This is a genomic window from Dokdonella sp., assembly GCF_019634815.1.
Lineage (GTDB): Bacteria > Pseudomonadota > Gammaproteobacteria > Xanthomonadales > Rhodanobacteraceae > Dokdonella_A.
Genome location: NZ_JAHCAP010000013.1, coordinates 1 through 88,991 on the forward strand (window position 1 = coordinate 1; position 88,991 = coordinate 88,991).

The window sequence follows — 88,991 nt, forward strand, 5'->3', positions numbered from 1 at the left end:
TCCAGCGAGCTGGAAGAGAAAGGCATTCTTCCAGCAAATCCAACTCGAAAGAGTCATCTCGACTTGCAGCAAGGCGCTCAAGCAATTCCACGACAGGGCCTCTCTCGCTGATGATCCGCTCGAACACGGCGCGATCCCACCAAGATTGCCATCCTGATTGGCCTCCATACGCAGTGATCCAACCGGGAACGGCAACCTTTTTCATACCCCTTCCCTTACGCGACTCGCATCAGCTTAGCCACGGCACTGGCCTTGTGCTCTGGCGCGAGATGCGCGTAGCGAAGCGTCATCTTCAAGTCGGCATGGCCGAGCAGTTCCCGAACGGTGTTGAGGTCTACGCCCGACATGACGAGCCGCGACGCGAAGTGATGCCGAAGATCATGCCAGCGGAAATCCTTCAACTTCGCTGCGGCGGATACGGTCCGCCATGAGGAGTCGATATTGGTCATGGGCTTGCCGTCCTTGCCCGGAAAGATGAGTTCATCCGGCCCACCCGGATGCTGTCGCATCCAGCGCGTGACCGCCTCGAATGCTTCGGTATTCAGAGGGACATGCCGAGCCTTCCCGCTCTTCGCGGCGGCTGCACGGACCTTGACTTGCTGCTTCTCCGTGTCGATATCGGCCCTACGCAGCTTGAACATCTCTCCCCGACGAAGCCCCGTGTTGATAGTCAGAAGGACCATAGGCTGGATGTGGTCGGCGTAATCCTCGGCCCCAATGGGAGCCACTGGCTCCAGCCCGCGTTCGATCAGCCACCGACGATGGCTTTCACGGGCCGTCCTTGCTGCATCTTCACGGCCCATGAGAGCTTGCCGAAGGCGCTTCTCCTCATCGTCGCTCAGGTACCGAACGCGGTGATCGTCTTCCACCCTCGCTTGCTTGACCTTTCGCATCGGATGATCGGCCAAATGGTCCCATTCGACGGCTTTGGTCAGGGCTGAACGAAGCGCAGCCATCTCGCGGTTGACCGTGCTTGCCTTGGTGCCGGACTTGAGGCGATTGGACTTCCACTTGTCGAGTTGCCATGCCGTCAGGCTGTCCAGCCGCTTGTCGAGCAGGTCATGGAAGGAATGTCGAAGCCGGGCAAGGGTCATTTCCGCCGTACCAAGATGCGTCCCGGCCCATGGGCCATAGTGTTCTTCAAGGAATTGGCTGAGCGTCGGCTTTCGCTGTTCGCGCTGGCGCTCGCGTTTCGCTTCGTTGGGATCGATGCCGCGTGCCACGTCACCCAACACCTTCTTCGCCTCGTCTCGGGCTTGGGTCGGCGTCAGCGGCGGAGTGCGACCGATGGCGTAGCGATTCTTGCAACCGTTCCCGCGCAGCCGGTAGACGCACAGGAAGGTCTTGGTGCCGGAGGGATGGACCCGGAGTTGAAACCCGCGCAGGTCCGTGTCGTTGACATCGTAGGGACGCTCGGCCGGCTGCAATGCGGCGACAAGCTGAGCGGTGATCTTGGCTTTCATGGATGAAGTCCTCTCCTGAATGACGGAAGAGGCTTCATCCCGTTGCGTGGTCCACCTGTGGTCCAATTTGAGGGCACGGGGGCGAATCGTCAAGCACAATCCTGCACCTGCTGCCTTTCCTATCTGTCTGATATAGAAAGGAAGAGAGGTGCTTCCATGTGCCTGATCGCGCCTTGGTGTGTTAGCCTTGGAGGCATTCACACGGCAAGGGTCGCAGGTTCGATCCCTGCACCGCCCACCAATTCCGAGGCTCGCGACTGCAATTGGCCAGACAGCCGGTTGAGCGACCGGCGGCTGCGCGGCTATGCTTGCGCGCCTTCAGATCCGAGACTTTTCGAACATGCGCCGACCGTTGGTAGCCGGAAACTGGAAGATGCACGGCTCGCGCGCGATGGCGGCCGATTTGGTTGCGGCGATTGCAGCGGCGCCCGCGGTGCGCGCCGAAGTGGCGATCCTGCCGCCGTTTCCCTATCTGACGAGTCTGATCGCAAGCAACCAGGGCAATGGCCTGTCCTTCGGTGCGCAGGACGTTTCCGCGCATGCCTCGGGCGCATTCACCGGCGAGGTGTCCGCGACGATGCTCAAGGACATCGGCTGCAGCTACGTGCTGGTCGGTCATTCCGAACGACGCCAATATCACGCCGAAAGCGACGAATTGGTTGCCGCCAAGTTCGCTGCTGCGCAGGATGCCGGTCTGGTCCCGGTGTTGTGTGTGGGCGAAGTGCTCGCCGAGCGCGAGGCGGGCAGCATGTTCGAGGTGGTGGGGCGCCAACTTCAAACGGTGATCGATCGCGTTGGCGTGCCCGCGTTCGCGCGCGCGGTGGTGGCCTACGAGCCGGTATGGGCGATCGGCACCGGGCGCACCGCGACGCCCGATCAGGCGCAGGAAATCCACGCCTTCATGCGTGACACATTCGCGCGTCTGGATGCTACAATCGCCGACTCGCTGCGGCTCCTGTATGGGGGCAGCGTGAAGCCCGCCAACGCGGCCGAGCTGTTCGGACAGCGCGACGTGGATGGCGGATTGATCGGTGGTGCATCCTTGTCGGCTGCGGAGTTCCGCGCCATTTGCGCCGCTGCGGATTCGTGAAGAGCGTTCGATGCTTCTGATCATTGCCAACATTCTCTACGTGCTGACGGCAATCGCGATGACCGTCCTCATCCTCCTGCAACGTGGTGCGGGGGCGAATGCGGGCTCGGGATTCGGCGGTGGCGCGTCGGCAACCGTCTTCGGTGCGCGCGGTTCGGCAAATTTCTTGTCGCGCAGCACGGCGGTTCTGGCCGGTTTGTTCTTCCTGCTCAGCCTCGGCATGGGCATGTACGTGAGTCGCACGGCGGGCGATCGCCCGAGCAGTGGCGATCTCGGTGTGATGGCTGGCGTTTCCACGCCGGCAGCTCCGGCCAGCGCGCCGGCGGCAACGGGCGATGTGCCCGCGGCCGCCGCGGCGCCGGTAGCGGACAAGCCGGCAGCCGAGGCGGCCCCCGCAAGTGCGGGTGACAAGCCGGCGGCGGCGCCAGTACCAGCGGAGACGCCTGCACCGAAAAAGTAGGAAGGACGGAAAGTTGGCAGTGCCCAGGTGGCGGAATTGGTAGACGCACTACCTTGAGGTGGTAGCGGGGAGACCCGTGGAGGTTCGAGTCCTCTCTTGGGCACCACTCGATGCGTGCGGTTGGCGTGGGGCAAATCCCCGCGCCAGCCGCCACGGATCATTCTTTACCGTCGTCGTGCCGGCAACGCCGTCACGATCGCTGATGCGCTTGCGGCGCGGAGGTGTCTGTGTTGGCCGAGTACTATCCGGTACTGCTGTTCCTCGGCGTTTCCGCGATCATCGGCATTGCGCTGATCGTCATCGGTTTCGTGCTCGGACCGCGCCGACCTGATGCCGAAAAGTCGGCAGCCTACGAATGCGGGTTCACTGCATTCGAGGACTCGCGCATGCGCTTCGACGTGCGCTACTACCTGTTCGCGATCCTGTTCATCATCTTCGACCTGGAAATCGCCTTCGTCTATCCGTGGGCGACGGTGTTCAGTTCGCTTGGCCTGTTCGGCCTGGTCGAAATGGGCTTGTTCCTGTCGCTGCTGGTGATCGGCTTCGTCTATGCCTGGAAGAAGGGAGCGCTCGAATGGGAATGACCCGTCCCGCAGCCTTCATCGGGTTCGTCAGGAGCCACGCATGAGCATCGTCTCCCGCATCAGCGAATCGATGCACAACCCGGCGCCGGTCAATGTCGTCGACGACATCCTGCGCACCGATGATGACAATCCGCTGATCCAGCGTGGATTCGTCACCGCCAGCCTCGACGATCTCATCAACTGGGCGCGTACCGGCTCGATGTGGCCGGTCACGTTCGGCCTGGCCTGCTGCGCGGTCGAGATGATGCATGCAGGCGCTGCGCGACTGGATCTGGATCGCCACGGCGTGATTTTCCGCCCGAGTCCGCGCCAGAGCGACGTGATGATCGTCGCCGGCACCCTGGTCAACAAGATGGCACCGGCCTTGCGCAAGGTCTACGACCAGATGCCCGAACCCAAGTGGGTGATCTCGATGGGCAGCTGTGCCAATGGTGGCGGCTATTACCACTATTCCTACGCGGTGGTGCGCGGCTGTGATCGCATCGTGCCGGTCGACATCTACGTGCCGGGCTGTCCGCCGACGGCCGAGGCGCTGATCCACGGCATTCTGCAGTTGCAGAAGAAGATCCGCCGTACCAACACGATTGCGCGCTGACGGAGTTCGGGCATGAGCGAAGCAAGTGCAACGATGTCGGCCTTTGCGCAACTGCTGCAGGCGAAGCTGGGTGCCCGGCTGGTGCGTATCGCGGAAGCGCGCGGTGAGACCGCGATCGAAGTCCTGCCTGAAAACTGGGTCGAAGTGGCGCGCCTTTTGCGCGACGACGCCGATCTGCATTTCGAACTGGCGATGGATCTGTGCGGCGTCGACTATCTTTCCTGGGGCGATGTCGAGTGGGATACGCTCGACGTGACCTCGGGCGGTTTTTCGCGCGGTGTCGAAGGCGAAACCGTCGGCCGTTTCAGCTGGGCCAATCGCCCGCACCCGGCGCACATTCCCAATCGTTTCGGCGTGGTCGTGCAACTGCTTTCGCTCAAGTACAACCGTCGCCTGTGCCTGCGTACCCATTGCGCCGACGATGAGCTGCCGCTGCTGGCTTCGCTCACACCGGTATGGCCCGGTCTCGATTGGTTCGAGCGCGAGGCCTTCGATCTCTACGGCATCGTCTTCGAGGGTCATCCGGATCTGCGCCGCATCCTCACCGATTACGGGTTCGTCGGTCACCCGTTCCGCAAGGACTTCCCGTTGATCGGCAATGTCGAAGTTCGCTACGACCCCGCCAAGAAGCGCGTGGTCTACGAACCGGTGACCTCCGTCGAACCCCGAGTGCTGGTTCCGCGCACCCTGCGTGACGACTCGCGTTACCAGCAAGCGCAGGCCGAAGAGAAGGCGCGAGGCGGAAAATAAGCCATGCAGGAAATCAAAAGCTACACGATGAACTTCGGCCCGCAGCACCCGGCAGCGCATGGCGTACTGCGTCTGGTGCTTGAGCTCGATGGAGAAACGGTGGTGCGTGCCGACCCGCACGTCGGCCTGCTGCATCGCGCCACCGAAAAGCTGGCCGAATCCAAACCGTTCAACCAGTCGATCGGCTACATGGATCGGCTCGACTACGTGTCGATGATGTGCAACGAACACGCCTACGTGCGTGCCATCGAAAACCTGCTGGGTATCGAAGTTCCCGATCGAGCGCAGTGGATCCGCACCCTGTTCGACGAAATCACGCGCATCCTCAACCACCTCATGTGGTTGGGGTCCAATGGTCTCGATCTCGGCGCGATGGCGCTGTTCCTGTATGCGTTCCGCGACCGTGAAGAGCTGATGGATTGCTACGAGGCGGTCAGCGGTGCACGCATGCATGCGACCTATTACCGCCCGGGCGGCGTCTACCGCGACCTGCCCGAGCAGATGCCGCGCTACAACGAATCGAAGTGGCGCAAGGGCAAGGATCTGGCGCGCCTGAACGAGTGGCGTGGCGGTTCGATGCTCGACTTCCTCGATGCGTTCTGCGCCGACTTCCCGCGGCGTGTCGACGAATACGAAGTGCTGCTCACCGAGAACCGCATCTGGAAGCAGCGCACCGTCGACATCGGCATTGTTTCACCCGAGATGGCGCTGGCCTGGGGCATGTCGGGTCCGATGCTGCGTGGTTCGGGCATTGAATGGGATCTGCGCAAGAAGCAGCCCTACGCCAAGTATGCGGAAGTGGATTTCGACATTCCGGTCGGCGTGCGTGGCGACTGCTACGATCGCTATCTCGTTCGCATCGAGGAGATGCGCCAGTCAAACCGCATCATCAAGCAGTGCGTGGACTGGCTGCGCAAGAATCCAGGTCCGGTGATTGCGCGCAACTTCAAGGTGGCACCGCCCTCGCGCGTGGAAATGAAGCGCGACATGGAAGCGCTGATCCACCACTTCAAGCTGTTTTCCGAGGGCTACACGGTGCCGGCCGGTGATACCTACGCTGCGGTCGAGGCGCCCAAGGGTGAGTTCGGCGTGTACCTGGTGTCCGACGGCGCCAACAAGCCATTTCGACTCCACTGTCGGGCACCGAGTTTTGCCCATCTGTCGTCGATGGACACGATCGTGCGTGGTCACATGCTGCCCGACGTAGTGGCGATGATCGGTACCTATGACGTGGTGTTTGGCGAGGTCGATCGATGAAAGCCACCGGCAACTACGAATTGGTCAAGGACGTCGATCCGCTGGTCGCGCTCAACGCCGATACCCGCGCGCACATCGACCACTGGGCCGCCAAGTTTCCGACCGACCGCAAGCGCTCGGCGCTGATCCAGGGCCTGTGGGCTGCGCAAGAGCAGAACGGCGGCCATCTCGACGACGCGCTGATTACCGCGGTCACCAAGTATCTCGGCCTGCCGCCGGTATGGGGTTACGAAGTGGCGACGTTCTACTCGATGTTCGAGACCCGGCCGGTCGCGCGCCACAACGTCGCGATCTGCACCAACATCTCGTGCTGGCTCAATGGCGCCGAGGACATCGTGCGTCACTGCGAGCGCAAGTACGGCATCAAGCTCGGTGAGAGCAGCGCCGATGGCCGCATCTATCTCAAGCGTGAAGAGGAGTGTCTGGCCGCCTGCTGCGGCGCGCCGATGATGGTCGTCGATGGCCACTACCACGAGAAGCTGTCCATCACCAAGGTGGACCAGATCCTCGATGCGCTGAAATAGCGCAGCCAGGCGGCAATTCGCAACCAGCCCTTCAGATTCCGGTTCAGATCCCCATGGCATACGGTCCCGCACCCCAGGAACACCAGGTCGTCTACACCACCCTGCATCTCGAGCGGCCGTGGTCGATGGACAGCTACGCCAGCACCGGCGGCTGGGAAGCGTGGAAGAAGATCCTCGCCGAAAAGCCCGATCCGGCCTCGATCATCGAAGAGGTCAAGAAGAGCGGGCTGCGCGGACGCGGTGGCGCGGGCTTTCCGACCGGCTTGAAGTGGTCGTTCATGCCCAAGGGTGACATGCAGAAATACATCCTCTGCAATTCGGACGAATCCGAGCCGGGTACCTGCAAGGACCGCGACATCCTGCGATTCAATCCGCATGCGGTGCTCGAAGGCCTGGCGATCGCCTGCTATGCCACCGGCACGCGCACGGCCTACAACTATCTGCGCGGCGAGTTCCATCAGGAGCCGTTCGAGCATGTCGAGGAAGCGCTGCGCGAGGCTTATGCCGCCGGACTGCTCGGCAAGAACATCAAGGGCTCGGGCATCGACGTCGACATCCACAATGCGCTGGGCGCCGGCGCCTACATCTGCGGCGAGGAAACCGCGCTGATGGAATCGCTCGAAGGCAAGAAGGGCCTGCCGCGCTTCAAGCCGCCGTTCCCGGCCAACTTCGGCCTGTACGGCAAGCCGACCACGATCAACAACACCGAAACCTATGCCTCGGTGCCGACGATCCTGCGCAAGGGCGCGGAGTGGTTCGCGGCGCAGGGCAAGCCCAACAACGGCGGACCGAAGGTCTTTTCGGTATCCGGTCACGTCAACAAGCCGGGCAACTACGAAATCAAGCTCGGCACGCCCTTCACGCAGCTGCTGGAGATGGCCGGCGGCGTGCGCAACGGGCACAAGCTCAAGGCGGTGATCCCGGGTGGCTCGTCGATGCCGGTGCTGCCGGGCGAAACCATGCTCGGACTCACCATGGACTACGACGCGATCCAGAAGGCCGGCTCGGGCCTGGGCTCGGGCGCGGTGATCGTGATGGACGAAACCACCTGCATGGTGCGCGCGTGCCAGCGCATCAGCCGCTTCTACATGAAGGAAAGCTGCGGCCAGTGCACGCCGTGCCGCGAAGGCACCGGCTGGATGTATCGCATGCTCACGCGCATCGTCGAAGGCAAGGCTGAACTGGGTGACCTGGACACGCTCAAGGCGGTGGCCGGACAAATCGAAGGGCACACCATTTGCGCGTTTGGCGAGGCCGCGGCATGGCCGGTGCAGGGCATGCTGCGCCACTATTTCCACGAGTTCGAATACTTCATCAGGAACGGCCGTTCGATCGTCGGCGCGCCGGCGGAGGCAGTGGCATGAGCGCACAGCCCGCAGCACCCGGCGTGCCGCCGGATCACGTCAGCATCGAGATCAACGGACAGGCCCTGACCGCGCCGAAGAACTCGATGATCATCGAGGCCGCCGACAAGGCTGGCATCGCGATTCCGCGCTTCTGCTACCACAAGAAGCTGCCGATCGCCGCGAACTGCCGCGAGTGCATGGTCGAGGTGGAGATGGGCGGACGCATCATGCCCAAGCCCGCGCCCGCCTGCGCGACGCCGGTTGCCGACGGCATGAAGATCTGGACGCAATCCGCACGGGCGCTGGCTGGCCAGCGCAACGCGCTCGAGTTCCTTCTGATCAATCACCCGATGGATTGCCCGATCTGCGATCAGGGCGGCGAATGTGAACTGCAGGATGTGGCGATGGGCTATGGCCGTTCGGTGAGCCGCTTCGTCGAACGCAAGCGCACCGTACCCGACGAGGATCTCGGTCCGCTGGTCGCCACCGAGATGACCCGCTGCATCCATTGCACGCGCTGCATCCGCGTGATGGCCGAAGTCGCCGGCACCCACGAACTGGGCGGCATGGAGCGCGGCGAGCGCCTGCAGATCGGCACCTATGTCGGCAAGCCCTTGATGAGTGAGCTCTCGGGCAACGTCATCGACGTGTGCCCGGTCGGCGCGCTCACCAACAAGCCATTCCGCTTCAAGGCGCGCGCCTGGGAACTGATCGCGCGTGAAGGCATCGGCTATCACGACGCACTCGGTGCCAACCTCTGGCTGCACACGCGGCGCGGCGAAGTGCTGCGCACGGTGCCGCGCGAGAACGAGGCGATCAATGAGTGTTGGGCATCCGATCGCGATCGCTGGAGCCATGAAGGCCTGTATGCCTCCGATCGCGCGACCCGGCCGATGATTCGCAAGAACGGCGAACTGGTCGCGGTGGGCTGGGACGAGGCAATCGCCTTCGTTGCCGACGGCCTGCGCCGGGCCAACGGCGAGCTGGGCGCCCTGGTCGCGCCGTTGGCCTCCAACGAGGAAGGTCATCTGCTTTCGCGCATCGTGCATGGCCTGGGCAGCGATGCAATCGACCATCGCTTGCGCACCCAGGACTTCGCCGACGCCCCATTCGCGCAGCCGTTCGAAATGCCGGTGGCGCAGATCGAGAAGGCACGCCTGGTTCTCCTGATCGGCTGCAATCCGCGCCACGAAATGCCGCTGCTGCATCATCGCCTGCGCAAGGCGTGGAAAGCCGGCGCGAAAATCCACGCAATCAATCCGCTGGATTTCGAGTTCACCTTCGAACTTGCAGGCAAGCAGTTGCTGGCGCCGCAGGCAATGGCCGCGCGCCTGCTCGATCTGGCCAAGGCAGCCAACGATCTTGGCCATCTGCCGCAGTCCTCGGCCTTGGCGAAGTCGATCGAGGGGCGCAGCGTCGACGCCGCCAGTGTTGAACTGGCCAAGGCCTTTGCAGCGGCCGGCAGTGACGCCGTGGTGCTGCTTGGCGAGACCGCGCTCAACCACCCGCAGGCTTCGATCCTGCGCGCCGCGGCGCATTTTTTCGCCAAGGCGACCGGCGCAAGTTGCAACGAAATTCCCGCAGGCGCCAACGCCATCGGACTTGCCCGTGCCGGCGCGCAGACGCGAGCGGGCGGCCGTGACGCCGCGTCGATGCTCGCGCGTCCGCCCAAGACGCTCGTCGTCTATCAGGCCGGTTCGCAGGACGCCAGTTCGCCGGCAGCCTTCGACGCCGCCCGCAGCGGCGCGCAGTTCTGCGTCTACATCGGCGCCTATGCCTGCAATGGCGTGCAGCGCACCGCGCACGCGGTGCTGCCGATCGGCCTGCCGCCCGAGGTTGACGGCAGCTACACCAATATCGATGGCATCACGCAGACACTCGCTGCTGGTGCCAAATTGCCCGGTGAGGCCAAGGCCGGTTGGCGCGTGTTGCGCGCGCTCGGTGCAGCGCTTGGCCTGCCGCAGTTCGAGTTCGTCGATTTTGCCGAGCTGCGCGCGCAGATCGCCAAGTCCGATCAAGCGATCGGTGCTGCGACCGGCCGCATGGCCGATGCGCCGGCGGTCGCATCCAGACTCGCGCGTGTCGCCACCACCTCGATCTACCGCGCCGACCAGGTGTTGCGTCGCGCGCCCGCGCTGCAGGCCCATCCGCTCACGCGAGCGGCAGCGGTTGTGCTCAATCCACAAGACGCGCTTGCACTGGGTCTCGGCCACGGGACCAGTGCCAACGTCAATGGGGTGGTGCTGCCGGTCGAGATCAGTTCCAGCGTGCCGCCCGGCGCAGCCTGGATCGAAGCAGGACTGGCTGCCACCCGTGCGCTGCCGCCGCATGGCGCAGCCCTCGACATCGCAAAGGCGTGACGACGACATGAACTGGATACTCGACGTCTATCACACCTGCGCAGCGCATTTCCCGACGCTGACGATGGCGATTTCGCTGTTGCTGTTCCCGCTCTTGCCGCTGATCATCGGCGTGGCGATGTACGTGTGGTGGGAGCGCAAGGTGATCGGCTGGATGCACGTGCGCATGGGGCCCAACCAGATCGGTCCGTTCGGACTGGTGCAGACCTTCGCCGACGTGTTCAAGCTGCTGCTCAAGGAAGTGGTCTATCCGCAGAAGGCCAACAAGGCGCTGTTCCTGCTTGCGCCGCTGTGGGCGCTGGTCCCTGCATTCGCCGCCTGGTCGGTGATCCCGATTGCCTCGCACGCGGCCTGGTCGGACGCCAATGCCGGCCTGCTGCTGCTGCTGGCGATGACCTCGATGGGGGTGTACGGCATCATCATCGCCGGCTGGGCCTCGAACTCGCGTTACGCGATGCTGGGCGCGATGCGCTCGGCGGCGCAGGTCGTGTCCTATGAAGTGGCAATGGGCTTTTCGCTGGTCAGCGTACTGATCCTGGCCGGCAGCCTGAATCTCTCCGACATCGTCAACGCGCAGGCCGGCAGCAAGGGTTTCCTCGACTGGTTCGCGGTGCCGCTGCTGCCGATGTTCATCATCTATTTCGTCTCCGGCGTGGCCGAAACCAATCGCTCTCCGTTCGACGTCGCCGAAGGCGAGTCGGAAATCGTTGCAGGCTTCCACGTCGAGTATTCCGGCGCTCCATTCGCGGTGTTCTTCCTCACCGAATACGCGAACATGATCCTCATTTCCTTCCTCGCGCCGATCCTGTTTCTCGGCGGCTGGCTCAGCCCATTGCAGGGCTGGATCACCGCCGACGTGCATTGGACCGTCAATTGGATCTGGATGGGCGGCTGGCCGTGGCTGTTCATCAAGTTCTTCGCCTTCGCCACCGCGTACCTGTGGTTCCGCGCGACGTTCCCGCGCTATCGCTACGACCAGATCATGCGGCTGGGTTGGAAGGTGTTCATTCCGATCACGATCGTGTGGGTCTTCGTTGCCGGCTGCATGAAGTATTTCGGCTGGGTCACGGCGGGCGCCTGAGGCAATGGCAATGAATCGAGTCACTGGCTATTTCAAGAGTCTGATGTTGCTGGAGCTGTGGGCCGGTCTCTGGCTCACGTTCAAGTACCTGTGGCGTCCGAAGTACACGATGCGCTACCCGATGGAGCACATTCCCAAGTCGAATCGCTTCCGTGGCCTGCATGCGTTGCGCCGCTATCCCAACGGCGAAGAGCGCTGCATTGCCTGCAAGTTGTGCGAAGCGGTGTGTCCGGCGCTGGCGATCACCATCGACTCGACCCAGCGCGAGGACGGCACGCGCCGTACCACGCGCTACGAAATCGACCTCTTCAAGTGCATTTTCTGCGGCTTCTGCGAAGAGAGTTGCCCGGTCGACTCGATCGTGGAGACCGCAATCCATGAATACCACTTCGAGAAGCGCGGCGAGAACGTGATCGACAAGCAGCAGTTGCTGGCGATCGGTGACCGCTTCGAGAAGGACATTGCCGCTGCGCGTGCGCAGGACGCGGCTTTCCGCTGACGACGAGAGCGAACGCATGACATTCCCGCTCATCTGCTTTTACCTGTTCGCGGCAGCCACCACGCTGGCGGCGCTCGCGGTCATCCTGGTGCGCAATCCCGTGCATGCGGCGTTGTGCCTGGTGCTGACCTTCTTCTCGGCGGCCTGCACCTGGTTGCTGGCCGATGCCGAATTCCTTGCCATCGTGCTGGTACTGGTCTACGTCGGCGCGGTGATGGTGCTGTTCCTGTTCGTGGTGATGATGCTCGACGTCGACATCGATCCGCTGCGCGAGGGTTTCATCCGCGCATTGCCGGTCGGTCTGCTGGTGGCGGCGGTGATGCTCGCCGAAATGCTTGCCCTGATCGGCGTACGCGTCATGGACATGCCGGTTACGCCCGATCCGGCGGCGGCTGCCGGCGTGTCCAACACCACCTGGCTGGCAAGCGCGTTGTTTTCGCAATACCTGTTGCCGTTCGAAGTCGCAGCGCTGATCCTCACCGTTGCGATCATCGCCGCGATTCCGCTCACCTTGCGCCATCGCACCGGCGTGCGCATGCAGAATCCGGGCAAGCAGGTGCTGGTACGGCCGCAAGACCGCTTGCGCATCGTCAAGATGGTTGCGACCAAGCCGGCAGCGACCTCCGGGGAGGCCCCCACGCCATGATCACGCTTGCGCACTTCCTCACCCTCGGCGCCGTGCTCTTCTGCATCGCCGTCGCCGGTATCTTCATCAACCGCAAGAACGTCATCACCTTGCTGATGGCGATCGAGTTGATGTTGCTGGCGGTAAACACGAACTTCGTTGCCTTCTCGCGCTTCCTCGGTGATGCCTCCGGTCAGGTATTCGTGTTTTTCATCCTCACCGTGGCCGCCGCCGAGTCGGCGATCGGACTGGCAATCCTGGTCGTGCTGTTCCGCAACCGCGCGACCATCAATGTCGACAAGATCGACAGCATGAAGGGCTGACCGATGATGCTCTCCAAGACCATCCTGCTGCTGGTCGTGCTCGCGCCGCTCGTCGGCGCGCTCATTGCCGGGCTGTTGCGCAACGTGATCGGGCGCGCGGCATCCGCCGGCGTCACCATTGCCGGCGTCGCCCTGTCGTGCGCCTTGTCCTTCTACGTGCTCCACCAGCTGGTTTGGGGCGGCGCGGCCACCTTCAACGAGAATCTCTACACCTGGTATCAGGTAGGTCACTATTCGGCGCACATCGGCTTTCTTGTCGATCGCCTCGCCGCGATGATGATGGTGGTGGTGACGTTCGTGTCGCTGATGGTGCACATCTACACGATCGGCTACATGGCCGAGGATGACGGCTTCTCGCGTTTCTTCAGCTACATCGCGCTGTTCACCTTCTCGATGCTGATGCTGGTGATGAGCAACAACTTCCTGCAGCTGTTCTTCGGCTGGGAAGCGGTGGGTCTGGTGTCGTATCTGTTGATCGGTTTCTGGTTCAAGCGGCCGAGCGCGGTGTTCGCCAACCTCAAGGCCTTCCTCGTCAACCGCGTCGGCGACTTCGGCTTCATCCTCGGCATTGCCGGTGCCTTGCTGTGGTTCGGCTCGCTCGATTACGCGCAGGTGTTTGCCGCCGCGGCCGCGCCGGCCAGCGAAATGCTCAAGGTCGAGATCATTGCCGGTCATCCTTGGTCGGTCGCCACCGTGGTCTGCCTGTGCCTGTTCGTCGGCGCGATGGGCAAATCGGCGCAGGTGCCGCTGCATGTGTGGTTGCCCGATTCGATGGAAGGCCCGACGCCGATCTCCGCGTTGATCCACGCGGCGACGATGGTCACCGCGGGCATTTTCATGGTCGCGCGCATGTCGCCGCTGTACGAACTCAGCGAAACCGCGCTGAGTGTGGTGCTGGTGATCGGTGCGACCACCGCGCTGTTCACCGGCCTGATCGGCATCGTGCAGAACGACATCAAGCGCGTGGTCGCCTATTCGACGCTGTCGCAGCTGGGCTACATGACGGTTGCGCTGGGCGTGTCGGCCTATGCGGGTGGTGTCTATCACCTGATGACGCATGCCTTCTTCAAGGCCCTGTTGTTCCTCGGCGCGGGCTCGGTGATCGTGGCAATGCATCACGAGCAGGACATGCGTCACATGGGCGGCCTGCGCAAGCAGATGCCGATCACTTGGATCACGATGTGGCTGGGGTCGCTGGCGCTGGCCGGCGCACCCGGTTTCGCCGGTTTCTTTTCCAAGGATGCGATCATCGAAGCGGTCGGCGAATCGCACCGTTACGGTGCCGGCTACGCCTATTTTTGCGTGCTCGCGGGCGTGTTCGTGACTGCGCTGTACAGTTTTCGTCTGCTCTACAAGACCTTCCACGGCAAGCCGCGCTATGTCGTCGATGCCCACCATGGTCACGGCCACGATGACCACGGACATCACGCACCGGGCCACCTGGCCCATGCGCCGCACGAAACACCGTGGGTGATCACCCTGCCACTGGTGCTGCTGGCGATCCCTTCGGTGCTGGTTGGCTGGTCGACGATCGGGCCGATGGTGTTCGGCGACTGGTTCGGCAACGCGATCCATGTGCGCGCTGCCAATGACGTGCTTGGCGAACTCACCCACGAGTTCCACGGCGCCTGGGCGATGACCCTGCATGGCTTCAAGCAGCCGCCGTTCTGGATCGCGCTCGCCGGTTTCCTCGTGGCAACCTGGATCTGGTTGTTCAACCCCGGTGTCACGGCGCGCTTCAAGTCCGCGCTCAAGCCGATCTACTCGATGCTGGTCAACAAATACTGGATCGACGAGCTCTATCAGGCCGTATTCGCGCGTGGTGGCATCGCGCTCGGGCGCGGCCTGTGGAAGGGCAGCGATGCCGGTCTCATCGATGGCGTTGCCGTGAATGGTTCGGTGGCGGTGGTCGATCGGGTGTCGATGACCGTGCGCTGGCTGCAATCGGGCTATCTCTACCACTACGCGTTTGCAATGATTCTCGGCCTGATCGCGCTGCTTGGTGGCGTGTGGTGGGTCGCGCATACGGCGCTTTGACCGACAGGGAACTGCACAGACATGCACCTCCTCAGCCTGCTGATCTGGCTACCCATCCTCGGCGCGATCGTCGTGCTGGCGTTCGGCCGCAATGCCGCGACCGCGCGCTGGCTCACGCTCGGCTTTGCCGTGGCCACCTTCCTGCTGTCGCTGCCGCTGTGGACCGGCTATGACGTGACTGCTGCCAACAGCATGCAGTTCGTCGAGAGCCTGCCGTGGATCAGGATGATCCAGTCGAACTACGCGCTCGGCGCCGACGGCATTTCGGTCGCCCTGATCGTGCTGACCAGCTTCACCACGGTGCTGGTGATCATCGGCGCCTGGCGGCCGATCGAAAAGCGCGTATCGCAGTACATGGCGGCGATGCTCGCGCTCGAAGGCATGCTGATCGGCGTGTTCGCAGCTACCGATGCCTTGCTGTTCTACGTGTTCTTCGAGGCCATGCTGATTCCGATGTTCATCCTCATCGGTGTCTGGGGCGGCCCGCGGCGCGTCTACGCGACGCTCAAGTTCTTCATCTACACCTTCCTCGGCTCGATCTTCATGCTGATCGGCCTGATCTACCTGCACCTGAAGACCGGCGAATTCTCGCTCGCTGCCTTCAGTCATGCCAGCCTCGATGCCCGCGAGCAGACCTGGCTGTTCTTCGCCTTCCTCGCCGGCTTCGCGATCAAGGTGCCGATGTTCCCGGTACACACTTGGCTGCCCGATGCCCACGTCGAGGCGCCCACCGGTGGCTCGGTGATCCTGGCTGCGATCATGCTCAAGGTCGGCGGCTATGGTTTCATCCGCTTCTCGTTGCCGATCACGCCCGATGCGAGCCAGGAGTTCGCCTGGGTGGTGATCGCTGCTTCGTTGATCGCGATCATCTACATCGGCTATGTCGCGCTGGTGCAGGAGGACATGAAGAAGCTGATTGCCTATTCATCGGTCGCGCACATGGGTTTTGTCACCCTCGGCATCTTCATTGCGCTGGCGCTGGTGCGCGTCAACGGCAATGCCGACGCCGCGCGGCTCGGGATCCAGGGCGCGATGGTGCAGATGATTTCGCATGGTTTCGTATCCGGTGCGCTGTTCTCGTGCATCGGCGTCATGTACGACCGCCTGCACACGCGCCTGATCCGAGACTACGGTGGCCTCGCCCACGTGATGCCGTGGTTCGGCACCTTCATGGTGCTGTTCGCGATGGCCAACTGCGGCCTGCCGGGTACCTCGGGTTTCGTCGGTGAGTTCATGGTGATCATGGCCTCGTTCCAGACCAGTCCGCCGGTGGCCCTGCTCGCAGCCTTCACCCTGATCATCAGCGCCGCTTACACCCTGTGGCTGGTCAAGCGCATCGTGTTTGGCCCGGTGACGAGCGAGAAGGTCGCCAAGATGCAGGATCTCAACATGCAGGAAGTCATCGTGCTCGGTGCGTTTGCGATCGCGGTACTTGCCCTGGGTGTCTATCCCAAGCCTTTGACCGACCTCATGGAGCCAGCCGTGCTGCAGCTCGTGCAGCAGCTTGGTCTGGTCACGCTGTGAGTCCGACGACATGATCAATATCGCTTTCAACCCGAATGACCTCGTGACCGTGCTGCCCGAGCTGTTCCTGCTCGGCGCCACCTGCGCGATCCTGCTCATCGACCTGTTCCTCAAGCAGGCGCAGCGCAACCTCACCCACGTGCTGTCGCTGCTCGCGCTTGCGGTCACTGCCTGGCTGGTCTGGTCCGGCTCGCCCGCGCAGGCCACGTCCGCATTCAACGGCATGTTCGTGCGCGATGCGGTCGGCACGGTGCTGAAACTGTTCATCCTGCTGACGACCGCGCTGGTCTACGTCTACGGCCGCCTGTACATGCGCGACCGCAAACTGTTCGTCGGCGAGCTGTACCTGCTGCTCTTGTTCGCGACGCTGGGCATGATGTTGTTGGTCTCGGCAGGCAGTCTGGTTACCGTGTATCTGGGCCTGGAGCTGCTGACCCTGAGTTCCTACGCGCTGGTCGCCCTCAACCGCGATTCGGTGATGTCCTCGGAAGCGGCGATCAAGTACTTCGTGCTCGGCGCCCTCGCCTCTGGCTTGCTGCTCTATGGCATGTCGATGTTGTACGGCGCCACCGGCACGCTCGATCTGGCGCAGATCCACGCCGCCGCTGACTTCTCCGTGGGCGGCGCGCATCGCAACCTGCTGGTGTTTGGCCTGGTGTTCCTCGTCGTCGGCATCGCCTTCAAGCTCGGCGCGGTGCCGTTCCACATGTGGTTGCCCGATGTCTATCAGGGTGCGCCGACCGCGATCACGCTGTTCATCGGCACGGCCTCCAAGCTGGCCGCGTTCGGCATGGCATGGCGCCTGCTCGAAGTGGCGATGGGTGGCTTGCACGCGCAATGGACGCTGATGCTGGCGATCCTTGCCGCGATATCGCTCGCGGTCGGCAACGTGGTCGCGATCGCTCAGACCAACCTCAAGCGCATGCTTGCCTATTCGACGATTTCGCACGTCGGTTTCGTGCTGCTCGGCTTCGTCAACGCGACGCCGGCCGGCTACGCCTCGGCGATGTTCTACATGATCTGCTACGCGCTGATGACGGCAGTCGCCTTCGGCGTGATCCTGCTGCTGGCGCGCGCGGGCTTCGAAGCCGAGGAAATCGTCGACTTCAAGGGTCTCAACCAGCGCAATCCATGGTATGCGGGGGTGATGGCGATTGCGATGTTCTCGCTTGCAGGCGTGCCGCCGCTGTTCGGCTTCTTCGCCAAGCTGATGGTGCTCAAGGCCGTCATCGATGCCGGCCAGATGTGGCTGGCGATCGTCGCGATCGTGTTCGCGATCGTTGGCCTGTTCTATTACCTGAACGTGGTCAAGGTGATGTACTTCGACGAGCCGGCCGAAAAGAACGCCTTGCCCTTGCCGGCCGACACCGGCATGCGTTGGGTGCTGTCACTCAATGGTCTGGCCCTGATTGCGCTCGGCATCGGCTGGGGCCCGCTGCTCGACTGGTGCAATCAGGCGCTGCTCGCTTCAAGCCAGTTCGCGCGCTGAACGGCGCGGCATGCCCCGGGCGCCCCAATGGGGCGGCGAACGGTTGCGGGACACGCAGTTGTTGCCTGATCCGCTGTCTAGCGGTTATCCTAGGCGACTCGGTGCGGGGTGGAGCAGTCTGGCAGCTCGTCGGGCTCATAACCCGAAGGTCGCAGGTTCAAATCCTGCCCCCGCTACCAACCGAGCGCCGCACCAGTGTGGCGAGGTCGATGGAAAGGGCCGCGAGATGCGGCTTTTTTCTTGGCCGGACGTGCCCAGGATGGGCGCGGAGCGGGATCATGGAGGGCCCCCGGGGCACAGTGCAGGATGCACGACTGCGAGATGCAGTTCCGCCGATGTTGGATGCGACACAACGGCGAACGACGGAATGGGCCTCGTGCCCATTTTTTGTTGGTGTATTTCGGGTCGATTCCCACGCAACGGCAGGATGTTTCCGGATCGAATGAGCAACGCGCAACTCCAGCAACTGATCGAGCCCTTGATCGCGGATCTGGGGCTGGAACTGGTCGGCATCGAATTCAACAGCGGTGCGGGTGGAGGCTTGCTGCGGGTCTACATCGACGAACCCGAGCGCGGCATCGGCATCGAGGATTGCGAGCGCGCCAGCCGCGAGATTTCCGCGTTGCTCGACGTCAACGATCCGATCGCCGGCCGATACACGCTCGAAGTGTCCTCACCGGGCCTCGAACGCCCGCTGTTCACGCTCGAGCACTACCGGCGCTTCGCCGGCGAGCAGGTCAAGATCACGGTGAGCCTGCCGCTCGATGGCAGGCGCCGTTTCCAGGGCGTGCTTCTCGGCGTCGAGGGCGATCACATCAATCTCGATCAGGACGGCAAGACGGTGGCGATCGCACACGCCAATGTCGCCAAGGCGCATCTGGTGCCCGACTACGCAGCCCTCGGTTTGGGCGCGGCCAAGCCGGGCAAGGCGGAGCGGCCTGCAAAGCCCGTGCAGCCGACCCGCAAGGACAAGCGCAAGAGTTGAGATCGGGCGCGTCGACGGCATGTCGATGCGTGACATGAAACGCTGTCGCCATGCGCCTCGCGCCGGTTGCGGCGAAATGAAGTTCCCGCCGATGGAGCGGCGTGCAGCTGCAGTTGGCATGGACGTGAATTTGGATTGAGCGGTGCGCCGGGACTCGTTCCGGCCAGTGGAATCGGATCAACGCAAGGCATTCGGGATTGAAACGGGTCCCGATGGAGCAAAGCATGAGCAAAGAACTGCTGATGGTCGTCGATGCGGTCGCCAACGAAAAAGGCGTTTCGCGCGGCGTCATTTTCGAAGCGATGGAAGCGGCTCTCGCTTCCGCGGCCAAGCGCCGCTATGTCGATGAAGACGCCTCCGTGCGTGTCAGCATCGACCGCGAGAGTGGCGAATACGAAACGTTCCGACGCTGGGAAGTCGTCGCCGATGACGTCGTCATGGAGTCGCCGGATCGTCAGTTGCGTCTGATGGATGCCGTCGACGAGGTACCCGACATCGAGGTCGGCGCCTGGATCGAGGAACAGATCGAGAATCCCGATTTCGGCCGAATCTCGGCCCAGGCCGCCAAGCAGGTGATCGTGCAGCGTGTGCGCGAAGCCGAACGCGCGCTGATCGTGGATGCCTACAAGGATCGCGTCGGGGAACTCATCACCGGCATCGTCAAGCGCGTCGAGCGTGGCAGCATCTATCTCGATCTGGGCGGCAATGCCGAAGCCTTCGTGCCGCGTGATCGCAGCATCCCGCGCGAGCCGGTGCGCACCGGCGACCGTCTGCGTGGCTACCTCTACGAAGTCAAGTCCGAGCCACGCGGCCCGCAGTTGTTTGTCTCGCGCACCGCGCCCGAGTTGATGATCGAGCTGTTCAAGCTGGAAGTTCCGGAAGTCGGTCAGGGTCTGGTCGAGATCAAGGCCTGTGCGCGTGATCCGGGCGATCGCGCCAAGATCGCCGTCATCGCACACGACCAGCGCACCGATCCGATCGGCGCCTGCATCGGCATGCGTGGTTCGCGCGTGCAGGCGGTATCCAACGAGCTCAACGGCGAGCGCATCGACATCGTGCTGTGGAACGACAATCCTGCGCAGTTCGTCATCAATGCGATGGCACCGGCCGAAGTGCAGTCGATCATCGTCGACGAGGAAAAGCACTCGATGGACATTGCCGTCGCCGAAGACAAACTGTCGCAGGCCATTGGCCGTGGCGGCCAGAATGTTCGTCTGGCGAGCAAGCTCAGTGGCTGGCAGCTCAACGTGATGACCGCCGACCAGGTGCGACAGAAGAGCGAGGCCGAACAGGCCGCCGCGCACCAGTTGTTCATAGACAAGCTCGAAGTCGACGCCGAGATTGCGCAGATTCTCGTGCAGGAAGGTTTCTCCAGTGTCGAGGAAATCGCCTACGTGCCGACTGCCGAATTGCTTGGCATCGAAGGATTCGACGAGGACATCGTCGAGGAATTGCGCGCACGCGCACGCGATGCCTTGCTCACCGAGGCACTCGCGGTCGAAGAGGGCATGGAAGAACACCAGCCGGCCGCGGATCTGCTCGCGGTGGAGGGTATGGATGAGCCGCTGGCCTTCGAACTGGCTTCGCATGGCATCACCACGCGTGAAAACCTCGCCGATCTGGCCACCGATGAGTTCATGGAACTGGGCATCGAAGGAATCGACGAAGAGCAAGCGGCTGGCCTGATCATGGCGGCACGCGCGGCCGCGGATTCATAAGCGCAATGGCGACGCACCTTGCCGCGGCAAGGTGCTTGACGAACGGTGGCATGCAACAGCCATCGCAGCGTCACCGGGCGGCGTCAGTGCGAAGCGCCGCTGCAACAGATTCAAGGCAGGTTCGCACAGGCCACGGAGTACGCAATCGATGTCGGACGTCACCATCAAACAACTGGCCAAGGTGCTCGGCACCCCGGTCGACCGGCTGCTCGCGCAGCTCGGTGAGGCCGGCATGAAATTCTCCGACCCCGATCAGGTCATCAGCAGCACCGAGAAGGTGAAGCTGCTCGGCTTCCTGCGCCGCACGCATGGCAAGAAAGAAGAGGAAGCGCCGGCGGCAGCGCCCGCGTCGCCGCGCCAGATCACGCTCAAGCGCCGCACCGTGAGCGAAATCACCGTGGCGCCGGGCCAGCGTGGTGCTACCGCCAAGACCGTCAACGTCGAAGTCCGCCAGAAGCGCACCTATGTCAAGCGCAGCACGGTCGAAGACAACCAGCCGGTCGATCAGGAACGCGAAGAGGCGCTGCGCAAGCTGGCTGAATCCCAGCTCAAGCGCGAAGCCGAGAGTCAGGCGTTGGCCGAGGCTGACCGCCGTCGACAAGACGAAGACGCACGCATGCGCGCCGCCGAAGATGCGCGCCGCAGCGCCGCCGAGGCTCTGGCAGCCGAAGAAGAAGCACGCCGCCAGGCCGAAGAGGCGGCCCGCAACGCTCCGGCGGAAGCGGCGCCCGAGAAGGCTGCCGCGCCCGCAACCGAGCGCCCGCGTCCGGAGCGTCACCGCGATGCGGGCGCCGGAGCGGGTGCCGGTGCCGGCCCCGGAGACGGCGCGCACCGTCATCGCGTGAAGCATGGTTCGCACCGCATGCAGGATGATGGCGGCAGCGAAGCGGGCGGTGCCCGCTATTTCGGCAATGAGCTGCATCTTTCGCGCGAGGGCGCGGCGCGCCGCACCGGGCGCAAGAAGGTCAAGCCGCGCGTGGTCGAGCCATCGCGCTCGGCAGGCTCGCACGCATTCTCCAAACCGACCGCGCCGGTCGTGCGCGAAGTGGCGGTGGGCGAAACGATCACGGTTGCCGACCTGGCCGCCAAGCTCGCGATCAAGGGCGCCGACGTGGTCAAGGCGCTGTTCAAGATGGGCGTGATGGTCACGATCAATCAGGCGATCGATCACGACACGGCCGTACTGGTTTCCGAGGAACTCGGTCACAAGGTGGTCGCGGCAACCGATACCAGCGCCGAATCGACTTTGATCGCGCGTCAGGCCGCCGACAGCGGCGAGCGCAGCACGCGCCCGCCGGTGGTGACGATCATGGGCCATGTCGACCACGGCAAGACCTCGCTGCTCGACTACATCCGCCGTACCAAGGTGGCGGCGGGCGAAGCCGGGGGCATCACCCAGCACATCGGTGCGTATCACGTGGAGACACCCAAGGGTGTCATCACCTTCCTCGACACGCCCGGCCACGCCGCCTTCAGTTCGATGCGCGCACGCGGCGCGCAGTCGACGGACATCGTGATTCTCGTGGTTGCGGCTGACGATGGCGTGATGCCGCAGACGATCGAAGCGATCAAGCACGCACGCGCGGCCAAGGTGCCGCTGATCGTTGCGATGAACAAGATGGACAAATCCGACGCCAACCCCGAAGCGGTCAAGCAGGGACTGGTTCAGCACGAAGTCGTGCCCGAGGAATGGGGTGGCGACGTGCAAATCGTGCCGCTGTCGGCCAAGACCGGCGCCGGTGTCGACGATCTGCTCGATGCGATTTCGGTGCAGGCCGAGGTGATGGATCTCAGGGCCGTGGCCGAGGGCCGTGCCAGCGGCGCGGTGATCGAATCAAGCCTCGACAAGGGGCGCGGCCCCGTTGCCACCGTGTTGGTGCAGCAAGGTCTGCTCAGCAAGGGCGACTTCCTCGTTTGCGGCGTCGAATATGGACGCGTCCGCGCGCTGTTCAACGAATCCGGCGCGCAGGTGGAATCGGCGGGGCCGTCGATTCCGGTGCAGGTACTCGGTCTGTCGGGCGTGCCGCAGGCGGGCGATGATTTTGTCGTCGTTGCCGATGAGCGTCTGGCCAAGGACGTGGCGCAGCAGCGCCAGACCAAGCGCCGCGAGACGCGCCTGGTCAAGCAGGCCGGCAACCGCATGGAAGACCTCATGGCGCAGATGGGGGAAGGCACCGGCCAACTCGCACTCAACATCGTGGTCAAGGCCGACGTGCAAGGTTCGGCGGAGGCGCTGCGCGAAGCACTCGATGCGATCACCACCGAGAAGATCAAGGTCAACGTGATTTCTGCGGGTGTCGGCGGCATTACCGAATCGGACGCCACGTTGGCGGCAGCGTCCAAGGCCGTCATCATCGGTTTCAACGTGCGCGCCGATGCCTCGGCACGCAAGGTGATCGAGGCGAACGGGCTTGATCTGCGCTATTTCTCGATCATTTACGATGTGATCGATCAGGTGAGGCAGGTCGCCACCGGTTTGCTTGGTACCGAGGTGCGCGAGGAGATCATCGGCATCGCCCAGGTGCGCGACGTGTTCCGCAGTTCCAAGTTCGGCGCCATCGCTGGTTGCATGGTGATCGAAGGTACGGTCAAGCGCAGCAAGCCGATCCGCGTGTTGCGCGACAACACCGTGATTTTCGAAGGTGAGCTCGAATCGCTGCGCCGCTTCAAGGAAAACGTCGACGAAGTGCGCAACGGCACCGAGTGCGGCATTGGCGTCAAGCAGTACAACGACGTCAAGCCGGGCGACCAGATCGAGTGCTTCGAACGCATCGAGGTGGCGCGCACGCTGTAATGCGACGCGGGAAGCGGGTCATGCCGCTTCCCGCTTTCTGCTTCGCCCAACCGGTTTCACCGCACCATGCCCGCCAAGTCATTCAATCGCTCCGACCGTGTTTCCGCCGAACTGCGCCGTGAAGTGGCGCTGCTCGTGCATGCGGCCGTGCGCGAGCATGCCTTGCCTTCGGTGAGCGTTTCCGATGTCGAGGTCACGCGCGACCTCGACGTGGCCACGATCTACGTGACGGCCTTGCTTGGCGATGAAGGCCCGCGCGCGGCCAAGGCGCTCAACGAGCTGGCCAGGGATTTCCGCCGCGAATTGTCGCGCTCGATGAAGCTGCGGCGCGTGCCCGAACTGCGCTTTCGCTATGACGATTCGGTCGACAAGGGCGAGCGCATCGAGGCGCTGCTGCGCGAAAAGCCGTGATCGCGCGGGCGCGATCCTGATCCGCGGGTGCGCTGCGTGATGCCCGCTGACCGCCCGAGCAAGCGCAAACAGAAGGTGCAGACGCGTCGTCCGCCCTTGCGTGCGGTCGATGGCATCCTCTTGCTCGACAAGCCGCAGGGCCTGAGCTCAAACGCGGCCTTGCAGAAGGTGCGGCATCTGCTGCAGGCCGAAAAAGCCGGTCACACCGGCAGTCTCGATCCGCTCGCCACCGGCCTGTTGCCCTTGTGTTTTGGTGAGGCGACCAAGATTGCGGGCCTGCTGCTGGGCTCGCGCAAGGCCTACCGCACACAGGCGCGGCTGGGCGTCACCACCACCACCGACGATGCCGAGGGCGAAGTCCTGCGTCGTCGGGAAGTGCCGCCACTGGACGTGGCAACGATCGAAAGAGCGCTGGCTGCACTCACGGGGCGCATCATGCAAACGCCGCCGATCTACAGCGCGCTCAAGCAGGACGGCGTGCCGCTGTATCGGCGCGCGCGCCACGGCGAAGCGGTGGTCGCGACGCCGCGCGAAGTCGAGGTGCAGCGTTTCGAACTGCTCGAACAGCACGCTGATCGTCTCGAACTCCTGATCGAATGCGGTTCGGGTACCTATGTGCGCTCGTTGGTGCGCGATCTGGGCGAGACGCTCGGCTGCGGCGCGCATGTGACGATGCTGCGGCGGTTGTGGGTCGAACCCTTCCTCAAGCCGCAGATGCATACGCTGGAAGAGTTGACCGAACTGGCAAAGGGCGATGCGGCCGCGCTCGATGCCTTGTTGATTCCACTTGAAGCCGGGCTTGCCGGCTACCCGCAAGTTCGGCTCGATGCCGATCAGGCCACGCGCCTGCGCCAGGGGCAGGCGATCGTCTGGACAGGCGTGCCGGGACCTTGCGTGGCCCTCGACGGGCAGGGCAAGGCGGTCGCGCTGGCCGAGTGTGCGGGCGGGACCTTGCGCGCACTGCGCGGCTTCAACGCGCGGGGAAGATCCGCGCTCGCGCCTGGCGACACTCCGGTCTGACCCTGATTTTGCGGGAGCTCCGAAAGGCGCGTTTTGTAGAGTCGAGCTTGCTCGACTCGGGCGCGGGCGGGGCAGGCCGCGGGGAACGCACGGCAGCGGAGCAAGCTCCGCTCCACGACGGTGGGTTTTGTAGAGTCGAGCTTGCTCGACTCGGGCGCGGGCGGGGCAGGCCGCGGGGCGCGCACGGCAGCGGAGCAAGCTCCGGTCTACGTTGGAGGGCGGGTTGGGCCGAGGCAGCGGAGCAAGCTCCGCTCTACGTTGGATGGCGGGTTGGGCCGAGGCAGCGGAGCAAGCTCCGCTCTACGGCGGGTTGGGCCGGGGCAGCGGAGCAAGCTCCGCTCCACGACGGCGGGCTTTGTAGAGTCGAGCTTGCTCGACTCGGGCCGTGGGCTTCGTGGAGACAGGCTGGCGTGGCTCGCCCTTCGGCAGCTGCGCACATTGCAGTGCAAAAAGGGTTAGAATAGCCGGCTTCCCGCAACACCCACCCTGACGCGGATCGTGCTCTCGACAGGCCGAACCGCGCCGCATGTTCCATCAAGAGGATCCCGCCATGTCGCTTTCCGTTGAACAGACTTCCAAGATCATTGCCGACTACGGTCGCGGCGCCAAGGACACCGGTTCGCCCGAAGTCCAGGTCGCACTGCTGTCGGCGCGCATCGAGCACTTGTCCAAGCATTTCGCCAGCCACGACAAGGATCACCACTCGCGTCGCGGCCTGCTCAAGATGGTCAACCAGCGCCGCAGCCTGCTCGGTTATCTCAAGGCCAAGGATGTCGAGCGCTACAAGACGCTGATCGAGCGTCTGGGACTGCGCCGCTAATCGCGCATCAACGGCTCCGGAATCGCCAATCGCGTTCCGGGGCCGTTTGCTTTTGGCGTTCGTGCGCGAACGCCGCATGCAACACAGGGCGATCATCGCCGACCGCAATTCCGCATGAATCCAGGTCCGCTCCACGGGGAGTGTGCCTTTCAAGACAGGACAATCAACGTGGCAAAGACAACCAAGTCGTTCCAGTACGGTAAACACATGGTGACGCTGGAGACGGGTGAAGTCGCCCGCCAGGCTTCCGGCGCCGTGATGGTGTCGATGGATGGCACCGTCGTGCTGGTCACCGCGGTTGCCGCCGCCAAGGCCCGCGAAGGTCAGGACTTCTTTCCGCTCACCGTCGACTACGTCGAAAAGTTCTACTCCGCTGGTCGTATTCCGGGCGGCTTCTTCAAGCGCGAGGGCCGTCCGACCGAGAAGGAAACACTCACCAGCCGCCTCATCGATCGTCCGGTGCGTCCGCTGTTCCCCGAGGACTACAAGAACGAAGTCCAGGTCATCGCCCAGGTCGTCTCGCTCAATCCCGAGGTCGACGGCGACATCGCCGCGATGATCGGCGCCTCGGCGGCCCTCTCGCTCGCCGGCATCCCGTTCAAGGGCCCGATCGGCGCGGCTCGCGTCGGTTACGCCAATGGCCAGTACATCCTCAATCCGACCAAGTCCGATCTGGCAACTTCCGAGCTCGATCTGGTCGTCGCCGGCACCTCCAACGCCGTGCTGATGGTCGAATCCGAAGCCAAGCTGCTCAGCGAAGAGGTCATGCTCGGCGCGGTGGTGTTCGGCCACAAGTCGCTGCAGATCGTGATCAATGCGATCAACGAGTTGACCGTTGCCGCAGGCACCCAGGCTTCGACCTGGACCGCGCCGGCCAAGAACGAGGCGCTGATCGGTGCGCTCAAGGAAGCCGTGGGCAGCAAGCTCGCGCAGGCCTTCCAGATCCGCGACAAGCTGCAGCGCCGCGACGCGATCGCGGTGATCAAGCAGGACGCGCAGGTCGCGCTGGCGGGCCGCGTTGAAGCCGAAGGCTGGGCTGTGGGCGACGTCGCCAAGGAATTCGGCGAACTCGAATACCACACCCTGCGCGATGCCGTGCTCGCCACTAAGGTGCGCATCGACGGCCGCCAGCTCGACGACATCCGCCCGATCACCTGCCGCGTCGGCGTGCTGCCGCGCACGCACGGCTCGGCGCTGTTCACGCGCGGCGAGACGCAGGCGCTGGTCACGGTCACGCTGGGCACCACCCGCGATGCGCAGATCATCGACGCGCCCGAAGGCGAATCCAAGGACGCCTTCCTGTTCCATTACAACTTCCCGCCGTTCTCGGTCGGTGAGTGCGGCCGCTTCGGCGCGCCCAAGCGCCGCGAAATCGGCCACGGCCGCCTCGCCAAGCGTGGCGTGCAGGCGGTCAAGCCGACGATTGAGGCCTTCCCCTACGTGCTGCGCGTGGTTTCGGAAATCACCGAATCCAACGGCTCCTCGTCGATGGCCTCGGTGTGCGGTTCCTCGCTGGCGATGATGGACGCGGGCGTGCCGCTGTCGGCGCCGGTCGCCGGCATTGCGATGGGCCTGGTCAAGGAAGGCAACCAGTTCGTCGTGCTGTCCGACATCCTTGGTGACGAGGATCATCTGGGCGACATGGATTTCAAGGTCGCCGGTTCCGCCGCGGGCATCAGCGCGCTGCAGATGGACATCAAGATCGACGGCATCACCGAAGAGATCATGAAGGTCGCGCTGGAACAGGCCAAGCGCGGTCGCCTGCACATCCTCGGCGAAATGGGCAAGGTGATCAGCACCTCGCGCAATGAAATGAGCGAGTTCGCGCCGCGCCTGATCACGATGAAGATTCATCCGGACAAGATTCGCGAAGTCATCGGCAAGGGCGGCACCACGATCCGCTCGATCACCGAAGAGACGGGTGCGACGATCGACATCAACGATGACGGCACGGTGGTGATCGCCTCGGTCAACCGCGATGCCGGTGAAGCCGCCAAGAAGCGCATCGAGCAGATCGTTTCCGATGTCGAGCCGGGCCGCATCTACGAGGGCAAGGTCGTCAAGCTCATGGACTTCGGCGCCTTCGTCACCATCCTGCCTGGCAAGGACGGTCTCGTGCACGTCTCGCAGATTTCCAACGAGCGCGTCGAGAAGGTTTCCGACAAGCTCAAGGAAGGCGACGTGGTCAAGGTCAAGGTGCTCGAGGTCGACAAGCAGGGCCGCATCCGCCTGTCGATGAAGGCTGTCACCGAAGACGCGCCCGCGGCGTGATTCGAGCTGTGGCGCCGGCCCGCCGGCGCCACGCCCAGATTGGTCCGCCGCGTCTCGTGCGGCGGATTCCTGCAAAGATGCCCACGCTGCCGACTTGATTGCGCAATCGATGGCAATGCCCAGTTACGATGAAATGGCCATGCGTGTCGGCCAGCCATGCCGGCTGGAACGCTGCGACGGCAATGCGGCGGGCTCGCCGTATCCAGCGATCCTGCACTCGATCAGTGCACGGCGCGTGCACTCGGGCTACGAGCAGTTCTCGCTGCTCTTTCATTCCCGGCAGGATCAGCCGGAACAGCAAGCGATTCATGCCGCCACCTTCGATGACGGCATCAGCTGGGAAGTTTTTCTGGTGCCAGTGGCGCGCGTGGCAGAAGGCTATGCCTACGAAGCCTGCTTCAACCGCGCGCTCGGATGATGACGCCTGCGACTCAGGCGCTGCCGAACACGATCTGATAGGTCTTGCCGTCGCCGAGAATGGGTGACATGAAGGCTTCGAAGCTCGGACCGGCGCCTTCAAAGCGGTAGATGCCTTCGGCAATCGGCTGTCCGGGGTCACCGCGCAGGATCAGCGAAAAACCCTTCACAGGTGCATGCGCCGCGCCTGCACGGGCGCGTGATTCCGGATGTGCCACCTCGATCAGCTTGAGCGTGTTGCGCCGGCCGTTGTCGTCGACGGCGGTCAGCGAACGACCGACCAGGTTCGCGTAACGGGTGTATCCCGAATCATTGCGTGCGGAATCCGCGGCGCCCGTGGCGCGCGCACCCATCGAGACCATGACCAGGCCTGCTGCAGCGGCTTGCTGGAGAAAGCGGCGACGAGAGCTGTGCATGATGGCAATCCGCAAGGCGATGCCGGCAGTCTAGCAGCGAATTCATTCGGTGCGGATGCAAATCGAAATCAAGCCTGCTTCTTGTGTGCATCGGACATCAGGGATACGATCCGGAATCCGCGCAACATCATTCTGCAACAGGGGCAGAACCATGGATCCATTCATCGGCGAAGTGCGCATCTTCGGTTTCTATTTCGCACCCCGCAATTGGGCGCTCTGCAACGGCCAGCTCTTGCCGATCAGCCAGAATACCGCCTTGTTTTCCCTGCTCGGCACCATGTACGGCGGCAACGGAGTCCAGACCTTTGCCTTGCCCGACCTGCGCAGCCGTCTGCCCAGCGGGTTCGATTCGCAGGGCAGTGGCATGGGACCGATGCTGGGTGAGACCGGTGGAGTCGAGAGCGTGACACTCACCTCCAACCAGATGCCCGCTCATGTTCATGGAGTCAATGCTGCCGCGACGGCCGATGCCGGAACACCCGGTGCAACGGCGGTGCTGGCCTCCAGCGCGAGCGCGGTGCCCTACCGCAGCGGCGCCAGCGCAAATGTGCCGTTGGCGGCAGCGACTGTTTCACCCACAGGCGGCAATCAGCCCCATTCGAACATGCAGCCCTTTCTCACGGTCAGTTTCGCGATCGCGCTGACGGGCATTTTCCCGTCCCGAAATTGAGCACAAGCCATGTCCATACCCTTCCTTGGTGAAATCCGCCTGTTCGGCCTCAATTTCGCGCCGGTTGGATGGCAGTCCTGCGATGGCAGCTTGCTGCAGATCGCCGAATACAGTGCCTTGTTTGCCTTGCTCGGCACGACCTACGGTGGCGATGGCCAGACGACGTTCGCGGTACCCGACTTGCGCGGGCGCGCTCCGCTGCATCAGGGAACAGGGCCTGGATTGACGGGGCGTTCGCTGGGTGAGACAGGCGGCAGTGAAAGCGTGACCTTGACGGCGCAGCAGATGCCCTCGCACACGCATCCGCTCCGGGCGACCAACGCGGGAACGCGCAGCGCGGTTGCGCAGGGCAATCTGCTTGGCAGCGGCGAGGCGGACATCTACAACCGTGACACCAGCAGCGCCGTGATGCTGTCCGCGCAGCAGATTTCCGCCAGTGGTGGCTCGCAGCCGCACGAGAACATGCAGCCTTCCCTGTGCGTCAATATATGCATTGCGGTCGAAGGCATCTTCCCTTCCCAGAATTGAGAGCAGCGATGGATCCCTATCTCGGTCAGATCAGTATCGTGGGCTTCAATTTCGCCCCGCAGGGTTGGGCGTTCTGCAATGGAGCAACCCTGTCCATTGCACAGAACACCGCGCTGTTTTCCCTGCTCGGAACGCAGTTCGGCGGCAATGGCCAGACCACGTTTCAATTGCCCAATCTCATCGGGCGCGTACCGATCGGGCAGGGGCAGGGGGCTGGCTTGTCGCCTCGCAGCATCGGCGAGACGACCGGCGCGGCCAGCGTAACCCTGACTTCGAGCCAGATCCCTGCGCACACGCACCAGATGTCGGCGCAGAGCAGTCCAGGCGATCGTGCCAATGCCCAAGGCGCTTCGTTGGCACAAAGTGCCGACGCGCTGTACGCGAATTCGCCGCCGAGCGGCGCGCTTGCAGGAGACGCACTCGCGGCGGTTGGCGGTGGGCTGCCGCATGAGAATCGACAGCCCTTTTTGGGGGTGAATTTCGTCATCGCTTTGCAGGGCGTCTACCCGCAGCGACCGTGAACGCGATCACCGCCAGCGGGCAGGATGCAGAGGCAACGATCACGCTGCGTGCCTTGCATGCGAGTGACGAATCGTTCCTGCGCGGGGTTTATGCCAGCACGCGCATCGACGAGCTTGCGCCATTGGCCTGGGAGCAGGCGCAAGTCGATGCCTTCATCGACATGCAATTCCAGGCACAGTGCCAGCACTACTGGCGGCACCTCGATGTTTCGCGATTCCGGATCATCGTCTGTGACGGAATCGATGCAGGGCGCTTGTATGTCGAACGACGTGAATGCGAACTGCGCGTGGTCGATATCGCCTTGTTGCCTGCATTCCGCAATCGCGGAATCGCGACACGGCTGCTGCGGCAACTGTTCGATGAAGCCGATCAGGACGGCCTGGTGGTGAGCATCCATGTCGAGCACAGCAATCCGGCGCAGAACCTTTACTCGAGACTTGGTTTCGTCCTCCGTGGCGAAGCCGGCGAAGTCTACCGTTTGATGGAACGCATGCCGCGCGATGTCGCGGTGGCATGAACAGGGGTCAATGATGAAGCGCACAATCACGCAATCAGGTTTGCTGCTGGCCGGTCTGGTTCTGGGTGCCGGCTGGGTCCATGCAGGTGAAGTCAGCAACCTCAATGCCAGCGGGCCGGGAAGTCTGCGTGCGGTCGTCGCCAGCGGCGGGGTCGTCACCTTCGCCAGCGGTTTGAGCGGAACGATTGATCTGGGCGGCAGCGCGATCACCGTCCCGAATGGCACTTCAATTCAGGGCCCGGGCGCGAGCAGCCTCGTCGTGCAGGGCGGCAATGATCGCGCCTTCAACATCGCTGCGGGCGCCACGGTCACGATCAGCGGGCTCAGGATCAGTGGCAGCAACGTTGGTTCCGGGCTGACCGGCGGCGCGATCAAGAACGCAGGTGTGCTCACGCTGAACGACATGGCCCTGCAGGGCAACAGTGCAGGCGATGCAGGCGGCGCAATTTTCAACAGCGGGCAATTGACGATTCGTCGGAGCCTGCTTGCTGGCAACTATCTCGCCGATACAACCTGTGCCAGCGGTGGTGCGATTCGCAGCCAGGGCCCGGGATCCTCGCTCACGATCGAGAGTTCCACGATCACCACCAACGCCGCAGATTCCTGCAGTGGCGGCGGCATCGGCTTCAACAACGGCAGCGCTTCGATCACGGCCAGCACAATCACCGGCAACAGTGCCGGCGCAAGTGGTGGCAACGTCTACAAGGGCAGCAGCGCGGCCATTTTGATGCTCACGTCGAGCGTGATTGCCGACGGCAGCGCGCCGATCAATCCGGATCTGCATGGTGCCGCCGGTGGAATGACTTCGGGCGGCTACAACCTCGTGCGTAATCGTGGTGACAGCGCTGGCTATATTGCTTCCGATCTTGCCAATGGCACCGATCCACGGCTGGGAACGCTCGCCGACAATGGCGGGCCAACCTATACGCGCTTGCCACAGGCCGACAGTGTGCTGCTGGACAAGTACTCGGCCGCTTGTGTCAATTCCGACCAGCGCGGCGTGACGCGACCGCAGGGTGCGAGCTGCGACATCGGTGCGGTCGAATACCGGCTCGATCCACTCACGGTTCAGGTCGCCGGCAATGGCAAGGTTTCGGCGGGAGCCAATCCCGTTCCGGTCAGCGGTTCGATTGCGAACTGCGCGGGAACCTGCACGGCTACCTACGATGGCGAGGGCGCGACGCCGGCGAGCGTGACGCTCACCGCGACACCCGATGCAGGTTATCGACTCTCCGGCTGGGGCGGCGCTTGCAGCGGCAGCGCGCCGACGGCGGTGGTTGCGATGGGCGGAGCCCGCACCTGCACCGCGAGCTTCGAACCGGCCGTGGCAACGGTCACGCCGAGCGTGATCGGCGGTCATGGCACGATCAGTCCGGACACTGAGCAGCAGGTCAACATCGGCCAAACGCTGCAGTTCACGCTCGCGCCCGAAACGAACTATCACATCGCCAGCGTCGGCGGCAGTTGCGGCGGCTCGCTCAGTGGCAATGTCTACACCACCGCGGCGGTGAATGGCGATTGCAGCGTCGAGGCGCACTTCGCGATCGACCAGCATACGGTCACGCCGAGCGTGATCGGCGGTCATGGCACGATCAGCCCGGATACCGCGCAGCTGGTGGATCATGGCGCGACGATCCAGTTCACGCTCGCGCCCGAAACGAACTATCACGTCGCCAGCGTCGGCGGCAGTTGCGGCGGTTCGCTCAACGGCAACCTTTACACGACTGCTGTGGTGACTGGAAATTGCAGCGTCGAGGCGCACTTCACGATCGACCAGCACACGGTCACGCCGAGCGTGATCGGCGGTCATGGCACGATCAGTCCGGACACCGCGCAGCTGGTCGATCATGGCGCGACGATCCAGTTCACGCTCGCGCCCGAAACGAACTATCACGTCGCCAGCGTCGGCGGCAGTTGCGACGGTTCGCTCAGCGGCAATGTCTACACCACCGCGGCAGTGAACGCCGATTGCAGCGTCGAAGCACACTTCACGATCGACCAGCACACGGTCACGCCGAGCGTGATCGGCGGTCATGGCACGATCAGCCCGGATACCGCGCAGCTGGTCGATCACGGCGCGACGATCCAGTTCACGCTCGCAGCCGATCCGCATTACCATCTGGTCAATGTCGATGGCAGCTGCAACGGCTCGCTCAACGGCGATCTCTACACCACCGATGCGGTGACAGCCGATTGCACGGTGCAAGCGCACTTCGCGATCAACACCTACACGATTGGCGGCAGTGTGAGCGGCCTGATCGGCTCGGCGATGGTGCTCAAGCTCAACGGTGATCAGGATCTGCTCATCAGCGGCAATGGCAGCTTCACCTTTGCATCCGCGATCGATGATCTCAGTCCCTGGGCTGTCACGGTGGTGCAGCAGCCGGTGTCACCGAATCAGCGCTGCACGATCAGCAATGACAGCGGCACGCTCGATGGCGCCAATGTGAGCGATGTGCAGGTGCAGTGTGAGGCTCCGGTTCCGCATCTGGTCGTTTCAGTCACCGATTCGCGCGAGTACGCGCGCTACGGCATGCTGCTCGATTATGTCGTCACGGTGACCAATGACGGCAGTGGCGATGCCAACGGCATCACCGTCCAGGCTTTGCCCTCGGACCAGCTCGATGCCACGGCCATGACCTGGGTCTGCTATGGCGCCGATGCGACGGCCCACTGCACCGACAGCGGTTCGGGCGCGTTCAGCGACTCCGCCGTCGATCTTCCGATCGGACGCACGCTGACCTGGCTGGTTTCAGCGCCTGTGCGCAATGACGCGCCCGGGCCTGGCGCCGATTTCACGATCGAGGCCGGGGCTGGCGTCAGTGCCAGCGACAGCAACATCCTGGTGTTGCTGCGCACCGGCTTCGATGTGCCCTATGGCGATGGCGCCGAACGTGCGGGCGAAGGATCCGCCTGCCAGGCACCGCTGGCGGCCAGTGCCTTGCTCGATGCCAGTTCGACCTATGTCTTCGAATTGCCGGCAGCGGTCAGTGGACCGATCGACGTCGTGCTGGATGGTCGCGCCGCCGACGGCGGTGGCTTCCGTGTCGAACGGCTCAATCTCGGCAGTCCGCGCCTGCGTCTGGTCTCGAGTACGCGCGATGGCATCGAGACGGCAAGCGCCTGGTCTGCGCCCAAGGGCGAGTCGCTGCTGTTGGGTCTGGCCAGCGCGGCAGGGCAAAACGCCGTCTTGCTGGAAGGCGTGGAAGGTGGCCTCTCGATTCCGCTCGCCGCTGGCAGCAAACCGGCTTATCGCATCAGTCTGGCAGGTGGTCACTGCCAGCCGTGATGCGGGAATTCGCTTGGAGATGAAAAAGCGGGCTGCGGCCCGCTTTTTCATTGCGCCTTCGGCAGGGCATCGAGGCGCACGATGCGGCGCGAGGTTTCGCCGTTGCGCACAATCGTGAGCGTGAGTGCCTTGCCGACATTCGCGCGCAGCAAGGCCTCGAAAGCCGCCTTGTCGGCGATCGGTTTGCCGCCCGCGGCGGTCACGAAATCGCCGGCCAGAAGATTGGCGCGTGCTGCGGCGCTGCCCTTGATGACGCCACCGATCTGAACGCCGCTGCCGCCGAGTGACTTGCGTTCGGCGGCGGCGAGGTCGCGAAATGATGCGCCGAAGGAAAAGCGAAAGCGCACGTGGAAGTCGGCCCGCCAGACCTCGTCCACACTGGCGGCATCGGGCGCATGCACGACGACCCTTTCCGCGCCGATGGCGCGTGCCTGCGCCGCGAGTCGCGTCTCGACCTCGGCCTGGTTGTCGCGCCAGACACAACGGGCGATGCGCATGTAGCCATCTTCGAACAGGCGGCCCGGACTGGCGGTCGCCGCGCTGTCGGTTTCGATCGAAACGGCGCCCCCCGCTGCGTTGGCGCGCAGTCGCGCGACTTCGTCGGGGTGTCGATCTCGCGTGCATTGCAGGTCGCTCCCGGCAGGCTGGCTCGACGAGTCGCTTTCGCCCGGGCGCGGGCCCAGCTGCACACAGGCTCCGACAAGACTGGCGAGCGCGAGAACCAGCGGCAGGCGCAGGGGACGAGTGGGCATCGGTGCATCCTTGGTCGCGGCATGCGCAGAAGCACGAGTGTGCAACATTTCGTGTCCTTGCCGCTGCGCACGCGCTGCGCGCTCGCCATCGGCTAGCATGCGCCGCCTTCGACGTGGGGGACTCATGGGCATCCTTCGCATCTATCTGCGCGTGATCGCGCTGCTTGCTCCCGAGAAATGGCTGGCGGCAACACTTGCCGTAGCCAATCTGGCATTGGCCGGCGTGTATTTCCTCGAGCCGTGGTTGTTCGGGCGCGTCGTCGATGCCTTGTCATCGACGGACAAGCACGCAGTGTGGCGCCTGATCTGGAGTTGGGCAGGCGTCGGGCTTGGCGGCGTCATCGCGAGCGTGTGGGTGTCTCTGTACGCGGATCGCCTTGCCCATCGCCGGCGCCAGGCCGCAATCGCCTATTTTTTCGAGCACGCGATCGCCTTGCCGCTGTCTTTCCACGGCCAGCATCACACCGGTCGCCTGCTGCGCATCATGCACGGCGGCACCAGCAACCTGTTCCACTTGTGGCTGGGCTTTTTCCGCGAGCATCTCGCTACCTTGCTCGCGATTGTGGTGATGGTGCCGCTGGCGCTGCACATCAACTGGAAGCTGGCCCTGCTCATGATCACGCTGATGGCAAGCTTCGCCACCTTCAACGCGATCGCGATGCGCAAGACACACAAGGCGCAAGGCGAGGTCGAGGAATTGCACCATGCCATTTCCGAACGTGCCGGCGATGTGTTCGGCAATGTGCTGGTGGTGCAGAGCTTCACACGCCTGGCTGCCGAGGCGGCGGCGATCCGCGAGATGATGCGACGGGCGCTGGCAGCGCAGTATCCGGTGCTGCGCGGCTGGGCCTGGCTGTCGGTTGCGAACCGCGCCGCCAGCACCCTGACGATCGTGGCGATCTTCGCGCTGGGCGCCTCGCTCAACGTCAAGGGTGAGGTCACGGTGGGGAACATCGTGAGCTTCGTCGGTTTCGCGATGATGCTGATCGGCCGGCTCGAACAGTTTGCCGGTTTCATTTCCGGCTTGTTCTTCCAGGGACATTCCTTGCGCGATTTCTTCGCGGTGCTCGATGCGCCGGTGATGCGCGAGGACAACCCGGATGCGCCCGACCTGCCCGTGGTGCGCGGCGAGGTGGCGTTCGAGAACGTCTCGTTCGGCTATGACGCCACCCACCCGGCGCTCAGGAACCTCAGCTTTCGCGTGCGCGCGGGCGGCACGGTGGCGCTGGTCGGGCCGACCGGTGCGGGCAAGACCACGGCGCTCAGTCTGCTGTATCGCGCCTGGGATCCGGATGGCGGACGCATCACCATCGACGGCATCGACATCCGCAGCGTGAAGCTCGCATCCTTGCGCCGCGCGATCGCGGTGGTGTTCCAGGATCCGGGCCTGTTTTATCGCTCGATTGCCGACAACCTGCGCATCGGTGATCCCGACGCGACGCAGGAAGAGCTCGAGGCCGCCGCGCGCGCGGCCGAGGCGCATGATTTCGTGGTGGTCAAACCCGAGGGCTATGCGACTGTGGTGGCCGAGCGCGGGCGCTCGCTCTCGGGCGGTGAACGCCAGCGCCTGTCGATTGCGCGTGCAATGCTCAAGGACGCGCCGATCCTGATTCTCGACGAGGCGACCAGCGCGCTCGACAACGCCACCGAGGCGCGCGTCCAGCGTGCGCTCAACAAGCTCACCGCGCAGCGCACGACCTTCGTGATCGCGCATCGCCTGACGACGGTGCGCAATGCCGATCTCATCCTCGTGCTCAAGGACGGTGAACTGGTCGAGCAGGGACGCTACGCGGAACTCGTCGCGCAGGGCGGGCTGTTTGCCGAACTCGATGGGCAAGGGCGCTTCGTCGAGGATGCGGTCGAGGACGCGCAAGCCATGCCAGCCACGCTTGACTGAAGCCGGCTTCAGCGCAACACGCGGATCCGGACCTGTGCATAGCCGCCGCCCTTGGCGAGCGCGGTGATCGTCTGCGGGCCGGTCTCTGGAAACTTCTGTTCGAGCGTTGCGTTGGCCTGCGTGCTGCCCACCAGGCGGCCGTTGATGAGCCACAGCACCTCGTCGCGCGCGCCGAGTGCTCGCAGGCGCAGCGTGGCCGGAGTGTTGCTGTTGGGCGCGCGCGCAATCGCCGCGCCATCGGCGACGCCGTCGATGCGCAGGTTTTGCAGCGCATCCAGGCCATCGTCATCGCAATCCCTGGCCAGTGGCGGCAAGCTCGCGCGCCGGCGCAGCTCGCGCGACAACCACGGATAGGCAAGTGCGGGCCAGCGGGCGATTTCGATCGTGCGTTCGGTCTTGCGCGTGCAGGTCGCGCTCAGACGTGCGCCGCTGCGGTCATCCACGCGCAACTGCAACAGGCCCGCATGCCAGGCAAGCGCATCACGCTCGGGCAAGGTTGGTGGTATCACGCCGTCGAGTACCCAGGCAGTTTTCTTCATGTGGCACAGGTCGCTGCGCGCAGGATCAAAGGCGAGGCCGAGCGGCCAGCAGATCTCGACTTCGCTCACGCTCGCTGGCGGCGGCGAGGGCGTGGCCGATATCGCCGCACGCGGCAGGCTGTCGATCGTCTGGAACAGCAGCGGCAAGGCAGTGACGGCACCGTACTGGCCGGGCATCGGCGTGCCGTCGGGCCTGCCGATCCACACCGCGACCGTGTAGGCGCGCGTCGCGCCGACGGCCCACGCATCGCGGAAGCCGTAGCTGGTGCCGGTCTTCCACGCCACGCGCGGGCGCGCGCCGGGATCGAAGGTGCCCGGCGCATATCCGGGTCGTGGATGGGCTTCGAGGATGTCGCGCACGATCCACGCTGCGCCCGCCGACATCAGGCGGCGTTCGACCAGTGGTTCGTCGCGGTCATAGCGCACGCGGGCGGCGATACCTCCGCGATTGAACGCGCTATAGGCGCCGACCAGGTCTTCCATGCGCACACCGACACCGCCGAGAATGATCGGCAGGCTCGGCATCACCCCGCGTGGCAACTTCAGGTCGAGGCCGGCATTGGCGAGCCGTGCCACGAAGCGGCCAGGCCCGACACGATCGAGCAGGTCGACGGCAGGCACGTTGAGTGACAAACGCAAGGCCTCGGCGGCGCCGATCGGGCCGTTGTAGGCGCCGTCGAAATTGCCGGGCCGGTAATCGCCGAAGGATTGCGGCGCATCGATCAACAGGCTTTCCGAATCGATCAAGCCGTCATCGAGTGCGAGCGCATACAGAAATGGCTTTAGGGTCGAACCAGGCGAGCGGTCGGCGCGCACCATGTCGACATGCCCAAGGCGCTGTTCGTCGGCAAACACCGCCGAACCGACATAGCCACGCGCTTCGAGTGTCGTGTTGTCGACCACCAGCAAGGCCGCCGACGTGCGCGCGGGCAGGCGCGACAGGTAGTCGCCCACGCGCGCTTCGAGCATGCGCTGCAGCGAGGCATCGATCGTGGTGGTGATGCGCCGTGCCTTCGGTTGCTCCAGATGCAGGCGCTCGGCGAGCAGGGCGGCGAGCATCGGCGGATGCAGGGTGCGCGCGGCCACCGACTCGATCATTGCGTCGTGCACTTGCTCTCGGCTCCACACGCCAAGGTCGGCCATGCGCGTGAGTACCTTGTCGCGCGCGACCTGCGCCGCAGCCGGATTGCGATCCGGGCGCAGGCGGCTGGGCATCTGCGGCAGTACCGTGAGCAAGGCTGCTTCGGCGTGCGACAGACGCGATGCGGGTTTGCCCAGATAAGCCCATGAGGCCGCCTCGACCCCTTCGAGCGTGCCGCCGAACGGTGCCCGATCCAGATACAGGGTGAGGATTTCGCGCTTGGACAGATGGGCTTCGAGTTGCAGTGCGCGCAGCATCTGCAGCAACTTGCCGCCGAAGCTGTGCGGTGTGCCATCGAGGATGCGCGCGACCTGCATGGTCAGGGTGGAACCACCCGAGATCAGGCGCCGATGGCTGATCCATTGCCCGAGCGCGCGCAGCATTGCCAGGGGATTGACCCCGGGGTGTCGGTAGAACCAGCGATCCTCGTAAGTGAGCAAGGCTTCGATGTAGAGCGGAGATACGTCCTCGATGCGGACGGGATAGCGCCACACGCCATCGCGGTCGGGAAACGCGCGCAGCGGCGACCCATCGCGGGCGAGCACGACCGTGCTGCCGCTGCCCTGCGCCGGAAGGGGCAAGGGAAACAGGCGGTCGAGCACAAGCGCGAGCAGCAGCAGGATGCCGCTTGCGATCAAGAAACTTCGCAGCCAGCGGCGCAGGCGCTGCGTCTTCATCGTTGCCTCAAGCGATCGCCGTCAGATCAACTTCGCGCAGCGCCCCGCAAGATCGTGCGGGGCGCCGCCTGTCCGCCATGCGGGCTCAGGGTTCGACCACCGTGAGTGTGGCCGGCGTGCTCTTGCCGATACCGCGAATTTGCGGCCGGTACATGTCTTCGACCAGCGGCGGCGGCATCTGGAAGGTGCCCGGGCTGACTGCGCGCACGAGATAGAACACATGCGCCTTCTGCCCCTTGTGCAGATTCAGTGCTGCCACATAGCGGTCGTCGCGGAACTCCTCGTGGCGCACGTCGGCGGCCTGGGCGCGGTCGCTGATGCTGATGCCGTCGACGACCACGTCCACCCACTGCTTGGCGTCGGTGAGGTTGAAGTTCTCGATCTCCAGACCACCCGGCAACAGATCGGTGAGCAGAGCGTCGGGCATTTCCTCGCGCGCGTCGATACGCAGGCCGATGATGAGACTGTCGCCCTCCTTGAGTGGCGCCGGTTCCCACGGCTTGCCATCGAGCGTGTAAATGCTGCGCGTGATCGCCACGTACTTGTCTTCGGCTGCTGGCGCGGTGCGCGGCACGCCGGCGACGTCGATACTCGCATACAGCGGCAGGTCACCCTGCGGCATGAAGCGCGCGCCGGCGGCGAGGTCGCTGGCGCTGAAGCGATGGCTCCACAGTCGGTCCGGACTGATCTGCGTGGTGGTCGCGCCGACTGCGAGCGCGCCGGAAACGACCTTGTCGCCATCGTCGATGAGCGCCTTGCCCAGCCGCGCCACCGCGATCTGTTCCTGCGTGCTGTAGTAATGCCACTTCTGTTCGTTGCTCGAGGTGATCGAGCGCGCAAGGTCGAATACGCGGGCCTCGTATTCAGGCTTGGATAGCTGGTACCTGTGGGCAAGCGCGATCATCAGCGCGGTGTCACGCAGATCCGAACCATAGTCGCCCAGATACCACGGACGTTCGACCTTCTTGGCGAATGCTTCCTCGATCGCCTTCTGCGCGCGTGGCGCATCCCCCATGAGCTTGAGGGCAATGCCCAGGTGCACCAACGGAAGCGCGGTCAGCGACTTGCCGCGGTCGTTGTCGAACAGGGCGCGCAGCGTGCCCAGTGGTGCGCGGTTGACGCGCGCGAGCACGTATCCGGCATAGGCCTGGTTGGCAAAGCGCAGGTGTTCGCTGTGCTCGTAACCATAGAAGGTGGTGCCGCCCGAAAGCAGGTCATCATTGAGGCGCTTGAGCGCCTTCTGCAGCACCTCGTCGGGAACGAGGAAGCCGTCGTCCCGTGCGTCTTCGAGAAATTCAACCACGTAGGGCGTGATGAACTCGTTGACGTAACTGTCGCCGCCCCACATCGAGAAATTGCCGTTGGAAATCTGCATCGACGAGATGCGACCGATCGCGCCATCGACGCGGGCCTTGCGTTCGCCGTCCGGCAGGGCAGCGGTGTGCAGGTTCTGCGCAAGCTTGCTGTCGAGCAACAGGTTGCCATAGCCCTTGCTGGTGGTCTGCTCGATGCAGCCGTAGGGATAGTCGAGCAGGTTGCGCAGCACGGTCGCGAAGGGCAGTGGCGGCAGGCTCGATACGGTCAGGCGTGCGATCGCGGAGTCGGGCAGCAGGCCTTCGATCGCGCTGCTGCCGACAGTGAGCGCTTCGAGCCGGTCGAGCTGGCGCGCGTTCGAGCGCATCACGCTCGGCCAGGCCGCGCGCACGACCATTTCGAAATGACGATCGACCTTGATGTCGCCACCCGTGGCCAGCACGCGGATCTTGCCCACGCCATAGCCGTTCAAGGCCGTGAGCGGGAAGTTGAGCGTGGTCTTGGCACCGTCTTCGAGTTTGACCTTGCGCTCGCCCTGGGCGATCGACAGCGGTTTATCGGCACTGACCTTGACTGCGAATTCACGCGCATTGCCGGAGAAGTTCTGCAGATCGAGCGTGAGGCTCGACTTGTCGCCCGGCGCGAGCACGCGCGGAGTGGAAATCTCGGCGACCAACGGTGCGCGCACGATCGTTTCGGTATCGGATCCGCCGTACTGGTTCTCGCCAAACACGAGCGCGGTGACGCGCACGGTGCCGTTGAAGTCGGGCATCTTGAGCGCGACCTTGGCGTCGCCCTTGGCATCGAGTGCGACCACACCGGAGAACAAGTCGACGGTGAGCACTTTGGCGGTGGGACGGCGCGCCTGCGGCAGCGGGCCGAGTGCCATGTCGCCGCCATAGCGCAGTCGCGCGGTGGCGCCGTCAAAGCTCTCGATGATCCGCGCGTACAGATCGTAGGCGTCGACGCCGAGCGCGCGCTGGGCAAAGAACCAGGCGTTGGCATCGGGGCGCTGGAAGCGGGTGATGTTGAGGATTCCGACATCGACCGCCGATACCGTGACGTAGGCCTTCTTGCCTGCCAGCGCCGGCGCCTTGACCGTGATCGGCAGGTCGGTTTCCGGTTTCATCTGCTTGGGCGCGTCGATTGCCACGTCGATCTTGCGATCGCTGCGGTCCATCTTCACCCAGGCTTCGCCGACCGCGCGGGCCGGAGTGATCTTCTCGGCCGCCGAGCCGCCGCGGAACACCAGGGCGGTGACATAGACATCGTGGCGGTCCCAGTCCTTGGTGACCGGAATTTCGAAGGTCGCGCCGGGGCGTGCGTCGATGTTCCTGGTGTAGAGCAAGTGATCGGATTCGACCAGCAGCATGCCCGGGCCGGCCTGCGGCGGCGTCACGGTGACCTTGAGCGTGTCACCGGCGCGGTAGGAGGCCTTGTCGAGCGAGAGCTTGACCTTGTCGGGGCGTGCCTCCTTGCCGCGGTTGTCGTCGTCCCAGCTCCAGCCGGCATGGAACGGAAGGCGCATGGTCAGTTGGGTGGCCGGGTCAAACACTTCGAGACGGTAGTTGCCCCAGTCGACCGAAACGTCGAACTTCACGGCCTTGCCTGCCTCGGCGGTGATTTCGCGCTTCTCGGATTCCTCGAAGCGTTGGACGTAGTCGAAGTGCCAGCCGCTTTCCCTGTCGAAGGTCCAATGGAAGTCGCGGTATTCGCGGATCAGGGCGATGCGCAGGCCCGCGCCGGCAACGAAATTGCCCTTGGCGTCGCTGCGGATCAGCTCGAAGCCGGCACGCGAACGCGCATCGGCGCCATCCTTCATGTCAAACAGCGGGCGCACGCCAACCAGCGCTTCAGCCGGCCAGATCGTGCGCTTGAGCGTGCGCGTTACCGCGCGTCCGCCACTTTCGTGGACGCTGCCGGAAATGATCGCGGCAATCGGCGTCTTGCTCGCGGGCGCGTCGGTGAGCGGAATCTCGGCGTCCATCCGACCGTCGTCATCGAGGGTGTCGTCGATGACGTCGTCGGCCTGCTTGGGGACCTCTACGGTGGGGTCGCCGAAGTAGTAATCCTTTTGCGCATCGACCGGATGCTGATCCACCGCGAGCGTGAGGCGCGCGGTGAAACGATTGCCTGCGGCGGGCGCGCCATAGAGGTAATCGCCTTGTACGGCGAGGCGGAACGGGTCGCCCGGTTTGATCGTGTCCTGTTGGGTGGTGAGGTCAAGCTTGAGGCGTTCGGGGAGAAACTCCTCGATGCGCAGACTCATGCCCTGGGTGACCTCCTTGGCCTTCGGGTCGGTGCGGAACTCCACCTGCCAGCGACCGGTTGGCGCATCGGCCGGGATCTGCCTGGACCACTCGAAATAGTTGAGATCCTTCGGTTCGAGCCGGGCTTGGGCGTATTCGCGGCCATCAGGCTGCTTGAGCGTCACGAACAGCGGTTGTGGCTTGATCGGATTGCCATCGAAGTCGCGCAGCAGGGCGGAAAGCGCGATCGTTTCGCCAGGGCGATACAGATCGCGGTCGGACCATGCAAACACATCGAACCATGCCTGCTTGCGGCCGGCGACCGCGAAGTCGGACAGATCGAGCGCGGGTTGGTTGAACGGCAGCATCGAGACATCGCGGCCGCTGCGGCCGACCAGCACGTGCCCGCTCTTGAGCGAGTAGGCGAGTTCGGCATTGCCGTTGCCGTCGGTCTTGCCGGCCACGATGGCGTTGCCTTCGTCATTGAGGACATTCAGCTCGACGCCACCGATGGGCGCTCCGGATTTGAGCGAGGCGGCGTGGACGAACAAGGTCTTGCCGTAGCTGCGAACATGCAGGCCGATGTCGCTGACGAAGAAGAATGCGGTTTCCTTCTCGTCCTGGAAGGTCCCGGCCGGCTTCATCACCGCGAAATACAGGCCCGGTTGGGCGAGCTGCGAGACATTCTGGATCGGGATGTAGTTGAGCGCGCGCTCGTTGTCCTTGCCGGTCAGGGCGAAACGGTTGGCGTAAACCGAATCGGCAATCTCCACGATCGGCGGCGCGCTGCGACCCTCGTCATAGCGTGGATCGAGATCCCACGAGCTGCGCTTGCCGTTCTTCTGGTAGCGGGCGAAGAAGTTCGCGACTTCAGCGTCGCGCACGCGCATGAACTCGATGTCCACGTCCTTGACGTTGACCGAGACCACCGGCAGGCCGCGCGTATCGCGCGCCGGCAGCACGTTGCCCTGCGAGGCGAAAGCGGCGTTGGGTTCCATCGGGCCGCTGTAGACGTTCTTGGTCACATCGCTGCCCAATGTCTTGCCATCGGCCGCGGCAAGCTCGCCCTTGATGCGCACCGAGTAGCTGCGATCGGCCTGCACGAACGGGAACGAAAGCGTCTTGGCATCTTCGTCGAGCGACCAGCTGCCTTCGACCGCCACGTCCTTGTCGTCATGAACCGTGATCAGGGTATCGAAGGCCTGCGTGCCGACCAGCGGCTGGCTGAATTCGAGCGTGATCGCCAGTGCGCCGTTGCGCTGACCCGCCGCCGCCGAAGCCAGCGCAAAGCCTTCAACCGGTGCAGGCTTGGCCGCGGTTGCCGCCACCGGTGCGTGGCTGCCCTGGACTTCGGGCAGCTTGTCGCCCGAAGGTTTGCAGGCCGCCAGGGCAAGCGCGAACAGCAGGCAGGAAGACAATCGCAACAGCAGGCAGGACGAACGCAGATCCATCATGGATTCCCCGGCTTCTGGATGCCTGCAGTATACCCGCGGATTCATGGCAAACCCGAGGCAAACCCGCGGCGAAATAGTGGTTTGGCGTGCATGTCGATGCGGAATCCGATCACGCTGGGCGGTTGGCAGATTCTGTCGGCGCGAACCATTTGCGGCGCCGCCGTGTCGGGTTCCAGGCGGAGTCGGCAGCCATGCACCCTTGCGAGTTTTCCTACACGCGGCGTGCGGATTTCCGTCGTGTGCGTGCGGGAATTGCCGGCTCGACGATGCGCGAAGTTCCGCTGCCGCAGGGAAGGCGGCATGCCCAGACTGTAGCTGCCGACGCCAACCGGCGCGGAACCGACCAGACCAGGAGAATTCCCATGCAGACCAAGATGACTTCGATCCTCGCCCTTGCCCTCGCGTTTGCCTTCGGCGCCAACAGCGGACACGCCGAGGAACTCAACAAGGCAGGCAAGCCGCTGACCACGCAGCAGGCACGCATGAAGAGCTGCAACGCCAAGGCCAAGGCCGACGCACTCAAGGGCGAGGAGCGCAAGGCGTTCATGAGCACGTGCCTGAAGGCGCCGTCCGCCGATGCCGACGCCGCGACCGACGCCAAGGCCGCGCCGGTGGTCGCCAAGGTGCCCAGCGCCAGGCAGGTGCAGCGCAAGGCCTGCGGCGCCCAAGCCAAGTCGCAGGGGCTCAAGGGCGACGAACGCAAGGCTTGGGTCAAGGACTGCATGAAGCAGCCGCCGGCGCAGGGCTGACCCGCCGCTTTGCACGTGTTGTCACGACGCGCCACGTCACACCGACGTGGCCTGTCGCGTTTGAGGCGGCGATCGATCTATTTCACCGAGACCGCGATGATCCGCGACATCCAGAACACCTGATAGACGATGTGGAGCAACACCAGCACGAGTTGGACGCGCGGCGTCTTGCTGAGGCAGGCGATCAGGCACAGCACGAGCCCAAGCGGCACCTGCACGAGATAGTCGGTGCTCAGCAGGTTCCAGTGTTGCTGGCCCTTGATCATCGTATCGACGATGTCGAACAGGAAGGTCGCGGCGAGCAGGCCGAAAAACCAGTAGCGACGCCCGATCAGGTAGATCTCGTAGCCGCCGTACTCGTCGATGTCGTCAGGGAAAAGCAGGGCCGCCATCAGGTACAGCGTGACCGTGTAGCCGATGAGAAACACGAAGGTTCCGAAGGACCAGGTGGGCACGCGCGAAAGTTCGAACTCCCACCACCAGAAAAGAATCAGCTCGACAAGGATGGAACCGGCCCAGAGCAAGTGGATCGCCGACAGCCGGTAGCGGCCTGGATGCTGGATCAGGCCGGCAATGCCGGTCAGCAGCTTGGACATGGCCAAGCCCAGCACCATGCCCATGACGATGCGAATGTGCGGGAACAATCCGCTGTTGAAGTCCTCGCCCATGCGTTCCCCTGATTGCTGCGCGCTGCGAAGTATGCCTTGGCGCCGAGTCGCTGGGCAGTATGCCGCCGGCTTGCGGTGTTTTGGCGTTGGCCGTGGACGCGGACCGGCTCAGCGGCGCAGCCAATCGATCCGGCTCGTCGCTTCGGGCCCGTTGGACAGAAGGCGCGCCAACGACGGCAGCCACCCGCCCAGGTGCACATCGAATTGCCACGGCGGGTTGAGGATCGCCAGACCGGAGCCATTGAGACGCAGCGGCGTGTTGTCCGGGTGCAGCAGCAACTCGGTGACGAGGACGTCGGCCTTGCCGACCTCGCTGCCCAGCCAGCGGTGGAAGGGCGTGATCGTTTCGCGCAACTTGATCGGATACCAGATCGCGTAGATCGCGTTGGGCCAGCGTGCAAGCGCCGGTGTCAGTGCCTGGGCAATCGTCTCGAATTCGGCACCCTGCGCTTCGAACGGCGGGTCAATCAGCACGAGGCCGCGTTTTTGCGCCGGCGGCAACAGCGCCTTGAGCGCGGCATAGCCATCGCGCTCATGCACCGCGCAACGCGTATCCCCATGCAAGGCCGCGCGCAGCGCGGTGGCCTCTTCGCCCTGCAGCTCGCACAGCATCGCGCGATCATCCGCGCGCAACCGATCGCGTGCGAGCAGGGGCGAACCCGGGTAGCGCACGAGCGAACCGTCGGCATCAACGCCGAACGCGCGGATGCGTTCGGCGTAATCGGTCAGCGCCGGTGGCAAATCGCCGGCCTGCAGGATGCGGGCGACACCATCACGATATTCGCCAGTGCGTTGCGCCGACTCGCCGCGCAGGTCGTAGGCGCCGCGTCCGGCGTGGGTATCGACATAGCAGAACGGAGCGGGCTTGGCGCGCAGGGCATCGAGCAGGCCGAGCAGGGCGACATGCTTGAACACGTCGGCGAAGTTGCCGGCATGGAAGGCGTGGCGGTAGTTCATGCGTGCAGCGGGCAGGGCAGACGAGGCAAGGCATTGTCGGGCGTGCAAGAGTCTGGCGCCAGTTTTCCGCACGCTGAAGCTGGCTGGGCTGGCTTATGATGCGCTGATGCCGCGCCGACCACTTGCCCCGCCAGACTCCGGCTTGTTTGCCGAATCCGACGCGCTCAAGCCGTTGGCCGAGCGCATGCGCCCGCGCGGGCTCGACGAGATCGTTGGCCAGACGCGCCTGCTCGCGCCGGGCAGTGCGCTGCGCCGCTCGATCGAGGCCGGACGTGTGCATTCGATGATCCTGTGGGGGCCGCCGGGTTGCGGCAAGACCACGCTGGCCCTGCTGCTGGCCCAGTATGCGGACGCGCAGTTCAGCGCGATCTCGGCGGTGCTCTCGGGACTGGCCGAGGTGCGTGCGGCTTTGGCGGCTGCGGAGAACCGCTACGCGCAGGGCCAGCGCACCGTGCTGTTCGTCGATGAAGTGCATCGCTTCAACAAGGCGCAGCAGGATGCCTTCCTGCCGCATATCGAGCGCGGTGTGATCGTGTTCGTCGGCGCGACCACCGAGAACCCGTCATTCGAGCTCAATTCCGCGCTGCTCTCGCGCTGCCGCGTGCATGTGCTCGATGCGGTGCCGGCCGAGGCGATCGCGGCAGCCTTGCGACGTGCGCTGGGTGATCGCGAGCGCGGTCTGGGCTCGCTCGACCTGCGTCTCGACGAGGGCGCGATCGAGACCCTGGCGCAAGCGGCTGATGGCGATGTGCGTCGCGCGCTGACCTTCCTCGAAATTGCCGCTGAACTGGCCCATGACGCGCACATCGACGCGGCCACGCTCGAACAAGTGCTCGCCGATCGCACGCGCCGCTTCGACAAGAGTGGCGAGCAGTTTTACGACCAGATCTCGGCGCTGCACAAATCGGTGCGCTCCTCCGATCCCGATGCGGCGATCTACTGGCTCACGCGCATGCTCGATGGCGGCTGCGATCGCAGCTATCTCGCGCGACGCATGACGCGCATGGCGGTCGAGGACATCGGCTTGGCCGATCCGCGCGCGTGGCAGATGGCACTGGATGCCTGGGACACCTTCGAGCGGCTCGGCAGCCCCGAAGGCGAGCTCGCGCTTGCGCAGTTGGCGCTTTATCTCGCGGTTGCGCCCAAGAGCAATGCCGCCTACATGGCGTTCAACCTCGCCCGCGAACGCGTGCGCGAAACCGGTACGCTCGAAGTGCCGATGCATCTGCGCAATGCACCGACGAAGCTGATGAAGGGCTTGGGTTACGGCAAGGGCTACCAGTACGATCACGACGCCGAAGGCGGCATCGCCGCCGATCAGCAATGCCTGCCCGACGCACTGGCCGATGCGGTGTTCTACACGCCGACCGATCGCGGTCTCGAAGGCCAGTTCCGCGACAAGGTCGAGGCCGTGCGGACGGCGCGGCGGCGGCCGAAATCGACTTGAAGTGCCCGGACTGACGGCTGCAAAGGCAAGGCGAGGCAGGTGATTTCACCGCTATAATCGCGGTTTTCGCCGTTCGGATACGCCCATGCTCGATCCCGCCTTGCTGCGCGGCCATTTGGCCGACACTGCCCAGCGCCTCGCCACGCGTGGCTTCGCGCTCGACACCGCCGCGGTCGAGGCGATCGAAGCCGAGCGCAAGCAGTTGCAGATCCGGACGCAGGAGCTGCAGAACTTGCGCAACACGCGTTCCAAGGCGATCGGCGCGGCCAAGGGCAAGGGCGAGGATGCATCGGCCCTGCTCGCCGAAGTCGCCGGGATCGGCGATCAGCTCAAGGCCAACGAACAGCGTCTGACCGAAGTGCAGGAGCGCCTCGCCGCGCTCGTGCTCGGCGTGCCCAATCTGCCCGATGTTTCGGTACCGCAGGGCAAGGATGAGCACGGCAACGTCGAGCAGCATCGCTGGGGCGCGCCGCGCAGCTTCGATTTTGCGGTCAAGGACCATGTCGAACTCGGTCTGCGCCATGGCTGGCTCGACGGCGATGTCGGCGCCAAGCTCTCGGGCGCGCGTTTCACCGTGCTGCGCGGTGGCCTCGCGCGCCTGCATCGTGCGCTTGCCCAGTTCATGCTCGATCTGCACACCGGCGAGCATGGCTATCTGGAATGCAATGTGCCATTGATCGTCAATTCCGAGTCGATGCGCGGCACCGGCCAGTTGCCCAAGTTCGAGGAAGACCTGTTCTCGACCGCGGTGGGCGACACCAGGCGGTATCTGATTCCGACCGCCGAAGTCTCGCTGACCAATCTCGTGCGCGACGAAATCGTTGAGGCCGAAACGCTGCCGCAGCGACTCACAGCGCATTCGCTGTGTTTTCGCGCCGAGGCCGGTTCACACGGCCGCGACACGCGCGGGATGATCCGCCAGCATCAATTCGAGAAAGTCGAACTGGTGAGCATCACGCGACCAGCCGACAGCGCCGCCGAACACGAGCGCATGACGCGCTGCGCCGAAGTCGTGCTGGAAAAACTCGGCCTGCCGTACCGGCGCATGTTGTTGTGCACCGGCGACATGGGATTTTCCGCAACCAAGACCTTCGACCTGGAAGTCTGGCTGCCCTCGCAGGACAGCTACCGCGAGATTTCCTCGTGTTCCAACTGCGGTGATTTCCAGGCCCGTCGCATGCAAGCGCGCTGGCGCAATCCGGAGACCGGCAAGCCCGAGCTCGTGCACACGCTCAATGGCTCGGGTGTCGCGGTTGGCCGCGCGCTGATCGCGGTGATGGAAAACGGCCAGAACGCCGACGGTTCGATCACGCTGCCACCCGCGCTGCGCCCGTATATGGGCAGCGCCGAACGCATCGAGTGAGGCGTGCGAGCACTGCCGCCGCGCAGTGATCTGATGCCGGGCACGGTTCGAAGTGCAAATCGAAATGTGTCAGGGGTGGTGCCGAAAGTGGGACTCGAACCCACACGCTTTTAAGGGCGGCGGATTTTGAGTCCGCTGCGTCTACCAATTCCGCCATTTCGGCATGGCTCGCGGGCTGGCCGCGGGGCCGCGCAGTATATGCCAGTCGGGCGCACGGTGGCGAGCGCCAGATGCCGGCACGCCGACTCAGGCGGCGTCGAGAAAGCCGCCGATCGCGGCGCCGAAACGCACGGTGTCGACGAGGAAGGCGTCATGCCCTTGCGGACTGTCGAGGGCGACGAACGTGACCTGTGCACCCGCGGCAGTCAGGCCGTCGGCGATCTGTTGCTGCTGGGACAGCGGAAACAGGATGTCGGTCTCGACGCCGATCACCAGTGCGCGCTCGACTTTCAGCTTTGCCAGCGCCGCGCTGACGCTGCCGCCACCGTGCTCGGCCAGATCGAACCAATCACTGGCGCGCGAAAGATACAGGTAGCAATTGGGATCGAAGCCGCGCACGAAGCGTCGCGCATGGCCGGCCAAATACGATTCGACCTTGAATTCGAAGCCGAACGGATCGTCATCGCGCTGGTCGGCATCGAGGCGGATGCGCGCAAAGCGGCCAACCCATTCCATCGCCGAGCGATAGGTGATGACGCCGAGCTTGCGCGCGATCGACATGCCGGCTTCGGGGTAGTGATCCTTGTCGTACTGGCCGTTGTTCCAGTTCGGATCAAGCCGGATCGCTTCGCGTTGCAGTGAGCGGATGGCGATGGCGAACGGTTGTGCCTGTGGCGCGGTGGAGATGCTGATGTGCGAGCGCGCCGAGTTCGGATGCTGGGCCAGGTAGGCGAGCGCGACCATGCCGCCCATCGAATTGCCGAGGATGCAGGCGAGTTGCCCGATGCCCAGGCCATGCACCAGTTCATGGCTGGCATTGGCGGCGTCTTCGAGCGTGAGATCCGGAAAATCGAGCTGATAGGGCTGATCGTTCGCGGGATTGATGTCGGCGGGCCCGGTCGAGCCCTTGCAACTGCCGAGCGTGTTGACGCAGATCACGAACCAGCGATTGGTGTCGATGGCCTTGCCCTGGCCGACGATGTCTTCCCACCAGCCCGGTGTGCCATCTTCGGCATTGCTGGCGGCATGTGCGCTGGGTGACAGGCCGGTGAGGATGAGCAGGGCGTTGTCTCTGGCCGGATTCAGTGCGCCCCAGGTTTCGTAGGCCAGACGCGCGCCCACGAGCGCGCCACCGCGCTTCATGGGGAACGGGGATGACAGCTTGAACCAGCGGCGGGCGTCGTCCATCGAAACGGGCAATCCGATCCAGGGCCGCTCAATTTAACGGCCGGCGGCGGGAACGCCAAGTCGGCGTCGGCATATCGTTGTGTGTCTGATATCGTGCGCTGCCGTCGCCACGGCCCATCATCCTTCGCGGCGACTTGCATGGGGAGCGGGAATGCCGAGCATCTATCAACTGAAACCTGCGTTTCAGGGCGTGTTGCGGCCCTTGGTTGCCTGGCTTGCACGCGCGGGAGTGACGGCCAATCAGGTCACGCTCGCGGCCGTTGCCCTGGCAGCCGGCGTGGGCGCGGCGGTTGCAGCCTGCAGCGACCGCCGTGTGCTGTTGCTGCTGCCGCTGGCGCTGTTTCTGCGCATGGCGCTCAACGCGATCGACGGCATGCTCGCACGAGAGCATGCGCAGATGAGCAAGCTCGGGGCGATCCTCAACGAACTGGGCGACGTGATCGCCGATGCTGCGATGTACCTGCCACTTGCGCTGCGGCCTGAATTCACAGCGCTGCCGCTGGTGCTCTTGGTGGTGCTCGGCATTCTCGTCGAGATGAGCGGCGTGATCGGCGTGCAGATCGGCGCCAGTCGCCGTTACGACGGCCCGCTCGGCAAAAGCGATCGCGCATTTGCGTTTGGTGCGGTCGGTCTGTTGCTTGGTTGCGACATCGCCGGGGCGCCGTGGCTGGATTGGCTGTTGTGGGCCTTGGTGGCGCTGTCGGCGCTGACCGTCGTCAATCGAGCGCGCATGGCGCTGCGGGAATTGCGTGAACGCGGAGGAGGAGCATGAAGCTGCCACAACTGTGGGTGCCCGACAACGTGCTGTGGGTGCTTGCTGCAATCGTCGCGGTTCTGCTCGTGGCGAGCCTGATCGTTGCCGTCATGCGCCGCGGCGACAGCACCGGCAAACATGCCGAATTGGCTGCGCGCGTGAAGTCATGGTGGGCACTGGTGGCGATCTTTGCGCTGGCGATTTCGTTCCGGCGCGGCATTGCGATCGCCTTCTTCGCCTTGCTGTCTTTCCTGGCACTCAAGGAATACCTGTCGCTGATCCCGACCCGGCGTGCCGATCGCCGCGTACTGTTCTGGGCCTATTTGTGCGTACCGCTGCAGTACTGGTGGATTTGGCAGCAGTGGTACAACATGTTCCTGATCTTCATCCCGGTGTGGGCCTTCCTGTTCATCGCCATGCGCATGGTCTTGCGTGGCGAGACGCACGAATTCCTGCGTGCTGCGGGCACCATCCACTGGGGATTGATGACGATGGTGTTCGGTTTGAGCCATCTCGCCTACCTGCTGGTGCTCGGCGATGGTGCCAAGGTAGCGGTGCATGGCGCGGCGCTGCTGCTGTTCGTGGTGCTGCTGACCGAGCTCAACGATGTTTTGCAGTACGTCTGGGGTCGCACGCTGGGTCGCCACAAGGCGCTCGAGTCGGTGAGCCCGAAAAAGACCGTCGAAGGCCTGCTCGGAGGCGCCTTGTCGACCACGCTCGTGAGCGTGGCGCTGGCGCCGCTGCTCACGCCGCTGTCGCGAACCGACGCGATTGCGGTGGGTTTGATGATCGGTTTTGGCGGTTTCATCGGCGATGTCACGATTTCGGCGGTCAAGCGGGACATCGGCGTCAAGGATTCAGGCTCGCTGATTCCCGGGCACGGTGGCATCCTCGATCGCATCGACAGCCTGCTGTTCACCGCGCCGCTGTTCTTCCACTTCCTCATGTATTTCTACTTCTGAATCATGGGCGCGCTGCTGCGACTGCTTTTTTACGGTGTGTTGGTGCGCACGGTGGTGCTGATCGTGCTCGGCCTGAATGTGCGTCATCGTCAGCGCCTGCCGGCCAAGGGGCCGGCGATCCTCGCCGCCAACCACAACAGCCATCTCGATGCGATGGCGCTGATCAGTTTGTTGCCATTGCGATTGCTGCCGCGTGTGCGTCCGGTTGCTGCCGCCGACTACTTCCTGCGCAACCGGTGGTTGGCATGGTTTGCGCTCAAGGTGGTCGGCATCGTGCCGCTCAATCGCCAGCGCCAGCACGAGCAGGATGACCTGCTCGCGCCGGTCGCCGCCGCGCTCGAGCGCGGCGACATCCTGATTTTCTTTCCCGAAGGCTCGCGCGGCGAACCCGAGCAACTGGCCGAGTTCAAGTCGGGGCTTGCGCGCATTGCCGAACGCCGCCCCGACGTCCCGGTCATTCCGGTCTACACCTACGGGCTGGGCAAGGCCCTGCCGAAGGGGGAATGGATGATCGTGCCGTTCTTCGTCGACATTTTCGTCGGCGAGGCCTTGCGGTTCGATGGTGATCGCACGGCCTACATGGCGCGCTATCGCAGCGCGATGGCGGCGCTGGCGCTCGAGGAAAAGCATTCGGACTGGAGCTGAAGGGCCGTTGCGCGCGACGTGTTCAGGGCACGCGTTGCTTGATCTCGAGCGCGAGTGGTTCCTTGCGCTTCACGTCGACCGGCGCAGACAGCGCCTGCAAGTCACCGCTTTGCGGCGTGGCCTGGCCCGAGCGTGAAATACGCGCTCCGACCACGACCTCGGGGAAGTCCGACAGTTTCATCGATGGCATCATCGCGGTGCTGTCATCGAGCGTTACGGTGAGCGGCAGTTCGCTTGCCTTGTGACGCTCGATCGCCAGCGGCATCGGCGGCCCCTTGGCCGCCCGTGCAAACACGAACAAGGTGGCTTCGGGATCGGCCTGCGACTTGAGTGCGGGGTCGAGCGAAACCTGCACGGTCAGGCGCGCCGTTCCGGCCGATGGTGCTGCGGCCGGCCGGGTTTGCGCTGGCGGTGGCGCGGCCGCGCTGACGACGGGTTTGCCGTCGCGCAGGGCGCGTGCCTCCTCGATCTGACGCTGCACCGCAGAGGCGACCGTCGAGCCCGATTCGAGCAAGGGCAGCAAGGTGTTCCAGCGCGCGATCGCGGCGTCGTAGCGCGCGCTCTGGAAATCGGCGATGCCGAGCAGCCAAAGCGCGCGCTGGTTCTGCGGCTCGCGCGTGAGCACCGCTTCGAGCAGTTTGGCCGGTTCGCCGTCGATGCGGTGCCCGGGCGTGGCAAGTGCAAGCGCCTGCGCGTACTCGACCGTGATCTGTGCGTCGTCGCCAGTCAGTTCGTGCGCATGGCGCAGGGCATCAACGGCCTGCTCCGGTTGCCCGCTCGCGGTATAGGCGCGACCGAGCAGGGCCCAGCCCTGCGCATCATCGGGATGCTCCTTGAGACGAGCGACGAGCGCGGCAATCGCCTGAGGCATCTCCAGCGCGGCCTGTTCGGCGGGGGCCTGCGTGGACGCGGCATCGATCGCCTGGGGCGTGCCGACCAGCCGATACAGGGCAAGTGCCGCGGTGGGGATGAGCAAGGCAAGCAGGAGCGCCGCCGCGACCGTGCCCGGCGTGCGGCGAGGCGTCGTTGCGCTGTGGCCGTCCAGTGGAAGTGCGGACTGGCGTGCATGTTCGGCGGCATCGATGATGCCGGCATCGCGCGCCGCATCGAGCGCGCGCAAGCGCTGCGCGGCCGGATCGTTGCTGCGCACGCGCAGCAGCGGCAACAGGATGGAAGCAAGTGCGGTGAGTGTCATCAACGCCACGCACACGACGAAGATCAGCATCACCAGTCGTCCTCGACGTTGTCGTTTCGGCTCGAAGCCGCATTGCGTTGCGCGACGGCGCGGCGCCGAACGGTCAGCCACACGGCACCGCTGCCGATCAACAGGAACAGTGCCGGACCGAACCACAGCAGCCAGGTGCCGCCACGCAGTGGCGGATCGTAGAGCACGAAATCACTGTAGCGTTCGGTCAGCCACTGCTTGATCTGCGCATCACTCTTGCCCGCGCGCATCTGCTCGAACACGTCGCGGCGAAGGTCGCCGGCGAGCGAGGCGCTGGAGTCATTGAGGCTTTCGTTTTGGCACACCAGGCAGCGCAACTGCTTGGTCAGATTCTGGAAGCGCAGTTCCTCGGCGCGATCCTTGAACGGCAGTGGATCGACTGCGGCGAGCACGTTCGACACGCAGATCAGCAGGGCAAGCAGGGCAGCGAAGGCGCGCATCATGGCTGCGCGGCCTGCATGGCCGCGATCCGCGGCATCAGCTCGGTGGCGATCACTTCGGGCGTGATCGGGCTGATGTGCTTGTAGCGGATGACGCCCTGGGCATCGACGAGGAAAGTTTCCGGTGCGCCGGTGACGCCGAAGTCGATGGCGACATCGCCGGGCAAGTCGGTGATGACCACGTCATAGGGATTGCCGTACTGCGCGAGCCAGCGCTTGGCATCCTCGGCGGTGTCCTTGTAGTCGAAACCAACCAGCTTGATGCCCAGACGCTTGCCCTCGCGCATGAGGATCGGGTGTTCGTCGCGGCAGGCAAAGCACCAGCTCGCGAACACGTTGAGCAGATAAGGCTTGCCGGCCAGGTCGGCGCTGCCGAAGCGCCGCTGCGGCTCGTCAAGCAGGGGCAGTGAGAACTCCGGGGCGCGCTTTCCGATCAGTGGCGAGGGTACCGCGCGCAAATCATGCGTGCTGCTCCACCAGATGCCGAAGCCGAGCAGGGCGAGCACGAGCAGGAAACCGAGCAGTGGCAGCATGCGCGTGTTCATGCGCGCGCTTGGCCATGCGCTGCCGCGACCACCGGCGCCAGATGCGCCTGATCCGACGCGCTCGGGTCCCTGCGCGCAGGATCGCGCAGGCCATGCAGGCGAAAGCGCCGATCGAGCGTGGTGACCAGGCCACCCAGCGCCATCAGCAGCGCGCCAAGCCAGATCCAGCGCACGAAGGGTTTGACATAGATGCGCACGGCCCAGGCGCCGTCGTCGCCGAGCGGCTCGCCAAGCGCTGCATAAAGATCCCGGTGAAGGCTGGGCAGGATCGCCGATTCGGTCTGCACCTGACTCGCACGCGCGTATTGGCGCTTTTGCGGATGCAGGGTGGCGATCTGCCGGCCATCCTCGAAAACCGTGAGCGTGCCTTGGCGTGCGCTGTAGTTCGGGCCGCGTGTTTCGACCACGCCGTCGAAGCGGAACTCAAGTGCACCGATCGCGACCTTCTGATTCGGGGCGAGGCGAATGTCCTTTTCGATGCTGGTCGACTCGACGATGAGCACACCGGCGACGAACAGCGCCACGCCGAAATGAGCGCAGATCATGCCAAGCATCTCGGGCGTGTAGCGGCGACCACGCGGTGCGTTGCGCCAGCGCGAGAACGCATAGGTGGCGATGCCAAGGCCAACCCACAGCGCGCCGGCAACACCGGCGAGCATGCGCAGCGGGGCCGGATGCAGCAACAAGGCGGCGAGTGCACATGCGATGAGTGCGATCACCAGTGCCGGCAGCAGGGCGCGCAGGGCTGCGCCGAGCCGACCGCTGCGCCAGTGGATGAACGGGCCGAACGGCATCAGCAACACCACCGGCACCATCAGCAGAATGAACAGCAAGGCAAAGTACGGCGGCCCGACCGAGATGCGGCCGAGGTTGAAGGCATCGCCGATCATCGGGTACAGCGTGCCCAGCAACACCATCGCCGCGGCGCAGGCGAACATCAGGTTGTTGGTCAGCAGCAGGGTCTCGCGCGAAACCGCGGCGAAGGGCTCGCCGCCCGAGACCTTGGGCGCGCGCAGTGCGTAGAGCAGCAGCGAGCCACCGATCACGATGGCAAGGAAAGCGAGGATGAACACGCCGCGCCGGGGATCGCTCGCGAACGCATGCACGCTGGTGAGCACGCCCGAGCGTACGAGGAAAGTCCCCAGCAGCGACAAGGAGAAAGCGAAGATCGCCAGCAGCAGAGTCCACGCTCGGAACGAACCGCGCTTTTCTGTCACTGCTTGCGAGTGGATCAGGGCGGTGCCGACCAGCCAGGGCATGAACGAGGCATTCTCGACCGGATCCCAGAACCACCAGCCGCCCCAGCCCAGTTCGTAATAGGCCCACCACGAACCCAGCGCGATGCCGAGCGTGAGCGCGGCCCAGGCGGCATTGGTCCACGGCCGCGCCCAGCGCACCCAGCGCACATCGAGTTCACCGCCGAGCAAGGCGGCGATCGCGAACGCAAAGGCCACCGAGAAGCCGACATAGCCGGTGTAGAGCATCGGTGGATGCATCACCAGACCGGGATCCTGCAACACCGGGTTGAGGTCGTTGCCATCCAGCGGTGCGGGCAGCAGGCGCAGGAAGGGATTGGAGGTGAGCAGGGTGAACAGCAGAAAGCCGAGGCTGATGAAGCCGAGCACTGCGAGCACGCGTGCCATGAACACGTCGGGCAGGCGCCGCGACAGCGCAGCCACCGCGATCGTCCAGATGTTGAGGATCAGAATCCACAGCAACAGCGAGCCTTCATGTGCGCCCCATACCGCAGAGAAGCGGTAGAACCACGGCAGCAGCGAATTGGAGTTCTGCGCGACGTAGGCGACCGAGAAATCACCGCGCATGAAGGCGTAGGTGAGGATGCCGAAGGCAAGCATGACGAACACCGCCTGTCCGGCAGCTGCGGGCCGCGCCACGGCAACCAGCGCGGCGTTGCCGCGATGCGCGCCGATCAGCGGGAGTACGCACTGCAGGGCGGCGAGGATCAGCGCGAGGATCAGCGCAAATTGACCGAGTTCAGGGAGCATGTGCAACGTAGGGGTGCCTTGTCCCGACAGGATACTCGACTGCGGGCGGCGCCGCGAATCGGCGCGTCATTCCCAAGGCAACGCGGGCGCTGTCTTGCGCGGCATGCCAGCGAAGTTTTTGCTTCGGTACTTCACGGAAAAGCCGGATCCCGGCTTTCGCCGGGATGACGGCCTGTTCAAGGATGGGTTGTTGTTCAGCGCTGCCTTGAGAGGCAGACGATCAGGCTTTCTTGTCAGCGTGCGCCGAACACCAGCCCTTGGTGTGGACCGACTTGCCCGGGAACAACTGGCACGGGCCGTATTCGGCGCTGCCACCCTGCCAGAAGTTGCAGTTGGCGCAGTCCTGGGTCGGCTTGTGGTTGGGGTATTTCGCGCCGTCGACCTTGGTGGTGTCCTCGACATAGCCAAGGGCCTGTGCCGTGGGATCACTCGGCGACAGGTGCGGCAGATCGTCGCTGCGGGCGAGATTGGGCAGCACGGTGATTGCGAGGGCGGCGCCGGCACCAACGCTGGTGGTCTTGAGAAAACGGCGGCGCGCCGCATCGAATGGAGACTTTTGTTCTTGCTTGGACATGGGCAGGTTCCTGGCTAGCTGAAGCATCGCTGGGAAAATGCGGCGCCCGGGTCGGTGGGCGTTGAAACGAGCGTTCGTCCTATGGCGTCGCGGCCTGAAGCCAACCGGCAAGCTGCCGGATTGCCTCATCGTCGAGATTATGCGCCACTCCATGCATGATGTGGTCGTTGCTCGACATCAGGGTTTCGGTCTTGTCGCGAAACTCCGTGAGCCTGCGTGCGAGATATTGTTCATGCTGCCCTCGCAGTGCCGGATAGGCGAGGTAGCGCGAGGCATCGCCGTCGACCCGGCCGTCGGCCGCCGTGCCGTGGCAACCCTGGCATGGCACGATGCCGCGGGCGGGATCGCCTTGGCGATACAGCATTTGCCCTTGCGCGAATGCCGCGGGATCTCCGCTGGAAGGAGCCGGCGCTTGCGCTGCGTAATAGGCCGACAGGTCACGCAGGTCCTGATCGCTGACATTGAGGCTGCGCAGGATCGCGGTCATCGGCGAATCGGGGTTGGCACCGCGCTGGTATTCGACCAGTTCCCAGTACAGGTAGTCGATTTTCTGGCCGCCGATGTTGGCAAACGCCGGGACCGGCGAAGATCCGTTCTTGCCGTGGCAGGCCGAGCACAGTTCGATCTTCCGTGCGCCAGCCTGCACGTCGCCCTGAACCGGCGCGACCGCGCGCAGATCCAGCATGCGCGAGGATGCGCAGCCGGCGAGGATGGGCAGGGCAACCGCAAGGATCAACACCGGAGGCAGGTTCGGCTTCATCTGCACGCTCCTCACAGCTGGACGTTCAACAGCACGCCGACCAGGTTTGCGTTGTAGCTGATCGGCCCGCCATCGGTGTAGACGCGATGATCGATGACACGCGCAGCGTCGAAACCGAGGTAGTGCCAATCGCTGACGCGGCCGCGCTCGTAGTAATCGAACACGCGCAGCGACAGACGTTCGGCAAGCGGCAGCGTTACGCCGATGGTGAGCGCATTGACGCGGTAGGTCATTGCCGGAAACTGGCCGCCGCCAGGGCCTGTGCCGGTCACGGACGCCGGGTAGGCAAGCGCACTTGAACCGGCATACGTGTAGAGGTCGAGGCCACGTGCATTGGTGTAGTTCCAGCTCGCATCGATGCGGACGCGACCGATGCGGTGGTCGAGCGTGGCACCGCCGTAGAAGTTGCGCTGCTTGTCGCGCAGCCACCACTGGCCGCTCAATGCGTAGTTAGGTCCGCCCAGGTACGGATCGACACCCGCGCCGTTCTGCTGATCCTGTACGTTGGACAGGCGCAGCTGCGAGCGATCCCATGCCGCATAGGCGCTGATGTTGGTGCCATCGCGTGGTTGCCAATCCCATTGCAGCGTCGCGCTGCTAGTCTGGTAATCCTGCCGTCCGATCGGAGCATCGTAGGAGTTCCAGTCGCCGCGCAGCGAGGCCGACAGGCTCATGTCCTCGCGCGGCATGATCGTGGCCATCACGTCGATCTTGTGGCCGTCGCGGCTGGACATGTCGTACTTGCGCATCGCCTCGACCGTGTGCGAGGGCGTGCCACCCGCCGGCGGCACGTAGCCAGGCAGGTCGATGGAGTAGGTGAATTCGTAGGGATCGAATTCGTAGCGGTCGCCGTTGGACTTCTTCCAGGTGTAATTGGCGCGCAGCGTGAGCCAGTCCAGACTGCGGTTGATCCAGGTGAGCTTGAGGCTGTTGTCGTCGATGCGCCGGCGCTCGCGGTGGGTGGGTTCGTAGCGATTGAAGGCGAACGTTGCGCCCAGCGTGTTCTTGGTGTCGAGCTTCCAGTCCGCGCCGAGATTGGCGTCGATGGTCTGCAGATCGAGCGGCAGGCTGCGCACACGCGTGATGTTGGAAGGCGCAGTGATGGGGTTGAACAGTCCGACTTCGCCGGGCACGATGCTGCCCTGCGAGCCGTTCTCGGCGATATAGCCGTAATCGCCGGTGAGCGGGTTGTAGGCGAGGTAGCCGTTGCGATAGTCATCGCGATTGAAGCGCAAGCCGCCTCGCAGCGAAATGTCGCTGCTTGGCTGCAGGCTGATGCGCGCATCGAGCAGGCTGGTGTCGATGCGCATGTCGGCCGAGCGACGCGACAATGCGGCCGGGGTGTTCCAGTCCGAGCAGCGATACAGGAAGGGATTGGCTGGTCCGGGGTTGAGGTTGCCGCCCAGGCCGATGCCGAACACGCCTGTGCAGTCGATCGGTGCGATCAACGTGTCGTCCTGGCTCATGCGACCGGCCGAGGCAGTGAGCGAGATCTCGCCGTTGAGCGGCAACGTGCGCGTCAGCGTGGCCTTGAGGTTGTGGTAGTCGTTGTCCGGCTCCATCGCCATCTGGCCGGTCGTCAGCGGTGCGGCTGCCGAGCCGGGGACCACGGCCCAGAGCGCGTAGGGCATCTGGAAGGTGTAGCGTGTGTAGCGGTCGCGATAGAACGAACCGGAATAGGAAAAGTCCATGCGCCAGATCGAGCCGGCATAACGCAGTCCGCCGTTGAGATTGAGCGTGTGGTCGTCGATCGGCTTGACTGTTTCCAGCGCGCCACCGTTGGCGGGGAATGGAAAATTGAAGAAGAACGCGCCGCCATAGGGGCGCGCACCCTTGCGCTGCTCGTCACTGAGATTGGCGTAGGCCGTCCAGCGGGGCGACAGGAACATGTTGAAACCCAGACCCTGTTTGGAGCGTTTGACCGACAGCGTGCGCTCGCCCGCGGCCGCCGATACCGCGGCCACGTCGGCAACGCTGCTGCCGGCGGGCACCAACGGCGCAGGCAAGGTCAGGCGATCGCTGCCGATGCCGTTCCAGATCGAACGCGCATTGGCGGATACGACATTGGGCTGGTCACGCAGGAAGGCCTGGATCTTGTAGGCGCCCGCGCGGCCGAACACCGCCTGGTAGTACTGGTCATCTGCGCTGATGCGACTGGCGCGCACGTTGGCGTAGGTGCCGTCGGATGGGCGCTGCCAGGTGTAGTCGAGCAGGCCCAGGATGGGGCCGCTGTCCCAGTCGGCGTAGCGCATCCACAGGGCATTGCGGTCATCGCCGCTGGTGGCGATGGCGCCGACCTGCAGCACGCCGTAGCCGATCCACGATCCGAACTCGTCGAGCGCCGGCGGTTCGGCGGGGCACATGTAGGGATTGCCGGTCGGTGATCGGCGCTGTCCGGCGATCAACCAGCTCGTGCCACGCGCATCGGGTGTGTACTGCTGCGCGCCCGCCGTCGGATCAAGCTTGTTCGCGCGCCAGGTGTCGACGCCGATGCCGCTGTCGGCATGTGCGGGCAGGATCGCGGCGAGCGCGAGCGCGAGTGGCAATCTGCACAACAAGGTGGAGCGTCGCTGCGCGTGCATGATCGGCCTCCTTCCTCATTCGTGGAAACGCGGGCCCGAAGGCGCGTTCGAGCCGTGGATGTTGGCGTGGCAGGTGAGGCAGCCGCGCCCCATCACGCGTTCGTCCGGATGCGCACCGGTAGCCAGCGATTGCGCGGTGTGCAGATCGTTGGGATGGCGCTGGCCGGTGTGGCACTGCTGGCACAGGAAGGGGATCGGCGCGACCAGCAGCGTGTTCTGGTTGGAACCATGCGGCGTGTGGCAGTTGAGACAGCTTTCGCGCACCGGGGCGTGCTCGAACAGGAACGGGCCACGCTTTTCCGCATGGCATTGGTAGCAGGTCTCGTTGACGGTGTTGGTCTTCAGTAACGGCGAAGTGATCGAGCCGTGCGGGTTGTGGCAGTCGACGCAACTCATCTGTCCTTCGGGCAAGGGCATGTGCGAGCGGCGGTTGAACTGAATGCGAATGTCCTTGTGGCACTGCGCGCAGGTGTCGTTGATCGAGGCTTTGGCGAGCAGGCCTTCCGCCGAGAAATTGGCCATTGGATTGTGGCAATCGCTGCAGGAAAGGTCGTTGCGTTGATGCACCGAGCCGGACCAGTGGTCACGCGGCCCCCCTTTGTGACAGGCGAGACACGTTCGTGTCTGGACCTCGACCGGCGTACCCGATGCCTTGGTGAAGCCGATGATGAGGCCGGGGGTTTGCGGCGACTGTGCGTGTGCGGAACCCGGCCCGTGGCAGGTTTCACAAACCGGGATCGATGCATCGGCCTTGTTGGCGGCGTGCAAACCCAGTGCATGCAAGGTATGGGTGAAATGGTCGGCCTCGAGTTGATGGCAGGCGATGCACGAGCCTTCGCCGATGGCGTGCGCATCGGGAGCCTGCGGATTGCCGGCTACGCGCGCCCGCGCAAATCCCGGTGCCGCCAGCAGACGGGTCCGGCTGGCCTGCACTTCTTCGCCGGTCAGGGTCGATGAGGGCAGCGTGCGCGCCAACGCGTCACGGCTCTGCTGGGCCTGTGCAGATGCGCTTGCAAGCCACAACGAAACTGCCGTCAGCAACGGCAACAGCGAACTTCGCAGCGCGGTGGTCATGCGCTTCTCCCGATGGGTGGCTATCCGCGCACATCGGCAGCTGATCCCGCTGTTCGCCGTCGACGGTCGGTGCAGATTCTTGCGCGGACTGGCTTGCGAGGCCCGACTATGCGCCGCGGGGTGCGGGAACACAAGGCCACGCGCAACACCGGTGACGCTCGCTGTACGAGCGCATCAGGTGACCGGAAACACCACGGCTGTGCTATTGCTCGCGCTCGGGTGCCGCGCCGGCGAGCGGCGCTTGCGCGTGCTTGGCCTTGTCGATCGCGTCGTGGACCTCGGGTGGCATGTAGGTTTCGTCATGCTTGGCGAGAATCTGGGTGGCGGCGAAATGATCGCCCTGCATCTTGCCGGTGGCGACGATGCTTTGGCCTTCGCGGAACAGATCGGGCAGGATGCCGGTGTATTGCACCGGCATTTCCTTGAAGCGATCGGTGACGATGAAGTCGACGCGCAATGAATCGCTGGCGCGCTTGACCGAGTTCTCGAGCACCACGCCGCCGAGGCGGAAGGTCGCATCCGCTGGCACATGGCCGGCGTGCACTTCGCTCGGCGAATACAGGTAGTTGGTGTTCTCGCCGAGCGTGAGCGCAATCAGGGTCGCGGCCACGGCCACCGCGGCGAGTACCAGCGAGACGATGATGAGTCGTCGCTTGCGAGTCGGCGTCATGGCGTATTCCTGCTGCGCGCGGCACTGCGGCGCATGCGATCACGCACCTGGGCAAGCTGGCGCCGCTGCTGCGCGCGCGCCGACCACAGCTCCACTGCCATCACCGTCAGGAACACGGCCAGGGAAGCCCACACATAGCTCCCGTAACCGCCCATTTCGAAGAATTCGCGCATCGTCGTTTGCTGTCCGTTGAACCCTGGGTCACACCGCGCCGGGAAGCATCAATGATACCTGCCTGCCGCAGCGCGCGCGTGAATCAAGACAACGCGTGCCGCAGTGTTCAGGACGCGTCATCCTGCGCAAGCTTGCGCACCCAGTCCTTGCCGGCATCGAGTTCGATCAGGCCGGCGCGCGCGCGGGCGAGCACGCTGGCGAAAAACCAGATGTGGGTGGCCAACGCCATCAGCAACAAGGGCCACAGCATCGAGGCGTCGATCTTCGACGGCCCGAACAGGCGCACGGTCGAGCCCTGATGCAAGGTGTTCCACCAGTTCACCGAGAAGTGCACGATCGGCAGGTTGACCACGCCGACCAGGGCGAGGAACGAGGCCGCGCGCGCGGCCTGGCGACGATCCTCGATCGCGTTGTGCAGGCCGATCACGCCGAAATACAGGAACAGCAGGAACAGCTCGGACGTCAGGCGCGCGTCCCAGGTCCACCAGGTACCCCACATCGGCTTGCCCCACAGCGAGCCGGTGACAAGCGTGACGAAGGTGAACGCCGCGCCGACCGGGGCGCTGGCCATCGCCAGCACCTCGTTGAGCTTGATGCGCCAGACCAGCGCAATGAAGGCATTGACGGCCATGAAGGCGTAGGCGAACAGGCCCATCCACGCGCAGGGCACATGGACGAAGATGATGCGATAGGCATCACCTTGCTGGTAATCGCGCGGGGCGAGCACGAAGCCGCCGTAGAGCCCGATCGCGCCGAGCGCGAGTGCGAGCGCAAGGCACCATGGTTCGACGCGGGTGGCGATGCGGTGGAAGGTCGGCGGCGAGCCGAGCTTGTGGAACCAGTAGGTGAGCGTGTTCATGAGGTCGAAATCCGCAGCGCCGCAGCGCAGGCCAGCGGCGCGAGCACCAGCGCAAGCACGAGCCCGGCGGCGAGCCACAGCAGCGGCGCGAGGTAGGGAAGGCCCATTTGCGCGGCGTTGCAGGCGCCGGCGCCGAAGATCAACACCGGCACGTACAAGGGCAGCACGAGCAGCGCGAGCAGCATACCAGAGCGTTGCATGCCCACGGTCAACGCCACGCACACCGCGCCGATCAGGCTCAGCAGCGGCGTGGTCAGCAGCAGCGCCAGCGGCAGCAGGCCACGCAAGGCCGGATCGAGGAACAGCAGTTCACCCAGCAGCGGCGAGAGCGCGATCAGCGGCAGTGCGGTGGTCAGCCAGTGCACCGCGATCTTGCAGGCCAGCAGCAGCGCCAGTGGATGCGGCGAGACCACCAGTTGCTCGAGCGAGCCGTCCTCGTAATCGCCGCGAAACAGCGTGTCGAGCGCGAGCAGGCCCGCGAGCAAGGTGGCGACGAAAATCACGCCCACCGCGATCGGCCGCAGCTCCTGTACTTGCGCACCAATCGCCAGCGGAAACAGCGCGACCACGATCGTTGCGAACAGCAGCGGCGTGAGCGCATCACCGCGGCGGCGCCAGACCAGCAGCAGGTCGCGGCGCAGCAGCGCAGCGCAGGCCGCGCTCGTCGAGCCCGGCCTCATCGCGTGTGCTCCACGATCGAGTCGTCTTGCGATTCGGCGCCGGCAGGATCAGGCCGCAGCGCGATGCGCCGTGGCGTGCCCGAGGTATAGGCATAGGCGCCGTGCGAGGTGATCAGCGCCGCGCCGCCTTCATGTGCGTGGCGTTCGAGCAGGCGGTTGACCAGTTCGATGCCGCTGCGGTCGAGGTTGGCGTAGGGCTCATCGAGCAACCACAGGCCCACCGGAGCGAGCAGCACGCGGGCCAGCGCCACACGTTTCTTCTGGCCTGCCGACAACTGCCGGACCGGCGCTTCGCCGAAACCGTCGAGTCCGACCGCGGCCAATGCCGATACCGGCGACAGGCCGCGGCGCTGGCCGTGCAGGCCCGCAGCGAACCGCAGGTTCTCCAGCGCAGTGAGATCGTGCTTGAGGCCGCCCTGATGCGAGAGCAGCGCGAGCTGCGGCGACAGCCGCGCCAGCGTGAGCGGTTCGCCGTTGAGGAAGATCTCGCCCTGGCTGGGCGCGAGCAGGCCGGCCAGCACGCGCAGCAGCGTGGTCTTGCCGGCGCCGTTGTCACCTTCCATGAGCACGACCTCGCCCGCATGCAGCGCGAAATCGAGCGGACCGAAGATCGGCTCCTCGTTGCGGGAAAAGCTCAAGCCACGGGCTGCGAGCAGGGGTGGACGGTCGTGGGCCGCGGGATCGTTCATGCGGCGCGCATGCTAGCAGGTGGCCGATCCACCCGGCTGAGGACGGCGCTGCAGCGTGCACCCGGTTGCATCCACCAGGCCTTGCCTGCGCGTCAATCGCGCCACATGCCCGCGCGTCCCTGCGCAGGCTTTTGCAGGTGCATCGCCTTATTCGTAGCCGTTGGCGAAGATCACGTCAGAGGACTGCAGGCGCGTGATCACGCCATCGAAGTCATAGTCGCTGTCGATGCTGTAGGTCGCGCTACCGAGCAGCACGGGCTGCGGGCCGTCGAACAGCACGCGCGTGAAGACGGTTTCATAACTGAGAGTGCTCACGGTGTAGGGCGCGCTGAAGAACCAGAACCCATTGCCGCCACCGAAGTCGAGGTCCGGGCTGCCGTCAGGATGCAGGCGCGTCACCAGCCCATTGGCGTACGGCGCGGCACTGCCGTCGATGGCGTTGCCTGCGCCCGAGAGGGCGCTGATGCCATCACGCATTTGCGCAGTCGAAAACCCCACCAGCCAGGAGCGCCCGCTGGCGTCGACGGCGGCTGAACCAGCGATCGAGTCGGTAATGTCGCCGACGTAGACGTTTGGATTGCCGGGCAAGTTGCTGCCGATGAAAGTCGAATCCCAGTCCAGGTCGGAGTATTGGTTCATGCTGTTGGCGGTGGCGATGATGCGCGTCGCGGCGAACCTGCCGCCCGAGGCGCCGACCAGCAGGATCGTGGTTGGATTGACCAGAACGGCATCGGCAAGGTCGTCGAGCAATCCATTCGGTCCCGACGAATCGATGGCGAATCGGCGCGAGCCGGCGAAACCGGACCATTGCTCACCCATGGGCGTGAGGATCCGCGCGGCGAAGTCGTGGTCGGAGTCCGAAACCATGCTGGTGCCCGTGATCACGTAGTGCCCGCTGGCGATCTTGAGGATGCGCCTGCCGGTGGCGGGCTCGCCCGCGATGAAGGTGTCCGTTGAACCCAGATGACCGCCCTGGCCGTCGCTGATGGTGCCGAAGCTGCTGTCGATCGAGCCGTTCTCGTTGAGGCGCAGCACCGCCCAGCGGCTGGTGGAGTTTTGTGGCGTGGTGGAGCCGGCGATGACGATGCGGCCATCGGTTTCGGCAAGGACGGACGCGGGAAAATCGTCGAAGGCGACTGTCGGCACGTCGAATCCGACTGCCGTACCGCCATCCCCGGCGAAGCTGGTGTCGTCACTGCCGTCGGCATTGAAGCGCACGACGCCGAAGTCGCCCAGTCCGCCCTGACCGGGCGTGGTGCCGATGACGATGATGCGGCCTTGCGCATCGACCGTCATGTCGGTGACCGAGGTGAGCCAGGCATCCTTGATGACCTTGCCATTGGTGCCGAAACTGATGACGAAATTGCCGTTGTGATCGAGACGGAACAAGCCGATGCGCTTGCCGGTTCCGCCATTGGCAGCGCCGCCGGGGAGTTTTGCCGCGACCACATAGCCACCATCGGCCGTGCGCGCGTGGGCTACGCCGTATTCATGTTGGCTGCCGCTGCCCGACTCGAACAGGCGCTGCCAGTGCCCGGTTCCGGCGAAACCCTGGTCGATGTCGGTATCGGCGGCGATGGCAGCAGCGGACGGAATGAAGGACAGGCCGATGGTCGCGAGGATCAGATACCGATGAAACATGCGTGCGCTCCGATGGGGTGTGCATCGGAGTACGCAAAGGCGCGCGGAATCGGGACATGCACGCGATCGGGGGGGCTGGATCCGGGCGCGTCCGGGCGGCGTCAGCGCGCGCTGCCCATGTTCGCGGCAAGCACGCGCCGCGCAGCCTCCCAATCGCGCTTGATGGTGCGTTCGTTGAGGCCCTCGAGTTCACCGATTGCACCGAAGGTCAGACCGGCGAAGAAATGCAGCTGCACCACGCGCGCAGCGCGCTGGTCGATTTGTTCGAGGTGGCCAAGAGCCTGATCGAGAGCCAGCACCTCGATGACTTCTGCCGGCGTGTCCGGCAGGTCATTGTCGAGCGTGACCTGCAGCTGCGCGCCGCCGCGCTTGCTGGCGCCGATGGCACGTGCGTGGTCGACCAGCACCTGGCGCATCGCGCGCGCCGCCAGCGCCATGAAATGCTGGCGGCTTTCGAGCTTGAGCGATTGTGCGGAGACCAGCTTGAGATAGGTCTCGTTGACCAGTGCCGTGGTCGACAGCGTTCTTTCCCCGCCACCGAGTTGGCGGTGGGCGCAGCGCCGCAGCTCGTCCATCAATGCAATGAAGATGCAATCGCGCGCATCGTCCCGTCCGGCGGCGACGGCGTCGAGCAGTTGGGTCACGCTTTCTGCCATGGGCGGGCCTGCACGGGATTGCCGCGATCCTACCATTTCGCCCCGACCGGCCGGCTCGTGTTCTAGCGCCGCTCCAGTTCGCGGCGCAGCAGCGGCTCGGGCGCCGGCATCTTTGCCACCAGCGCACGGGCGAGAGCGCGTTCGCGCCGTTCGCCGGAGGCATCGTGTCGCGCCGCGGCGATGCGCGCGAGCAGGACATGACTGACCACTTGCCCGGTCGGGTCGTCGCTTTGAGCTTGCGTTTGCTGCGCAAGCGCCGATTGCGCGGTTGCCAGCGCTTCGTCGATGCGTCCGAGCCCGAGCAAGGCATCGGCGCGCACCGCGCGCGCGGCGGGCAGGCGCGCTTCGTTGGCGCTGAGCGTCGTGAGTGCGTCGATGCTGCGGTCGATTTCGCGCAGGGCGTCTGCAGGCCGGCCGGCGCGCGCGAGCAGGTTGGCATAGGCCAGCCGCACATAGGCGCCTTCGCGTGGTGGCGCATGGCCGGCGTCGACAATCGCGGTCGCGCGTGCCGAGAACTCCAATGCCCGATCAAGCTGTCCGCGCCGGAACTGCAATTGCGCCATCGAATTCAGATCGCTCATCACCAGCGGATGCTGTTCGCCCACCATCTTGAGGTGGACGGCAAGGGCGTGATCGATGAGCGGAGCGGCTTCGTCGTAGCGGCCCAGCTGCATCAATATCGCTGCCAATACGTTGGCGGTGGTGGCCGCTGGCGGCGTATCGCTTTGGCCCAGCTTGCGGTAAATCGCGACCGCTTCCTGCAGAAACGGTTCGGCCTGCGCAGGCTGGTGTCGGGAAAACTCGATCAGGCCCCGCGAATTGAGTGAGTTGGCGAGCAGGTTGTGCTGATTTCCGAACACTTTGCGCTGAATCCCGATGGCTTCATCCAGGCAGGCCCGCGCTTCGTCGATGCGGCCCTGCGAACGCAGGACGGAGGCAAGGACCTGCAGGGTTTCGGCAACCGCCGGATGCTCCTTGCCGAGGCGCTCGCGACGGATCTGCAGTGCCTGGCGCAACGCGGCTTCGGCCTGGCTTGCCCGACCCTTCATGGCCAAGGCGCCGCCGTAGTCGTTGAGCATGAGCGCAACCCGGGTGTCGCCGGGACCATGAACCGCGCGGGCGTCGGCGAGCGCATGCTCGAAGGCTTTGGTCGCGTCGTCGAAACGCGCCTGGCGGGTCAGAAGCAGCGCCTCGATCTGGCGGTCGCGCGCCTGCTCGGCGCGTGCCGCGTCACCGCGTTGAAGATCGATCGTGAGCGCAGAGCGCGCATCGGCAAGTGCCTCGTCGAAGCGGCCCTGCCTTTCGCGCAACTGTGCACGCTCGACCAGGCTGCGGGCGTGCAGCGCAGGTTCGACCGGCGCGGCGATCGCCGCCAGCAGTTGCTCGGCCTGATCGAGATGGTCGAGTTCGCGCTCGACCGCGGACAGTTCCAAGGTCGCCTCGATCGCTGCGCTCGGCGCCAGCCCGGTGAGCGTCGAACGGGCATCGCCGAGCAGGCGCGCAGCCTGCGCGTACTGGCCGAGCTGTGCGTAGAGCTTGCCCAGGGTGAGCTGCATCTCACCGCGCAGGCGTGGCTGGTCGGCCAGTTCGTTGGCGATGCGCTGGTTGCCGTGGTCGAGCAACTCGCGTGCGGTGACTTCATGACCGGCGGCGGCATCGGGTGCGGACGATTCGAACACGCTGACGAGGAAGGATTGCGCCGAACGTGCCAGGCGGGCTTCGCGCTCGGCCTCGCGCGCTTGCCACAACGCGGTGGCGCTGCCGGCGATGATCGCCAGCACCGCCACCGCGCCGGCACTGCAGGTGAGGCGGTGGCGACCGACGAAACGGCGCAGGCGATAGATCGCGCTGTCGGCGCGGGCACTGATCGGCATGCCCGCGCGCCAGGCACGCACATCGGCGCACAGCGCCTGCACGGTGGCATAGCGGCGCGCGGGCTCGGGGTCGGTGGCGCGGCTGATGATGATCGAGGGATCACCACGCAACTGCGCGGCCGGCACGCGCGCGCGGGTATTGGCATCGGCGTCTTGCCAGGCACGCATGAGGCGGCTGGATACCGCGCCATTGGCACGCGATGGGTCGTGACGCACGCCGGTGAGCAGTTCGAACAGCAAGGCGCCGAGCTGGTAGATGTCGGTGGCCGTGGTGGTGGCGGCGCCTGCGATCTGCTCGGGTGCCGCATAGGCGCGTGAGACGAAGCGATTCCGGGTCATCGTCAACGCGGCATCGTCGCCATCCTCGAGCAAGCGCGCGATGCCGAAATCGAGCAGCCGCACGTGACCGTTGGCATCGACCATCAGGTTTTCAGGCTTGATGTCGCAATGCACGACGAGGTGCTGGTGCGCATGCGCGAGCGCATCACCGAGGTCGAGAAACAGCGTGATGCGCGCGTCCAGATCCGCCTGCGGGCCTGCCAGCCATTCGCGCAGGCCTTGGCCGGCGACGTACTCCATGACGAAGTACGGTTGGCCGTCATCGCTGATGCCGCCATCGAGCAGGTGCGCGATGTGGGGATGTTCGAGCTGCGAAAGGATCTGTCGCTCGCGGCGAAAGCGCGCCAGCACGGCCGCCGAATCCATGCCGCGCTTGATCAGCTTGAGCGCACCGCGCTGGGTGAAATCGTCGCCGCTGCGTTGGGCCAGGTGGACCGCGCCCATGCCGCCGTGGCCGAGCAGACGTTCGATCACCCAGTTGCCGATGCGCGTACCCGGTGCCAGCGGAGCGTCGCGCGGGTCGATTTGGGCAAAGCGCGTGGCAATGCTGGCGGCGTCGGTGTCGAGCAGGCTGGGCCGGTTGTCATCGAGCAGGCTGGATACCTGCGCCAGGAGTTGCATGTCCCCGCCACACTGTTGCGCCAGCCATGCGGCGCGCCCGGGCTCCTCGTGATCGAGCGCGGCACGCAGCAGTTCGAAGACGCGGCGTTGATGGGCAAGGTCGGACGCGGATGTGTCGTTCATCGTCAAGCCTTGGATCACGCGGCGGCGACGGGTGCCAGCCGCGCCTGCACCAGCGCATCGGCGTGGGTGAGGTCGATGGTCTCGAGATCGGCATGGCCATCGGCCAGCTCATGCAGCAGGGCGTCCTGAATGGCGCCGCGCGCGAATGCCTGCGCATAGGGCATGCGCGAGAAGGTCACCATCCAGTAACGCGGCACGAAGCGGTCGGGATGCCGGTCGGCGAGCACACGGCCAAGGTCGCGGCGCAGCAGGAAGGCCGGGTCGGCCACCGAGTCGCGCATCTCGACATAGTTTTCCAGCGCCATCGCCGCGATCGCGGCGGCATTGGGTCGACGCCGGCGCTCGAATTCGGAGAACGTCCAGTTCCGATCCTGGGCGTGTGCAGCGAACAGCTCGGCCAGCTCGACCGCATCCTCGAAGCCGCAATTCATGCCCTGGCCGTGGAACGGCACGATCGCATGCGCGGCATCGCCGAGCAGCAGGGCGCGGCGGTCCAGGTGCCAGCGGTCGAGGTAGAGCGTGGCCAGCGTGCCGATCGGATTGCCGGAAAAGTCCGCGTCGAAATCGGGCAGCAGGGACAACAGGTCGGCGAAGTCGCGCTCGAACAGCGCGCGCGCCGCAGCGGCCGTGTCCACTTGCGCGAAACTCGGCGTGCCCTGGTTGGGCAGGAACAGCGTGACCGTGAAATGGCCTTCGGCATTGGGCAGTGCAATGCACATGTAATTGCCGCGCGGCCAGATGTGCAGGGCGTTGGCCTCGATCGCGAAACGAGCCGCCCCTGCAGCCGCTTCGCGCGCGGGAATCTCCAGTTCCTTGTAGCCGTGGCCGAGTTCCTCGATGCGCTCGCCCAAGCCATGCGCCCGGTTCATCGCCGCGCGCAGCGCCGAGCCGGCGCCATCGCAGCCGAGCACGAAGGGTGCCTCGTGGGTGTGCGCCGCGCCGCTGGCCTCATCGATCAGCTGCAAGGTCGCGCCCTCGCCAAACTGCGCCTCGTGCAGGCGTTGACCGAAATGAAAACGCGCGCCGGCGCGTTCGGCAGCATCGATCAGGGCGATGTTGAGGCGGCCGCGGCTGAGCGACCAGATCACCTGGCTGTCGTCGCGCCCGTAGCGCAGCAGTTCGCAGTGCCCGTCGCGGTGGTGAACCATGCGTCCACGCATCATCACCGCCAGCCGCATGACTTCCTCACCCAGCCCCGCGAGGCGCAATCCGTGCAGGCCGCGCTCGGCCAGTGCCAGATTGATCGAGCGTCCGCCCGCATAGCCGGCCACGCGCGGATCGCGGCGGCGCTCGAACACCTCGACCGCGAAGCCGCGCTGCGCGAGCAGGCAGGCGAGCAGCGAGCCGACCAGGCCGCCGCCTATGATCGAGACCGGGCTGTGCATGGGATTGGGCATCGTGGCATTCCTCGCATGCGGGCGAGCATGCCGCAAAGTGCTCGTCTCATGCCAACGCGGGGCGGCGCGCGGTGATCGCAAAGCTGTTGAACGGTGTGCCCTGCCACAGCGGCTGCACGTTCGCGCTCAGGCCGGCAAGCTGCAGCGGCGCCTCGATTTCCTCGCGCTTCGGGAAGTACAACGCCGGGCTGGCAACCCAGCCGATCGCGTGGATGAAGCGCTCTTCCAGCCGCGTGAGCTGGAAGCGCCAGCCCGGCATGCGCAACACGCTGCGCACGATCAGGAGCGCACCGGGCGCAACGCGCGCGGCGGCTTCCTGCAGGAGCGTGGCTTGTTCCTCGCGCGGCAGGTAGTGCAGCACGTCGATCAGCGCGACATGCCCGGCAAACGCGGGCAGGGTCTGTGCACGTTCGTCGTCGAGCTGGAATTGCGCCAGGTCAGCGGCCGCCGTGCGCGCGGCAGCGATCTTGCCGGCATCGAAGTCGAGGCCGTGGTAGGCACCGTGCCAGCCACGCTCGCGCAGGTAGAAACCGAGCAAGCCCAGGCCGCAGCCGATGTCGAGCAGGGGCATCGAGTCGCTGCCGATCCAGGTCGCGGCAGCCGCATAGACCGGATCGTGACGCAACTTGCCGCGGGCGTAACCGGCATGGCTGCGGCGGCTGAAGCGGCTGGCGATGCGTTCGATTGCGGCGGCGTCATCGCGGCTGGGCATCGGTGTTCCGTCGTGGCAGGGGCGTGCAGCGTACCCGAGTCGTCCGCGCAGGCAAGGCCGATTGGCTGGTGGCGATGACGCGTTTGCCGTGGCCTGCTATGCTCGCGCGCTTTTTCATGCGGAGTGTGTCGTGAACGTCGAGGCCAACAAGGTCGTTTCCTTCCATTACAGCGTCAGCGATGGCGGCAGCGAGCCGGTCGATTCCTCACGCGAGCGCGGCGAGCCGCTGAGCGTGCTGATCGGCCACGGCAACATCATCGCGGGTCTGGAGCAGGCCCTGCTCGGCCACGGCGTGGGCGACACCTTCGAGGTCAGCGTCGAACCCGCGCAGGCCTACGGCGAGCGCCGCGCGAACTTCACCCAGCGCGTGCCCAAGAAGTACTTCCAGCAGGGCGAGCGCCTGCGGCCGGGTGACGTCACCGTATTGCACACGCGCGAGGCGGGCGCCCGCACCGTGGTCGTGCACAAGGTGGGTTCGAGCGTGATCGATGTCGATCTCAACCATCCGCTCGCCGGAAAGACACTGAAGTTCGATGTCGAGATCACCGACATCCGCGATGCCAGTGAAGAGGAAATCTCTCACGGTCACGCGCATGGCGCGGGTGGTCACGAGCATTGATCCGCGCTTGACGCCGATCGTGCGATGATCGGCGCCCCGCCTCGCTGGCACTGCCTGCCATGACCGGCCTGCCATCGCCCACCCTGCTCACGCCGCGCGAGCGCCGCGAACTGCTCTGGTTCCTGCTCGGCGCCCTGCTGCTGATCGGCGCCGGCATCGGCCTGCGCGATCCCTGGCCCGCAGACGAGCCACGCTTCGTGCTGGTTGCGCGGCAGATGATCGAATCAGGCAACTGGCTGTTCCCGCAGCGCGGCATCGAGCTGTATTCGGACAAGCCGCCGCTGCTGTTCTGGCTGATCGCCGGCGCGTACGAACTGCTGCGCTCCTGGCGCATCGCCTTCCTGCTGCCGTCCCTGCTGGCGAGCCTGGCCACGCTCGCCCTGGTGTGGGATCTGGGCCGGCGCCTGTGGAACCATCGCGCCGGCCTGTACAGCGCGATCGCGGTGCTGTTCGTGCTGCAGTTCATGTACCAGGCCAAGCGCGCGCAGATCGATCCGCTGGTCACCTGCTGGATCACGCTCGCCAACTGGGGCCTGCTGCTGCATTGCCTGCGTGGTCCGAACTGGCGTGCGTTCTGGCTCGGCTGTTTCGCCGCGGGACTGGGCGTGATTTCCAAGGGCGTGGGCGTGCTCGCGCTGCTCATGCTGTTGCCGTATGCCTACGCGCGCCTGCGCAACTGGCCGGGCGTGACGCACACCGCGCATTCGGCCTGGCGCTGGAGCCTTGGCGCGCTCGCCTTCCTTGCGCCGATCCTTGCCTGGGGCGGCGCGGTGCTGATTGCGGCGCATCTGCACGGCGCACCCGAATACGCCGCCTATGTCGATGACCTGTTCCTGCGCCAGACCGCCAAGCGCTACGCGGCTTCGTGGGCGCATGTGCAGCCGTTCTGGTACTTCCTGCCGGTGATCGTGTTCAACTGGTTTCCGCTCTCGCTCGCCTACCCGGCGCTGCTGCCGCGCTGGTGGCGCGATCTGCGCGCGCACGAACCGCGCGTGATGCTGCCGCTGGTGTGGGCCTTGCTGCTGCTGGTGTTCTTCAGCATTCCCAGCGGCAAGCGTGATGTGTACCTGATGCCGGCGCTGCCAATGCTTGCGCTGGCAATGGCGCCGCATTGGCCGGAAATCCTGCGCCTGCGCTGGCTGCGCGTGAGCGCCTTCGCGCTGGCGCTGACCCTTGGCCTGCTCATGCTGGGAGTGGGCGCATGGGCTGCGCTAGGCCAAAGCTCGCGCTTCCAGGCCGTGCTTGCGCAACGCGATCTTGCCGACCTTGGCGCCGCGGTGTGGGGCATGTTCGTCGCGATCGGGGCGCTGTTCGTGGTGGCCGCCGTCATCCTCAGGCCACGTCGCGGCGTGGCGGCGCTGCTCACGGGACTTGTCGGTCTGTGGCTGGTGTGGAGCCTGTGGGCGACGCCCCTGCTCGATGCATCGAGTTCGGGCGCGGCGATCATGCAGCGTGCGCGGTCGCTGGCCGGAACCGGCACCGAAATCGGCCTCGTCGCCTGGAAGGAACAGAACCTGCTGATGGCGCAAGGCCCGGTGCGCGATTTCGGTTTCCGCGCGCCGTGGACGACCCAGTTTGAACGTGCCACGCACTGGCTCGCCGAGGACCCCGCGCATCGGCGCATCTTCATGCTTGAGCAGGCCATGCGCGAGATGGGCGCGTGCATCGATGCCAGCAAGGCCGTGCGCGTGGGCCACGCCAATCGTCGCGAATGGTGGCTGCTCGGCAGCGATGCGCTGGTGCCCGGCTGCACGCCCGGGGTCAAGGACGCAGGCATCGATGACGATGCCGAGCCCTGAGCCCCCGCTCAACGCGTCGTCATCCTGACGACGGCTGAAGAAAAACGGGCAGTGTATTTTTCTTGCAGCCGGCGAGGACGGACGCGGCGCATGCGTTGACCGGGCGTGTGCCCGGATCGATGCGGCAGCCGATGAAACAGCCCGCCGCTGCGCTCATTCGAATCCGTTCGTGAACACGGTTTCCGAGCTGAGCACGAACACCGGCACGGCGCTGTCGGTGTTGCTGTCATTGCCGAGCTGGCCGTATGCGTTCGATCCCCAGCACAGCACGCGGCCTGCACCGATCACGGCGCAGCTGTGATCCCAGCCGACACCGATCGCCAGCGCGCCGCTGGTGAGCCCGTTGACGTTGACGGGTACGGGGCTGTCGGAATTCGATCCGTTGCCGAGCTGGCCCCAACTGTTGCCGCCCCAGCATTTGACACCACCGCTGCCGGTGCGCGCGCAGCTGTGGGCGTAGCCGGCGGCGATCGAGACGGTGCCGCTGCCGAGGCCGCTGACGTTCACCGGGACGTGGCGTTCGGTCTGGCTGTTGTCGCCGAGTTGCCCGTTGTCATTCGCGCCCCAGCATTTCGCGGCGCCGCCGCTGGTGATTGCGCAGGTATGAAAGCGGCCGGCGCTGATCGCGATCACGCCGCTGGCCAGGCCGCTGACATCGACCGGGGTGTGCTGCTCGATGGTTGAATTGTTGCCGAGCTGTCCGAAATCGTTGTTGCCCCAGCACTTCACGCCGCCGCCGCTGGTCAGTGCGCAGCTGTGTTCGCCGCCGGTTGCGATCGCCTGCACGCCACTGGCAAGGCCGCTGACCTGCACCGGCGCCAGACGCTGGGTGTCGGAACCATCGCCCAGCTGGCCGAAGCCGTTGGAGCCCCAGCACTTCACGCCGCCGTTGACCAATGCGCAGCTGTGGATCATGCCGGTGGCGATCGCCTGCACACCGCTGCCGAGACCGATCACCGGCGTCGGCAGGTCGCGGTCGGTATCCGTACCGTCGCCGACCTGACCGTGATAGTTGTAGGCCCAGCAGCGTGCCGCGCCGCTGCTGGTTGACGCGCAGGTGTGACTGCCCCCGGCGCCAGCCGATTGCGCATTGCCACCGAGGCCGATGACCCGCACCGCGGTCCAGCGCTCTTCGGAGGTTCCGTCGCCGACTTGCGCATAGACGTTGTCGCCCCAGCAGTACATCGCTCCGCTGCTGGCGACCGCGCAGGTATGTCCGGTTCCACCGACTACGCCGGCCATGCCCGTGATCGGCTCGGTCAGCGGGCCACCAAATGGCGAGCTGGCGTCGGCAACGCCACTCGCGCAGAACAGTGCCGCGGCGCCCGCGGCGACGGCAACTGCGTGGACGAGGTTCGGGTACGGGTGGAACTCGGACTTGCGTGTCATGGCAATGCTCCCCGTTGCAGTGGCGGACGCGCGCCGCCTGTCGAGCAGGAATCGCCGGCGCCTTCTGGAATTCAGTCGCATCCGGGTAACGCCCTTTCCGTCCGGATTGCGCCACCGATGCCTGCTGGATCTGGCCCGGAACAAGCTGCAGGAATGGGCGGCTCGGACTTCCCTGGGAATCATGCGTTTTTTCAAGGAGTTATCCGCAGGTAGACCCTGGCGATGCGCGCGCGGCGCGGGATGCTCCCGCGCGGCTTGCCAACCAAGCGAACCTGCGCCGTGCGCGGCGGCAAATCTGCCCAGGTGCTTGCATGCGTCGCAGGAAGGGGTGCGCGCGATGCGTGCTCGGACTTCTGGAAACGGGGTGGGAAAAGGGGAATAGCCGGGTGCTGAACAAGTCCATCCTGGACTTCTTCAGCTCGACGAGTCCGGTACATGCCCGGACTCGTCTCCGACGAATCAATCACTTGCGTGATCGATTCGCGTGCAGTGCCTCCCTGCACTGCGCTATCAGGCTGATGAAAATGGTTTTTGAGCAGCCTGATATGGGAGCCAGCTGTATTTTTTCGGGATGATTCACGAATATCTCCAGCGTCCAGCCGAAGAATGTGCCTGGCCCCATTTCCCACGCGAGGATTGCCCGATGGACGAAGCGTCGACTGAAATGCCCGCTGCGCCTCCGCTCGACCCGATCGAGGCGCGCATCCTCGGTTGTCTCATCGAGAAGGCTGCCACCACGCCCGAGGTCTATCCGCTCACGGTCAATGCACTGGTTGCCGCGTGCAACCAGAAGACCAGTCGTGAGCCGGTGATGCATCTGGAAACCGGCGCGGTCGCGCATGCGCTGCGCGTGCTCGAAGGCAAGGGCCTGGTGAAGGTGGCGCCGTCTTCGCAGCGCGCGCTGCGCTACGAGCATCGTTTCGAATCGCGCTGGAACGTCACCGCGCGTCAGCGTGCGGTGCTGTGCGTGATGTTGCTGCGCGGGCCGCAGACGCCTGCGGAACTCCTCACGCGCTGCGAGCGCCTCGCTGATTTCCACTCGCTCGATGCGGTGCGCGACACGCTCGAACATCTGCTGCAACGTGATGAGTCCTTGGTGACTTCCCTGCCGCTCGCGCATGGCCAGCGCGAGATCCGCTACATGCATCTGCTGGGTGGGCCGCTCGATCTGGAAGCGCTCGCCGCGGCCGGCCCGGTTGCGCATGAGGCCGCCACCGGCGGCCTGAGCGAGCGCGTTGCCGAGCTCGAAGCCGAGGTCGCAAGCCTGCGCAGCGAAGTGGAGTCCTTGCGTCAGCGTCTGGATGCGGTGGGCGCCTGAGACTGCGCGTGCCTGGGCGTCATGGCTTTCGGGATATGGGAATTGCGGGCCCGGCGCGCCAGACTCGGGCTTTCCGACGCGCCATGAGGAAAGCCCGATGAAGCTTGCCCCGATTCTCGCCAGCGCAATGCTGGCCATCGCACTGGGCGGCCCTGCCTGCGCCGCGACCACACCGCCAAAGAGTACGCCGAGCACGAAGGCGCCGACCGCGAGCAGCGTCGAGGCGGCCACGCGCGGCCTGCAGCATGTGCCCGGTTTCTTCGATCTGTGGCGCGATCCGGCCAAGGGCCGCGTGCTGCTGGGCATCCATGCGTTCGATCAGCCGTTCCTGCTGATGACCTCGCTGCCGTGGGCGCTGGGCTCCAACGACATCGGCCTCGACCGCGGCCAGAGCAGTGACTCGCACCTGATGGAGTTCCGCCGCGTCGGTACGCGCGTGCTGCTGGTCGAGGACAACACGCGCTTTCGCGCGCAATCGGACAATCCCGAAGAAGCGCTGAGCGTGCGCCAGGCCTTTGCCGAATCGGTGTGGTGGGCGGGTGACGTGCTTGCCGAGCGTGACGGCCTCGTGCTCGTCGATGTCGGCTCCCTGCTCGGTGCCGATCGCCACGGCATCGCCGCGCAGCTCGCGCGCAGCGGGCAGGGCAAGTACGAGGTCGACGACAAGCGCAGCGCGGTGCTCGCCGCCGAAGCGAAGAGCTTCCCCGACAACACCGAACTCGAAGCCCTGCTCACCTTCAAGGGCGCGGGCGAAGGCAAGTTCGTGCGCGATGTGGCGATGGACCCGCAAAGCCTCAGCCTGCGCCAGCACCTCAGCCTCGTGCGCCTGCCCGAGCCCGGTTACGTGCCGCGCGACTATCACCCGGCTTCGGGCGGCCTGAGCGTGTCCTGGTACGACTATGCGCAGCCACTGGCATCGAGCATCGAGCGTCGCGTGCAGCCGCGTTTCCGCCTCGAAAAGATCGACGCCGCTGGCCACGTCAAGAAGCCGATCGTGTTCTATCTCGATCGTGGCACGCCCGAGCCGGTGCGCTCGGCGCTGCTCGCAGGCGCCAACTGGTGGAAGATCGCGTTCGAGAAGGCCGGCTTCAAGGATGCCTATCGCGTCGAACTGCTGCCCGCGGGCGTCGATCCGATGGACGTGCGCTACAGCCTCATCACCTGGGCGCATCGCGCCACGCGCGGCTGGTCGTATGGCATGCCGATCGTCGATCCGCGCAGCGGCGAGATCATCCGCGGCAACGTCACGCTCGGCTCGCAGCGCGTGCGCCAGGACATCCTCATTGCCGAGGCACTGCTCGCGCCCTACGACAAGCCCGACGCCGCGGCGCTCAAGGACGAGGCCGAGCAGGCCGCGCTCGCGCGCCTGCGCCAGCTCGGCGCACACGAGGTCGGCCATGCGCTCGGTTTTGCGCACAATTTCTCCGCCAGCCGCCACGGCAACGGCTCGGTGATGGACTACCCGCACCCGCTGATCGCGCTCGGCGCGGATGGCCGGCTCTCGCTCGCCGCTGCCTACGGCGTCGGTGTCGGGCCGTGGGACGACTTCATCGTCGCGCATGCCTACGGTCAGTTCGCGCCGGGGCAGGAACAAGCGGCGCTGGCGAAACTGCGCGCCGACATCGTCAAGGCCGGCTATGGATTTCTCGCCGATCAGGATGCGCGCAGCCCCGGCGACGCCGAACCCGATGGCCTGCTGTGGGACTCTGGCCCCGATTCGTTGCAGACCTTCGATGCGCTGATGAAGGCGCGCCGCGTGGCGCTGGCGAACTTCTCGGCCGGCGTGCTGCCGCCCGCGCGCCAGAGTGGTGAATTCGAGGCGCGGTTGGTGCCGCTGTATCTCCTGCATCGCTACCAGACCGAAGCCGTCGCGCGCTTGCTCGGCGGCGCGAGCTACGCCTATGCCAGCGCTGCCGATCGGCGTGCCGGCGCCACGCCGGTTGCGGCCGCGACCCAGCGCGAGGCGCTCGCACGGCTGGTCGCAACGTTCGCTGCCGACACCCTGGTCCTGCCTGACAACGTGCTCGCCCTGATGACGCCGCCGGGCAACGAATATGCGCGCAGCCGCGAATACTTCGGCACGCAGATGGCGCCACTGTTCGATCCATTGTCGGCCGCCGAAGCCGCGACCGCGCAGACCACGAGCTTCCTGTTCGCGCCCGAACGGTTGAACCGTCTGGCCTGGCAGCATGCGCGAGATGCGCAGCAACCCGGCGTCGCCGAGCTGCTGGCGGCGGTGTTTGCCGGCAGTTGGAATCAGGCACCCCGCACGGGCGCGGCCGCGGCCGTGCAGACGGCTGCGAACTGGGTCGTGCTCGATGCCGTGCTGCACACGCTCGATGACGGCAAGTTGCATGCGCAGGTCGATGCGGCAGTGCGAACGTCGCTGCGCGCATGGCAGACGCAGCTTGCCAGCGAGCGCGGCGATGCGGCCGCCGCGGCAAGCCGGCTCGCCGCCGCCGACCTGATCAAACGCTATCTGGCCGATCCCAAGTCGGTGAGCCTGCGAGCCTTGCCGAAAGTTCCACCCGGCGCGCCGATCTGAGAATCGGGGTCGGCTTCGATTTCGGTATATTGACGGCGAGTTTCGCCCGTCATGCCGAAGAAATGAACCGGACCCTGTTTCTTGCGAGTCTGCTCGTGGTCACGCCGGCCGCTGGCCGCCCGCTCAACGACACCGCGGTCACCTGGAGCGGCGCGGCAGCCAATGGCTACGCGACCACCTGCATTGCCAGCCATCCGGCCGGGCAGGATTGCCAGTACGGGCGCGATGCCGCGGCGATCGCCGGCACGCTCGTCAAGCTCGGTGCGAGCACGCCCAACAATGGCCAAGCCACCGGCTTCGACTTCACCAAGGTTTCCAACAGCGGCGCAGACCTGCCGGCAACGGCTGCGCTCGGCGCGGGCGCCAACGATTGGGCCTGCACGCGCGACAACTTCACTGGCCTGCTGTGGGAGGTCAAGCTCGAATCCTTCGGCGAACTGCGCGGCCGCAACCGCACCTACAGCTGGTTCGATCCGGCCAGTCCCGACGGCAATCCGGGCAGCGAGAACGGCGGCGTCTGCAATCGCCCCGGTCGCTGCGATACCGCCAAGTTCGTGGCCGACGTCAATGCGCAAGGCCTGTGCGGCTACAACGACTGGCGCCTGCCGACGGTCAAGGAACTGGAAGACATGACCGACCTCGGGCGCAGTCTGGGGACGGTCGATCCCGAGTATTTTCCGAACACGATCGAGGCGCTGTACTGGGCAGCCAATCCGGTCGCGGACACCACGCGTGCATGGGCGGTCTCCTTCGCGCGCGGCAGTGTGCATGCGACCACTGCGCCGATGGGCGCGTCCAACACGCGCGACGCGGCCAACCGCGCGCTGCTCGTGCGCGGCGCGCCGCCGGCGACCGGCGTGGCCGCGTATTGCCGGAACGGCATTCCGGCGAACAATCCTTCGGTGAGCTACCTCGACCACGGCGATGGCACGATCAGTGACCGACGCAGCGGGCTGATGTGGAAGACCTGTCTCGAAGGTCGCAGTGGCAACGATTGTGCGGGCGGCGCGACGCAGACGATGAATTGGGCCAGTGCGCTCGCTGCCGCGCAGGCATCGACGTTCGCCGGCCATGATGACTGGCGCCTGCCCAACATCAAGGAATTGCGCGCTCTGGTCGAGGAATGTCGCAGCGCTCCCGCGATCAATACCGAACGATTCCCGAACACGCCCTCTGGCGCGGTGTGGTCGGCCACGCCCGATGCGTCGTCATTCACGACGTCCGATGCGCGCATCGTGTCGTTCGCCGATGGCGGCTCGATGAACCTGCCGCGGCAATCGCTGGTGCCCGGCGTGCGTCTGGTGCGCTACGCCGACCTGATCTTCGGCGACGGCTTCGAAACCGGCCCTTGAGGCTCAGGCCAGGGTGAGCAGCGCCGGATCGATGTGGGCGAGCGCAGCGGCGATTTCGGGTGCGGAATCGAGCAAGGCGAAGCCCGCGAACTCGAAGGCCGGGCCGACGCTGCACCCCACGAGGCTGTAGGCACCAAGCGGGCGCGCGGCTTGCCAATGGCCGGCGGGAACGACGTGTAGAGGTGTGGTTCCGGTGGCGTCGACCGCACCGAGCCGGTGGCGCGTGAGGCGCATGTGCGCGGGGTCGAACATCAGCAGTTCCAGTGCGTCGCCTTCGGCGTGGTGCCAACATTCGTCGGCATCGACGCGGTGCCAGCGACTGTGTTCGCCCGCGGCAAGCAGGTAATGGATCGTGCTCAGTGCCGCACGCGCTCGCATGCGGTCGAGCACTTCCTGTGCGGAAACATGCATGCGGCGAAAATGACCGCCTTCGGGATGCGGGGCGAGATCGAGCAGGTCGATGAGCTCGCGGGCGCGTGCATGCATGGGCACGGCGGCGTTCAGTGACGCGTGCCTGTTGCGGCCTGCGGACCGCTGAACAGGGCGTCGATGTCGGCCTCGTCGAACACGTAGCGGCGGTTGCAGAACTCGCAATCGACCTGCACCGAACCCTGCTCGGCGAGTGTGGCCGCGCACTCGGCCTGGCCGAGCGAGCGCAGCATGTCGGCCACGCGATCGCGCGAACAACGGCAATGGAAGGCCAGCGGTTGCGGTGGCTGCAGGCGCACATTCTCGTCGTGGAACAGGCGCAGCAGCAGATCCTGCGCAGACAGCGCGAGCAGTTCCTGTTGCGAAAGCGTTGCCAGCAGGTGGCCGACGCGATTCCAGCCGTCTTCGTCGTGATCGACGCCGTGCCCGCCGCTGCTGGCGATCTGCTGCAACAGCAGGCCCGCACAGCGATCACCGGCCTGGGCCAGCACGATGCGCGTGGGTAATTGTTCGGAGCGCGCGAAATACTGTTCGAATGCCTGCGCCAGATCGCCGCTCTCCACCGGCACGATGCCCTGATAGCGCGTCTGCGTGACCTGGTTCTCGATGGTGATCGCAAGGCGTGCATTGGGTTCGAGCCTGATCGGCGTGGCGGGCGGCGTGCCCTGCCAGCGTGCAATGCCGCGCACATGGCCTTCGTGCGTGCATTCGGCAAACAGCAGCTTGAGCGCGCCGCTGTCCTGCAGTTGCACAGACAGGCGCCCGTCGAACTTGATCGTGCTGGTGAACAGCGCGCTTGCGGCGAGTGTTTCACCGAGCAGCACGCCGAGCGCGCCCGCATAGTCGCCCTGCGTGCGCAGCGCCTGCCAGGCCGCGTCGAGGCGGACATGCGCGCCGCGCACGCCGGCGCGGTCGAGTTGGAAACGATGGAGCGCGTCGGTGTGGGTCATGGTGTCTTCGAAATGCGGATGGGCGGATTGTCGCACTCGCGCAAGCGCAAGGCGCACTCTGCGGGCGATCAGGCGGCAAGCCGTGCGCCGAGCGTGCGCAACAGATCGCCGGCGGCGCGCAGGCGTTCGCTGCTGCCTTCCAGCGGCATCTTGAACTTGAGTTTGTCCTGGCCGTCGAGTGCGTAGACGCGCGGTTGGCTCTGGATCAGGCGGATGATCGTCAGCGGCTCGATCGCGGGCTTGGGCGTGAACAGCACGCGCCCACCCTGCGGCCCGAGTTCGAGCTTGCGGATGCCCAAGGGCGTCGCCGCGAGCTTGAGCGAGGTCACCGCGAACAAGTGCTTGAGCGGATCGGGCAGGAGGCCGAAACGGTCGATCATCTCGACCTGCAGTTCGCGCAGTTCCTCGTCGCTGCGCGCGCTGGCGATGCGCTTGTACAGCGTGAGGCGCGTGTTGACGTCGGGCAGGTAGTCGTCGGGAATCAGCGCCGGGATGTTGAGCACGATCTCGGCTTCGCCCTGACTTGCGAGGTCGAAATCGGGCACCTTGCCTTCCTTGAGCGCGCGCACCGCGCGATCGAGCATCTCGCTGTAGAGCGCGAAACCGACTTCCTCGATCTGGCCGCTCTGTTCCTCGCCGAGCAATTCGCCGGCGCCGCGAATTTCCAGATCGTGGGTGGCGAGCGTGAATCCCGCGCCCAGTTCATCGAGCGAGGCGAGCGCTTCGAGACGCTTTTCGGCATCGGCGGTGACGCTGCGTCCTTCGGGCAACATCAGATAGGCATAGGCGCGGTGGTGCGAGCGGCCGACGCGGCCACGCAACTGGTGCAATTGCGCGAGGCCGAAACGATCGGCGCGATTGATGATGATGGTGTTGGCGCTGGGCACGTCGATGCCCGATTCGATGATGGTCGTTGCCACCAGCACGTTGAAACGCTGGCGGTAGAAGTCGAGCATGATCTGCTCGAGTTCCTTGTCGGGCATCTGGCCGTGGGCAAAGCGGATGCGTGCCTGCGGCATGAGCTCGGCGAGCTCGCGTGCGGTCTTCTCGATCGTCTCGACTTCGTTGTGGACGAAATAGACCTGGCCGCCGCGCGCATGTTCGCGCTGCATCGCCTCGCGGATCGTGGCCGGGTCGTAGGGGCCGATGAAGGTCTGCACCGCGAGGCGATGCGCGGGCGGGGTGGCGATGATCGACAGATCGCGCAAGCCCGCCATCGCCATGTTGAGCGTGCGCGGAATCGGCGTGGCGGTGAGCGTGAGCACGTCGACCTCGGCGCGCAGTTTCTTCAGCGCTTCCTTCTGGCGCACGCCGAAGCGCTGTTCCTCGTCGATGATGACCAGGCCCAGATCCTTGAACTTGACGTCGCTCTGCACGAGCTTGTGGGTGCCGATCATCACGTCGATCTGGCCGGCTGCGAGCTTGTCGAGTTCGGCGGCGATTTCCTTTTTCGACTTGAAGCGCGACAGCACTTCGACACGGATCGGCCAATCGGCGAAGCGGTCGCGGAAGTTCTGGTAGTGCTGCTGGGCGAGCAGGGTGGTCGGCGCAAGCACCGCGACCTGTTTGCCCGCGGTGGCGGCGACGAAGGCCGCGCGCAGCGCGACCTCGGTCTTGCCGAAGCCGACATCGCCGCAGACCACGCGATCCATCGGCCGGCCGGCGGCGAGATCGTCGATCACCGCAGCGATCGCGCTGGCCTGATCGGGTGTTTCCTCGAACGGAAACGAAGCGCCGAATTGTTCGGCCAGTTCGCGGTCGACCGGCAGCGCCACACCCTGACGTGCCTCGCGCTGGGCGTAGATCGCCAGCAGTTCGGCGGCAGCGTCGCGCACCTTCTGCGCGGCCTTCTTGCGTGCACGCTCCCAGGCATCGCCGCCGAGCGCGTGCAGCGGCGCGAGTTCGGGCACGGTGCCCGAGTAGCGCGACACCAGATGCAGTTGCGCGACCGGCACGTAGAGCTTGTCGCCCTTGGCGTATTCGATCGCGAGGAATTCGGCGCTGGCGCCGCCGACATCAAGCTTGGTCAGGCCCTGGTAGCGGCCCACGCCATGATCGATGTGCACGATCGGCGAACCGACCGACAGTTCCGACAGATCACGCAGCACGGCTTCCGGATCGCGCGCCGCGCGCTTGCGCCGGCGCACCTGCTGCGCGCGCTCACCGAGCAGTTCGCGTTCTGTGAGCACGGTGAGCGCGGGCGAGGTCAGCGCAAAGCCGGCTTCGAGCGGCGCCACCGTGATGCAGAAGCGATTGCCTTCGGCACCGTCTTGCGCAAACGCCTGCCATGAGGCGAGCGTGAGCGGCAGCATGCGCGCTGCGGCGAGCTGTTCGATCAGCGCCTCGCGGCGTCCCGCCGAGTCGGTGGCGATCAGCACGCGACCCGGATAGGCGTCGAGAAACTGGCGCAAGGCGGCGCCGGCTTCCTCGCCCTTGCGATTGAGCGGCAGCATGGGTGCGGGCTGGGTGCCGAGCGGGAGTGCATGCTTGTTGTCGTCCGTGTCGACGATGTCGATGCGCAGTGCATCGTTGAGCCGCTCGCGCAGCTGCTGCGGTGGAAGGTACAGCTCGACAGGCGGCAACACCGGTCGCTCGACATCGTGCGCGCGCTGCTCATGGCGCTGGCCGGTCTGCGTCCAGAATGCTTCGGCGGCATCGAGCGCGCCGGCAGCGAGCACGAACAGCGCGTTGCCCGGCAGATAGTCGAACAGGGTTTCGGTGCGATCGAAAAACAACGGCAGGTAATACTCGATGCCGGCCGGCGCACCACCTTCGTTGATGTCCTGATACAGCGGGCAACGACGCGGGTCGATCGGGAAGCGCTCGCGCAAGGTGTTGCGAAAGGCCTTGGCCGAGGCTTCGGTGAGCGGAAACTCGCGCGCCGGCAACAGACGCACGGCATCGACCTTGTGCGCGGAGCGCTGGGTTTCCGGATCGAAGCTGCGAATCGAATCGATCTCGTCGTCGAACAGCTCGATGCGATACGGTTCGTTGCTGCCCATCGGAAAGATGTCGAGCAGTGCCCCACGCACCGCGAAGTCGCCCGGTTCGAGCACCTGCGGAACGTTGCGGTAGCCGCTCGCAGACAGGCGACGCTGTTCAGCAGCCAGATCGAGTTTCTGACGCAGTTCGAGCATGAGGCTCGAAGCGCCGAGGTAACTGCGCGGCGCCAGCCGCTGCATGAGCGTCGCCACCGGCACCAGCAACACCCCGTGCTCGAGGCTGGGCAGGCGATACAACGTGGCGATGCGCTGCGAGATGATTTCCGCGTGCGGTGAAAACAAGTCGTAAGGCAGGGTTTCCCAATCGGGAAATGGCAGGATGTCCAGCGTCGGCGTGCGGAAAACCGTGAGCTCGGCTTCGAGCGCATTGGCTTCGTGGGTATCGCGGCATACCACCACCAGTGGCCCGTTTTGCGCCTGCGCCGCTTCGGCCAGCGCAAGGGCGAGCGCGGAGCCATGGGGCGCAAGCCAGTAGCGACGTTGCTTGGCGGAAGCGGGGAGGGAAGCCTGGATCAGTGGCACGGGTATCGGCTGCGCGGCAAGGCCGCCGCTGCGAGTGATTCGGAGCCGCGCATTCTAGCAGGTGAGTTTCACTTGCCCGGGTGACCTGCGCTTGCGTAGCACAAAGCGCATGGAATCTCCGCGAAGCAGGTTCGTCACGAACGAATTGTCGGCCCGCGACTCATGAATTCTGCGGATGATCTTTGCGAAACAGCTCCCACTCGTCCACCACGGTGCCATCCGGCAAGTGACACATGCCCTTTTGTGCGCCGGACTCATCTGTCACGATCTCGACGCGTCCGCCCTTCTCCTTGGCGCAGTACTCAGATGCGGGGTTCGCAATAGCGGCACCGCTTTGCGGCGAATCCGCAGACGAGCAAGCGGAGAGCGCGATGCAGCCAAGAAGTGCAACGCCCCAGGGAAAACCGTTGATTCTCATCTCGACCCCTGATGATATGGATAAAGCGGCCAATGCCCGAATCAAGCCGCGCCGCGAAGCGGTTTTGGCTTGAATGCTCCAATGGACCCCCGCGCGCGTCCCAGGGCTTGGATGAGCCCGACAGGGCAGGATCACTGCGCGGCGGGGTTGACGGGGGAGTCCATACATGAATTGTTAGATGGCAGGCTCGAATACATCAAGATGCCGAATCAGGTTTGTGCGTTTCGCCGACGTCTTGCACCCGACAAACAGCTTGAACTCCTTGCGATTCTTAAAGATCAATCCTTGGTTGGCAAAAACTGACTGAGGGATCGGGTCTTTAAACTTGTACTTCTTCGGCAGGCTGTCCATCAATCCGTTACTAGCAAAAAAGTACCCAATCCAAGTTATGAGGTACTTGTTGCGACTTTCGTCCTCGGAGAGCTTGTCTAAGAACTGACCGAGGTATTCAACGATCCGGCTCTGATGAGTGAACCCAAATGGCGTTCTAAGTAACGCCTCCATAATAGCGATTATCTTTGGGAAAGCCTTTATTCTTAGATTCCCGAGCATGAGAAGCATGCTTATCACTTTCTCGAGGTCCCTCGAAAAGAAGTCAAACTTTAGAGAGCCGTCTTTTCGAGTTATATCAGCTAAGAATCTATCAATTACGCCCGTTCCAGGGTGAGCACGGTCAATTTCAATGACTGCTAGGTACAACTCTCGAAACTGTTTCCAAGTAAAGAATTTCTTCTTGCGTGGGTGTACGACGTGGTAACGGGATACCCAGCCTCTGAACAGGCCGCCAGGCAGCGAATGGATCTGCGTCTTCTCGTCACTCAATTCTAGGTTGTACTGCTTGAGACTGGCCTGGAGAATCTTGATGACTCTCTTAGCGTCAGCCTCCGACTTCACAAGAACCCGATAATCGTCTTTGAAGCGAACCGCCTCACAGTCGATGGCTCCGGCTTTTACCTCTTTCGTGAATATCCGATCAACGGCCGCAGCAATTAGCTCGCCAATGAGGTCTGAGACCACCGGGCCTATCGGAATACCGTTTGTGCAGCCATCGCTTGCGTTCTGGAACAGCTTGTCCAGCCTGTTTCCAACATGACTGAAACTATGCATGTTCTTTGGCTTGCGTATGAACGACTTGCCATGCAGCGCCCAAGCAATGCTATGCGTGTAAATGGACGGGTAGAAGCGCTTGATGTCAGCTTTTACGATGTGACTGTACTTGTAGGCGACAGATGCTAAGTCGTCGTCTGTCATCTCAATGAACTCGTATATCAGCCTTCCACTTCTCAGGACGCCAAGGCGATTGGGCGTCCTCTTGCTGATCGGAAGCGGAAAGCTATACGAAGCGACGATGCTATCGCTTGGAATCATCCGATCTACTAGCTTCTTCCAGTTCCTCGAGAGGTGATATGCAATATCGTTATGGATGTATGGATCCATGATCCCAAACGTCCTGTCCGACAGTTCCGACTTGGGGAAGTGGACTTCGATGGGCTCGGTTCGATCCGGCTTGAAGCTATTCTTCTTCACCGCAAAGAACTTTTTCGGCTTGGCCGGTTTCTTGTCTACATAAAAGCACGGGGGAAGCACGTAGCTCTCAGCGTAGAACCCGCCTGTCAGTAGCCAGTGATACACGTCATTGGCTTTGAGTGCCTTAGCCAACGACTTAGCAGGGTGCTGAAAAACCCGCTAACAAGCGCCGGATGGCGC

At 64.8% G+C, this 88,991-nt stretch carries 74 protein-coding genes and 3 tRNA genes; 43 read left to right on the forward strand and 34 right to left on the reverse strand.

The window, feature by feature from the left end; genetic code table 11:
• Both KF759_RS08020 and KF759_RS08025 read right to left on the reverse strand, forming a co-directional pair.
• Positions 1-205 (reverse strand): hypothetical protein (locus KF759_RS08020; protein ID WP_291224333.1); only part of this gene is annotated, 205 nt, incomplete at its 3' end.
• A gap of 10 nt (positions 206-215) precedes the next feature.
• On the reverse strand, positions 216-1,463 hold the full coding sequence (locus tag KF759_RS08025) for a site-specific integrase (protein WP_291224335.1): 1,248 nt from the start codon (positions 1,461-1,463) through the stop codon (positions 216-218).
• Between the two features lie 340 nt (positions 1,464-1,803).
• On the opposite strand from KF759_RS08025, the gene tpiA reads away from it, so the two are divergent.
• The 26 genes from tpiA (at position 1,804) to KF759_RS08155 (ending at position 28,444) form a co-directional block, all read left to right on the forward strand.
• Complete coding sequence (gene tpiA, locus KF759_RS08030; protein WP_291224337.1) at positions 1,804-2,553, forward strand: triose-phosphate isomerase; 750 nt, start codon at positions 1,804-1,806, stop codon at positions 2,551-2,553.
• Between the two features lie 10 nt (positions 2,554-2,563).
• Positions 2,564-3,013 (forward strand): preprotein translocase subunit SecG, encoded by a 450-nt coding sequence (gene secG, locus KF759_RS08035; protein WP_291224338.1) that lies wholly within the window; start codon positions 2,564-2,566, stop codon positions 3,011-3,013.
• Between the two features lie 21 nt (positions 3,014-3,034).
• A tRNA-Leu gene (locus KF759_RS08040) sits at positions 3,035-3,119 on the forward strand.
• Positions 3,120-3,240: 121 nt separating this feature from the next.
• Complete coding sequence (locus KF759_RS08045) at positions 3,241-3,597, forward strand: NADH-quinone oxidoreductase subunit A (RefSeq protein WP_291224468.1); 357 nt, start codon at positions 3,241-3,243, stop codon at positions 3,595-3,597.
• Between the two features lie 40 nt (positions 3,598-3,637).
• Positions 3,638-4,192: an NADH-quinone oxidoreductase subunit B gene (locus KF759_RS08050; protein ID WP_291224340.1), complete on the forward strand. Its 555-nt coding sequence runs from the start codon at positions 3,638-3,640 to the stop codon at positions 4,190-4,192.
• 12 nt (positions 4,193-4,204) lie between these two features.
• Positions 4,205-4,942 carry an NADH-quinone oxidoreductase subunit C gene (locus KF759_RS08055; RefSeq protein ID WP_291224342.1) on the forward strand — a complete coding sequence of 246 codons (738 nt, stop codon included), beginning with the start codon at positions 4,205-4,207 and terminating at the stop codon, positions 4,940-4,942.
• A 3-nt stretch (positions 4,943-4,945) separates the two neighbouring features.
• Positions 4,946-6,199, forward strand: a complete 1,254-nt coding sequence (locus KF759_RS08060; RefSeq protein ID WP_291224344.1) for an NADH-quinone oxidoreductase subunit D — start codon at positions 4,946-4,948, stop codon at positions 6,197-6,199.
• On the forward strand, positions 6,196-6,723 hold the full coding sequence (nuoE, locus tag KF759_RS08065) for an NADH-quinone oxidoreductase subunit NuoE (RefSeq protein ID WP_291224346.1): 528 nt from the start codon (positions 6,196-6,198) through the stop codon (positions 6,721-6,723). Before KF759_RS08060 ends, nuoE begins: the two co-directional genes overlap by 4 nt.
• A gap of 53 nt (positions 6,724-6,776) precedes the next feature.
• Positions 6,777-8,087 (forward strand): NADH-quinone oxidoreductase subunit NuoF, encoded by a 1,311-nt coding sequence (gene nuoF, locus KF759_RS08070; RefSeq protein ID WP_291224348.1) that lies wholly within the window; start codon positions 6,777-6,779, stop codon positions 8,085-8,087.
• Positions 8,084-10,429 carry an NADH-quinone oxidoreductase subunit NuoG gene (gene nuoG / locus KF759_RS08075; protein WP_291224350.1) on the forward strand — a complete coding sequence of 782 codons (2,346 nt, stop codon included), beginning with the start codon at positions 8,084-8,086 and terminating at the stop codon, positions 10,427-10,429. Before nuoF ends, nuoG begins: the two co-directional genes overlap by 4 nt.
• A gap of 64 nt (positions 10,430-10,493) precedes the next feature.
• On the forward strand, positions 10,494-11,510 hold the full coding sequence (gene nuoH, locus KF759_RS08080; protein ID WP_291224470.1) for an NADH-quinone oxidoreductase subunit NuoH: 1,017 nt from the start codon (positions 10,494-10,496) through the stop codon (positions 11,508-11,510).
• Between the two features lie 10 nt (positions 11,511-11,520).
• Positions 11,521-12,009, forward strand: a complete 489-nt coding sequence (gene nuoI / locus KF759_RS08085; protein WP_291224351.1) for an NADH-quinone oxidoreductase subunit NuoI — start codon at positions 11,521-11,523, stop codon at positions 12,007-12,009.
• 16 nt (positions 12,010-12,025) lie between these two features.
• The gene (locus KF759_RS08090; RefSeq protein ID WP_291224353.1) at positions 12,026-12,655 is read left to right on the forward strand and encodes an NADH-quinone oxidoreductase subunit J; all 630 of its coding nucleotides are present in this window, start codon (positions 12,026-12,028) and stop codon (positions 12,653-12,655) included.
• Entirely contained in the window at positions 12,652-12,957 is a 306-nt protein-coding gene (gene nuoK, locus KF759_RS08095) for an NADH-quinone oxidoreductase subunit NuoK (protein ID WP_291224355.1), read from the forward strand. Before KF759_RS08090 ends, nuoK begins: the two co-directional genes overlap by 4 nt.
• A 3-nt stretch (positions 12,958-12,960) precedes the next feature.
• The gene (nuoL, locus tag KF759_RS08100) at positions 12,961-14,994 is read left to right on the forward strand and encodes an NADH-quinone oxidoreductase subunit L (protein WP_291224357.1); all 2,034 of its coding nucleotides are present in this window, start codon (positions 12,961-12,963) and stop codon (positions 14,992-14,994) included.
• Between the two features lie 21 nt (positions 14,995-15,015).
• Positions 15,016-16,518, forward strand: coding sequence for an NADH-quinone oxidoreductase subunit M (locus KF759_RS08105; protein ID WP_291224359.1), 1,503 nt, complete (start codon positions 15,016-15,018; stop codon positions 16,516-16,518).
• A gap of 10 nt (positions 16,519-16,528) precedes the next feature.
• Positions 16,529-18,007 (forward strand): NADH-quinone oxidoreductase subunit NuoN, encoded by a 1,479-nt coding sequence (gene nuoN, locus KF759_RS08110; protein ID WP_291224361.1) that lies wholly within the window; start codon positions 16,529-16,531, stop codon positions 18,005-18,007.
• Between the two features lie 102 nt (positions 18,008-18,109).
• Positions 18,110-18,186: transfer RNA gene (locus KF759_RS08115), tRNA-Met, on the forward strand.
• A gap of 263 nt (positions 18,187-18,449) precedes the next feature.
• On the forward strand, positions 18,450-18,992 hold the full coding sequence (gene rimP / locus KF759_RS08120) for a ribosome maturation factor RimP (protein ID WP_291224363.1): 543 nt from the start codon (positions 18,450-18,452) through the stop codon (positions 18,990-18,992).
• A 224-nt stretch (positions 18,993-19,216) separates the two neighbouring features.
• The gene (nusA, locus tag KF759_RS08125; RefSeq protein ID WP_291224365.1) at positions 19,217-20,710 is read left to right on the forward strand and encodes a transcription termination factor NusA; all 1,494 of its coding nucleotides are present in this window, start codon (positions 19,217-19,219) and stop codon (positions 20,708-20,710) included.
• A 148-nt stretch (positions 20,711-20,858) separates the two neighbouring features.
• Positions 20,859-23,504, forward strand: a complete 2,646-nt coding sequence (gene infB / locus KF759_RS08130) for a translation initiation factor IF-2 (RefSeq protein WP_291224367.1) — start codon at positions 20,859-20,861, stop codon at positions 23,502-23,504.
• A 66-nt stretch (positions 23,505-23,570) separates the two neighbouring features.
• Positions 23,571-23,915, forward strand: coding sequence for a 30S ribosome-binding factor RbfA (gene rbfA / locus KF759_RS08135; RefSeq protein WP_291224369.1), 345 nt, complete (start codon positions 23,571-23,573; stop codon positions 23,913-23,915).
• Positions 23,916-23,954: 39 nt separating this feature from the next.
• Complete coding sequence (gene truB / locus KF759_RS08140) at positions 23,955-24,935, forward strand: tRNA pseudouridine(55) synthase TruB (protein ID WP_291224371.1); 981 nt, start codon at positions 23,955-23,957, stop codon at positions 24,933-24,935.
• A gap of 550 nt (positions 24,936-25,485) precedes the next feature.
• The gene (gene rpsO, locus KF759_RS08145) at positions 25,486-25,755 is read left to right on the forward strand and encodes a 30S ribosomal protein S15 (RefSeq protein ID WP_291224373.1); all 270 of its coding nucleotides are present in this window, start codon (positions 25,486-25,488) and stop codon (positions 25,753-25,755) included.
• 168 nt (positions 25,756-25,923) lie between these two features.
• Positions 25,924-28,026 carry a polyribonucleotide nucleotidyltransferase gene (gene pnp / locus KF759_RS08150; RefSeq protein WP_291224375.1) on the forward strand — a complete coding sequence of 701 codons (2,103 nt, stop codon included), beginning with the start codon at positions 25,924-25,926 and terminating at the stop codon, positions 28,024-28,026.
• A gap of 115 nt (positions 28,027-28,141) precedes the next feature.
• Positions 28,142-28,444 carry a hypothetical protein gene (locus KF759_RS08155; RefSeq protein WP_291224377.1) on the forward strand — a complete coding sequence of 101 codons (303 nt, stop codon included), beginning with the start codon at positions 28,142-28,144 and terminating at the stop codon, positions 28,442-28,444.
• A gap of 13 nt (positions 28,445-28,457) precedes the next feature.
• On the opposite strand, the gene KF759_RS08160 is transcribed toward KF759_RS08155, so the two are convergent.
• Complete coding sequence (locus tag KF759_RS08160) at positions 28,458-28,859, reverse strand: twin-arginine translocation signal domain-containing protein (RefSeq protein WP_291224379.1); 402 nt, start codon at positions 28,857-28,859, stop codon at positions 28,458-28,460.
• 151 nt (positions 28,860-29,010) lie between these two features.
• Here KF759_RS08160 and KF759_RS08165 point away from each other — a divergent pair, with 151 nt between their 5' ends.
• Genes KF759_RS08165 through KF759_RS08185 form a run of 5 tightly spaced genes read left to right on the forward strand, consistent with a single transcriptional unit; the run spans position 29,011 to position 34,385 of the window.
• Positions 29,011-29,529 carry a tail fiber protein gene (locus KF759_RS08165; RefSeq protein WP_291224381.1) on the forward strand — a complete coding sequence of 173 codons (519 nt, stop codon included), beginning with the start codon at positions 29,011-29,013 and terminating at the stop codon, positions 29,527-29,529.
• Positions 29,530-29,538: 9 nt separating this feature from the next.
• The gene (locus KF759_RS08170; RefSeq protein ID WP_291224383.1) at positions 29,539-30,057 is read left to right on the forward strand and encodes a tail fiber protein; all 519 of its coding nucleotides are present in this window, start codon (positions 29,539-29,541) and stop codon (positions 30,055-30,057) included.
• An 8-nt stretch (positions 30,058-30,065) separates the two neighbouring features.
• The gene (locus KF759_RS08175; RefSeq protein WP_291224385.1) at positions 30,066-30,578 is read left to right on the forward strand and encodes a tail fiber protein; all 513 of its coding nucleotides are present in this window, start codon (positions 30,066-30,068) and stop codon (positions 30,576-30,578) included.
• Positions 30,575-31,096 (forward strand): N-acetyltransferase, encoded by a 522-nt coding sequence (locus tag KF759_RS08180; protein WP_291224386.1) that lies wholly within the window; start codon positions 30,575-30,577, stop codon positions 31,094-31,096. Before KF759_RS08175 ends, KF759_RS08180 begins: the two co-directional genes overlap by 4 nt.
• Positions 31,097-31,109: 13 nt before the next feature.
• On the forward strand, positions 31,110-34,385 hold the full coding sequence (locus KF759_RS08185; RefSeq protein WP_291224388.1) for a choice-of-anchor Q domain-containing protein: 3,276 nt from the start codon (positions 31,110-31,112) through the stop codon (positions 34,383-34,385).
• A 47-nt stretch (positions 34,386-34,432) separates the two neighbouring features.
• Here KF759_RS08185 and KF759_RS08190 read toward each other — a convergent pair whose 3' ends face one another.
• Positions 34,433-35,137, reverse strand: a complete 705-nt coding sequence (locus tag KF759_RS08190; protein WP_291224390.1) for a PDZ domain-containing protein — start codon at positions 35,135-35,137, stop codon at positions 34,433-34,435.
• 124 nt (positions 35,138-35,261) lie between these two features.
• On the opposite strand from KF759_RS08190, the gene KF759_RS08195 reads away from it, so the two are divergent.
• Entirely contained in the window at positions 35,262-37,034 is a 1,773-nt protein-coding gene (locus KF759_RS08195; RefSeq protein WP_291224392.1) for a glucan ABC transporter ATP-binding protein/ permease, read from the forward strand.
• A gap of 8 nt (positions 37,035-37,042) precedes the next feature.
• Here KF759_RS08195 and pbpC read toward each other — a convergent pair whose 3' ends face one another.
• Both pbpC and KF759_RS08205 read right to left on the reverse strand, forming a co-directional pair.
• Positions 37,043-39,391, reverse strand: a complete 2,349-nt coding sequence (pbpC, locus tag KF759_RS08200; RefSeq protein WP_291224394.1) for a penicillin-binding protein 1C — start codon at positions 39,389-39,391, stop codon at positions 37,043-37,045.
• Positions 39,392-39,476: 85 nt separating this feature from the next.
• Positions 39,477-44,405 (reverse strand): alpha-2-macroglobulin, encoded by a 4,929-nt coding sequence (locus tag KF759_RS08205; protein WP_291224396.1) that lies wholly within the window; start codon positions 44,403-44,405, stop codon positions 39,477-39,479.
• Between the two features lie 365 nt (positions 44,406-44,770).
• Here KF759_RS08205 and KF759_RS08210 point away from each other — a divergent pair, with 365 nt between their 5' ends.
• Positions 44,771-45,157, forward strand: coding sequence for a PsiF family protein (locus tag KF759_RS08210; protein WP_291224398.1), 387 nt, complete (start codon positions 44,771-44,773; stop codon positions 45,155-45,157).
• Positions 45,158-45,234: 77 nt separating this feature from the next.
• Here the strand turns inward: KF759_RS08210 and KF759_RS08215 are convergent, their stop codons facing one another.
• Together KF759_RS08215 and rlmJ are read right to left on the reverse strand one after the other, a co-directional pair.
• On the reverse strand, positions 45,235-45,825 hold the full coding sequence (locus KF759_RS08215) for a hypothetical protein (protein WP_291224400.1): 591 nt from the start codon (positions 45,823-45,825) through the stop codon (positions 45,235-45,237).
• 108 nt (positions 45,826-45,933) lie between these two features.
• Entirely contained in the window at positions 45,934-46,782 is an 849-nt protein-coding gene (gene rlmJ / locus KF759_RS08220) for a 23S rRNA (adenine(2030)-N(6))-methyltransferase RlmJ (protein ID WP_291224402.1), read from the reverse strand.
• A 106-nt stretch (positions 46,783-46,888) separates the two neighbouring features.
• Between rlmJ and KF759_RS08225 the strand changes: the two genes are divergently transcribed.
• Both KF759_RS08225 and serS read left to right on the forward strand, forming a co-directional pair.
• A complete protein-coding gene (locus KF759_RS08225; protein ID WP_291224404.1) occupies positions 46,889-48,229 on the forward strand; it encodes a replication-associated recombination protein A in 1,341 nt (446 codons plus the stop codon).
• Between the two features lie 85 nt (positions 48,230-48,314).
• Positions 48,315-49,592 (forward strand): serine--tRNA ligase, encoded by a 1,278-nt coding sequence (gene serS / locus KF759_RS08230; protein ID WP_291224406.1) that lies wholly within the window; start codon positions 48,315-48,317, stop codon positions 49,590-49,592.
• 76 nt (positions 49,593-49,668) lie between these two features.
• Here serS and KF759_RS08235 read toward each other — a convergent pair.
• Positions 49,669-49,755: transfer RNA gene (locus tag KF759_RS08235), tRNA-Leu, on the reverse strand.
• 83 nt (positions 49,756-49,838) lie between these two features.
• On the reverse strand, positions 49,839-50,939 hold the full coding sequence (locus KF759_RS08240) for a homoserine O-acetyltransferase (RefSeq protein WP_291224408.1): 1,101 nt from the start codon (positions 50,937-50,939) through the stop codon (positions 49,839-49,841).
• Between the two features lie 151 nt (positions 50,940-51,090).
• On the opposite strand from KF759_RS08240, the gene KF759_RS08245 reads away from it, so the two are divergent.
• The 3 genes from KF759_RS08245 to KF759_RS08255 are packed head-to-tail and all read left to right on the forward strand — an operon-like array spanning position 51,091 to position 53,300.
• The gene (locus KF759_RS08245; RefSeq protein WP_291224409.1) at positions 51,091-51,711 is read left to right on the forward strand and encodes a CDP-alcohol phosphatidyltransferase family protein; all 621 of its coding nucleotides are present in this window, start codon (positions 51,091-51,093) and stop codon (positions 51,709-51,711) included.
• Complete coding sequence (locus KF759_RS08250; protein WP_291224411.1) at positions 51,708-52,655, forward strand: phosphatidate cytidylyltransferase; 948 nt, start codon at positions 51,708-51,710, stop codon at positions 52,653-52,655. The genes KF759_RS08245 and KF759_RS08250 overlap by 4 nt, the downstream gene beginning before the upstream one ends.
• A gap of 3 nt (positions 52,656-52,658) precedes the next feature.
• Positions 52,659-53,300 (forward strand): lysophospholipid acyltransferase family protein, encoded by a 642-nt coding sequence (locus KF759_RS08255; RefSeq protein WP_291224413.1) that lies wholly within the window; start codon positions 52,659-52,661, stop codon positions 53,298-53,300.
• A gap of 22 nt (positions 53,301-53,322) precedes the next feature.
• Here the strand turns inward: KF759_RS08255 and KF759_RS08260 are convergent, their stop codons facing one another.
• From KF759_RS08260 to KF759_RS08345, 18 genes are all read right to left on the reverse strand, one after another.
• Positions 53,323-54,525 carry a tetratricopeptide repeat protein gene (locus tag KF759_RS08260; protein ID WP_291224414.1) on the reverse strand — a complete coding sequence of 401 codons (1,203 nt, stop codon included), beginning with the start codon at positions 54,523-54,525 and terminating at the stop codon, positions 53,323-53,325.
• The gene (locus KF759_RS08265; RefSeq protein ID WP_291224415.1) at positions 54,525-54,968 is read right to left on the reverse strand and encodes a cytochrome c-type biogenesis protein; all 444 of its coding nucleotides are present in this window, start codon (positions 54,966-54,968) and stop codon (positions 54,525-54,527) included. The genes KF759_RS08260 and KF759_RS08265 overlap by 1 nt, the downstream gene beginning before the upstream one ends.
• On the reverse strand, positions 54,965-55,510 hold the full coding sequence (locus KF759_RS08270; protein WP_291224416.1) for a DsbE family thiol:disulfide interchange protein: 546 nt from the start codon (positions 55,508-55,510) through the stop codon (positions 54,965-54,967). The genes KF759_RS08265 and KF759_RS08270 overlap by 4 nt, the downstream gene beginning before the upstream one ends.
• The gene (locus KF759_RS08275; RefSeq protein WP_291224418.1) at positions 55,507-57,516 is read right to left on the reverse strand and encodes a heme lyase CcmF/NrfE family subunit; all 2,010 of its coding nucleotides are present in this window, start codon (positions 57,514-57,516) and stop codon (positions 55,507-55,509) included. Before KF759_RS08275 ends, KF759_RS08270 begins: the two co-directional genes overlap by 4 nt.
• A gap of 220 nt (positions 57,517-57,736) precedes the next feature.
• Entirely contained in the window at positions 57,737-58,090 is a 354-nt protein-coding gene (locus KF759_RS08280) for a high-potential iron-sulfur protein (protein ID WP_291224420.1), read from the reverse strand.
• Positions 58,091-58,169: 79 nt separating this feature from the next.
• Positions 58,170-58,850, reverse strand: coding sequence for a c-type cytochrome (locus KF759_RS08285; RefSeq protein WP_291224422.1), 681 nt, complete (start codon positions 58,848-58,850; stop codon positions 58,170-58,172).
• An 11-nt stretch (positions 58,851-58,861) separates the two neighbouring features.
• On the reverse strand, positions 58,862-61,432 hold the full coding sequence (locus KF759_RS08290) for an MtrB/PioB family outer membrane beta-barrel protein (protein ID WP_291224424.1): 2,571 nt from the start codon (positions 61,430-61,432) through the stop codon (positions 58,862-58,864).
• A 15-nt stretch (positions 61,433-61,447) separates the two neighbouring features.
• Entirely contained in the window at positions 61,448-62,506 is a 1,059-nt protein-coding gene (locus KF759_RS08295; RefSeq protein WP_291224427.1) for a DmsE family decaheme c-type cytochrome, read from the reverse strand.
• 202 nt (positions 62,507-62,708) lie between these two features.
• Entirely contained in the window at positions 62,709-63,176 is a 468-nt protein-coding gene (gene ccmE / locus KF759_RS08300; protein ID WP_291224429.1) for a cytochrome c maturation protein CcmE, read from the reverse strand.
• Positions 63,173-63,349, reverse strand: coding sequence for a heme exporter protein CcmD (gene ccmD, locus KF759_RS08305; protein WP_291224431.1), 177 nt, complete (start codon positions 63,347-63,349; stop codon positions 63,173-63,175). The genes ccmE and ccmD overlap by 4 nt, the downstream gene beginning before the upstream one ends.
• Before the next feature lie 107 nt (positions 63,350-63,456).
• The gene (locus tag KF759_RS08310; RefSeq protein WP_291224433.1) at positions 63,457-64,209 is read right to left on the reverse strand and encodes a heme ABC transporter permease; all 753 of its coding nucleotides are present in this window, start codon (positions 64,207-64,209) and stop codon (positions 63,457-63,459) included.
• Positions 64,206-64,889, reverse strand: coding sequence for a heme exporter protein CcmB (gene ccmB / locus KF759_RS08315; RefSeq protein WP_291224434.1), 684 nt, complete (start codon positions 64,887-64,889; stop codon positions 64,206-64,208). Before ccmB ends, KF759_RS08310 begins: the two co-directional genes overlap by 4 nt.
• Positions 64,886-65,578 (reverse strand): heme ABC exporter ATP-binding protein CcmA, encoded by a 693-nt coding sequence (gene ccmA, locus KF759_RS08320; RefSeq protein WP_291224436.1) that lies wholly within the window; start codon positions 65,576-65,578, stop codon positions 64,886-64,888. Before ccmA ends, ccmB begins: the two co-directional genes overlap by 4 nt.
• A gap of 147 nt (positions 65,579-65,725) precedes the next feature.
• Complete coding sequence (locus KF759_RS08325) at positions 65,726-67,219, reverse strand: hypothetical protein (RefSeq protein ID WP_291224438.1); 1,494 nt, start codon at positions 67,217-67,219, stop codon at positions 65,726-65,728.
• Positions 67,220-67,320: 101 nt separating this feature from the next.
• Positions 67,321-67,875, reverse strand: a complete 555-nt coding sequence (locus KF759_RS08330; RefSeq protein ID WP_291224440.1) for an ECF-type sigma factor — start codon at positions 67,873-67,875, stop codon at positions 67,321-67,323.
• 62 nt (positions 67,876-67,937) lie between these two features.
• Positions 67,938-70,832, reverse strand: a complete 2,895-nt coding sequence (locus KF759_RS08335) for a serine/threonine-protein kinase (RefSeq protein ID WP_291224442.1) — start codon at positions 70,830-70,832, stop codon at positions 67,938-67,940.
• A 14-nt stretch (positions 70,833-70,846) separates the two neighbouring features.
• A complete protein-coding gene (locus KF759_RS08340; RefSeq protein WP_291224444.1) occupies positions 70,847-72,229 on the reverse strand; it encodes an NAD(P)/FAD-dependent oxidoreductase in 1,383 nt (460 codons plus the stop codon).
• 46 nt (positions 72,230-72,275) lie between these two features.
• Positions 72,276-72,941: a class I SAM-dependent methyltransferase gene (locus tag KF759_RS08345; protein WP_291224446.1), complete on the reverse strand. Its 666-nt coding sequence runs from the start codon at positions 72,939-72,941 to the stop codon at positions 72,276-72,278.
• A gap of 130 nt (positions 72,942-73,071) precedes the next feature.
• Here KF759_RS08345 and KF759_RS08350 point away from each other — a divergent pair, with 130 nt between their 5' ends.
• Both KF759_RS08350 and KF759_RS08355 read left to right on the forward strand, forming a co-directional pair.
• Positions 73,072-73,560: a peptidylprolyl isomerase gene (locus tag KF759_RS08350; RefSeq protein ID WP_291224448.1), complete on the forward strand. Its 489-nt coding sequence runs from the start codon at positions 73,072-73,074 to the stop codon at positions 73,558-73,560.
• A 59-nt stretch (positions 73,561-73,619) separates the two neighbouring features.
• Positions 73,620-75,359: a glycosyltransferase family 39 protein gene (locus KF759_RS08355; protein ID WP_291224450.1), complete on the forward strand. Its 1,740-nt coding sequence runs from the start codon at positions 73,620-73,622 to the stop codon at positions 75,357-75,359.
• 153 nt (positions 75,360-75,512) lie between these two features.
• Here the strand turns inward: KF759_RS08355 and KF759_RS08360 are convergent, their stop codons facing one another.
• Positions 75,513-76,748, reverse strand: a complete 1,236-nt coding sequence (locus KF759_RS08360) for an RCC1 domain-containing protein (RefSeq protein WP_291224452.1) — start codon at positions 76,746-76,748, stop codon at positions 75,513-75,515.
• A 643-nt stretch (positions 76,749-77,391) separates the two neighbouring features.
• Between KF759_RS08360 and KF759_RS08365 the strand changes: the two genes are divergently transcribed.
• The 3 genes from KF759_RS08365 to KF759_RS08375 all read left to right on the forward strand — a co-directional run bounded on the left by KF759_RS08365 (position 77,392) and on the right by KF759_RS08375 (position 81,963).
• Complete coding sequence (locus KF759_RS08365) at positions 77,392-78,066, forward strand: YceH family protein (RefSeq protein WP_291224454.1); 675 nt, start codon at positions 77,392-77,394, stop codon at positions 78,064-78,066.
• Between the two features lie 97 nt (positions 78,067-78,163).
• Positions 78,164-80,611, forward strand: coding sequence for a zinc-dependent metalloprotease (locus tag KF759_RS08370; RefSeq protein ID WP_291224456.1), 2,448 nt, complete (start codon positions 78,164-78,166; stop codon positions 80,609-80,611).
• A gap of 62 nt (positions 80,612-80,673) precedes the next feature.
• Positions 80,674-81,963, forward strand: coding sequence for a DUF1566 domain-containing protein (locus KF759_RS08375; protein WP_291224457.1), 1,290 nt, complete (start codon positions 80,674-80,676; stop codon positions 81,961-81,963).
• Positions 81,964-81,966: 3 nt separating this feature from the next.
• Here KF759_RS08375 and KF759_RS08380 read toward each other — a convergent pair whose 3' ends face one another.
• The 5 genes from KF759_RS08380 to KF759_RS08400 form a co-directional block, all read right to left on the reverse strand.
• Positions 81,967-82,449, reverse strand: coding sequence for a cupin domain-containing protein (locus KF759_RS08380; protein ID WP_291224458.1), 483 nt, complete (start codon positions 82,447-82,449; stop codon positions 81,967-81,969).
• A 14-nt stretch (positions 82,450-82,463) separates the two neighbouring features.
• Positions 82,464-83,342 carry an Hsp33 family molecular chaperone HslO gene (locus KF759_RS08385; RefSeq protein ID WP_291224460.1) on the reverse strand — a complete coding sequence of 293 codons (879 nt, stop codon included), beginning with the start codon at positions 83,340-83,342 and terminating at the stop codon, positions 82,464-82,466.
• A 68-nt stretch (positions 83,343-83,410) separates the two neighbouring features.
• Positions 83,411-86,866, reverse strand: coding sequence for a transcription-repair coupling factor (mfd, locus tag KF759_RS08390; RefSeq protein WP_291224462.1), 3,456 nt, complete (start codon positions 86,864-86,866; stop codon positions 83,411-83,413).
• A gap of 160 nt (positions 86,867-87,026) precedes the next feature.
• On the reverse strand, positions 87,027-87,284 hold the full coding sequence (locus KF759_RS08395; RefSeq protein ID WP_291224464.1) for a DUF333 domain-containing protein: 258 nt from the start codon (positions 87,282-87,284) through the stop codon (positions 87,027-87,029).
• 174 nt (positions 87,285-87,458) lie between these two features.
• Complete coding sequence (locus KF759_RS08400; protein WP_291224466.1) at positions 87,459-88,943, reverse strand: RNA-directed DNA polymerase; 1,485 nt, start codon at positions 88,941-88,943, stop codon at positions 87,459-87,461.
• Positions 88,944-88,991: the final 48 nt, after the last annotated feature.

Bases quoted from the DNA above. Each gene is read 5' to 3' on its own strand.
- nuoN (WP_291224361.1), top strand. From the start codon at position 16,529: ATGATCAATATCGCTTTCAACCCGAATGACCTCGTGACCGTGCTGCCC.
- nuoG (WP_291224350.1), top strand. From the start codon at position 8,084: ATGAGCGCACAGCCCGCAGCACCCGGCGTGCCGCCGGATCACGTCAGC.
- KF759_RS08290 (WP_291224424.1), bottom strand. From the start codon at position 61,432: ATGCACGCGCAGCGACGCTCCACCTTGTTGTGCAGATTGCCACTCGCG.
- rpsO (WP_291224373.1), top strand. From the start codon at position 25,486: ATGTCGCTTTCCGTTGAACAGACTTCCAAGATCATTGCCGACTACGGT.
- KF759_RS08365 (WP_291224454.1), top strand. From the start codon at position 77,392: ATGGACGAAGCGTCGACTGAAATGCCCGCTGCGCCTCCGCTCGACCCG.
- KF759_RS08395 (WP_291224464.1), bottom strand. From the start codon at position 87,284: ATGAGAATCAACGGTTTTCCCTGGGGCGTTGCACTTCTTGGCTGCATC.
- KF759_RS08025 (WP_291224335.1), bottom strand. From the start codon at position 1,463: ATGAAAGCCAAGATCACCGCTCAGCTTGTCGCCGCATTGCAGCCGGCC.
- KF759_RS08370 (WP_291224456.1), top strand. From the start codon at position 78,164: ATGAAGCTTGCCCCGATTCTCGCCAGCGCAATGCTGGCCATCGCACTG.
- rbfA (WP_291224369.1), top strand. From the start codon at position 23,571: ATGCCCGCCAAGTCATTCAATCGCTCCGACCGTGTTTCCGCCGAACTG.
- KF759_RS08090 (WP_291224353.1), top strand. From the start codon at position 12,026: ATGACATTCCCGCTCATCTGCTTTTACCTGTTCGCGGCAGCCACCACG.
- KF759_RS08215 (WP_291224400.1), bottom strand. From the start codon at position 45,825: ATGGGCGAGGACTTCAACAGCGGATTGTTCCCGCACATTCGCATCGTC.
- KF759_RS08050 (WP_291224340.1), top strand. From the start codon at position 3,638: ATGAGCATCGTCTCCCGCATCAGCGAATCGATGCACAACCCGGCGCCG.
- KF759_RS08275 (WP_291224418.1), bottom strand. From the start codon at position 57,516: ATGCTCCCTGAACTCGGTCAATTTGCGCTGATCCTCGCGCTGATCCTC.
- nuoK (WP_291224355.1), top strand. From the start codon at position 12,652: ATGATCACGCTTGCGCACTTCCTCACCCTCGGCGCCGTGCTCTTCTGC.
- KF759_RS08375 (WP_291224457.1), top strand. From the start codon at position 80,674: ATGAACCGGACCCTGTTTCTTGCGAGTCTGCTCGTGGTCACGCCGGCC.
- KF759_RS08175 (WP_291224385.1), top strand. From the start codon at position 30,066: ATGGATCCCTATCTCGGTCAGATCAGTATCGTGGGCTTCAATTTCGCC.
- KF759_RS08330 (WP_291224440.1), bottom strand. From the start codon at position 67,875: ATGGCAGAAAGCGTGACCCAACTGCTCGACGCCGTCGCCGCCGGACGG.
- KF759_RS08060 (WP_291224344.1), top strand. From the start codon at position 4,946: ATGCAGGAAATCAAAAGCTACACGATGAACTTCGGCCCGCAGCACCCG.
- secG (WP_291224338.1), top strand. From the start codon at position 2,564: ATGCTTCTGATCATTGCCAACATTCTCTACGTGCTGACGGCAATCGCG.
- KF759_RS08250 (WP_291224411.1), top strand. From the start codon at position 51,708: ATGAAGCTGCCACAACTGTGGGTGCCCGACAACGTGCTGTGGGTGCTT.
- KF759_RS08335 (WP_291224442.1), bottom strand. From the start codon at position 70,832: ATGAACGACACATCCGCGTCCGACCTTGCCCATCAACGCCGCGTCTTC.
- KF759_RS08155 (WP_291224377.1), top strand. From the start codon at position 28,142: ATGCCCAGTTACGATGAAATGGCCATGCGTGTCGGCCAGCCATGCCGG.
- KF759_RS08295 (WP_291224427.1), bottom strand. From the start codon at position 62,506: ATGACCACCGCGCTGCGAAGTTCGCTGTTGCCGTTGCTGACGGCAGTT.
- KF759_RS08380 (WP_291224458.1), bottom strand. From the start codon at position 82,449: ATGCATGCACGCGCCCGCGAGCTCATCGACCTGCTCGATCTCGCCCCG.
- infB (WP_291224367.1), top strand. From the start codon at position 20,859: ATGTCGGACGTCACCATCAAACAACTGGCCAAGGTGCTCGGCACCCCG.
- nuoE (WP_291224346.1), top strand. From the start codon at position 6,196: ATGAAAGCCACCGGCAACTACGAATTGGTCAAGGACGTCGATCCGCTG.
- KF759_RS08325 (WP_291224438.1), bottom strand. From the start codon at position 67,219: ATGTTTCATCGGTATCTGATCCTCGCGACCATCGGCCTGTCCTTCATT.
- ccmA (WP_291224436.1), bottom strand. From the start codon at position 65,578: ATGAACGATCCCGCGGCCCACGACCGTCCACCCCTGCTCGCAGCCCGT.
- pbpC (WP_291224394.1), bottom strand. From the start codon at position 39,391: ATGAAGACGCAGCGCCTGCGCCGCTGGCTGCGAAGTTTCTTGATCGCA.
- KF759_RS08225 (WP_291224404.1), top strand. From the start codon at position 46,889: ATGCCGCGCCGACCACTTGCCCCGCCAGACTCCGGCTTGTTTGCCGAA.
- tpiA (WP_291224337.1), top strand. From the start codon at position 1,804: ATGCGCCGACCGTTGGTAGCCGGAAACTGGAAGATGCACGGCTCGCGC.
- nuoH (WP_291224470.1), top strand. From the start codon at position 10,494: ATGGCGATTTCGCTGTTGCTGTTCCCGCTCTTGCCGCTGATCATCGGC.
- rimP (WP_291224363.1), top strand. From the start codon at position 18,450: ATGAGCAACGCGCAACTCCAGCAACTGATCGAGCCCTTGATCGCGGAT.
- nusA (WP_291224365.1), top strand. From the start codon at position 19,217: ATGAGCAAAGAACTGCTGATGGTCGTCGATGCGGTCGCCAACGAAAAA.
- nuoI (WP_291224351.1), top strand. From the start codon at position 11,521: ATGAATCGAGTCACTGGCTATTTCAAGAGTCTGATGTTGCTGGAGCTG.
- KF759_RS08240 (WP_291224408.1), bottom strand. From the start codon at position 50,939: ATGGACGACGCCCGCCGCTGGTTCAAGCTGTCATCCCCGTTCCCCATG.
- ccmB (WP_291224434.1), bottom strand. From the start codon at position 64,889: ATGAGGCCGGGCTCGACGAGCGCGGCCTGCGCTGCGCTGCTGCGCCGC.
- KF759_RS08360 (WP_291224452.1), bottom strand. From the start codon at position 76,748: ATGACACGCAAGTCCGAGTTCCACCCGTACCCGAACCTCGTCCACGCA.
- nuoF (WP_291224348.1), top strand. From the start codon at position 6,777: ATGGCATACGGTCCCGCACCCCAGGAACACCAGGTCGTCTACACCACC.
- KF759_RS08385 (WP_291224460.1), bottom strand. From the start codon at position 83,342: ATGACCCACACCGACGCGCTCCATCGTTTCCAACTCGACCGCGCCGGC.
- KF759_RS08210 (WP_291224398.1), top strand. From the start codon at position 44,771: ATGCAGACCAAGATGACTTCGATCCTCGCCCTTGCCCTCGCGTTTGCC.
- serS (WP_291224406.1), top strand. From the start codon at position 48,315: ATGCTCGATCCCGCCTTGCTGCGCGGCCATTTGGCCGACACTGCCCAG.
- KF759_RS08190 (WP_291224390.1), bottom strand. From the start codon at position 35,137: ATGCCCACTCGTCCCCTGCGCCTGCCGCTGGTTCTCGCGCTCGCCAGT.
- KF759_RS08160 (WP_291224379.1), bottom strand. From the start codon at position 28,859: ATGCACAGCTCTCGTCGCCGCTTTCTCCAGCAAGCCGCTGCAGCAGGC.
- KF759_RS08245 (WP_291224409.1), top strand. From the start codon at position 51,091: ATGCCGAGCATCTATCAACTGAAACCTGCGTTTCAGGGCGTGTTGCGG.
- rlmJ (WP_291224402.1), bottom strand. From the start codon at position 46,782: ATGAACTACCGCCACGCCTTCCATGCCGGCAACTTCGCCGACGTGTTC.
- KF759_RS08270 (WP_291224416.1), bottom strand. From the start codon at position 55,510: ATGAACACGCGCATGCTGCCACTGCTCGGTTTCCTGCTCGTGCTCGCC.
- KF759_RS08165 (WP_291224381.1), top strand. From the start codon at position 29,011: ATGGATCCATTCATCGGCGAAGTGCGCATCTTCGGTTTCTATTTCGCA.
- KF759_RS08260 (WP_291224414.1), bottom strand. From the start codon at position 54,525: ATGCTGATCTTCGTCGTGTGCGTGGCGTTGATGACACTCACCGCACTT.
- KF759_RS08170 (WP_291224383.1), top strand. From the start codon at position 29,539: ATGTCCATACCCTTCCTTGGTGAAATCCGCCTGTTCGGCCTCAATTTC.
- KF759_RS08205 (WP_291224396.1), bottom strand. From the start codon at position 44,405: ATGGATCTGCGTTCGTCCTGCCTGCTGTTGCGATTGTCTTCCTGCCTG.
- nuoL (WP_291224357.1), top strand. From the start codon at position 12,961: ATGATGCTCTCCAAGACCATCCTGCTGCTGGTCGTGCTCGCGCCGCTC.
- KF759_RS08055 (WP_291224342.1), top strand. From the start codon at position 4,205: ATGAGCGAAGCAAGTGCAACGATGTCGGCCTTTGCGCAACTGCTGCAG.
- KF759_RS08310 (WP_291224433.1), bottom strand. From the start codon at position 64,209: ATGAACACGCTCACCTACTGGTTCCACAAGCTCGGCTCGCCGCCGACC.
- KF759_RS08185 (WP_291224388.1), top strand. From the start codon at position 31,110: ATGAAGCGCACAATCACGCAATCAGGTTTGCTGCTGGCCGGTCTGGTT.
- ccmE (WP_291224429.1), bottom strand. From the start codon at position 63,176: ATGACGCCGACTCGCAAGCGACGACTCATCATCGTCTCGCTGGTACTC.
- truB (WP_291224371.1), top strand. From the start codon at position 23,955: ATGCCCGCTGACCGCCCGAGCAAGCGCAAACAGAAGGTGCAGACGCGT.
- KF759_RS08105 (WP_291224359.1), top strand. From the start codon at position 15,016: ATGCACCTCCTCAGCCTGCTGATCTGGCTACCCATCCTCGGCGCGATC.
- KF759_RS08265 (WP_291224415.1), bottom strand. From the start codon at position 54,968: ATGATGCGCGCCTTCGCTGCCCTGCTTGCCCTGCTGATCTGCGTGTCG.
- KF759_RS08355 (WP_291224450.1), top strand. From the start codon at position 73,620: ATGACCGGCCTGCCATCGCCCACCCTGCTCACGCCGCGCGAGCGCCGC.
- KF759_RS08280 (WP_291224420.1), bottom strand. From the start codon at position 58,090: ATGTCCAAGCAAGAACAAAAGTCTCCATTCGATGCGGCGCGCCGCCGT.
- KF759_RS08340 (WP_291224444.1), bottom strand. From the start codon at position 72,229: ATGCCCAATCCCATGCACAGCCCGGTCTCGATCATAGGCGGCGGCCTG.
- KF759_RS08195 (WP_291224392.1), top strand. From the start codon at position 35,262: ATGGGCATCCTTCGCATCTATCTGCGCGTGATCGCGCTGCTTGCTCCC.
- KF759_RS08255 (WP_291224413.1), top strand. From the start codon at position 52,659: ATGGGCGCGCTGCTGCGACTGCTTTTTTACGGTGTGTTGGTGCGCACG.
- KF759_RS08345 (WP_291224446.1), bottom strand. From the start codon at position 72,941: ATGCCCAGCCGCGATGACGCCGCCGCAATCGAACGCATCGCCAGCCGC.
- ccmD (WP_291224431.1), bottom strand. From the start codon at position 63,349: ATGCGCGAATTCTTCGAAATGGGCGGTTACGGGAGCTATGTGTGGGCT.
- KF759_RS08285 (WP_291224422.1), bottom strand. From the start codon at position 58,850: ATGAAGCCGAACCTGCCTCCGGTGTTGATCCTTGCGGTTGCCCTGCCC.